This is a genomic window from Pseudoalteromonas sp. SWXJZ94C, assembly GCF_015864385.1.
Lineage (GTDB): Bacteria > Pseudomonadota > Gammaproteobacteria > Enterobacterales > Alteromonadaceae > Pseudoalteromonas.
The window spans coordinates 1-114,468 of sequence record NZ_JADYXF010000010.1; the positions used below are offsets into that span (position 1 = coordinate 1).

Consider the following 114,468-nt stretch of genomic DNA (forward strand, 5'->3'; position numbering starts at 1 on the left):
ATTCCACCATATAGTTTCATACTAAGTTCCTCGAGGTACAGTTTATGTTTTGGTCAACACAACTGTATCGAAAAACTCGAGGAACTTTCTATATGATTATCAAATCTTGACTTCATACATCATAATTTTTGACAGTCCGCTTATCGCTCACTGCAGACTATTAGCTTTATGTGCTTTTTAGTTGCCTATTACACCGACGGCTCTACTACGTCTTTTTACAAAAACTACGTCACGTCTAATGTTATTCATTTTCACAACATACTCGAAAGTTGATAATCCAGTTAAAAACCAAAGGAAGACGTCGATGAAGGCTGCTCGAATCGAAATAATAAAAGTTTAAAAATGGTGTTAAACGCTATTGCAAATAGTGATATTGAACAAGCGACTCACACTTTACTTAAATGCATTAATAATTTAACTATTGAGAAATGAGGTAGTTACTGCGAGTTTATAAAGTGTTTGGGTTTAGTAAAAAAAGCTTAACGAGTGAAGCAGTCTAACAACGCCAAAACTATTGCTTTAGTTTTGGCGCTTATTAAAGGGGTAATATTTACCCTTTCATTTGTTCAAGCTCTTTGCCTTTGGTTTCGTGTAAAAACTTAAATACAAATATAACTGAAACAAACGCGCAAAATGCGTAAAAACCATAAGCCCCTGCTAAACCTATACCGGTGAGCATGACAGGGAACGACCAGGTAATTAAAAAGTTAGCTATCCACTGGGCAAAGCCAGTAACTGCAAGGCCAGAGCCGCGAATTTGGTTAGGGAACATTTCTCCTAACATAACCCACATTACAGGGCCCCACGATAAGTTAAAAAAGAATACATACGCATTAGCGGCTATTAAAGCAACTATGCCCTGCTCTCCTAATTCTAAGTTACCTGTTGAGCCAATATCTGCGTTTAAAAAGGCATAAACAATAACCGAAAGCGTCACCGTCATACCAATTGAGCCGGTTAACAAAAAAGGTTTTCTGCCAATTTTGTCTATAAAACACATGGTAATAAACACTGCTAAAATACTTACAAAGCCGCTTATTATATTAATAAGTAACGCGTCAGATTCAGTAAAACCGGCTGCTTGCCAAAGTACCGCGCCGTAGTAAAAAACAACGTTAATGCCGACTAATTGCTGAAATGTAGCTAAGCCAATTCCTATCCAAACGATGGGGCGTAAACGTTTTTTAGGTTTATCAATAAGATCAGATAATTTAGGTTGGTGTTTATCGCCAGCAAGAGACTCTGCTATTTCATTTAATTTATGAGCGGCAGTTTTATCACCATATAATGACGATAACACCCGTGCAGCAGCGTCTTTTTTACCAGCCATAATTAAGTATCGAGGGCTTTCGGGGATAAAGAATAAAGCGATTAAAAATAAGCATGCAGGTAATAACTCAACCCAAAACATCCAACGCCATGTTTCAAAGTCGAGCCAAAATATAGCCGTAGAGCCGCCAGCTGTGTTGGCTAAAAAATAGTTACTCACAAATGCGCTAAACAAACCAAAAATAATAGCCACTTGTTGCAGTGTAGAGAGCGTGCCTCTGTATCGTGCGGGGGCAATTTCGCTAATATAAGCTGGGGTCATAACCGATGCAGCCCCTACAGCTAAGCCGCCTAAAATGCGATAAATCACAAATTCAAACGATGTGACTGACACACCCGAGCCCCAAGCACTTATAATAAATAAAGCAGCGGCAAAAAGTAAAATTAGACGCCGACCAAATTTATCAGCCAATCGACCTGCGCAAAACGCACCAATGGCACAACCAATTAGCATGCTCGATACGTTAAATCCCGTACCCGCACTACTGGAGCCAAACGCCGTTTGTAATCCATCAACAGTGCCGTTAATTACGCCGCTGTCAAAACCAAATAAAAACCCGCCAATGGTCGCAACAAAGCAAACCAGTACTATTAAAAGTACATTTTCTTTCTCGTTCATAAGTATCCATATTGTGTGTTGTTGTTATTTTATATAGATTTTGAAGCTCAAAAGGGTGTGCGTTTTAGCTTATTTAGTTATTTTTATTGGTTGAGCTTGATTCTCTTTCTATTAATTCAAAATCTAAAATATGTCTTAAGTCTAAGCTTTTTACATTGCTTAAATCGTTATACTGACCCGATGCAAGTAAAGTAATCGCAAGCTCAGCCATTTCATTGATGGGCTGTTTTACCGTAGAAATATTTGGCCAAACTATGGTTGCAAGTTGCGTGTCATCAAAGCCAACAACCGAGAGTTCGCTTGGAATATTAATACCTTGTTTTTGAGCTATTGAGATTACAGCGGCTGCCATATCATCGTTAGCTGCAAAAATAGCCGTTGGTTTATCATCAAGCGAAAGTAATTTTATTGCCGCTTCCATACCCGATTGATAGGTAAAACTGCCCTGCTCTATATACTCAGGTGGCGTTATTATTTTATTAGAGCGCAGCGCATCTAAATAACCTTGGTAACGCAAACGGCTTACACCTTGTTTAGTGTCGCCAATAATATGTGCAATTTTGCTATGCCCTTGATTTATTAAATGCTCTGTAACATCAAACGCCGCTTGGTAATCGTCCATGCATATATAAGGGGAGCGATTTAATTTTGTATCTGGCGTTATTCTTACAAATGGTACTTGAGCTTTAGTAAGCACATCTAAAACCTGTTCGTTGTCGCACATAGGTGGCAGTAAAATCATGCCATCAACCTGTGTAACATCAATAAGTTGCTTTACCGATTCAATTGTTTTGTCAATATCGGTATGCGCTTCGTCAACAACAAGGTGGTAGCCCAGTGCGCGACATTTTTTAAGCGCTGCCAATAAAAATTGGCTTATGTAAGAGTCACTTGGGTTATCGTATAAAAGCCCTAAAAAAAATGACTTAGTACTAGCAAGGCGCCTAGCAGACACATTTGGCCTGTAATTTAATTGCTCAACAACCGCCATTACTTTTTCGCGAGTTTTGTCGCTTACTTTTTTGTCTTGGTTGAGCACGCGCGAAACCGTCATCATTGATACACCAGCCTGCTCGGCTACATCTTGTATTCTTGCTCTTTTAGGATCGGCCATTACTGTTATTACCTACTCACAATCATGTGATTGTTATAATTAACTTTCTTAATTTTCATTATACATAATTGTAAAGCTTGATATTGTTTACAGCGCGTTTTAAATGATTACTTATTGACAAAGTCTTATACTACACTGAAAATGTTAGCGCTAACAACAAATTTATAATATTCACACCCAATAACATAAAAAACTTAAAAAGGCCTATATTATGAGCATGCTGCAAAATCCAATTCTAAGAGGCTTTAACCCAGACCCAAACATTGTCAGAGTTAATAACGACTACTACATAGCCACTTCAACATTTGAATGGTTTGGCGGTGTGCAAATTCACCACTCTACCGATTTAGTAAATTGGCGAGTTATAGGCCAAGCACTTAACACCGTAGAGCAACTTGATATGCGAGGAGTGCCCGACTCTTGCGGCGTATGGGCTGCGCAACTAAGCTACAATAATGGCCGTTTTTATTTGGTATATACCAATGTAAAAAGCTTTGATGGCCCTTGGAAAGACACACCAAACTATTTTGTATCAACCACTGATATTACCGGTAACTGGTCACAAGCGACTTACTTAAACTCTAGCGGTTTTGATCCGTCTATTTTTCACGATGATAACGGTAAAAGTTATTTGCTAAACATGCTGGTTGATCACCGCAACAACACACTATTTGGTGGCATAGTAATGCAAGAGCTTTGCCTAAAAACCAATAAGCTAATAGGCGATGTTAAACCTATATTTTCAGGCACAGAGCTTGGTTGCACTGAAGGTCCACATATTTTAAAACGCGGTGCTTACTACTATTTAATAACCGCTGAAGGCGGCACAGGGTATGAGCACTGCATTAGTGTTGCTCGCTCTAAAAACGTATTTGGCCCTTACCAAGCACACCCACACAACCCCGTAATAACAGCAGTACATGAGCCGAGTAATGCGCTGCAAAAATGTGGCCATGGAGATTTTTTTCAAACGCAAGCCGGTAATTGGTACACGGTATTTTTAACATCTAGACCACTGACTGAGCGTGGCCGCTGCATTACAGGGCGTGAAACAGGGATTGAGCAAATAATCTGGAAAGACGATGGCTGGCCTTATGCAAAACACACAAATAAAGCCCCCAGAATACACGTACCCGTTGAAGGTTTAACGCTAAACCCACAGCCGCAACCCTCAACAAAGATTGATTTTAGTAAAGATGGGCTTACTGTTGATTTTCAGTCATTGCGCATACCTATGTGCAAAAATTGGGTCTATAAAAACACTCAAAAGTCATCGCTCACCCTAGTGGGAAAAGAGTCTTTAAGCTCATTGTATCAGCAAAGTTTTATTGCTAGGCGTGTACAGGCTCATCATACTGTTAGCAGCACATCCGTTGATTTTGCGCCGAGCAGTTTTCAGCAAATGGCGGGGCTAGTATGTTATTACAACACCGCGCATTACTACTATTTGCATATAAGCGGCGGCGATGTAGGCGATGAAACCACACCACGTTATTTAAATATAATAAGCTGCGATAAATACCAAACAAGCACGGCTGTTGCACCGCTTTTGCTTAAAACAAACAAACCTGTTTACTTAAAAGCTGATTTTAATGGCGCTCAGCTGCAGTTTTACTACGCCACCGAAAAAAGCTGCTGGATAAAGTTTGGTCCAGTGCTTGATGGCAGTATTTTATCTGATGATTACGTGCAGCAATCACCACAAGGGTATCGCCCGTGTTTTACCGGTGCTTTTGTTGGTATGGCGTGCCAAGACTTATCGGGGCAAAATAAAGAAGCTCACTTTTCATTTTTTAATTATGACGAACCTAGCGGCGAATAAATCGCCGCCAGTTAAGTTTATTAGTTGATTTAGAGCTGATATAAAACCATTTAAAAGCTCATTCAAAGTTCTCTTAAAACAATGCTTTAATACGCTCCATTTGCGATTGTAAAAGTAAACTTTGAGAGTGGCTCATAATGTCACTCTCTCGTTTGTTTTCGCTCAGTAAGCGCCCTACTTCTTGGGCTTCAAAGCTATAACCTTGTGACTGCCTGCCATCTTCAAAATGCTCTATTAAATCATCAAGCTCATACAAAGAGCACTCATAAGCTCTAAATGCATCGGGTATTTTTATATAGCCTTTGTCGCCAATAATATACGCGCCATTCCCTAACCGGCATTGAAATGACGTTGCTAAGCTCACCATTACATCACCACAATTAGCAGTAATAAGTACATCGTCTTCCACGCCTTTGTAGCGAATATTTGCTCTTACGTGTAAGTTTTCAAGGTCGTTATTTAAAAAGTAATTGGCAATCGCAAGCGGATAAATTCCCATATCGAGTAAACAACCGCCCGCTAAATCTGGGTTGTATTCACGCCCATCGGGATTAAAAGGCACAGGGTAGCCAAAGTCAGCTTTAACATGTTTAATAGTGCCAATTCGCCCTTGCTCTACCCATTGTTTTGCTTTTTGTATTGCAGGTAAAAAGTACGTCCACATGGCTTCCATTAAAAATACGTCGTGCTTTTTAGCCAGTAAAGACAACTGCTTGCACTCTTCAGCCGAAACCGTAATGGGCTTTTCGCACAATACATGCTTACCTGCTTTAATAGCATCGCTGGCATTTTTAAAGTGAAAGTTATGCGGGGTCGCAATGTAAACTACATCAACGTTTTTATCGTCAAATAATGCCTGATACCCTTCGTAGGCATTGGCCGCACCATACTTGCTCGCAAAAGCGGTTGCATCATCTCCATTTCTTGCTGCAACTGCGTACGCAACACTATTATTTGTATGTGCTAAGTCTTCACAAAATTGTGCAGCAATTCGGCCACAACCAACAATACCCCAGTTTATTTTTTTCATAGTGTTTCCTTATGATCTTAAAAAGAAATTTAAGTGAACTCCAACAACCAAGCAATAAAATTGCAAATTAATTGTTAAACATAGTTTAAAACTAGCTTGACTTAACAATATCAAATCATTAATGTTAGCGCTAACACTAAAACAACATTAAGTATCACATTTATGTTCCTTGGTATCGATTTAGGCACTTCAGGTGTAAAAGTAATTATTTTAGACGAGCAAGACCAATTGCTTGCTCAAGCAAGTGGATCTTTAAGCGTTTCACGCCCGGCACCACTTTTTTCTGAGCAAAACCCTACAGATTGGTGGCTTGCTACCTGTAGTGCAATCGAGGAGCTTAAAAATACTCACCCTGCATTACTAAAATCGGTAAAGGCTGTGGGCCTTTCTGGGCAAATGCATGGCGCAACGCTGCTTGATAAAAACAATAATATTATTCGCCCAGCCATTTTATGGAACGACGGGCGCAGTGCAGCACAATGTGTAGAGCTTGAAAAACGCGAACCAAATTCTCGTAATATTACCGGCAACATAGCAATGCCTGGTTTTACTGCACCTAAATTGGTGTGGTTAAAAGAGTTTGAACCAGAAAACTTTGCAAAAGTAGCCAAAGTATTATTACCAAAAGACTACCTACGCTTTTTAATGACCGGTGATTTTGCATCAGATATGTCTGACTCAGCAGGCACACTGTGGCTAGACGTAGAAAAAAGAGCGTGGTCGCAAAAAATGCTTAGCGCCTGCGACTTAACAGAGCAACACATGCCTACTCTTTTTGAGGGCACACAAATTACTGGAAAATTAACAGCCCAAGTTGCTGCTAAATGGGGTATGGAGCAAGTGCCTGTTGTTGCAGGTGGTGGCGATAATGCCGCAGGCGCTGCCGGTGTTGGCGTAGTAAGGCCTAAACAAGCGTTTTTATCATTAGGTACTTCGGGCGTTTACTTTGTTGCTAACGATAAATACCTGCCTAACCCAGAAGGTGCTGTACATACTTTTTGTCATTGCATTGAAAACACCTGGCACCAAATGTCAGTGGTGTTAAGCGCAGCAAGCTGTTTAACCTGGGTCACTAAATTAACCGGTTTTAAAAACGAAAGCGCATTGCTTGAACAAGTAAGTAAATGCGATTTTAGCAAACCAAGCTCAGTGATATTTTTACCTTATTTAACTGGCGAGCGTACGCCGCATAATAACCCCGATGCCAAAGGCGTATTTTTTGGTTTAGATAGCGATACCGATGCAGCAGCCCTTGGCCGCGCAGTACTAGAGGGCGTTGCTTTTGCTTTTGCCGATGGCCAACAAGTACTGCTTGATGCTGGCGCACAAATTGACGATGTAACCGTTATTGGTGGTGGCGCTAAAAGCCCACTGTGGGGAAAAATCATCGCAAGTGTACTCAACCGCCCCCTAATTTACCGAGAAGGCTCAGAAGTTGGCCCCGCATTTGGCGCTGCAAGACTTGCCCGAATAGCAGTAACACAACTCCCTGCACAACAAGTGTGTGTTAACGGCAAAGTAACGCAAACAATTGAGCCAGACCCAGTCATGCAAGACTTTTACGCACAGCAATACACAACATACAAAGCACTTTACCAAAGTGTAAAAACATACTTTTAATACACTATTATAAAATTAATGGAGCACATTATGAGCGAACAATTTTTTACAAACGTTGAAAAAATCAAATTTGAGGGTGAAAACTCTAAAAACCCATTTGCATTTCGTTACTACGACGAAAACCAAGTAGTGCTTGGCAAAACAATGAAAGAACATTTACGTTTTGCAGCCTGTTACTGGCATAACTTTTGTTCTACAGGGTTTGATATTTTTGGTGAAGGTACATTTGATCGTCCTTGGATCCAACCTGTAGGCAATCAATTAGAACTTGCTGAACAAAAAGTAAAAGTAGCCTTTGAATTTTATGAAAAATTAGGCGTTCCTTACTTTTGTTTTCATGATGTTGATATTGCCCCTGAAGGCAAAACACTACAAGAAAGCCACGATAACGTAACGCACATAGCTAACATTATCGAAAAAGAAATGCAGCGCACCGGTGTAAAACTACTGTGGGGTACTGCTAACTTATTCTCAAATCAGCGTTTTTGTGCCGGTGGTGCAACAAACCCTAATCCTAATACGTATGCATATGCAGCAGCACAAGTTAAACATGCAATGGAAATTACGCATCGTTTAGGCGGCGAAAACTACGTACTTTGGGGTGGCCGTGAAGGTTACGATACGCTACTAAATACAGACCTTGCACAAGAAAGCGAACAGTACGCACGCTTTTTGAAAATGGTTGTAGAGCACAAGAAAAAAATTGGTTTTAAAGGCACATTATTAATTGAGCCAAAACCACAAGAGCCAACTAAGCACCAGTACGATTACGATACAGCAACGGTTGCAGGCTTTTTATACAAGCACGGCTTACAAGACGAAATTAAAGTAAACATTGAAGCAAACCACGCAACACTTGCGGGTCATAGTTTCCACCACGAAATTGCAGTTGCTTGCGCAGAAGGCATCATGGGTAGTATTGATGCTAACCGTGGCGACATGCAAAACGGTTGGGATACTGACCAATTTCCTAACGACGTAGCTGAGTGCACACTTGTTGTTTACGAAATTTTAAAAATGGGTGGTTTTACAACGGGCGGCTTTAACTTTGACACTAAACTTCGTCGTCAATCGTGTGAGCGTGATGACTTATTCATTGGTCACATTGGCGGTATGGATACGATGGCTAAAGCATTACTCAATGCAGCAGCAATGATTGAAGGCGGCGAGCTGACTGATTTTGTTGAAAAACGTTACGCTGGTTGGAAAGAAGACCTAGGCCAAAGCATTTTAAATGGTGAGCAATCACTTGAAAGCCTTTCAGCCTTAGTACACGAGAACAACATCGATCCTAAGCAAGTTTCTGGTCGCCAAGAACTGCTTGAGAATATTGTTAACCGCTACGTATAAGGACATCGCCTCGGTTATAAAGCCGAGGCGTACATCATTATGAACTTGTTAGAACAACTCAAAAAAGTAACCACAGTCGTTGCCGACAGTGGCGATGTAGAGTCAATCAAAGCCCTACAACCGGTTGATGCAACAACCAATCCTTCGTTAATTTTACAAGCTGCAAAATTACCTCAATATAAACATTTAATTGAAGACGCTATACAAAAAGCTGGCAACAACGTTGACGCTATATGCGACCAACTTATTGTTAACTTTGGCTGTGAAATACTAAAAGTAATACCTGGGCGTATATCGAGCGAAGTAGATGCGCGTTTATCGTTTGATACCCCAGCAAGTATTGCCAAAGGGCGTAAGCTTATTTCACTTTACGAGCAAGCGGGTATTTCAAAAGACCGCGTACTTATTAAACTTGCTTCAACGTGGGAAGGCATTAAAGCCGCCGAGCAGTTAGAAAAAGAAGGCATTAAGTGTAACTTAACACTGCTTTTTTCGATGGCTCAAGCCATTGCGTGCGCACAAGCTAACGTAACGCTTATATCTCCGTTTGTTGGGCGTATTCTTGATTGGTACAAAGCCCGCGATAATAAAGAATACACCCCAAGCGAAGATCCTGGTGTGCAGTCGGTTACCAGTATTTATAAGTACTATAAAAAGTACGATTATAAAACCGTGGTAATGGGCGCAAGCTTTAGAAACATTCAAGAAATAATCGAGCTTGCTGGCTGCGATTTACTGACTATCTCGCCCGCACTGCTCAATGATTTACAAAGCCAAGAAGGTGAACTGCTTACTAAGCTTGACGCTGCAAATATTGCCAAAGCACCGCAAAGTGACTTAACCGCACTCACCCATGAGCAATTTTTATGGCAGCACAACGAAGATCCAATGGCCAGCGAAAAGCTCGGTGAAGGTATTCGTAACTTTGCCAAAGATCAGCGTATTTTGGCTAAATTGGTTGAAGACTTACTAAACTAATTTCCCTCAAGCCTGCTACATAACGTGCGGGCTTTTTTAATTTTATTTGAGGTAATACATGACTCAGCTTTCTTCTCGTGCGCCTTTTGCTAATGCCATTCGCGCACTCAGTATGGATGCGGTACAGCAAGCAAATTCAGGGCATCCGGGCGCACCTATGGGTATGGCCGATATAGCCGAAGTACTGTGGAACGATTTTTTAAACCACAATCCAAACGATCCAAATTGGCCAAACCGAGACCGCTTTGTACTCAGTAACGGTCACGGATCTATGCTTATTTATTCTTTATTGCATTTAAGCGGGTACGAACTACCACTTAGCGAGCTTAAACAATTTAGACAAATGCATTCAAAAACCCCAGGCCACCCTGAATATGGCTATACCCCAGGTGTTGAAACAACCACAGGTCCGCTTGGCGCAGGTTTATCAAATGCCGTAGGCATGGCTATTGCCGAAAAAGCCCTAGCAGCACAATTTAACAAAGAGAGTTTTGATATTGTTGATCATTACACTTACTGTTTTATGGGTGATGGCTGTTTAATGGAAGGCATATCGCACGAAGCATGTTCGCTTGCAGGCACATTAGGCCTGGGTAAACTTATTGCTTTTTGGGATGATAACGGCATATCTATCGACGGACACGTTGAGGGCTGGTTTACCGACGACACCGCTAAACGCTTTGATGCTTACGGCTGGCATGTAATAAAAGATATAGACGGCCACGACCCAGAACAAATTGCCAGCGCCATTGCACAAGCCAAACTAGTGAGCGATAAACCTACTCTACTTTGTTGTAAAACCGTGATTGGTTTTGGCTCGCCAAATAAATCAGGCTCGCACGACTGCCATGGCTCGCCATTAGGTAATGACGAAATAACTGCTGCACGTAAATTTTTAAACCTCCCAAATAAAGCATTTAGTATCAGTGATGATATTTACGCCCATTGGGACGCTAAACAAAGCGGTGATAAAAAACAAAAACAATGGCAACAACTGTTTAGCGACTACACCAAAAGCCACCCAGAGCTTGGCAAAGAATTTGAGCGCCGCGTAATTAAACGCACCCTTCCTGACAACTTTGAAGCTATTGCAAACAACTATATTGCACAGTGCAACAAAGACGCCGCTAACATTGCCAGCCGAAAAGCCTCGCAAAACACCATTGAAGCCTTTGCCCCGCATTTACCAGAGTTATTGGGTGGCTCTGCCGATTTAGCCGGTTCTAACTTAACGCTGTGGTCTGGCTCTAAAGGCATAAGCGCAGATGACGCCAGCGGTAATTACCTGTTTTATGGCGTGCGCGAGTTTGGTATGAGCGGCATTATGAATGGCATATCACTGCACAGTGGTTTTATTAATTACGGTGCTACATTTTTAATGTTTATGGAATACGCCCGTAACGCAGTAAGAATGTCAGCACTTATGGGTATTCAAAATATATTTGTGTATACCCACGACTCTATTGGCCAAGGTGAAGACGGCCCGACTCATCAACCTATTGAGCAACTAGCCAACCTACGTATGACGCCAAACCTAGTCACATGGCGCCCATGTGACGCGGTAGAAACCGCTGTTTCGTGGAAAAACGCTATACAAAATCAGCAGCAACCTACAGCGCTTATTTTTAGTCGCCAAGGGCTCAACCATCAGCCACGTACCGCTCAGCAAATTAGCGACATAGAAAAAGGCGGCTATATTCTCAGCGATAGCAGTAAAACGCCTGAGCTTATTTTAATTGCAACAGGCTCTGAGGTTGATTTAGCAATGCAAGCCGCAAAAGAGCTTACAGCACAAGGCGTTGCAGTGCGTGTGGTATCAATGCCAAGCACCACATTGTTTGATCTACAATCAGACGATTATAAGCAAAGTGTATTACCAAACTCGGTTGCAAACCGCATTGCAATTGAAACATCACACCAAGATTACTGGCTTAAATATGTAGGTTTACAAGGCAAAGTAATTGGTATGAGCACTTTTGGTGAGTCGGCGCCAGGTAACGTGTTATTAGAGCACTTTGGCTTTACCACCAAAAACGTAGTTAGCACCGCGCAGGCGTTAATTAAAGCCAACGCCTAATACATTTAGTACGCGTAATGCGCGCAATAATACAATTTTATCCAATTAATGCGCTAAGCCTCCCAAAGCTCGGCGCATTTTTATAATTAACTAACAAAGGTGAACTATGAAATATTTACTATTAATTATGCTTTTTAGTGCAGGTACTAGTTTTAACGCATGGGCAAATGACAAGCAAAATGATGAACTAATGCTAACGATTTTTCTAAAGCACGACCAATCAAAAAACCTCTCTGAAATAAAAGAAATACTAAACAACGCTAACTTTTACAAACACTTCCCACCAGAGGGCGCAACGGTAGAATCTTGGAAAGTAATGATGGGTATAGGGCAAGTAGTTACTCTGCGCTTTCCGGCAGCGCTAATGCCAAAAGTAAATTTATCAATAGAACGCTATGGCTGGAAAGCTTACAGCACTGAGTTTTATCCAACATACGACCTGTACCCAATCGTAAAAGAAGAAATTAAAAAAGCCAGAACGAACAATTAAAAGAGTAACCAACATGACAACTTCAATTGTTCAATACACACTAAGTAATGAAACAAACGATACTATTTCTATTATTAACTACGGTGCCCGGCTTACAAGCTGGGTTACCCATATTGATAATAAAAAACGAAATATTATACTTGGCTATTCTAATATTAATGACTATTTAAACGATACGTTTTACTTAGGCGCGGTAGCCGGTCCTTATGCAAACAGGCTAAATAACGCACAAGTACACATTGATAATAAAGCCTATGCGCTTAATAAAAACGAAGGAGTAAACCAACTCCACGGCGGGCATAAAGCATTAAGCGACTTGTTTTGGCATCTCGATTACCATCAAAAAAACGTGTTAAGTTTAAGTATTACCCTACCCGATGGTTATAACGGCTACCCCGGTAAAACCACATTTAATGTGCTGTACAGCTTTACAACTAACAGTAAAAACCAAAGTAATCTTGATATTAAATTTACTATTACCAGCAATAAAAAAACCATTACGGGGCCTACATCACACCCGTATTTTAACCTAAATGGTATTACTAACAGCGCACAAGGGCATGTATTAACATTAGCCGCAGCGCATTATACGCCCGTGGATACACATGCCATTCCTACCGGTTTAATAGCCCCTGTAGCCAATACGCCTTTTGACTATACAAATGCGCGGGTGCTTAATAAAACCGATAAACTTGATCATAATTTTGTAACCGAGCAAACGCTTAACCTGCAAACTATTAAGCAACACGCGACGCTTACAAGCGCTGATGAAAAAGTAATGCTGAGTGTGCTTTCTAACTACCCTGCCATTCAGGTGTATACAGGGCAGCACTTAAAAGGTGCGTTTAATGCATATGACGGTATTTGCCTAGAGCCGCAATTTTGCCCCGACAGCCCTAATAACCCACACTTCCCATTTAGCTATTTAACACCACAAATGCCTTTGCAAACGCATATTAGTTATTGCTTAACTAACTTGAAATCTTAATAATAAACCTATCAAAAATAGCTATTTTAAGCGCTTAAAACCAAAAAAGGATCGCTATTAAGCGATCCTTTACGGGAGATTAAATGTTTAGAGCGATTATAAATCGCTTACAAAGCTTTTAAGTTTTAACTCACGGTCAATTAATAATGGGTAATCGGTGCGCCCTTGCATTGGCCAATCGTTACGCCAAGTGCCTGCATCGCTTATACCCCAAAATGTCACGCGGCTTACTTTATCGTCATGCTTTTTAAGTATGTTAAACACGGCTTTGTAGCGCTCGCCTAACTGGGTGTTTACTTCACTCGGTAAACCATCTGGGTATGGGTTAAATCGCTCTTGCAGCGCAATATCTAACGAAATATCAGCCCCTTGTTCTTCACCTTCAGGGAACGGCAATACCGAAATATCAAGCTCAGTGATCATCACATCAATACCCGTTGCAGCGTATGCCACAATAGAGTCTTCCATTAACGAAAGCTCTGGGTTATCAAGGGAATAATGCGCTTGCATGCCAATACCATCAATTTCAATACCTTTGCTTTGTAAATTTTTAATAAGCGCAATTGCACCGGCTCTTTTTTCTGGCTTATACAAGTTATAGTCGTTGTAATACAGCTTGGCATTAGGCGCTGCCTGCTTAGCGTATTTAAACGCGTATTCTATAAAGTCGTCACCAATAATGGTGCTCCATTTAGATTCGCGCAGTGTGCCGTCTTCGTTAAGTGCTTCGTTTACCACGTCCCATGCAAAAATGCGGTTTTGATAACGCCCTGCAACAGCATTAATGTGGTTTTGCATGCGCTTAAGTAATGCATCGCGGGTTAGCGGTTCGCCCTGCTCGTCTTCAAAAACCCAATCAGGGGTTTGCGAATGCCACACTAATGTGTGCCCAACTAACTCTTGGTTGTTCTCTTGTGCGTACTTAACTAACGCATCAGCGGCTTCAAAATCATAGGTTTCAAGCTCTGGGTGTATACGCTCCCACTTCATAGAATTTTCTGGCGTAAAGGTATTAAATTGCGCTTTAGCCACGTTTAAATCTTCAGGCAAAGCCCCTAACACTTGGTCGCGGCTAATTGCTGTACCAATTTTAAAATGATCTTTAAATTGCGCTTTAAGCGTTAATTGCTCCGGCGCTTTTTGTGCTTTTAGTGTCGGTTTACTTTGCTCTGCTGAGCCATTACAGCCAAGTGCAAGGCTCGACATTCCTAATAAAATAGCAATCGTTAGTTTATTTTTATGCATGATGTACCTGTTGTGTGTTTTTTAGTGTGCAAGGTAAACTTAACACCATATAGTCTTTTTGACAACAACGTTTTATTAAAATAGACTGAACAAAAATAACACATCACACATTCCTTAATTGCATACCTAACTAGCAAGATAACTAGTAAATAAATTAGCAAGGACACACATGAAAAACACAACAAACACTTTATCACTAACAGCCGCAGCCACCTTTGCATTAACAGTCGCATTAACTGCTGCAATAATTACTGCATTACCTGTCAGCGCAGCAGATAAACCCAAGCAACTTACCTCGTCTATAGTAAGCCAGAAAGAAGCGCACATTACTCATTACGAAGGCGGTGATTTTCATACCTACTTTTATGGCGATACATCTCTCACCAAAGGCGCTATTACCGGCGTGGCGGTTATTAAACCTAATAACGAAATACATCCCGCCCACCAGCATCCCGATGAAGAATACTTAATGATTCTAGAGGGCTCAGGTACCTGGACACTTAATGGTAAAAGCCAACCAGCACTCACCGGAGATATTTTATTTGCAGCCCCTAATGACCTACACGGGATTTATAACAACGGCGATGTGCCACTTAAGTTTGTGGTAGTGAGGTATCAAGCTAAGTAGTTTTGATTGGATTTTTGAGTTTTTAAGTGAAATAGACCAAGAGAATAATGCACAAAGAGGTTAAGAGACGCTTCGCTTTTAGAGGAAATAAAACAGCCTGGTATGAGATCAGGCTGTTGAATCAATTCAGAGCTACTAATTATCTGATTGGTAGATCTTTTTTATAAATAGTTGAATTTTAAAATCAGCCAAAATCATAAAGCCAATTGAAATATACAATTAATCACTAATGTTCAACTAGTTACTTTAAGTTTTACTAGCATACCATTACAAGCAGCATTTCTTATATTTTTTACCGCTATTACATGGACAAAGTTCGTTTCGACCTATGTTATTCCTCCTCTTGTTTTTCGCATTAAAATCTATAAATTTTTGCGGCTTAGGCAGGTGCCGAACAATTTCTCCCATCTTAGCTGAGTATTGCCACTCAAAATCTAAAGTGACTCCAAATCTAAAGGATCCATCATTTGGTTGAATACATACGCCATGCCATTTACTTGCTTTAGTGGTATATTTTCTCTTCTCGCAATGATCACTTAAAGAGTTCAAGGCCACTTCTTTAGGATATCCATTTGTATGAATGGTAAATCCACAATCTGATTTATCAAAAAACATTGTTAAATCATGTGTTTTTCCATCCCTACAAGATAATTCCGTAATTCTATCAATTGCTTTATTGATATCACGAATAACATCACCACTAAGTGAAAGCAGTAAGAATGCAAAGTCTATTATATTAGTATTTTCCTCCTGCTCAATCTTCTTAATGAGACGATCTATAGGCGTACCTTCGTACTCAGTTAAGATCCCTACAGGAGTATCATTACCGGGAATACCTCGTCTACGTACCATCATTGCTAAATCTAAATCAGCACAAATATCGTCACCTAAGTACATATATGATAAATCATCTTCGATCCAAAGGTTTTTTCTAAGATGATAAGATAGTACTGTTAGTTCAAATGAGGCATGTACTTGCTTGTCATATGTTGCCCTTCTATTTATATAGCTCAGAAAATAAAATGGTCTATCTAGCATTTCAGTCAAAGTATCTAAGAAAAATACATCCATTACATAGGGAGATACAATTGATTCAGACTCTTGTGTTTTAAGAAACTGCTTTGACTGTGTGAATAGCGCTGGGTAATGATCTGATACTAAACAGATAATATAGATTTCTTTTAACTTTCCTATTCTTTTTAATTGTGTTCCATCTTCATGCTTGAAAGTATATTTATCAGGCTCCAACATAAATTCTGCACAAGAGTAGCCTTGTCCATAAGCAGCTTGTACTGCTTTCTCGAAATCACTCTCCAAGTTACTTTTATTACCTTGCCTCGCCAGCAAAGTTAGCTTCTTTGATTTTGCTTGTAAAACAATAGCCCTGTCAGCATATGTAACCAAAACATCTACTTCTCCAGCAATGTTTCCATCAGCACCGTAAATATTAATATTCTTATGTACATTTCCCTCACCAAACACTCTAATTAAGCGCTCATAAGCAAACTCTTCTGTAAAGTTTCCCCTATTTTTAAGTGCAGTAGACTTATAATTGGAATTTTCTAAAAACCAAAAAAACGGTGTTTCATAAAATGCTTCAACAAGGGAGTAATATTGGAGTAATAAGAACTCCTCCTCATTTATTTTAATGATTGGATAGGCGTTCGTTATATTAAAACTGTCAATAGAGGTATATGTTTCATTTAAACCAGATGCTGTGAAACTATCCAGTACATTCTTAACAATACTAAGGTCATATCGGCATGCCTTAACTACTTCTTCATAAGTAAAAGTGAAGGCAGGTAAAAATGTCCAGTCGGAAGGATCTTTAGTTACCATTTCTTTCATATTGCAATTTAAGTGCTCATTTTGAAGCCCTTCTAAGCAATAAATAACGTCATACGCCTGCTTAAGCGTGTAACCTTTATGAGCTAGAAAAAAATCACTATCTTTCTCATATTTCTTTAAACATAGGTCTCTATACTGAAAATGAAAAGCCGATTCGCCGCCATAAAAAATAGCTTCACGTAGCATCTCACCACTACTCATCATTTCACTCATTTTTCCCGGTTGAACTTGACCCTCTGTCAATAAATTTTCAGGGGATGAAATCAATGCGATATGATATTCATGTAAAAGCTGCTCTGCCTTATCTGCGTACTGCTGCACTTCTTGTGGTTCTGGTGTTTTGAATTCAATTCCGCGCTTAAATGCTAACCCAATAAGAGCCGATATTTCCGTGCGCACAAGCCTTTCCATAGAAAACTGCTGTAAAACATCTCCACTCTCAACCCCTTTATTTATATTGTATGAAAAAGTGTTATCTCTAAAACATAGATAAGCAATAGCGTGAACAAACCCTGGAGATGCGCTTAATTCACTAAGTTCTTTGAATATTTCAGCTTCGTTTCTTACATCTTTAATACTCATAATATCCCTTTATTTTTTTAGCATTTAATTGTTCTAGCTAAATGATAATATAACCTCAGTAAAAAAACGTATTATTCTTACTAGAAACTGTCTAGTAAAATAGGAAGCCAAAAACAAAAAAGCCCGCGCAAAAAAATAGTCTGTATAAAAATACAGACTATTTACTCTGGGGTTAATTACTTTTAGTTAGGTTTATTATTCGACCAAGGTTACCGATACATCATCTACATAAAAATCTACAGTCAGCTCATTTGACTCAACATAAAGTAAAGCGGCGCTTTCCTGTGTTGTAATTGAATGTGTGTAAGTACCTGATAACTGTACCCAGTCGCCTGCTGCAACTGTTGTAACAGGTGTAAGCTCTAGGTACTCAGTGCTAGTGTGCTCTATTTGTAGCGTGAGTTTTATATCTGGTGAAACGGTGCTGGTATCGTCAGATAACTTAACCCATGCAGATACGTTATAGGTTTTGTCTGCTGTAAATAAGCCTTTTACATCCTTTTGTATGCCATTCCACGTTTCAGTTCGCCCTTGTACTAAAGCGCTATTATTGCCACTGTGGGCTTGGGTTGACTCTAAGGTTATGCTTGCACTGCCACGCGCTTGCCATGAATCAAGTCCGGCTTCAAAGTCGCCATTAGTTAGCAGCTCTGATGAAGGTGCTGGTTGACCTACTTCAATTAGCTCTTTTAATGCATTAGCAAATCCTTGTAAGGCAGGCTTTGCAGTAAAGTCATTAAAAAATAATAGTGGCCATTCTGTTGTCGGCTCTGGCCAGTTTTGTAACCAGCTATCCTCGTCAATTACGCCCCAAATAGTTATGCCACCGCGCTGATCTTCAGGTACAGTTTCTAGGTATGTTTTAACAATATCGTAGTAGTACTGCTTTTGTTCATCCGCTCTTTCACTGGTTAGGTAAGTTAGAGGAATGCCGCCTTCATTGTTCATACGAACATCGAGTTCGGTAATTTTTACTTTAATTTTAGGGCGAATATCGACCACTTTTTGAAGATGTGCCTGAATGGTTGAAATATCAGGGCTGTTAAGTGAAATATGAGATTGAAACCCAATACCATCAATAGGCACGCCGTTGTTGTGAAAATCGTTAACCATAGATATAACGGCATCTAATTTATCGGCATTCCAAATCAGGTTGTAATCATTGTAGTATAAGTCGGCATCGGGGTCGGCCGCTCTTGCTGCTTTATAGGCTAAGGGTAAAAACTCAGCGCCTATGTTTTCAAACCATACAGATTCGTCGGCGCTGTCGTCAGTGGTTTTTTCACCACGGTATTTACCATTTTCCATAAACGCTTCGTTAACTACATCCCAGCTAACTACGGTATCGTTATTACCCTCTTCTTCAAAATGAGTGGCAACTTGAGTGATGTGATTTTCCATCATGGTTATCCACGCGGCTTTATCACCTTGAAAGCTCTGCATCCAAGGCGCAATTTGCGAGTGCCACACAAAAACATGGCCATGTACCGTGAGTGAGTTGTCTTTGGCGTAGTTAACTAGCTCATCAGAATCATCGTAAAAAAATTCGCCTTGGGTTGGTTGTAAATAGGTAGGCTTCATAATATTTTCAGCAGAGAGCTGATTAAAGTGTTGTTCAATAATCGTTTTAATCTCTGGTCTGTCTATTACGCTGTTACCAAAACCACCCGCTGGCACAGCCACACCAATATTAAAATTAGGTGCCAATGCTTTTAAACTTTGCGCTGTTACTTCGCTATATTGAACATCAGGTATTTCTTGTGCTGGTACATCGTCTAAAATAAAGCCTGAAAATTCGTCTAGGTATATAGACTTGTTAATGTTCTCTTCTTTTGAAAAGTGAATTGCCAGCCTTACTAAAGAGTCAGCTTCGGCCGTTGCAGCTGTTAATGTAATTTTTTGCCACTCTCCCGTGAGTGTTTCTTTTACTAGGCTAAGTTGACCATAATCTGGAGCGGGTGTTTGAATCCAAAAATCGGCACTGGTTCCCTCTTCACCTTTGGTCCAAACACTAAACTCATAATTTTTACCTCCGGTAATAGGAAGGTCTTCATAAGCTATTTCAATACCCCAAGGGTTATCACCTAATTCACTAACGATAACCTCTACCGCTTTTGTCCCTTTATAGGTATTAATGCCTTCTTTTGATTCAATTACTTTTATAGTTGAAGAAGCGCTTAATTCTTGAACAGGTCTAAATACCCAATTTCCGACGGGCGTTGTTTGACCTGCAGTGTCTTCCTCTAATCCACCATTAACTATTTCAGCCGCAATTGGGGCTTCAGGCTCTGGAGTATCAGGTGCTACCACTTCCGGTATTTGTACTTCAGGTATCTGCGTATCACTTTTATTACCCCCGCACGCCACTAATAGCGACACTAAGGTCACTAATCCGGTGTTACGAAAAATCGATCTTTTCATTTTTTATTCCTTAGACTAAAGCAATAAATGAGTCGTTTTTTAACTAGATGCAATAAACGTCATTTAAGTGAATAAATATGCTCAAAGTGTTTTTTACAACACTTTCAAACTATCTATTATTCAATATGACTACAACTTACTAGTAAAAATAGACTGTCATCTATATTTATTATTGTAATATCTCTTTAATTATTAATATTCACCTTGTAAAAAACACAAAGAGAATCTAATAATCAATTAGTTATAGTTAAGGTTTAAATTAAATTTTTATTGTTCTATATCGTGTGTGTGAATATACAATCATTAAATTAACCTAAAACCAACACTGTTATAGTCTAATTAACAATAAGTATCAAGATTAAAATTTGTTCTACTTTTATATTTGCCTAGGTGGTTAAATCGTAAGGTGAATACTTTTATAAAAGACATAGTGGTATCTGAACGTATAACACTTGCGTAAAATCAGGATATTTAAAATCACTAACTAGCTAAGTTAGTGAAGCGGTTGCTCATTATTTTTCTTTGTAACAACTTCAAACACAAAAAAGCCGAGTATTTAAAAACACTCGGCTTTACATTTTACACATTAAATTGCTTACTGAACTACATCAGCAATTGTTTTAATAATCGGTTTAGGATTTAAATTACGATCCCATAATAATGGGTAGTTTGTTCTGTTTGGGATTGGGTAGTCGTTTTTCCACGACATACCATCGTGTAATCCCCAAAAGGTTACGCGGTCTATCTTGTCGCGTTTTGCGTAAAACAGTTCAAACAAGGCTTTATAACGGGCGTTTAATTGCGCCTCTACGTCGCTAGGTAAGCCATTTTTGTATGGGTCGAGGTAGGTTTCAAACTCTTCTAACTGAAACTGTGGTTTCATCATATCGGTGCCGGTAATCTGCCCTTCTTTTGTTAAAGGCAGCACGTCTATATCAAGCTCGGTGATCATCACTTTTATACCCAGCGCGGCGTATGCATCAATGGCTTGTTCAATATATTGCATTTTAGGAAAGTTAAGCCCCCAGTGCGCTTGTATGCCAATGCCATCGATTCGAATACCTTCTTTTTGCAACATTTTGATCATACGTATAATGCCGTCTCTTTTTTCTGGTCGCCATGCATTAAAGTCGTTGTAGTAAAGCTCGGTATTAGGTGAATACTGCTGGGCGTATTTAAACGCGGCTTTTACCATTGTATCGCCATCACCTACGCGGTTAACCCACACAGTTGGGCGATAAGAGCCGTCATCAGCAATTACTTCGTTAACTACGTCCCATGCATCTACTTTGTTTTTATAGCGCCCTGCTACCAGCTCTATGTGTTTGCGCATTTGCTCTAACTGCTCTGCTGGGGTATTTGGCTCATTTTTGCTATTTGTAAAAAACCAGTCAGGCGTTTGGTTATGCCACACTAAGGTGTGGGCTACGGTAAACATGTTATTTTGCTTGGCAAAATCTATAAACGCATCTGCACCACTAAAATCGACCTTACCTTTTTGCGGATAAATTACTTCAGCTTTCATAGCGTTTTCAAGGGTGACTGTATTAAATTGCTTAGCAATAATTGACTGCGCGGCTGCGTTTTTGCCTGTCACTATATCTTGATTTACAGCAACCCCCATTTTGAATGAGTCTGCAAAGGTGTTTTTAAGACCTTGGTCTTGTGCAGCGTTTACGCTTAATGATCCTGCAAGTAAAAGCAGGCTGAGTGTGTGTTTTTTATGCATGTGTGTGCTCCGTTGAATCGTTATTATTTTCGATAAATATCATACAACGAAAAAAATAAATGATATAGTCAAAATGACCATTAATTATAAATTAAACAAACCTGAGTAAACGTCTATGCTAAAAACACACAAAAAAACGCTAAGCCTAGTTGTATTAATGCTCTGTTTTAATAAAGCAGCGCTGGCACAACAACCTGAAAATACACCTTTGTTAAACGCTGTAAACAGCCAAAGCAATGAGCAGTCGCCATTAATAAAGGGCGTAACACCCACACTCGTTAGTGACAATTTATTATTTTTAGAAGGCCCAACGTGGTCAAACCAAGACAATTCGTTTTATTTTTCAGAAATGAACTTTGCAAGCTCGCAAGCACTCGGCCCCGATTCGACCATTTATAAATTAGTGCTGCCCAATATCCTTACCACTTATTTAAAACACAGTGGTACAAACGGTTTGTATGCCAAAGGAGAGAGCCTCTATACGCTTAACCACAGTACGCAGTCGCTTTCTAAAATTAATATAAAAAGTAAAACTAATACCGTGGTAGTTAATGAATTTGATGGGCTAAGCTTTAGCTCGCCAAACGATATGACTATGCATAAAAATGGCGACATATTTTTTACCGATCCTAACTGGCAAATAGGCGAACGCACTCAACAAATGCCTTATACCGGTGTGTATAAGTTAAGTAATACAGGCGTACTTAGTTTAATTGATGCCACGCTTGAAAAACCCAACGGTGTTGCTCTATCCCCAGATCAACGTACCCTTTATATTGGCGACTTTAGTAACCGCGTAAGCAAATACACTATTGATAAAAACGGTGAGATTTCACCGCGCGAAGACTTTATTAAAGTAACCTCGCCCGATGGTATAAAAGTAGACTCTGCTGGCAATATTTACGTTAGCAGCCACAAAAAAGGCGTTATTAATATTTACACGCCAAGCGGCTTACTTATCGATAAAATTGAACTGGGCCCTAATGTAACCAACCTTGCGTTTGGTGGTAAAAATCGCAAAACATTATTAATAACCACCGCAAAGGGCTTGTTTACGCTTGATGTAAAAGTAGCGGGTTTGGCTAACTAATTAAGTACTTATTAAAGGGAAAGTTAAGCTCACTCGTTAAGCACAAAAACCGGTGTAACTTGGTTACACCGGTTTTTTATTATTTAAGTTTTTGCTGCCTAAGCTTTTGCTACTTAGATTTTTGCTACTTAGGCACCGTTATTTTAATTAAACGTGTTGTTATAAAACTTAAAATTGCCCGATACATGCAGCATAGCTAACATATATAACGAACCATTATAGTAGCGGTAGTTACCTGTTGGTTGTGATAAAGACCAGAAGTCATTAAAAAACTCATTTGCTTGCCCAGCGTTTGTTGAAGCAAGTAACGCTACTGCATTCGCGGCTTTTTGACCTTCACCTGCGCAGCCTTTGTTTTGCGCTCCACCGTACGAATACACTTGCTCGTAACAGTTTTTACTGTTGTTTGTTTTTGCATAACTTAAAAAGCCCAGTGCTTTATTTACTGCGCTTTTATGCCACGCTTGAGCACCCATTAAATGCGCGTCTAAACCCACATTCATAATTACGCGCCATGCATCAAATTCATACCATTGACCTGGGTTTGCTTGGCCGTTAAAAATGTAGCCAATAACAGGGCTGCCATCTAAGCGCGATAAAAATGTAGGTAAGTTCCAATGCGGATTATCATTCACTTTTGTAAAATGGTTTTTAAGTAAGGTTCTACTTTTTGTAGCCACTTGTCGCCAGTAATTTTTGTCGGCTTGATTAGTCACGTTATTTGCAAAGTAGTCGTAAAACGCAGGTATGTGATAAGAAGGGTCTGTTAGGTTATCAATGTAAGGTGAAAAACGGATTATTTGGTTTTGCATCAGCTTGTTTTTAATTGTGTTTAACATGGTAATGGCATCAGCATAATAATCAAATTCGCCCGAATTACCCCAACGGGCTGACGCATTAAGTAGTGCGAACGCAAAGTACTCTTCGCCATCAGGTGCAGGGCCTTCATCTACTTTATAAACAAAGCCGTTTTGATTAAGCTTTAGTTTCCACGCGTAAACGCCTTGTTTTTTTACATCAGGGTGATTGTCTGGATTTTTTTGATACGCTTTAGCAAAGCGCCATAGGTTATCAAATTCTTCTTGCTTGTAGAGCATAACAGCGGCGGTCATTCCCCACGATTGCCCTTCTGTTCTTATATCGTCGCCTTCGTCTGGGTTAATTGCTTTTATGTAGTGTGCTTTATAAACACCGTTTTCGGTGTACGGGTAGTAAAGTTGTTGAGTGTTGTTATAGCCAAACATATTGTCAAAAGTACTATTCACCTTTTGCTGTATATTTGTTTTACCCATTTCTTGTGCGAGGTTACGGTATGTCCCTGAACTGTCGGCGCCTACACTCGATGGGTTATTATTAAATGCAGCAAGTGATTGATAGCTTATTAGTGTTAACAATAAAGTTGTTATTTTAAAAAATACTTTCATGTTTATCCTCTTTATTTAAATTATATCAGCGTGCAAATTTAATATAGTCTTTTTGACCATTTGATCAAGCAATTCTCAAAACTATTTGTTTATTTTATAAACTAAGTGAAATGAGTGAGGTGTTTAAACAGTGCCTAAAATGCAAAAGGCCGCTTAAAAAAGCGGCCTTGAACGATGTAAATAAAACTAAAAAGTACATTTATGAGTTATTCATTAATTACTGCTTTTTAACCCTTTACCTGTTGCAGCCCAATAAATACCGCCATAAATATGCTCGGTTAAAAACTCACTGCTATACACCGCATTAGTATGCCCAAGAGCGGTATAAAATGAGCGGCCGCCATCGTAATTGTGATACCACGAAATAGGATGAAACGCCCCCATACCCGAGCCTGTTTTGCTATTACCCCAATCGGCAGTTGGGTTGTAACTTTGCTCATCAACCGTGAGTAAGTAGTTTAACTTAGTTAGCTCAGGCCCAAACTCGTACCATTCGTCTGTCCAAAGCATTTCCTGCGGCATATGGTTTAAGCCAATAAAGCGAGTATTAGGCACTTTGCTTAATACACCGGTTTGAATAACAGGATGAATGTTAAAGGTGCGCCCCACCAGCTTTTGATACCACGCCCAGTCGTATTCGGTGTCTGATGCGCTATGAATACCAACAAAGCCTTTACCTGCTTTTACAAATCGCTCAAGCGCGGCTTGCTCTTTTGGGTTTAAAATATCGCCTGTGGTTGATAAAAATACCACTACATCAACATTTTTTAAGTAATCGTCGTTAAAATAATGGCTTTCTTCGTGCCAAATTAAATTAAAAAAGTGCTTATCGGCTAAGCCTTCTAGCGCTTTAACGCCTTCGGTTTGCGACTTATGGTGCCACCCTGCGGTTTTTGTAAATAGCAGCACATTAAATTGCTTTTTAGGGAGGGTATCAAACCCTGTAGCATTACTTTTTTGCACTGTTGCCATACTCAGCGCCAATACAACAAAGCTTAATAGCCAACCCTTATATGCGAATCTAGGTAAAGAAAAAGACATAGTAATCCTATTTAAAATGAACAAACATATTAGCCGTTAGCCGCCCTGTTTGTGGACACGGTGAAATATCGGTAGACGTGTTAAGTAAACTGGTGTGCAGCAAATACCCAGGAAACACAATAAGCCTATTTGGCTTATATTCTATGTGCTTGTAGCACTCAAACTCACTGTGCTGCGTGGTGCAATAACTAGGCTTTGCATTATCTAATTCAAGGTACTTCTGAGCATATGTTAAATACGTGTTTTTGCGCTTTGAGCTGATTGTTTCAAACCCTGTTTTTTTATGTCTAAAAAATCCAGTGCCGCCGTGCGCTCCCTCTCCAAGGTAATGAATAATGGCAATTAGGTTAGGATCGTTTGTATCAAAGTGTGGCAAGGTTTGTATTGGTGATAGTTGCTGCTCCGTTTTAGTAATTAACGATAAGGCATTATCTTTTGGGTATGGGGTAAGTGTTTGCCCAATATTAAATACGTTATAAAACCCCTGTATAAGAGGCTTTAAGTAATCAACCACACATTGCTTTGGCAGCGGCATGCGTAAACCTGGGTATTGAGTGAGTTCGTCGGGTTTAAACTCTCCCTGATTTTGCGCATGATTTTCATCACTTTCATCAGCACTTTGCGCTAAGTTTATAAGTTTTTGCGGCTCACTAAGGTAGTCGTCAATTATAATAATTGGCGTTTGCTCTTGCCCTATAAACTCATACTGCGGCTGTAAATTATTGCCAAGTGTTAGCATAATACTTACTTAGCCTTGCAATAATGATTAATAAAATCAATGTGACTCGGTAAGCTGTTTGCCTTTTTAGCCACATGATTTTTTATAGATTCTAAAAAGCGTTTAAGCTCATCATCGCTCATGCTATCTACAATGGGGTGATAATTTTGCGGCACTAGCCCTTGCCCTAACATCACTTGTAACCACGATGCTTCGCCAAATAACTCTTGCTCTGCTTTATAAACATGCCCACTTTGCCTAAATAGCTCAAGACGTTTGGCAAGCGACTCTGGTATTGGCATGTTTTTACAGTAACGCCAAAAGTCGCTGTCGGTGCGCTGCGTTATGTGGTAATGCAGCACAATAAAGTCGCGGATATTTTCCGCCTCAAAGCGCATTTTGTTATTAAAGTCATCTTGATAGCACGAGTCAATTGCTTTGGTTGGCATGTTTTGCATTAATCTAATAATGCTTTGCTGAATTAAATGAATACTGGTTGATTCAAGCGGCTCAATAAAACCACTTGCCAAGCCAATAGCCACACAGTTTTTGTTCCAATGTTTACGCCGTGTACCGGTGCGGTATTTAATAACGCGCGGCTCATTAATAGGTTTGCCTTCTACGTTATTAAGGAGCGCTGTTTTTGCCTCATCATCGCTCATGTATTTACTACAAAACACTAAGCCATTACCACGGCGGCTTTGCAGCGGTATTTGCCACTGCCAACCACATTTATGTGCCATTGCACGCGTATATGGCACTATTGGGCTTACTAATTCGGTTTGTACTGCTACTGCGCTGTCGCACGGGAGCCAATGGCTCCAATCTTCGTATCCGGTGTGTAGCGCTTGCTCTATTAATAAACCTTTAAAGCCGGTGCAATCTATAAATAAATCGCCCTCAATAATTTGCCCGTCACCTAAAGTAAGCGATTTTATAAAGCCATTAGTGGGCTCTAAGTTAACTTTACTTATCATGCCTTCTATACGTTTAGCGCCGTTTTGCTCTGCAAAATTTCGTAAAAACTTAGCGTACAAACCGGCATCTAACTGATAAGCATGGTTACGGTCTTGATTCGGCACTACGGCAAATTTACCCAAGCGACTTGCTACGTGCTCTGTGCAATAATCACCAATATCGGCTGCTACACCTTGTTGCATACCTTTTAGCCAAAAGTGCTGAAAACCTGCAGCCCAACAACCTTGCCCCACATAACCAAATGAGTGAAAGTAGCTTTGCTGGTTTTGTTTCCAGCCCTCAAACGATATGCCTAATTTAAACGTGGCGTTAGTGGCTGCCATAAATTCTGATTCACTAATTTTTAGTAAATCGTGAAATATATGCAGCGTAGGAATAGTTGACTCCCCGACCCCTACGGTAGGTATTAAATCGGATTCAACCAAGCATATTTCAATATTTTTACCTAGCAGCTTTGCCATTGCAGCGCTGCACATCCAACCAGCGGTGCCGCCACCTGCTATTACTATTTTTTTAATTGCATTTTGATTCATAATTCAAACCTTACAAGTACGCTTAGCGTCTTAATTTATTTTGTAATTCGGCTCTTAATTTACGCGCTGTTAGCTCATCCATTGGCTTTGTTAAAATAGCCTGTGCGGGCTCTGGTATGTGGGTAAATTCGTTATCAGCAAATACATAGTAATTAAACAAGCGTTGCCATGCTGCTCGCTCATGCTTTGGTAAATTACGTATGTTTAAAATAGCAAGGTGCAACGCATTAGTAGGCTGCCCATACACCGCAGGCGTATTTTTAAACCAATAATTAAACAGTATATTTAAACTGCCAAGCCCCTCTACTTGGTGCCACCACATGCTGGGTAATATAAGGGCATCGCCGGCTTCAAGATCAACGGTAATTGCCGCTTTTATTGCCTGCTCAAACTTAGGGTATTGCGTGAAGTTGGGCGCAGTTGTGGTGGTTAAGCTTATTGGCTGACCACCGGGTGCCTTATCAAGCGGGCCTATGTATAAATTATCTATTTGATCGGGGGCAAATAAAGTAAAACGCCTTTTACCTGCAACACAACATGCTAAATTTTGCGCTACGTCGTAATGTGCTGGTACGGTAACTTTTCCGCCTGCCCATACATTAAATAAACAGCCTTCGCTTAATGCGTTAACATGGCAGTGTTTAACCAAAGCAGGTAAGCACTGTGCAATGCTGGTAGAGCCAATGTATAAAGTGTCGGCTTGTGGGCTATTTGCACTTTGCGTTATTTGCTCAAGCGCATTAATAAATGCAGCTTGCTGATTAGTAAAGTTAAAACCGCTCAAATCGGGGTTATACCCTACAACCCCGCTTTGACTGGCAGGTATTGTGCAAGTATTAACTAAAAAACCTTCGTAAAACGGCGTTAAATAATCAATCGCTGCACTGTCTGACTTTTTAGCAGCAATAACTAAGGGCCAATCGCTTACAAACCCTTTTAGTACAATAGGCACAGGCGAGTTTAAAAGCTCCTTGGGTAACGTACTGGGAGTTAAGCCACTCAGCGTTTGAATATTATTTGCTAAACTTTCCATAGCTAAGTACTTACACAGCGTGCTTTTGTAGCATAAGTTGCTCGTTTTTAAGCGCCACTAAATCACGCACATGTACTTGCGATGCAATGATCATGTATATACACGCTAAATATCCTTGCGAATGCAGCTGTGTAATTACATCGCTACTTAGCTGGTTAAGCGACTCTTCGTTTATGGTATAAAAACCAAGTAAGTTATGTTTAAGCCCGTTTACTAAATCAAGCTCTAGCGATACCGATTCAAGCAAACCATGTTTAATTAAGGTTTTAATAAAGGGCTGGTTTTGTTGTAGACCGTGATGCAAGTTGTCGAGCACATTTATTATGTTTTCGAGGTAATCACTATTCCCGCCGTGTTCTAAAAATAAGTTAATACCCTGCTTTGTTGACACTTTTGGCGAGTCTAAATCAATACTTAACATGCGCTCTTGCGTTGCTACACCGTTTTGCATTGTATTTTGAGTCGCAATAGCAAAAGGCAGTCGCTGCATGCTGAGCGGAATGTAGTGTGCTTGCCATTGTTGGTTTACTAAAAATAAGTTTTCGTCTTTGTTTATGCCGTATAAACACACCGGCGAAAATGTATTTTTTGTATCGTCTTTGGTAAAAAATATTGGGTAATGTGCTTGAGCGACTCTAAATTCACTCACAAATGTTTCGCTGTACCAAACCCCGTCACCTAGGTGTGTGCTGCGTGCAGGGTTTATTTTTAAATGCTGATGTTCAACATTATTTAATAATGCATGATTGGCCATGGATTGTGTGCTCCAATTGTTGTTGTGTGCCTTTACCTATTGCTACACATTAAATGTAACTAATAAGTTAAATTCACATTGACTATAACAGCTGGATATTATTATTACTAGGTTAATTTAGGCAAATAAAAAAGCCGCAAAATGCGGCTTTTATAAGGTTGCTACAAGGGTAATTTATTAAAAATTATAACGAACACCTAAACCGTAACGAGAGCCTGTTTGAGTGATGTTATAAATCAACTGTTGCTTACGCCCGTACGATGTTACGTACTCGTCGGTAATGTTTATACCTTCAATAAATACAGTAAGTCCCTCTACTGCTGGTACTTCGTAACTTACGTTAAAGTCTATTTGGTAATACTCATCGGTGTAAATTGGTGCGGTTAAATCGCCATTTACACGACGTTCATTTAAAAACGAGTCGCGCCAGTTATACGCAATACGTGCTTGTAAGCCTTCTTTATCGTAAAAGAACACCACGTTTGCAGTATCACTTAACCCTACGAGTGCTTCTGTATCCTCTAGCGAATCGTTGTCGTATTCAAGACCCGAGTCAACCATGGTGTAGTTAAAAATACCGCCAAAGCCTGACTCACCAAATAAGTGCTGAATATTAAATTCAAAGCCATCAATGGTGTATTCTTGGTCGCCATTTACAGGCACGTTTATTCTAAAGTTAATTGGATCATCTGAGTCTGGGTCACCAACAATTGTGCCGCCGTCTAACTCACCATCTTCATCAAATTTAGGTTGCACATTTGGATCATCAGCAAAGTTTTCAAATATGTAATTTCTGATGTCTTCGTTAGATGCATTACTACCTAGAGCACTTGATGCAGCTCTAAATTTTTCACCATTTAATGGATCCGCTAAGTTAAATATATTTGAGTCGATAGTGCCTGTAGTTATCCAGTTTGTTACGTCTTTTTTAAAGTAACCAAACGAAATATAGCTTCCTTCGCCGTAATACCATTCACTTGATAAGTCGTAGTTAATTGATTCAAGCGGTTTAAGTCCTGGATTACCAGACCCACCCGAATAACCACTTAAACTACCGCCGGTATTAATAGTTGTGCCGCCTTGCAGCTGACCATAACCCGCTCTTGAAATAGTTTTGCTTGCTGCTGCGCGAATCATTACATCTTCAACAACTTCAATATTAAAATTAATATTTGGCAGGAACTGGCTGTAATCTGCCGATTGGCTTAGCGTTTCAATACCGGTAACACCCGTTACTGATGTGGCTGTATCTTCGTTCCATTCTACGCGGCTGTAGCCGGGTGCGGTTGCTTTAGAATATACGTCTGTTTTTTCGTAGCGTAAGCCAACTTGTAGATCGAAGAACATGCCGCTCAATTCGCCTTTGTAATTTACTTGTGCAAAAGCAGACTGCGTTTTTTCTTCAGTAAAGCGGTTTGTTGCTGCATCCCAATCGGTTGAGGCACAAAATTGTCCTTCCCCGTTTGGTCCTGCCGCTGCGCCGTCGGCTGCTTTACAATCACCGTAAAGGTTATCTACGTTGGCAATCGGATCTGCGTACTCTGCTGCATTTACAATCGCGTCAAAGTCGGCAAAAAAGATTGTATTAAATAAATCATATTCGCCTTGTGTTGCAGTGCCTTCAAAATTACCCGCTTTAGCTTGAAACTTATCTAAAATAGTATCTTGGCGCCAATCGATATCAGCAAAGTCGCCCTCAACACCAACTCCACCCCAATCTGGGCGCTGTACTTGCGTATGACGATAATGGTTATTTACTTTATTAACCGCAACGCCAAAATCAATACTTAAACTGTCGTCAAAGAAGTACTTACCTGAGATTTGTGTTTGATCGATTTCTGAATCGTATTTGTCGTTTGCAAACCAGCTACCCGATAAACGCATGGTTTCTGGCGTGAAATTTTCAATGTTACCAATAGCAATACCTGGTAAGTCACCGGTTAAATCAAGCCCTGTACGCGAACGAGTGTACGACGGTAACTGAATATTATTACGTGTACCGTGGCGTGGATCAGTTGCTTTCATTGATGCTTTTGAACTGTGATGATCAAATTCTAGGTTAAGCTGATCCGATACCGCCCATTCTAGGTTAAAGCCTAATGAATCTGTTTTTTCTTCGCGACCCCAAGAACCTACCGTAAGCGACGTATCGCGGTAGTCGGCATCACTTTGAATGTCATAAATTTCTGAGTAAATAAGTGGATACGCGTTAGGCTCGCCCGCCCAAACAGATTCACTTCTGTCGCCAGCGTAGTTAAACCATACTGAAGCATCAGTGTGCTGCTCTTCAACGGTTGTTTTAAAGCCCGTGTAATCAAGGGTTGCTGTAATATTTTCAACAGGTTGATATTGAAATACCAACTGACCATTTACACGTTCACGTTGACGCTCTTCAAACACATAACGTGGTTGTTGCGGGTTTGAGTAAATGCCTGATGTAGGTCTGTTTGTTCCGCCTTCAGCGCCTGCAGGTACGCCGCCCCATCCTGTATTTGTGTAATCAGATGCTCTGTAGCCTTGATCTTGAATAAACTGTTGCATACCGCTTTCACGGTCTTGGTAGCTACCTGAAATCGAAATACCAAACTTGTCATCCCCAAATGTTTGCGAATATAAACCGCTTACCTCTGGTGTAATGCTACCCTCGTCGGTAGATTGATCGTCTACAGCTTTAACGCCAAACGATGCTTTTATACCTGGGCTATTTAAGGGTCTGTTGGTTGTTAAGTTTATAGTTGCACCAATGCCACCTGAAGTAACACTTGCGTCTGATGTTTTATAAACTTGCACGCCCGATACGCTTTCAGATGCGACATTTGCAAAATCAAATGTACGGTCACCTGTTGTATTTGGAAGTTGGCGGCCATTAATTGTAATTAAGTTATTAGCAGGTCCAAATCCACGGACTGTTACGCGGCTACCTTCACCGCCCGCTCTATCTATTGATACGCCGGTAATACGTTGTAGTGATTCAGCAAGATTGGTATCAGGAAATTTCCCCATATCCTCAGCCGAAATTGCATCGACAATACCAGAAGAATCGCGTTTAACATCCATAGAGCGCTGCAATGAACCTCTAATGCCTGTTACTTGTATTATTTCTACATCTTCATCGGCAACGGTTTCTGCAGCGTAGCTTTGGTGAGGAAGCGTAACGGTACCCATTGCAGCGAGTATGGCTGTTGAAATTATCTTTTTCTTAAACATCATGATGCCTTTTTCTTATTAAATTATTATTGACGTACTGCAAGACTTTAAGAATTACTCGAAACATAATTGTAAACTATTTGTTTCATTTTACGGTCAATAAATAATTATTGTGTGTGTATGTTTTAAACGTTTTACAAAGACCACAACCAGTTTTAAACATGTGCTACTTAACTAATAAATCTTTAAATAACAGCATGTTTATGCTAATTCTTTGTGCTATTTTTTACTTTAAAATGTTTTCATTTTTTCATATTTCCTCAGCTTCCTCTTATTTAGACCATTAACAAAATAAATAAATGGTCATATTGACTATATCTTTTTAATGCAAATAAAAGGCGTTGCAGTGCTCACGCAGATAATTTGCATTGTTTGTAACTATTTATATTAAGCGTGTTCATATGGGCTTATTGTTTGGATTTTTCCGTTTGAGTCGTGCTCAAGCTTAGCCATTTTCATACTGCGTAAATGGGTTTGTCCGCCCGACAACGTACTGTCGTGATAAAATAAAAACCAACCATCATTGTGCTTAACAATTGAGTGATGCGTGGTCCAACCAAGTACTGGGTTTAAAATAACGCCCTGATAGGTAAATGGCCCGTACGGATTATCGCCCGTTGCGTATACAATTTTGTGTGTATCGCCCGTTGAGTACGAAAAGTAATAAACACCGTTGTGTTTATGTACCCAAGGACCTTCAAAAAACCGGCGGTTGTTATCGCACACTGTAATTGGTGAGCCGCTCTCATCTAATACAACAACCTCTTTTACGTCTTCGCTTAGGCTGATCATATCTTCAGATAATTTTGCTACGCGCGCAGGAATTGCAGGTTCACTATTTTTGGGATACGTGTTTTCTTTGTTAAATTCGCTCGTTTGCCAATTTTGTAATTGGCCACCCCACAAGCCACCAAAATACAAATAATGGCTTGAGTCGTCATCTTCAAATACAGCAGGGTCAATACTAAACGTCCCTTGAATGCAATCGTCTTCGGCTTTAAATGGACCTGTTGGACTGTCACTTTTTGCAACGCCAATTCTAAAAATACCTTGCTGATCGCGCGCCGGAAAATAAAGGTAATACTGACCAAGTTTATGCGCTGCATCGGGTGCCCACATTTGCTTGCTTGCCCATTTTACGTCATCTACACAAAGTGCTACGCCATGATCTATGGCTTTACCTGAGCTTTCGTCAAGGGAAAACACATGGTAGTCGCGCATTGCAAAGTGGTCGCCGTTATCATTAATTTCATTTTTTGATTCAATGTCATGCGATGGATAAATATACACTTTGCCGTTAAACACATGCGCAGACGGATCGGCGGTATACATGTGATCAACTAATACATTATGATTTTGTATTAACGAGTTGGCTCGTTGTAAGTCTTTTAACTGTTTAAGTTCAGCGTCACTTAATCCATTAGATGGGGGTGCTGCTTGTGCTGTATTTTGCATTTTTACTCCTAGTATTGCCTGCCCACTTTGCACTTTTAAAAGGTGCAAAATGGACTGCTAAATTAGTTTATGGTTTTGTTATCAGCCAGCTGCGTTTGAATGCGCTTTACCTCAGGCTCGGTAAGTTTGTAACGTGTTATAAAAATTAAACATGCCACGGTACAAATTACTGGAATACCAGCAAAAGCGAGTAAAATGCCTGATAACGTGTGTTCTGATTGCTCTTGATTAGGCACGTATGCATAGCCAGATAATATCCACCCTGCAATAGCACCGCCAATTGCAAAGCCTAGTTTTATTGCCAATAAATGACCCGAAAACGTAACAGCGGTTAATCGGCGACCAATTTTTAATGCCCCGTAGTCAACCGTATCTGCCACCATCGAAAACATAATTGGGGTAATTATCATGTGGGCAAAGTTAGCAATAAAGTAGACGATAAAAATGGTGACTATGGCGTCGCTCTCAAGTACGTAAAACATGCTATGAGAAATAATTACGACAACTAAAGCGACTATAAATAGTGTTTTCTTTTCAATAAATTTGGTTAAAAAGTTGGTAGACACAGCGCCTAGTACTGAGCCAATTGCTGAGAGTGTTAAAAAGTTAGAAGTAAGTGAGGCTTCTCCTACGTAGTACTTAATATAATGCGGTGCTACTGAGGCTCTAACGCCAATTAATATTAATGTTGCTAGGCTTATAACGGCTATTACAACCCATTGATCGTTTTTAAATAAGCTTAAAAATTCAAGGAAGGCATTCTTTTTACTTTGCGCGGGTTTAACTTGTTTGGTTTCTTTGGTCATTTTAAAACACAGTAAAAAACAAGCCGCTGCAAGTCCGCCTAAAAACACCATGGCTAGTGGGTAACCTACTACATCGTCGCCGTCGCCAAAAAAAGCAACCAGCTTAGGCAGTGCCCATACAATTACAAGCAGTGCAGCCATTGCCATTGCAAATCGATATGACTGAAGCGATGCACGCTCTTTAGGGTCGTTTGTCATTACTGCGCCAAGTGCGCCATAAGGTATATTAATAGCGGTATAACACGTCATTAATAGCCCGTAAGTAAAGTAGGCATATATAAGCTTGCCCGTAGAATCAAAATCGGGGGTTATAAATGCTAAGCAAGCAAACACACCGTAAGGCACGGCTAAAAATAATATATATGGGCGGTAAGACCCCCAACGGCTGCGCGTTCTATCGGCAATGCTGCCCATTATAGGGTCGGTAATACCATCAAATAAACGAACCGCTAATAATAAGGTACCCGCAGCGGCTGCAGATAAACCGTAAACATCGGTATAAAATATCAACATAAAGTTAGCGACCATTTGAAATACAATATTACTGGCTGTATCACCAAGGCCGTACCCTATTTTTTCTTTAATTGTGAGTGTGTGTTTTGTGTTGTTCATGTGTGCTCAATTTTCAATGCAAATCGATATAGTCAAAAATACTATATGCATTTTTGGCACATGTAAACATTTATGTTACATTTTTAATCAGCCAGTAATTTATTTAATACATGGCGCTAATTAAGCGTTAAATTTACTAACATAAAAAGGTATTATTCGTTCAATAAAAAACCAATACCAAGCCAAAGTCGAATATCGGCGTTAACGCGTAAAAACAGGTACAGTGTATAAAGTGATTAATTAAATAGATGTGATTGTTTTAAATAGGAATTATAAAAGCTTTTTATTTGCGCTTTACCCACCTTTTATATACCCTTAATAGTCTTTATAACAATATCTTCGTATAGCTTTGGCTGAGTAATTTATGCACTATAAAACATCAAACATTTCTAACAACATCGACGAAGAATCGATTCCTGATGACTGCATTAGTAATCTAACCGTAGATAATATTGTATTTGCTATTCATGAAGGTAAGTTAAAGGTGTTGCTGGTTAAATATAATCGAGGCCTTGCAACAAGCCAATGGGGTTTAATTGGTCATTGGGTTCGTAAAGATGAAAACTTAGACCTTGCAGCTTTACGTGTTGTTAAAAGTACGACCGGTGTTGAAAACCTGTACTTAGATCAGTTAGGTGCTTTTGGTAACGTAGACCGCTACCCTGCCAGACGTATTATTACCATTGTTTATTATTCGCTCGTTCGCTTTGAAGAAACCAACCTTGTGAGCGGCGACAATGCTTTAGAGTGTGAATGGTTTGATGTAAATAGTGTACCGGCTTTAATGTTTGACCATGCTGATATTTTAAAAAGCGGCTTAGACTACTTACGCTACAAAGTAAGACACGAGCCTATTGGTTTTAGCTTACTCCCTGAAAAATTCACCCTGCTTGAGCTACAAGGAATTTACGAGTCGATTTTAAATAAATCACTCGATAAACCTAACTTTAGACGTAAGTTTCAAAAAATGAACTTATTAATAAACTGCAAAGAAAAACAAACCAACGTAGCTCACAGAGCCGCAACGCTTTATCGTTTTGACATAAACGTGTACGAAAAATTAAGAGAGTTTGGTTTTACATTTGAGTTTTAAATACAATGAATAATTGCAGTATTAAACATTGAAACGGGGAAATAAATACAACCCCCTCTTTTTTTAGATTATGCTATTAGCCTACTCGGTAGATTAAATAAAAGTGTTTATCAAGTTTTAGTTATTGATATAAAACTTGATAATATACAACATAATTAAATAGTTAAATTATGTTGTATATCAAAAATAAACGTTAGCTAATACCTTGCAAGCTTACTTCACAGTTTTCAATGCTAAAGCCTCTGTCTTTTGCTATTTTAACTTTACTGTTATCAATGTCTGAGTTAAAAAACACGTCGTTGCCTTCAATAGAAATACTGCCTATTTGCTTTTGCATCGCAATCCCGCTGCTTGTAAGCTTAATGTCCATGTCGTCTGTAAAACCAATTAAAATAGGATCTGCACCAAGTGTTAAATTAAAGCTGTGTGCTTTTGCTAATGAAACGCCAGTACCAACGGGCTTTAATGTGACGTTAATTGATGCTTTTCTAAATACCTCTTCTGATGTTGCAACCATAAGCCCAATTACAGCGCCGGTTACAATAACGCCCATGGTGTAGCTTAAACCTAAGTTCATTACAACAAGCCCAATTGCACCACCTACTGCACCGGCAATTAACGCTACTTGTGCTTTTAAATTAGGTATTCTTAATGAGGCAACATAACCTGCTGCGGCTCCACTAATACTCCAACCAATAAGTCGCCCCATCTCATCAGATAACATATTCATTGATAAAAATGCTAATAAGCCACCAGCAGCACCTATACCAAGCCCTTTAGATGCACCATTAAATATTTTATTGGTGTTATCCCATGAATTGCTTTGGTAGTAATTTTGAACATAAACAAGGGATGCACCAATTAATGCAGCATCAAGCGCTCCTGTAAAAACCCAACTACTAAAGGCTGATTCAAGAATACCTGTAATATGCGCCAAAATTGCACTCGCTAAACCGCCTACACCGGCGCCTGCTGCAAACAAAACTTTTTTATTTATCATTTTCCTTCCTATAGAAAATTAGTGTTTTAGTTACTGTATACCCAACTAAAAATATACATGTAAAGATTTAATCAACAGTCACTATCAACCATTTGAATATTTAATAATCGGTCACCTCTTTCATTACCAATGAGTAAATTAATCCCATCTGTAATTTGAATCTGACTTCCTACTGGGTAACTTTCTTTTGTGGTTGCATTTATTAGGTGAGGCATATTTTCGTTTACCAAATACCAAGCGTGATTATGAAAAACAAAATAGCCTTGTCGCTTTTTATCATGTGCTTGCAGCCTTTCGTTTGGTGTTACAAAACGATTGGTGTGCCATCTGTATAATGATTGGTTTGTGTAAACCATTAACCTGTGGTCATCAGAAACAAAGCGCCCTTTTTCTCTTTCAGAATAAAAGTTAATTACAGGAAGTAACCCGTTGTACTTGGTACCGCAAAAAGGGCATGTTGGCGAGAGTGTATTATCAAAAATATACCAGCCTTGTTTGCACTCTGCGTTAACGCATGGCTGAATCAAATCAATCGATTTAATTAATGCGCTTTCCCATTCATCAGCAGTTGGTCGGCTCTGTGGCGAATGAAGCCCGTCAATAAAAGCTCTTTCAAATAACTTACTTATGTATGGACCGGTAATTGAGTAAGGTAGTTTGTTGGTGTCTTTCCAAGGTAGCTCGGTTGGTTTTACTCTTTCTAGTTTTATTCGGTTGTCGGCGTTTGTAGGGTGCTCTACAAATAAAGCTTTTTCGCCCATGGATAAGGTTTCGTCTTTTTGCGGGTCTAAGTCTCTTACTTTGTCGCCTCGCAAAGGGTGGCGTAGTAATAAGTAGTTATAAATTAAAACAGCTAACGCGTGTCTATCTGTTGATATATTTGGTAAACACCTCGCTGGGTCTGTTTTAGATAGGTGCGCTGTGGCTACCACCTCAGGTGCAATAAAATCAGGTGTGCCTACTACGTCTGGCGGGTACTTTCCTGGTACAACCAAACCATCAACATCAATGATGGTCGCAAGTCCCTCTACAGGCGACACAAGCACATTTTTATAACTTAAATCAGAGTGAGCAAGCCCTGCTGCATGTAATCTGCGTACGGCTCTGGCAATAGTAAGGGATATTTTTAGGTATTTAGACCAATCCCCTTTTTCTCGGTTATCAAGAAAACGGTTTTGGTTATTTGCCGATGCAAACCATTTACCTTGTTTTTCTTTGCCTTTGATATTTAAAAAGTCATTATTAACTGAGCCATAATCAAAGAAAAAATGCGCCTGATACGAGGGTACAACAACGCCTATTCGACCGTCGTGTTCAACAATTTTTTCAGGCCAACAAAAAAAGCTTTTCCAGTAATCACCGGTTTCATGCTGAAAAATACTTTCGCGATACCGACCCGTGATCATTTCTAATCGTTCTATGCTTGCATGATCTAGCTCGTCTCTGTAAAAAGCGACCACGTAGGATTTGCAAGGGCTAAAGTACACATCTTTCATTGCACCTGAGCCAATGATCTCATCAACAAATTCTACAACAGAACCATCAAGTGCGTTTATTTTAATAACTGCCATAAATCACTCCTTAACGAGGCAAACAGAAATTGTACGATCGTCATGGTTACCCTTTGACCAAAAATCCATCCACTGGGTTAAACCTTGTAAGCCATCTTTACGGTTTTTGTTTGTAACATGAGGCTCTAACTCATTCCATAGTCGGTCCCAATGAGTTAGTGAATCTAGTTGTTTTTCTGTTTCAAACCATGCATCGGTGATCCCATCGGTGGCAAGAATAAGCGCACTCATAGATTCAACCTTTTCGATTCTAACGCGCCTGTAAACACTGCCATCGTCAAATATTTTGTTATCTAAAAATCGCGTTTGCCCAGCAAATTCACCACTGTCTGGTTCGCCCATTAATACTACTTTTTTATTTTTATCGTATATGGCAATACCACCATCCCCAATCCAAAAAGAGATAACGAGGTAGCCACCTGCCACTTTTTTATGCGCGGCAAGTATTAATGTTGTAGAGAAGTCTTTTATACTGTCGCCTTGGTTTGCATCAACACTATTGTTTATTGCTTTAGCGGCACTAAAAACGGCTTTTACGATAGTATGCTGGTAGGCTTCGAGTAATGATTTTTGGTTTTCTTCGTTACTATCATTAGAGAAGTCGTTATACGCTTTTTCAAGTGCGGTGCCGTAATGTCCATTTAAAGATTCTTTAAGTGAATCGGTTGCATTGTTTACGGCAACAAATGCGCCTTGGCGAGAATATTTGCACGAACCTGCACCATCAGCAACACAGCTAATAATCCATTCAGATGAGCCGTCACAGTAAAGTTTAAAATCGTCATCGCGATGAATGCCTTTATGAGCATGCGAGCGCCCCCTTACACTGCTACCCATTAACAACATGCTGCTATTTTCACAATATGCGTGGTGTGTGTCTGGTTTATGAAAACGAGCAGTGTCGTCTGAGGAGATATTTTTCCACAGTGATTTTGGATCTGGCACAAAGGTTACTTTTACTCTTACAACCACACCCTGAACCTGCCCATTAGCAAGCGGGGTTGAGCCGTATAAATCAAACTGATGATCGCCAACTTGAGTTGTTGTGCCAGACAACGTTAATTTATCTGCATCAAATTCTACGCCCTCAAACTCATCAATACTTTTTGTTTGAAAAAAGCTGATCTTTGCATCAGTTTCACTCGCAAGAGATATCGATTCAAAAAACAACGTATTAGCTTTAAGGTTAGGCAAGCGGACATTAATAACCAAAGGCGGTATTTGTTTATTTACACTTAAGTTGTTATTTTTTTTATGCAATTTAGCGCCCTCTGTTGTTAGACGCACCATACTTTTGTCATTTTTTACTAATGGCGTTAGCTCATTAAGCAATGCATTTATATGATGCTGCACAACGGTTTGATCTAAATGTTGGTTAGCTCGCTTTTGAACAAATGACTGTTTTGTATTTGTAAGTGAAGCTTGGAGTAAAATGTCTAATAATGCTTGTTCGAGCTTTACTTTACTCATTAGCCCTGACCTCGCGTAATAGAAAAATCACCGCTTCCTTGGCTAAACTTAATGCTTTTTTCGCACCACGGACACATAACAATATCTTCGTCGCCAATGCACAATAATTTACCACAACCGCACATTGCAAAAGCTGACTGATTACCGCATTGCGGACAAGGCGGAATACCATCAAGAGACGACGTATCGACTTGCTCTGCAACGTAATTATCAGAGGACCATTCAAAGTAACTTTCTTCTAATTTATAGGCGCCTTCGAGGTGATAGTACTGATGGTTTTGAATAAAACGCTCCATCCCTTCAACAAGTTTTGGTTTAGCGTATTTAATTAAATAAGGACGACGATTGCTTGAACAACGACCCGTTAATGTTACACAACTTGAATCAGACGCACTCGCCTCATGGTTGTTAAGCTCGCTTGTATTACCCATTATTCTTAGGCCAGCGTTACTTACTTTTTCTAGAGATACGGGAGAATTTTTATTATCTAGCTCTATCATTTGGCTTTGTGCTTTAACAGATGCACTTACCCATTCAATAAATTTAAAGAACTGATTTTTATCGGTGTTTTCCAGCGCTAACACGGGGTTTGCAACTTGATTTAATATATCAACATCTGCATTTAAGCCCAACGTAATGGCAATAAGGCTGGCATTTTTAGCGTACTTATCTTGCCAACGCGTAATTGCCTGGCTTGGATCGTCTGTTGGTTTTCCATCCGTAATAAGAAAAACAATAGGTTCCCAATCACCACGTGTTTCATATGTGGTTTTTTTTACGTTGGTATCTATTTCATCCATTAATACATTTAATGCGCTACCTAAAGATGTACCGCCACCAACAGAAATTTTAGGCGGATAAAAAGAAATCAAATCAACTAAGGGAGCAATTGTTTTAGCTTTGCCGGCAAATGCTATAACGCTAATAAAAACAGTTTCTAATGAATGAGGATCTTGACGCAAAGAAGAAACGATATTTTCGATTCCTTTTTCCATCAATTCAATTGGCTCTCCAGTCATTGACTCTGATACATCTATTACAAAAAATATCGGTAATCTGCGCATGCTATTTCCTTATAATACGATTTGAAACTCCGGCGGTGGAGGGGGTAGCGAGTTCTCCAGTGGTCCATCTACACCTGAGCTCATTGAGCCGGCTGCAATAGAATCACTTACCCATTTAAAAAATTGTGAAAATGCCGAACTTTCCATATTGTCTAACACAACAACATTACTTGTTAATTGCTTTAAAAATTCAGGTTTTGCTTTAGGACCCGCAGCACACGCAATTATTTCAGCAAAATTACTTGCCTTAACTTTTGGTAGGCTTTCTTTAAACACCATTAAATCTGATGGTGAGCCATCGGTCATAATAAACAGCATGGGTCTAAAGTCGCCTTTAGTATCATCTGAGGATTTAATTACATTTTTTGCTACTTTATCAACAACAAATTCAAGAGCTTCTCCCATGTGAGTAGCACCCGATCTAGGTAATTCAATCTCTGAAAATTGCGCACTTTCGAGCGGTGTTAAAGGTAAAATTTCTTTCACTTCACGATCAAATGTAATTAACGATAAATACACAGATTCAAGCGCGTAAGGGTCTTGTCTTAACGCGGTTAGCATTGAACTAATACCTACGTTAACAGCATGAATAGGCTCGCCTTGCATAGAACCAGAGCTATCAATTAAGAGGTATACAGGTAAACGTCGACTCATTACTGACTCCTATTTTTTGGTTAAATCAACTAAGTTAATTTCAGGTGGTGGCGGCGGAAGATCCGATAGTTGAGACGCTTCTGATTCGCCATTTTCTACTTTTTGAGAGTTTGTTGAAATACTTGCAGATACCCACTCAAAAAAGGCTGAAATTGCTTTAGAGTCTGCATTTTCAAGATGCACAACATTTTCAGTTATTCTTGTAAGCTCATCTATTTTTGCATGATGACCAGCAGCGCAAGCGACTATAATACCCATTTTTGTTGCTTTTAAATCATCGATACCTTTTTGAAAATCGTCGGTTGCACCACCATCACTAAATACAAAAACGAGTGGTCGCCAATCGCCTTTTTCGTCAAGCGTTGTTGTTTTAACTTCTTCATTCACTTTATTAGCAAGTAAAGTAAGTGCAGCACCAAGCGATGTGGTGCCTGAAGGCGTTAAATCGGGTGATTGAAACGACATTAAATCAGTAAGAGGCACAGACTGAACGGCTTTAGTGTTAAATTCAATTATTGATAAAAAGGCAGTTTCAAGCGCATAAGGGTCTTGGCGAAGTGATGAGAGTAAGGTTTCTAAACCATTTTTTACTGATTCAATTGGCTCTCCATACATTGAGCCAGATGTGTCTAATAATAGGTATACTGGTAAACGCCTCATAATGAGTTCCTTAATAGATAATTAACGAAAACTCATGCGTAGATAAAGCAGTTAAACATAAACTAATAACACAAAGTGATAGTTGTCATTATTAATTTGTTAGCATATTTGTTTACTACCTTCTCTACACATTAATTTTGTAACTGATTTATAAATCAAACTCAGATGGTGCAATACCTACCGCATTACACGCTTCTTTAATTGCACGTTTTTCGTCTGCGTCAAAATCACCGTCAGCACCGCCAATAACAATACCTAACTGAATACACGCTCGTGCTTGGTCTTGCTTACCTTTTAAAGCGCTTAACGCTTGAATTGCTTCTATTTTACCGAAGTCGTAATCGGCTTCTAATTTGTTGCAATAAAAGTCAAACTTCTCTTTTAAATCAGAAGCAGAAAAAACCTTTAAAGACTCGTTAGACACAATAAAGCCAGCCGTTTTTTTACGCTCGTCTGCATCAATATCGCCATCAGCCGCTGCAACTAAAGCACATATAGCCATTGAAGCATCTGCAAATTTTTTGTTTTTAAATTGTCCGATGTTTTTTTGTAAACTGTCGTTTGCATCGCTTATTTTTTCTTTAACGTTATTCCAAAAACTCATACTATTCTCCATTAATTGTTTATAAACGGACTTAATTGCCCTTTTTTAACATAAAACTTTTTTTCAGCGAGCTCTAACATGGGTATATCTACGGGTAAATTACCGTATGCCTCTTCAACTGAGCACGTTAACTTTTCGCTCGCAATTAACGAGTTAAATCGCGCTACTTTTTCTTCAATTTGACACTCTGTACCAATTAACCCATTTAGTACATTATCATCTTCTTTCAATAATGTACCAATTACTCTTTCAACGGGCCATTGTAGTTTATTAACTATGCCTTCAATAAAGTATTGGGGCGAAGCGGTAATAATCCAAATTTCTACCCCTTGAGCATGCAAATCCATCATTCGCTCTAGCACTGGCTTAATAGGGGTTAATTTTTCGGCTGTGTTTACACCCGCTTCAAATACCAGTTCGTTGCTTTTATTATTTAAAGAAAGCATGTAAAAATGCTGCTTAATTGAGTTTTTTATTGTTTTTCTGGATACTTTTTGTTTAGTAAATATTGGTAAAAGATAACTAAAAAGAGGTCTTCTACCTAAAAAATACTTGAACAAAAAACTCAAAGAGTTTTCTTTAACCAATGTTTCATCAAAATCAAATACTGCTATTTTTTTCATAACTAATCTACATCTTTTATAAGTGCACACGCACCAAATGGCATTTCGGGTAATACACAGATCTCAATACCCTTTTCGTTGGCTATTGTAATTAAATGCGCGGTATTTGGGTTACTCGCATCATTTACAATCAAAAGGTCAGGTACTCTGCGTAACATTACTCGTGTTGCTTCTGCTATACCGGGTTTAATTCTGTTTATATCGGTCACGCTAAATTTGTTCATTAATAAGCGAATATAATTTTGAGTTAGCTGATTACGCGCTTCTCTTTGTTGCTCATCTGGCACGGCTGCTAGTTTATAATATACCGCTTTAAAGCAATTGGAAATTTCAGAAACAAACCAATTTGAATAATCATATTGAGCTAAGTGCTCATACGAAATACAGCCATGAAAATCATCTTTTTTAATCTGATCATTAATAACTGAGCGACTAATTAAACCACTTACTGTTGAGTTCATTAACGCACTGGGTATTGCATAGTCCTCAAAAGTAACGCTGTAGTCAGCGGTTCCACCTATGTCGGATACAACATATAACGTGTTGCTTATATTAACTTTACGGCTAGCATTATAATCTTCAATCGCTTTTTTAAGCTCTTTAGTAATAACACCTTTGGCAGTCCAACCATCAATAAATACAATGCTTTGAGGAGGTATTTTTAAATCAAAAATAAGATAATCTAAAGCATTAACATCAATACCTTTATCGCGAACAATGCTAATTGAGTAGTGCGTTGAGTTATATTGTGAGTAGTTGTTTATACCTTTATTAACAAGCACGCCAATAGGTGTACCCGCTCTAACTAAAGAAACAATACACACATCTTGCTTAACATTATTGGAAATGAGGCACGATAGATTAAGAATTTCTTCAGCTAATTTGTGTTTATATTTTGCTGTTAAATCATGAAATAATTTTTCATATTCAGGGGTTGGCTTACTTTCTTGGCTAACCATTTGAGAGTAATGTAATTGTCCTGTTTGAATTAAGCGTTCTTTATCTTCGATAGAATGAAATTCTGGTTTTATTTTCTTTAATAAGAACAAGCAATCATGTTCTGGATAACTACCCATTAATGGTGTTTTCATTGATATTGCTCCTTGTCTAAAATTTGCGAACCGTTGGGAGCAATTAAAAAATCAGACTCTTTCATAAAAGGTAAATCACTATTACTGTCGCCAATACTAAACACCGTATCATGCTCTCCTATCTTCAATTTATCTTTAATAAACTTAACCGCAATTTCTTTTCTTGCATAAGGTGGTAATATCGCAAAATTACGTCCATTGCTGTGCAATAACATGTCATTTGGAAGTATGCTTTTTAAATACGAATCAACCTCTTTGGCTTTATTTTCGCTGTAATCACTTCTCGATACTTTAACACACACATAAGCTGTAATGCCTTGATCAACAATAAGCCTTACCCGCACTGAACTGTCTAATGCTGTAAAATGATTATGTAGATGATCAAACGTTTTTACTAACTCGCTTTGCAATAATGCTAAGTTAAACTCTGCGTTAATAAATGCGTGCCATTGCTCTAGCAATGCATGATTTTGATCTAATATAACGGCGCCATGCGATACCACAGCATACGGTGTATTTTTAATAGCAGGTAAGCTGCAATTTAAAAACGAATCTGTTCTTCTGCCTGTCACTGGTATAAATACGCCACCTGCGGCTTCAAAAATATTAAGCAATTTTTGTTGCTGTAACGAAGAATACCCTTGAGGCTCACCTTGGTTGTTTGTTGTTGCTACAAAAGATAAATCACTTTTTGTATTTTTTAGGCTTTTAAACAATGTGTCGTCTAAATCGGTAAACACAAACAGCCTTGAGGTGTGCTGTGCTAGCATTTCCATTCGTGGTATTTAACCCCATCAGTAAATAGTAGCCCTTCATAATTTTTTTCACTCACTACAAATATTGATTTGTTTTCAGGGAAAAAATTATATAAATAATGTTCAGTGTCGTTTTCTACTGTAGTAATTCTATGCTTATTAACGATTGTATCGCACAGTAATATTGGCGACCGATTAATAGATTGAAAAACCACTTCCACCCCTTTATTTTCAAGTCTTTCGGCTAATAAAAATGGAATATATTGATGTTCTCCATCGGCAATAACTACCGTACTTTGAGATGTATTAATGCTCTTTATTTTTTCTTTGTAAGGCATTAATAAACCACACCTGCCGGTATCATTTGCTGAGGCCGCATTAGAGAGCTTAGAATTTACTTTATCAGGGAGCTGAGGATTAAAATCAGGGTCTTTATCTAAACTAATATTAGCTTTGAGTAAGGAGACATAACGAATTGGAATATCCAAATTTAAGTCATGTAAATAGTTTTTTTCGCCCATTAAATCAACGATTGACGTAACTACTATTTCTTCTAAATCGGGTAAGTAAGGAAGTATTTTTAAAAGCAAAACCTTAATAGTGCGCCCAGTGGTAATTTCATCATCAACTATAACAAGTCGTTTAGATTTAATTATAGAGTTTAATAAATTTTCACTTGGTTGGTAAAACATGTGATTAACTGCGTGGCTATGTTCTTCATCTACAGTAAACCATAGTTTTTCATCTAGTTTATGCCTTGTAGTATGTTGAAAATAAACATCATCATTTTGGGTGTGAGCCAAACTGTCAGCAACACCTGCACCTAAACCGGTTGCCGCTTCAGCAAAACTTACAACGTAGGTTTGAGACCCTTCGCCTATTTTTTCGGCTAATTGGTTGTAAGTTTGTCTCATTACTTTAGGAGCTGTTGGGGTGTAACGTCCTATTAATTTATTTACTAAAATAAAATGGCGTTTAGGATTTTCTCGACAAGCAAATGTCAAAATACGATCTAATGTTGTTCTTTCTTCAGCCGTTTTTAACGAGAGTGTGCCGGCTTTAATGTCGTAGATATGTTTCATATTTTCCAGTTATATTTTCTGTATGCTTATAAAAATCCCAGTTGCTATTACGCTCCTGTTTAACTGAAAATTTTTTAATACATTTATAAGTCAATTGTGTGTGTTTAAATTAATGTGTGCCGCTTTTTACAAGCCACTTCAATTATATAAATATTACTAATGCTATATCTAGTGCACTAAATAAGCGGTCAATAATAGCAATTGTAAAAAGGCGCTGTAACAAGGCAATAGTTTAGATATTTGAAGTGCCAAGACGAGGAGTATATAAATAAATAATAAATTTATAAACCCAAAATTCATACACCACAATTATAAATGGGCTTAATATTTAAGCCCATAACGTTTAATAATATCAAGCTTATAGCGCTTGAGACTAATTAAATACCTATTGAATAACGAAGTACATACTCGCTGCCCAAACAGCAAACATAGCAAGTAAAAAATACGCTATGGTTTTTGTCACTTTTTTATAATTAAATAATAAGCTCGCAGCAACTGCAGCCGTTACCCCAACAATTGACCAACGTAATATTGTTAAGTTGGCATCTTGTACAAGTGGTAAAGAATCCACACCATTAATTATAAACCAAGCTAATAATGGGAGTGCAAATGCAATGGTCGTATCAAAAGTGTTAGATGCTAATGGATTAGCAACTGCATCTTCGTATTCGCCTTTTTGAGCATCTTTAATTGATAAAATTAAGTCTGGTACAGACGATGCAGCAGCACCAAAAACTAAACCAGCAAAAAATTGAGGTACACCTAATACTGTTGCGCTGCCTAAAACACCTTCAACAAGTATGTGAGAAGCACCCGAAATAACTGCAATAGCTAATGATATAACAACTACAGCACTTGTTGCCGTAAAGGTACGATTTGAGAAAAATAACGCGTTAAAGTTAAAGGTAAAGATATTCGCGATAACACCTTTGTCTTCAATCTCTTCATACTCATATTCTTCTTCATCGTCGCCGCTTACATGATTTTTAGCATCAAAATATAAATGAACCGCATATAAAAAATAAATTACATTTAATATTACAGCCATCCAAATTGTAAAACTATTAAAACCAAGGCAAACAATTAACGTAATTTCTGCGATTAAAACCCAAAAAACATCACGTAAAAGTACACGTTTATTAAGTTCAATATACTCTACCGATTTACCATTTCCATCTTTAGCCATAATGATAGACAAAGCAGGTATAACACAACCATTAAAGATAGCAGAACCCGCTGTAACACCTAAAGCAACCATAACGAGAGATGGGTCGTTAAACCAAAATAAACAAGCGATTACAACACACATTTCCGGCATGCTAGAACCAATAGCATTTACTGTTGCACCTTTAACCCCTGGCGGGAAGTTACGACCTAAATACCCTGCAGCCTGCTCAAATGTGTCGCACGCAAACTTAAGTAAGTAACACGACAAAATAATATATATAAATGGTAATATTGTATCTAACACGTCTTTCTCCGACTAGGCAATATTAACGCCATAATTAACAGCCATAGCATGCAGACCACCTGCGTACCCTTGACCTACCGCTCTAAACTTCCACTCATTGTTATGTCTGTAAAGCTCGCCAAAAATAATGGCTGTTTCGGTTGAATAATCTTCTGATAAATCATAACGAATTATTTCTTCGCCTGACTTTTCATCAACAACACGTATAAATGCATTCGATACTTGTCCAAAGTTTTGAGATCTGGCATTTGCATCATGAATGGTTACACCAATTACAATTTTATGAACGTTACTAGGCACGATTGATAAATCAATTTTAATTGACTCATCATCTCCATCTCCGTCCCCTGTTAAATTATCTCCAGTATGCTCTATTGATAAGCAAGGTGAAGTTAACGCACCATAAAAAATAAAGTGTTGATCAGATATAATTTTTCCAGCTTCATTTAACATAAACGCTGATGCGTCTAAATCAAAATCAGCGCCATCTGATGATCGTGAATCCCAACCGAGCCCGACTAAACACTTACTGATACCAGGTGCAATTTTTTCAAGTGATACATTTGCACCCTTTTGTAAGGATATTGCCATTAATTACTCCTTTAATATCTATAAATACTTTACAGGTAGCTGCTTTCTGCTGTTTTGATTGTTTGCTCAAGCTTTTTATCACTTGTTGTTTCACCAATCGCAGAAAATTTCCAGTTGCCATTATGCTTATATAATTTACCTAAAATCATAGAAACAGAACCCGCAAACTTAGGATCGTTCGCAATATCGTATACTGCATGAATCGAATCAACGCGACTAGGTGTGCCTTCGTATAAACGAATTGACGCAAAAGGAATTGTTTTAAAGTCATCGCCACTGAACGAGTTAAGTACAAATACAATTTGTTCTGCATTAGCTGGTAACTGGCTCAAGTTAACGTTAATTACTTCGTTATCTAGTCCATCATCGCCATCAGTATCACCGGTTAAATCGTCGCCAGAGTGCTGAATACCTGTCGAGTTTAATTTTCCGAAATATACAATGTCTAATAGCTTTTTGTCAGCATCAAACACAGCACAACTTGCGTCTAAATCTACTGCAACCATTTTTTTACCAAAGAAGCCTTTTTTCTCAATAGCTCCCCAGTTAACGCCTACACAGATGTTTGTTAAGCTAGAACCATTAGACTTTTCAAGGCTGATTTTCTGACCTTTTTGTAATGAAATTGCCATTTTAAATCCTTTATATTAAAAAAAATCAGTTGAAACTATAATTAATTTCAACTGATTTATTGGTTAACTATTTATATTCGGTATTAAACAGAAACGCCGTATTGACGAGCTAAAGGTGCAAGACCACCTTCAAAACCCTGACCAATCGCTTTAAATTTCCATTCACCGTTATGGCGATATAACTCACCGAAGATCAATGCTGTTTCGATTGAGTAATCTTCAGATAGGTCATAACGTGCAACTTCTTCACTTGATGAAGCATTAACAATACGAATAAATGCGTTTGATACTTGACCAAAATTTTGTTTTCTTGATTCAGCATCATGAATAGTTACAGCAACTACTATTTTAGTAATGTCTGCTGGGATATCTTTAAGGCTAACTTTGATAGATTCATCATCGCCTTCGCCTTCACCCGTTAAGTTGTCGCCAGTATGTTCTACTGATTTACATTCAGAAACTAAATTATTAAAAAAGATAAAGCCGTTATCAGCTTTAACTTTGCCTTCAGCATTTAACATAAATACTGATGCATCTAAGTCAAAATCAGCGCCGTCTGTAGCACGAGAATCCCAACCTAAACCTAATAAACAATTTGTCATCCCTGGAGCAACTTTCTCTAGAGAAACATTACCACCTTTTTGTAAAGATACTGCCATTTTAAAAACTCCTTTATAATTTATGTAAACGAATAAAAATAAAACACTTACGATACAAGTTTAATGTATCGACTTAAAAAAATAATACCATAATGAACTATCTAAACAAGAGCAAGATAATAAGACTTCTTAGTCTCATATTTATTGCCTTTATACCTTTAAAATGCAATGAAAAAACTCATAATAATGAATTCAAAATCTAATATGTTTTTAGCTATTTCACTATAAGAGTGTAATACAGTAACATCTCTGAGCCTACAGGCATCAGCTCTTCTCATTTTAAGGTTCGTTATTTACTTCCTGCGCTCCATTTAAAGCCCCATCCATATGCTTTATCACAATCTGCATGACCTTTAAAAAAGCGATTAAGTCTTTCTACCGCAACAGTATTGTTTTTTACGGTTAGCTCTGCAATTGCACAAAACCCTGTATTACTTGAGGTTTCATTTAGCTGAGTTTCGATAGGCGGCATATCTGGTACATGCAACGTTACTACTGCATTTGCTTTGTCCCAATTTGGACTGCCGGAATAAATAAAAGTAAAAATAATAATACGTTTTACATTATTAATATTATTACCATCAATGTGTATCCATTCACCATTTGAGCTATCACCCGTTCTGTCATCAGCTAATAACTTAATATAAGGGCTATATTCAAAACGATTACCTAAAGCTTGCACTATGCTCTTGTCACCGTTTTTGAGCTCTATAAATGCACCAAGATCAAGATCTATTCCTGAGCTAAAAAAGCTGCTTTTGCCCTTTTCCCAGTTTAAATTAACTTTTATTAGACCTAACGAACCAGCCTTTTTAATGAGATCAACTTTAGGAGAGCTTTTAGTTAAACTAATTTTACTCAAATTTACTGTTGGTGCAGGCGTAGTTACAGGTGCTGGCTTAGGTGATGATGGTTTAACTACTGGTTCATCAGCTATATCTACACCATAATGTTCAGCTAATGGCTTTAGACCGCCATTGAAACCTTGACCAACAAACTTGACCTTCCAACTATTATTTCGTTTATAAATTTCTAATAAAATAAGTGCAGATTCAGAACGCCCATCGGTATCAAATTGGCATTCAAAATCAGGACCAGTAAAAGAAATATTTGATTGAGATGCAAAGGTGTCATTATCGACTGTGGCAGTTATAGAGAACTTTTCTATGTTAGAAGGTACATTTTCAAGATCGATTAAAATTGCTTTAGATTGTATATTAATGGTGCCGCAAGGACTTTTAGGCGCTCCGTAAAAAACCATACCATCGTCATTATGTACTTTGCCATTTTCACCTAAACAAAAAACTGAAATATCAACCGAGTCATTAATTGTATGTTTTATTGTAAAGCTTGGTTGAGTAATGTTTGTATTACTACCTATAACGAGTATTCCCAAAACGAATCCCTTTTAAAATATGTAACTGCTAATCAATGTGTTCTAACTCCAGCCCTTCCTCTTCAAGAAGCTCGCTGAGTTTTTTAATATTATCATCTAGTGATTCATACATGGTGTCAAACGGCTCACTTGCCCAGTCACCATTACCACTTCGCCACTCAAACCAGGCACACGCTTCAAACTCATAAATCTCATCTGTTTTCTCTGATTCTTCACCAGCTAAAAATGCAATGAGTTCATTTAACGAGAGGCTTTTATTTTCAACTAATTTTAAAACTTCAGGTCCTGATAATACAGTTTCATCAGGTAGTGAAATATCAACACAAGAATCTACAACAAGTTTGTAACCTTTATATTCAAGCAAAGTGGTTACTTGGCTGCAATCAAAATGTGAAACTAAAATACTTGCGTAGTTATCACTAATTTCACCATTATTGAAAGACAATTTTTTATTCATTTAGTTTCTCAGAAATTAAGTTTAAAAATATACGGTACTACTTAATACACTCTATAAAAGTATCATACCTGCATAAATAAGATAAAAAAAGGGTACTAAATTACTGTCAGATATTACGCTTGTTAACCAATAAACTATTTTAAAATTTCATAAAACCTAACCAACTTTTATATCTTGTGATGACTAATTATTCATCTTCATCAATATCTAATACAAAGAATTTTGCATAGAGGAACATTGCTAATTTTGATAACAACCACATTTTTATATAAAGTGTGTGGGATGTCTATTTCAGCATTATTTAATATATTAAAAACAAGGGTTCAAATTGTTAAAATTTAACATAAAAAGTTTTTTATTAAGTCTGCTTTTTCTTGGTTCACTTATATACATTGCACTTTTTGTTAATGATCAATTTGTACGCCCGTTTCTTGGCGATGTATTGGTTGTTGGCTGGTTGTACCTTTTTGCTAAGTCGTTTATTAAAATTAAAAACTCTACGTTGGCCAACTCCGTGCTCTTGTTTGCTTGCATGATTGAAGTTGCACAGTTTTTTAATTTAGTAACCCTTCTTGGTCTTCAACACATTAAAGCGGCGCGTATAATAATAGGTTCTACATTTGATTGGTTAGATATTCTTGCTTATGGAATAGGTTGGGCGTGTATTTTATTAATTGAATTTTATCGATTTAAAAGTAAACAGCTGTAATAAATGAGCTTTAACAGTATAATTTAACTTAAATAGTTACTTTGAAAGACATTTAATGTGAGATTAAATTTGATCTAGTTTCATATAACTCACTCGTTGAAGCGACCTACACAGATGAATGCGCTTTTTGCAAAAAAAAGATAAGCCTACTTATGATATTGCGGAGTTTATTATAAAGCTTAATGGGGATGTTTTTGAATGAACTCAACCCAAAATAGAAGAGAATAAAGTTGATGGCGCTTGTGAAAGCTGGTTTAGATTTATCGGGCTTGAATATTTTGCTTTGAACACTTACCTTGTGCGCGCTAGTTAGCACACAAAAATACTGATAGCGCTTTAGCTGAGCTAAAAGCTGTACTGACGTAACTAATTTTAACGGAGAAAACTAAATGGATTCATCATCAATTATTGCGTGGAGTGTTTTGTTTGGTGGCATAGGCATTGGCTACCTAACTTATGGACGAAGGAAAAAAGCCGTTGTGCCATTGTGTATAGGCTTGTCGTTGTTAGTGTTTCCTTACTTTGTGACGACCGTATCTATGTTGCTTATTGTGGGCACTATTTTGGTAGCAATTCCCTATTTTATTAAGCTTTAATGCTATAAGTGCCTTATTACCCAGTGATCATAAATACGTCTAAAATTGCTATGTTTAATTACTTTGAAATAAAAACCAGCCAACTTATAACAAGTGATATTGCTAATAACAACGATAAGCTACGCCAAAATACCACTGGGTTTTTCTCCGCCCACGCAATGCTACCAGTGCCTAACAAACTGTTATTAGGGTGGCGTAAATCGTAAATAAACTCCGACATTACCTGGTACCGATAAGCTGGGTTTGGCTGCAATGCTTTTTTAAGCGTAGCGTCTAACCACAAGGGTATATCGCGTTTTGTATCAATTACGCTTATATAACTTAACTTACTTTGCGCGGCTATGTTATGCGCTTTGGCGGCTTTTGTACCATATGGATATCGCCCGCTTAACATATAATAAGTAAGCACTGCGAGTGAGTATAAATCGGATCGCTCACTCGCCCCCGATCCCACCAAATATTCAGGTGCCGTGTACATTGCAGTGCCAAGTATTTCATCGCCATTGCCATCGGTTACGCCCATTATTTTGGCTGAACCTAAATCGATAATAGTCACTAAGCCACTACTATCTATTAAAATATTTTCAGGTCGAATGTCTTGATGTAAAATATCAACTTTATGTAGCGCTGTTAATCCTTTCGCTATTTGTTCTGTAATATCGCGTATTTTTTCAAGGTTAGGAGTTGGATTGTCTAATAAAAACTGGGCTAAAGTCTGCCCTTCTATATATTCGGTAACTGTATAATAAAAATTACGCGCACTATGCGGTGGCACTGCTTTAACTATGTGCTGATTGTTTACTTTATGATTTACTTTGTTAAGCACCCACTCCTCAGTTAATAACCTATTTAACTGTGCGGCGTTATTTGTTAGCTCTACTGACGGCGCTTTAATTATGACAAAGTCGGCAGTTTTTAAGTCGAGCGCTAAATAAACGTGGCTTCGATTCGATGAATGAATAACACGCCTTATTTTATACCCTTGAGATCCATAAACGCCTTCTTGAATAGAGCCAAGTTTATTGCTTTCAAATAAATCACCTTCTTTTAAAATAGGTGGAATACTTAATTCATCCAGTTTATTTATTTGTGCTTTCGCGAGCTGATTTATTACAATAACCTGCATGGTTAGGTTGTCGTTACTACCAGCATTAACTGCTTCATCGACAACTATTTTAGCTTGCGTGTTTAAGTCATTTTTTTGATAGTTTAATAACGCTAAAATACGCTCTTCAGTCAAAAAGTTAAATATGCCGTCGGTCATCAATAAAAACACATCACCAACGATTAATGGCTCACAAAGGTAGTCGAACTTAAAATGTGGCGTTATTCCGAGCGCTTGGCTTAATACCGTTTGACCATTGGCTTGTATATTATGATCAGTTGTTAACAATGTAAGTTGGTTATTACGAAGGCGATAAATACGTGAATCACCCACATGAAAAATATGAGCGCATTGGTTTTGCAAAATAAGCGCTGAAAAAGTACATACATAACCTTTTTCAAGATTGTACTTATAAGGGCTGTGCTGATTTTTACAATATAAATGGGCATTTACACTTTTAAATACTTGACCACCAGCATGCTCAACGGACCATGCTGGTGATGTACAATAATAATCGTTAATAAAGCGCTTAACCGCACTTTCACTCGCTACTTGGCTAACTAAACTGCTACCTACCCCGTCGCTAATAGCAAACACGGCACCTTTAAGGTTAAGCTCATCTAATATTGGCACTCGGGACAAAACAAAGTCTTGATTTATACTTTTACAACCTTGTGTTGTAAAATACCCAGTATTGAGTGTTAAGGCAGTCATCGGTTATTAACTCGTATGCTGCGTTTGAATATGACGCTTTGGCGCTGTTTTGTAGTGCGTGGTGTATAACGTTAAACCAGTAAACGCCAAGCCACCGACTAAGTTACCTAATACGGTTGGAATTTCGTTCCAAATTAAGTAATCCATTACCGAAAATTCACCGCCCATAATAAGCGCAAACGGGAATAAAAACATATTCACTACTGAGTGCTCAAAGCCCATAAAAAAGAACAACATAACCGGCATCCACATGGCAATTACTTTACCGCTTACATTTGTTGAAATCATTGCGCCAACAACCCCAAGCGACACCATCCAGTTGCATAACATGCCTCTAATAAATATAGTTAACCAACCTGCTGTTCCAAATTCGGCATAGCCCAAAGTACGCGCCTCGCCTATTGCAGCAACTTTTTTAGCAATTGCACCGCCATCTATGTTGTACCCATAAGTAAAAATAAACGACATCATAAAAGCAACCGTTAGCGCCCCTAAAAAATTACCCAAAAACACTTTGCCCCAATGCGGTAATATTTGCGACCACGTAACGCCTGGTCGCTTTGCAAGCCATGCTAGTGGCGTAAGTACAAATACACCCGTCAGTAAATCAAAACCCATTAAGTACAACATAATAAAACCAACGGGAAACAACATCGAGCCCACTAAATGTGAGCCAGTGGCAATGCTAACGGTAATTGCAAACACTGCAGCTAACGCTAAAATAGCGCCAGCCATAAATGCACGAATTAACGTATCGCGCGTTGACATATAAATTTTAGACTCACCAGAGTCCACCATTTTAGTTACAAATTCGGTAGGGATTAAATAAGCCATTTTTTTACCTTTATTTTGGTAGTGCTATTTTAATTTCCATTTGCAGCAATATATTGCAAGCAAAAAAAAACGCCTACACCTTACTTTTTTAAAGTAAATGTGTAGACGTCTTCGTCTGGAATCATATTGGTCTTAGCAAGGGGAGAAACCTTACTGTATGTTAATTTGCAAAGTTGGTGCCATTACAAAAAATTAAATTATAGCTATTTAAAAACAAGTAGTTAGTTGATTTAATGTAATTTTAAAAATGATATTTACGCGCTATTTTTGTGCATTAAAAGCCGTTTTGCACCAAATAAAGTAATTAAACATTATAAATAACAACCTTAAAAAGAAGCATCCAGCTACAGTATTGATAAAATCAATATCAGTTATTGAAAACAACAATTTCATTAATAATACACTTAGCGCTAGAGTGAAGTTAAGCCAACAAACTAAGAGTAATTATTATGCCAACTACCGCTATCTTCACACACCAAGACGGATTATTCATTGATGCTAATTTACATCAATTCATTAAAGAGCAGTTATGTACTAAAGCGACTTTAAAAACGACTGAGATTTACCAAGCTTTAGCTACGTTAGTTGATGAATTTGGGTGTACTTGTCGTAAAAATAAGCATCAACCAAGTGATACTCTTGAAGTAGACACGCTATTAAATGCGTATCAACAAAAAAATCATCCACATTGCCATATGAACGCACAAACAACAGAAGCCGTGCTTGATGAATACTGCTGCCAAGTACCTGCCATTATTGTTGTAGCATTAATGGATACACTAAGCGGTACACACTGTGATGAGCCAAATGCACATGCCATTTATCATCGCGCTGCACAATTAACTAATCGCCCTTGTATGCACACAGTGCAGATTGCTAATGCATCAGCAGCTTAAAAATGGGGGTGTTTAAAAATGCTCGATAACCTTTTGTGCAAAGTCTGTGCAACTTAGGGTTATCGAGTTATTAGATATTGAATTATTAGAATCATCTTTATTAGGTGCTAAATCAAAAGTTACTTGGGAACTTGCGAAGGTTTTTTCTAATGCGTTTTCAATCAATATTGCGGCTTTATCCCACTTCATAAATTTAAGCATTAACACTGCACTTAAAATACTGCTGCTCGGATTGGCTTTATTTTGTCCCGCTATACGTTCAAACGTGCCATGTGTTGGTTCAAAAAATGCCACTTCGTTATTTAAATTTGCAGCGGGCATTATGCCAACTCCACCCACTTGCGCGCTAAGCATATCAGCTAAAAAGTCGCCATTTTGATTAGTAGTGGCTACTACATCAAACTGTTCTGGATGCATTAAACATTGCTGAAGCATGTTATCGGCTATTACTTCTTTAATAATTAATGGTTCTTGATCTGATCGCTCTATTAGTAGCCAACGACCATTTTGATGATTTATAGCTTTAAATTCTTTTTTAGCAAGTGCGAACCCCCAACGTTTAAATGCACCATCGGTAAATTTAAGTACATTTCCTTTGTGCACAATAGTCAGTGAATCGCTGTTATTTTTAAGTGCGTAGTTTATTGCATAACGTACTAATCGCTCAGAACCTTCTTTTGAAATGTTTTTAATGCCAATGCCGCACTCTTGTGTAAATCTCAAGCGCGTTACACCCATTTCTTCACATAAAAAGTCGAGCATTTTTTCACTTTCAATGCTGCCCGCTTGCCATTCAATACCTGAATAAACATCTTCGCTACTATCGCGAAGCACCGTTATGTTAGTTAAAAAAGGATTTTTTAAAGGAGAAGGAAGCGCACTAAAGCCTTTAATGGTGCGCATATTTACAAACAAATCCATTTCTTGTCTAAGCGCAACATTAAGTGAGCGAAAGCCACCACCAAGCGGAGTTGTTAGTGGCCCTTTTATGGCTATTTTACAAGTACGTACCGCGTTAATTGTTTCTTGCGGGAACCAATCACCGTCATATAATTTAGCTGCTTGTTCGCCGTTGTAAACTTGCATCCAATGAATTTTTCGCGCCGTTTTATAACAGTGTTCAACAGCACGATTAACCACATTACGCATTACTGGCATAACATCTAAACCCACACCATCGCCGTCAATATAAGCAATTATAGGTTCGAGAGGGATTTGCCAGTCCCCGCGCTCATCTATTGTTATATTTTGACCTTGCTCTGGTACATTTATATGTTGGTACTGCATTGCTAACACCTACAAAGCTTTATTAATATTATTAAAGCATGATCAGTTTGGTGTGTCTGTATTCACTTTTTTATAGTTACTATCAGTTTAAAAAATATAGAGCTTTTATTTTTATCTATAAGTAGCAAATAAATATTTATTAAAACTGTATTGGCTTTGTATTACTGCAATTACAAAACCAGCTCTTCCATCTAAAAAGCCAAGTCGTAAAAAGTAATGACGAATAAAAGCAAATGTTGCTGAGCTTATTGCTTTTAATATGGATGATTTTTTGCCTTTCCTAATCATTTGGTCTGCACCAATATTGGCATAGTTATTTCTTTTATTTATATATGCAAAAATATCTTCGTATTGAAAGTGCAATAAATCTGCCTTTAAGTTAATCAAGTTACAGCCTTTAACCACTACCGATTCGTGTACCAAATTATTATTGTAACTCGTTGTGTTTTTATTGTAGATACGAGAAATACGGCTTGGGTACCATCCACTATGACGAATAAATTGACCACAAAAGTGCGTTAATCTATTAAGTACTAGTACGTCTTTTTCTTTACATTTAGCAAGGTTATCTCGTATTTCAGCACCTAATTCATCACTAACGACTTCGTCACAATCAATTGCAAAAATCCAGTCGTTACTTGCTAAAGCTTCTGCTCTTTGGCGTTGCTCACCAAATCCTTCCCAGTCGGCACGAACGAATACTTTATCTGTGTATTTTTTAGCTATTGCCAATGTTTCATCTGTACTACCTGAATCAAGTACAATAATTTCATCAGCCCACTTTACCGACTCCAAGCATCGTTCAAGTGTACTTTCTTCATTTTTACAAATAATACAAACAGATAATTTCACGGACTTTCCTTTTATTAATTAACATAGCGCCAACATTATAAACTGATTAGATAACTAAATAATGCAATTGTTGAATTTTTACTGATTTTAAATTTAACCACCCTATTTTTTAGCAAAAAACAGTGAAACCTATACGTAATTTAATCGCGTTAAAGATTCATAACGGCTAAACCACAACTCAATTATCCCCGTTAATCACACGCTTAATTCCGATCATTTAATATTTAACTTTTATTGGTATAGTCTTTGTGATTAGTTAAAAATAGAGTAAATAACATGAAGATATTATTGATATTGCCACTATTTATTACATGTAACATAAATGCAGTTGAAGTGGTTATACATAACATAAACTCACTTACCAATAATGGTCAAAAAACAGTATCTACTTGGATCAATCAAAGTGTTAAAAAAACAAAAAATACGCTTGGTCCTTTAAAACAAAGTGTTTTACCTATTTATTTAAAGCCCAAACACTTTGCTCTTGAGCCTGTGCCTTGGGCTAGTGTAAAACGAAATGATCCCGATGGTTTGGAGTTACATATAGACCAACAAGCAAGTTTAAGTGAATTTACAAAAGATTGGACGCTTTACCACGAATTATCGCATTTATACCTGCCACTATTGCCTTACTCAGGGTTTTGGTTAAGCGAAGGTTTTGCGAGTTATATGCAAAATAAAATAATGCGTGATAGCGGTATTATAACTCAAGCCCAATTTGTACAGCGACTTAATGCCGGATTTGAACGTGCACGCAAACAAGTAAAAACAAAGCAACAACCACTTAATAAACTGTCTGCCGATATGTGGCGACAACGCGCTCAACAGCGTGTTTATTGGAGTGGTGCAGCCTTCTTTGTAGAAGCAGATCTAGCTCTTCAAAAACAAGGGAAAACAGTGGCTGAAGTTATAAAAACATATCAAACATGCTGTAGACCTGCGCGTTCAAGCGCTAAAACATTCATAAAAGAGCTCGATAGATTATCGAGTAGCAGTGTGTTTTCTTCACTTTATACACAGTACAACACGCGTACAAATTTTCCTGATATTACCAAAGCACAACTTAATCAGCTATAGCGTTATTTTTTAAGTAATTACAAAAATAGTTATAGGCATTCGCGTTAAAATTTACTGAATATTTATTCATAAACCCATGTAAGTATTCTACTTTTTTACACTCTACCAATTCTTTACGCCTCAAATTGGCTATAACATCATCTACATTAAAATGTACTTCATGATTTGGAAAAATGAACTCACACGGTACTTTTGCATTTAGCTGTAAATGATTACGTAATTGTGATGGATAAAATCCTATGAGCTTTTTAAGATGTGGATTGCCTGTGCGTAACTGAGCACGCCATGCTGCACTTGCACCTGCACTAAAAGCAATACAAGTTGTAGGACTCTTAAGTGCATTAAAGCATTCTTTAACCTTTTCGGTATATTTGTCGTGGTCGCAGTGTTTTATAAACTTTTCATAGTGATTAGCTTCACTTTCAATGACTTGCAGCTTACCGTTGTATGGATCTATAAGCATACTATTACTGCTAACACCCATTTTAAACCGTGTTAAAGCGGGTGTTAAACCAAAAATATCGCTGACAATTACGTAATCCATACTTATCCTTTTACTATTTAAAAACACGTTTGTAAGCAGTTGATAAAAAGTATTATAAATTATTTTATATAAATAGCTTGCACACACAATATATTTAAGTTACCTTCCCTCTCTGGTTTGAAGAAACCGCCGCGGTTAACCATTTACCCTGATCCAGTAAGCCCCGCAAAACGTATATTTGAAAGCTAAGTTATTGTACGGCGAGAACCCCTTAAAAATACCGAGATGAATTTTACTATCATCGCAAAAGTGTCATAAAGATCGTCAACACTGTAATGAAGCTAAACACAACATCGTTTATTTATTAACTGCATTTTGCTATAAAAAAATAGCGCAGAATAAATAACAAGAATAAAGTGAGTTTTATTATGTCTTATAAATATAATGGGTCTATGATCCAAATCGCACATCCAGTGCAGTCTATTTCAGTAAACAAACATCGTGTAATCTTTAGTGATACACAAGGTTTAAAAAATGCATTGTTTCAAAAAGCGAGTGATGCACGCCAATTTGTTAAATGGCTTAAAGCTAGTTAACCAAATACTTTAATTGCCGTTTATTATTGCAATTATTGATAAGATATTATGCCAGCCTCGTTGCTGGCATTTTACTTTTTAGCACTTTGTTGGTTACAATAGATTTACAATAATAATTACTGGCAGCTGTTGTAATGCTCCGTGTATTTTTAACTCCTCTACTCTTTTGTTGTTTAAGCTCAGTAAGTAATGCTAAAACCATAAATTGGTTAACGCACGACTTTGCACCCTATTACATTTTAAATGGCAAATACCAAAAACAAGGTCGTGACGAAAGTATAATCACTCTCCTAGAAAAACAGTTACCCAATATTACCTTTAATCGAATGATCATCCCTTCTGGCAAAGTGATTCAAGAGCTATCAAACACATCCCATAATGCATGTGCGTTATCACTTTATAAAAATGATTTTAGAGAAGATCATATTTATTTTACAAAGGAAAGCTCAACAACGGGTCTTTCTCCTTCGATTGCATTACATAAAAAATTAGCAGAAGCACTTGATATACCCAATGATAAAAATATCTCGCTGCTAAATTTACTACAGGATAAAAAGCTAACACTTGGCGTATCCATGAGTCGCTCTTACGGTAAAGAGATAGACACGCTAATTAATACTACGCCTAACATAGAGTTAGTCATTAGACCCACACGCGATAGCTTAGCAAGCCTTACATACATGCTTAATTTGAAGCGTATTGATATTTTATTGGGCTACCCTAGTGAGCATTATTATTTAGCAAAGCTGATGCACTTTGATGACAGCCTCACGCAACGCGCATTAACCGAATCACCCGATTTAAGCTATGGTTTTATAGGTTGTACCAAAAATGCTCAAGGTGCAGAGGATATAAATCTTTTAAACGAACAACTCAAAAAAATAAAACAAACTAAGCAATATAACCAAGTACTTCTTAGATGGTTACCAAAACACTTAAGACCACTATTAGAAAAAAGAATTTTAGAAGCTCAAACAAAAAACGCCACATAAGTGGCGTTTACATATCTAATTTTATATTTGCTAGTGTATTACTGGCGAATACCTTCAATAAATAAGCCAATATCTACGTGAGTAGATGCTGGTCCTAAGTTGTAATCAATACCATAATCAGCAAGTTTAAGGCTGGTTTCGCCCTCAAAACCTACACGGTAACCACCCCAAGGATCTTTACCTTCGCCTACTTTATCTATATCAAATGTAATGGTTTTGGTTACACCATGAAGCGTAAAATCACCCGTTACTTTACCCGAATCCTCGTCGTTAAATTTAACGCTTGTACTTTTAAAGCTAGCAGTAGGAAACTTATCAACATTTAAAAACTCTTTACCACGTAAATGCTTATCGCGCTCTGCATGGTTAGAATCTAAGCTTGTAGTATCAATGTTTACCATAATTTTTGAAGCATCTGGGTTTTTAGCGTCGTAACTAAATTTACCATCAAAAGTATTAAAGCGACCATGTAACCAGCTATAGCCTAAATGTTTAATTTTAAAGTTTACAAACGCATGAGCACCTTTTGTGTCAATTACATAGTCGGCTGCATTAGCAGCCGTTGCCGATAACATCATTGCAGCAGATACTGCTGTACTTAGTAATATTTTTTTCATTTTAATCATCCTTTAATGGTTTGATCATTCTAATTAAGGTTTTATCTTTATCGATAAAGTGATGTTTTAATGCCCCAAGTGCATGCAATACTGCAAACCCAATTAAAATACATGCACCGTAGTAATGTACTTTTCCGGCTAAATCGGCTTGATGTTCAAATGAAAAATCAATTGCCGATACATCAAATAGTGTAAATACTTCTATTGCCCGTCCATCTGCTGTCGAAATTAAATAACCAGCAACAACAATCACAGCCAAAATAATATACATAACAATATGCGCGGTGTGTGCTAATTGGTTCATCTGTTGGTTTTCACCTAACGGCTTAGGTTTATTTGAAAAAACTCGCCATAAAACTCTAAACAAAAATACAGCAACCAATGTTATGCCAATACTTTTGTGCAAATCGAGTGAGCCTTTATACCAACTATCGTAATAAGTAAGCTCAACCATATATAAGCCTAAACCAAATAAACCAAAAATAGTTAGCGCCATGAGCCAATGTAAAATAATGGCAACAAGTCCATACGATGATGCCGTGTTTTTAAACATGTATAATTTCCTATATTGCTATGTGCTTACAATATAGTGCATAGGAGTAAATGAAAATAACATTTACAAACACTTTACGTGCGTATACGCACAGAACTTTGTTATTTAGCCTGAAATTTGAATAATAAATCTATCTTGAGCAGCTATTTTCAGCGCTAACTGCGCTGAAAATTAACTTAAATATCACCATGATTCAATACGTAGAAAGTCTCTTAACCAGAGTTCAGGTTATTTAAAGTCAGTTGTGCAAAAATGGAGGATTAAACAGATAGTTTTATAGGGTGGATTGTTCGCTTAAGCTAACATAAATTAAGCTTTCAGGGTTTACTTGCAAACAGGTAACAAGCCCTTCTTTAATAAGCTCAAGCATGGCAATAAAACTAACTACTACACCACTTCGCCCTTCATCAGGGGTAAAAAGTGCATTAAATACAACCGCTGCCTTTGCTTGCGATAATTGCTGCAATATTTGACTCATTCTCTCTCGGGTTGAGAGTACTTCAGCAGTAATTTGATGATGCTCAAAGGTTTTTGCACGCGCCATTACATCACTCAGCGCCAGCATTAAGTCTTTAAGTTCAATATCGGGGAGATTTTGACTTGTGTCTTCACTTATTGGCATAACGGCATGCGCTATGAAAATATCACGACCAACTCGGGGAATATCATCCAGGTTTTCGGCGGCTTTTTTAAATAACTCATACTCTTGTAAACGTTTAATAAGCTCAGCACGAGGATCTTCTTCCTCCTCAAGCTCTTCGTGTACAGGTAGTAGTAAGCGCGATTTTATTTGCGCAAGTAACGCAGCCATAACTAAATATTCGCCAGCAAGTTCGAGCTGAAATTCTGTCATCATTTCTACATAACGAACATATTGCTCTGTAATACTAAAAATAGAAAGTTCGAGCACATCAAGCTTATGCTTTTTAATTAAATAGAGCAGTAAATCGAGTGGTCCCTCGAAGGTTTCTAATATTATTTCGAGCGCATCGGGTGGGATGTATAAATCTTCAGGTTTATCTACAACCGCTTTTCCATGCAAAAAAGCCAGTGGCAGCTTTTGCTGCACTGGCTTTTCAATGTTTTGTGTATCTGCAGTGCTTTCGCTCACTCACTATTACTCAAATGGGCTTGTATCACCACAACCAACACGCAAAATCTTAATTTCATCTTCAGACAAATCAATTACAGTAGTTGCTTGCTCTGCTAAGTAACCACCATGAATAATTAAATCAACGTGTTTGTCTAATCGCTCTAAAATTTCATCGGGATCTGATTCTGTAAACTGCTGTCCTGGTAAAATTAAAGAACACGACATTAACGGCTCGCCAAGTTCGGCAAGTAAAGCACAGGCAATTGGGTGCTCAATTACACGCATGCCAATGGTTTTTTTCTTGTCGTTTAATAAACGCTTAGGGACTTCTTTAGTGCCTTTAAAAATAAAGGTGTAAGGTCCAGGCGTATTATTTTTAATTAATCTAAATAGCTGGTTATCTACGCGTGCATAAGTAGATAACTCCGATAAATCACGACAAACTAGCGTAAAATTATCGTTTTTTTCAATGCCACGAATTCGCTCTATGCGCTCTTTGGCTTGCTTGTTACCAATATTACAGCCAATTGCATAGCCAGAATCTGTTGGGTAAACAACAACGCCGCCTTGTTTAATAATATCAACGGCTTGACTAATCAATCTCGGTTGCGGATTTTCAGGATGAATGTGAAATAATTGACTCATAATAATGCCCCTTCTTGTCCTTCCCAGGCTTGCCAAACACCTTGGCAGTCTTTCGGTAAGTATAAATTTTTGCCAAGCTCTAAATAACTTGTCGGAAAATGAAAATCAGACCCTTGCGAGCAAAGTAAATCGTACTCACGGCTGAGTTCACCTAAAAATTGACGTTCGCTTGGCGCCTGCTGAGGTTGTGCAACTTCCATTGCGTCTCCTCCTACACTTTTAAATTCTACTAATAGCTTGCGTAACCATTTGTTCGACATTTGATAACTACTTGGGTGCGCAAGTACAGCAACTCCACCAGCGGCATGAATAGCCTCAATAGCTGTTTGCATGGTGCACCAACAACTTGGTACATAACCTGTTTTGCCACGACCTAAATACTTTTTAAATACACCAGGAAAGTTTTTTGCTACGCCGCGCTCTATTAATGCACGTGCAAAATGTGCGCGTGTGATTTGCGCGTTTTTTGCAAGCTCTTTAGCCTGCTCATAAATGCCATCAAAACCGTTTTTTGTAAGACGTGCGCCAATTTCTAGCGCGCGCTCTTCTCGCTTTTGCTGCTGAGCAGATAATAAAGAGGTAAGGTCAATATTCTCAATATCAATATTTAAACCAACAATATGAATTTCGAAGCTTTCCCATTTAGTCGACACTTCTGTACCCGTTATTAATGAAAGCGGTAATTTTTCAGCTTCAATAAATTGCTGGGCAGGTTTAATGGCTGCCACAGTGTCGTGATCGGTAATAGCAAACACATCAATATTTTTATCAACAGCGCGATGCAATAATTCTTCGACCGTTAAACGCCCGTCTGAGTGTGTGGTGTGGCTATGTAAATCGTATTTTATCAAAAGAAAACTGCTTAAAATTAAGGGTTAATGGTGTTTATGTAAGTATAACAAGTTTTTTGACTAAATTGTTTTAAATAAACACTTGACACAAAAGCATAAGATACGTTTTACTATAGCCACTTTCAGACACATTAAGAATTAACAATGATGATCAATTCAAACTTAAACACTATTTGGTGGTGGCACTCGTAATTATCGGGTGATGAATTGTCGTGTCTAACAAAAATTCAAAACCCGCAACTATGCGGGTTTTTTTATAACTAAATTTTACGTAACGTTTTATATTATAAATATTTAATAAATATTGAGGCAGAAAAACATGAATAACGGTCTTACTCTTACACATCGTTGGTGGTGGCGCTTGATATAGCGGGACGGTAATGATCTGTTTGTAATTTAGATATCGTTATTCAAGCCCCGCATTGCACAGCATTGCGGGGTTTAATTTTTTGAGGGAATGAGGTTTGATTTTTAGTCATATAACTACCACACCAGGCGAAGTAACAAGCATAACGCAAGTACGCGACTATATAAGTAGCCCTCTTGCATTATATGCTGCACTTGATAAGCCTAATTCGCTGCTACTTGAATCGGCTGAAATTGATTCTAAAGACAGTGTTAAGAGCTTAATTTTAGTTGACTGTGCCTTGCGCATTGTATGCCAAGGCAAAACGGTAACAGTGACTGCGCAATCTAATAATGGTCAACAACTTCTAAGCTACTTACAAAGTAATGTTAAAAGCTGTGACGCAACCTTAGACGACACAACACTTACGCTTAGTTATTTAGACACAAGCGGCGATACTGACGAGGCAAGTAAACTCGTTGCAGATAATGCATTTAGCGCTCTGCGCACTTGTATTAACAGTATAAAAAGCACAACCAGCAATCCATTTTCAGTATTTTTAGGCGGTGTATTTGCCTACGATATGGTGGCGAACTTTGAGCAATTAAGTGATGTACCAGACGGTGAAAATACGTGCCCAGATTATGTGTTTTATTTAGCCGAAACGTTAGTTGTTATTGATCATCAAAAACAAACAACCGAACTCATTGGTAATGTATTTAATGGCCCTGACGTACATGCAAATTGCTTTGAAGTAGGCAAAGAGTTAGAACGTTTAAATACACTGTGCGACAACGCCTCAGAATTTAGTGCGGATATGCAAAGTGGACAATGTGATGTAAGCGTTGATATAAGCGACGAGACATATTGTGAGCAAGTGGTTAAGCTTAAAAAGAACATTGTAGATGGTGATATTTTTCAGGTAGTACCGTCGCGCACATTTTCACTACCTTGCCCTAATTCTTTGCATGCGTATAGCAAACTTAAAAAGCAAAATCCAAGCCCATACATGTTTTATATGCGCGATGAAGACTTTGCATTATTTGGTGCATCGCCTGAATCAGCACTTAAGTACACAGTGCAATCTAAACAAGTCGAAGTGTACCCTATTGCTGGCACTCGCCCACGTGGCAAATTTGCTAATGGGCAAATAAACCCAGACCTAGATAGCCGCATTGAACTTGAACTTAGAAACGATCAAAAAGAACGTGCTGAACATTTAATGCTTGTAGATTTAGCCCGTAACGACGTAGCACGTATTAGTGTTGCAGGTACTCGTTTTGCCAAAGAGCTATTAAAAGTAGACCGCTATTCACAGGTAATGCATTTAGTATCGCGCGTTGTAGGCACATTAAAACCAGAGCTTGATGCACTGCATGCTTACCAAGCTTGTATGAACATGGGCACACTTGTTGGCGCACCAAAGGTTCGGGCTGCTGAGCTTGTACGTCAAACTGAAGGTAAACGCCGTGGCAGTTATGGCGGCGCTGTAGGTTACTTAACCGGTGATGGTGCAATGGATAGCTGTATTGTTATTCGCTCTGCTTTTGTTAAAAATAATATAGCTTATGTACAGGCTGGTGCCGGTGTGGTGTTTGACTCAGATCCTATTTCTGAAGCAAACGAAACCCGAGCTAAAGCACAAGCGGTTATTACCGCCATTAAATCTACTTACAAGGCGGTATAGAATGAGTGAAGCTAATCCTATTAAAATCTATTTTTTAGATAACTTTGACTCATTTACTTACAACCTTGTTGATGAGCTAACAATGCTTGGCGGTGAACTTGTTGTTTACAGAAACAACATTAGCGCCGAGGTTATTTTTAACAAAATGCGCCAAGAACAAGGTCAAGTGCTATTGGTACTTTCGCCTGGTCCTGGCACACCAAGCGATGCAGGCTGTTTGATGGAGCTTATTGAGCTCTCTAAAGGTCACTTCCCTATGCTGGGTATTTGTTTGGGTCAACAAGCGTTAACCCAAAGCTACGGCGGAGTAATCGGTCATGCCGGTGAAACCGTACATGGTAAGTCTTCAATTATTAATTTAGGCGAGCACCCTGTATTTGATGGTATGGGCGATACAATGCCTGTTGCACGTTATCATTCATTAATGGCAACAAAAGTGCCTGACAATATTGAGGTAATTGCCCAATATGAGGATATACCTATGGCTATTTATCATCATGATGACAACGCATTAGGTTACCAGTTTCATCCAGAATCAATACTAACGCCGAACGGCGCAATGCTACTTCAGCAAAGTGTAGCCTACTTAACACGTGCCAAATAAAAGAGAACATTATGAGTACACAACCAGAACAACCCATAAATGTTCAACACGCTCTTGAGCAACTAATTACGGGGCAATCATTAAGCTACGCAGACGCCAAAGCGCTTTTTGATCAAATAATGCAAGGTAATATGAGTGATATTGAGCTAACCGCCCTACTTATAAGCCTTAAAATTAAAGGCGAAGTAAGCGACGAAATTGCAGGGGCTGCAGCCTCAATGCGCGAAAACGCCGTTGCTTTTACTACCAACAGTACGCAACTTGCTGATAGCTGTGGCACTGGCGGCGATGGATCAAATACCATTAATATAAGTACAACGGCTGCTATTGTTGCCGCTGCTGCCGGTATTAACATGGTAAAGCATGGTAATCGCAGTGTATCGAGTAATTCAGGCTCTGCCGATTTACTAAAAGCCTTGGGCATTAATATAGATATGAGCCCTGAGCAAGCAGCAAAATGCCTTGAGCAAACTAACTTTACCTTTTTGTTTGCACCGCACTACCACAGTGGCGTACGCCATGCGATGGGCGTACGTACAGCGCTTAAAACACGTACTATTTTTAATATTTTAGGCCCGCTTGCTAACCCAGCGGCACCTGAAGTGCAATTACTCGGCGTGTATAACGAAGCGTTGTGTATGCCAATGGCACAAACTCTTAAAACCCTTGGCACAAAGCGCGCTATGATTGTTCACGGCTCGGGCACTGACGAAATAGCCCTACATGGTCCAACTACGGTTGTTGAGCTAAATAACGGTAATATTACCCAATATACGCTTAACCCAAGTGACTTTGACCTTGCAAACTATTCACTTGAACAGCTCGCTGGTGAAGGTCCACAATACAATGCAAAAGCAAGCCTCGCTATTTTAGAAGGTAAAGGCACAGAAGCCCACAATGCGGCCATTATTGTAAACGTAGCCGCACTGTTATACCTAACTGGTAAAGCACAATCATTAAAAGAAGGCGCGCAACAAGTACAAACATTATTAAGTTCAGGGCAAGCCATGAACACATTAAATAAAATTATTGAGGTAAGTAATGGCTAATGTATTAGATAAAATCGTTGCTGATAAAAAATTAGAACTAATTGAGCGTAAAGCCGCACGTCCGCTTGAAAGCTTTAAACAGCAAGCAGTGCCTACAAGCCGTGATTTTTACAAAGCACTCGCAGCACCTGGCACACAGTTTATTTTAGAATGTAAAAAAGCATCTCCTTCAAAAGGCTTAATTAGAGAGCCATTTGATTTAACCGAAATCACCTCGGTTTATAAAAAATACGCTACCTGTATGAGTGTGTTAACTGATGCTAAATATTTTCAAGGCAGTTTTGACTACCTCGAATTTGTGCGCAGCCAAGTAGAACAACCGCTTATCTGTAAAGACTTTTTTATAGATGAGTACCAAGTGTACATGGCACGTATTTATGGCGGTGACGCTATATTATTAATGCTTTCGGTACTAGATGACGAAAGCTATAAAGCACTGCATGCCGTTGCCGATTCACTTAATATGTCGGTATTAACCGAAGTAAGTAATGAAGAAGAAGTACACCGCGCACTTGCGCTTGATGCACAAATTATTGGTATTAATAACCGTGATTTACGCGATTTAAGCACCGATTTAGCCACTACCGAAAAACTACGAAAGCTTATTCCGGCTGATAAAGTGGTTATTTCGGAATCGGGGATTTACACCCATCAAGACGTAAAACGTTTAGCTCCTCTATGCGATGGCTTTTTAATTGGCAGCTCACTTATGAGTGAGCGTGATTTAGAGCAAGCATGCCGCCGTGTTATTTTTGGTGACAATAAAGTATGTGGTTTAACACGTACTAAAGATGCACAAGCTGCGTATCAAAACGGTGCTATTTACGGCGGTTTGATTTTTCACCCTAAATCGCCACGCTATGTCGATTTAGATTGTGCAATAGAGCTTAGTAAAAGTGCACCACTTAATTTTGTTGGTGTGTTTGTCGATGCTCCAATTGAGCAAGTTGCTCAATACGCAAGTGTGCTAAAATTGGCGGCAGTTCAATTACATGGTCAAGAAAGTGACGATTACATCGCCGCTTTGCGTACACAGTTACCAACCGGCTGCGAAATTTGGAAAGCACAGGCAGTTAAAAATACATTACCTACTCCAGTAAATGGGGTTGATCGTCATCTTTACGATACGCACAGCGACACTCAAGCTGGCGGTACTGGTAAAGCATTTGATTGGTCGGTGCTTAGTGATGCAACCACACCATTTATGCTCGCTGGTGGCTTAAATCCAGATAATATTAAAGATGCGCTTTTTAAAGGTGCCTTAGGCCTTGACTTAAACTCAGGCGTTGAAGAATCTGCGGGTAAAAAGTGCCCTAACAAATTACATAATGCTTTTACAAGCATCAGAAATTATTGAGGTTAAAATGCAAAATCCAGCTTATTTTGGCGAGTTTGGCGGTATGTTTGTACCTGAGTTACTTGTCCCTGCGCTTAAGCAGTTAGAAAACGAATTTAACAAAGCACAAAAAGATCCTGAGTTTCAGGCAGAGCTAAGTAAATTATTAAACGAGTATGCGGGTCGTCCTACCCCACTTACTTTAACGCGCAATTTAGTTAAAAATCCAAAAGTAAAACTGTATCTAAAGCGTGAAGACTTACTACACGGTGGCGCACATAAAACGAACCAAGTACTTGGTCAGGCGTTACTTACTAAGCGTATGGGTAAAAAACAAGTTATTGCTGAAACAGGTGCCGGTCAACACGGCGTTGCAACAGCGCTAGCGTGTGCCTTACTGGGTTTAAAATGTCGTATTTATATGGGTGCAAAAGACGTTGATCGTCAGCAACCTAACGTATTTAGAATGAAGTTAATGGGCGCAGAGGTTATTCCGGTAACAGCAGGTTCTGGCACATTAAAAGATGCAGTAAATGAAGCGCTGCGTGACTGGTCAGCAAACTACCAAGACGCACATTACCTACTAGGTACAGCTGCGGGTCCTCACCCATTCCCAACAATTGTACGCGAGTATCAAAAAATTATTGGTGAAGAAGCAAAACAACAAGTACTTAAAGCAGAAGGTCGTTTACCTGACGCTGTTATTGCTTGTGTTGGTGGTGGTTCAAACGCGATTGGTATGTTTACCGACTTTATTGACGAACCAGGCGTTAAGTTAATTGGTGTTGAGCCTGCTGGTAAAGGGCTTGATACAAATGAGCACGGTGCAACAATTTGTAAAGGTACAAAAGGCATATTACACGGTACTTATACGTACATTATGCAAAATGATGATGGCCAAATTGAAGAGTCTTACTCTGTATCAGCGGGTCTTGATTACCCAGCTGTTGGTCCTCAGCATGCATTTTTACACGAAACTGGTCGCGCTCAATACGTGGGTATTACCGATACAGAAGCGCTTGATGCGTTTCAATCGCTTGCTAAAAATGAAGGGATTATTCCGGCACTTGAATCAAGCCATGCGTTAGCTTATGCCCTTAAGTACGCAGAGGAGCTAACCGAGGAAAGTGTTATAGTGATTAATTTAAGTGGTCGTGGCGATAAAGATTTAGCACACGTTCACAATGTACTAACTGAAAGAGGTCAGCTATGAGCCAAGTAAAAACGGATCGTTACGGCAAAATGTTTGCAGCGCTTAACGAGCAAAAACAAGGTGCGTTTGTACCATTTGTAACGATTGGCGACCCAGGTAAAGAGCAAAGTATTTCGATTATAAAAAGTCTGATTGACGGCGGCGCTGATGCGCTTGAGCTTGGTATTCCGTTTTCAGACCCAATTGCAGATGGCCCAGTAATTCAAAAGGCTAATATTCGCGCACTCGATGCGCACATTAATACACAAGATTGCTTTGATATTATTAAAGAAATACGTGAGTATAATGCCGATATTCCAATTGGCTTATTATTGTATTCAAACCTTGTGTTTAAACGCGGTATAGAAGCATTTTATAAAGATGCAAAAGCAGTAGGCGTAGACTCAATTTTAGTGGCTGATGTGCCTTTACATGAATCTAAAATGTTTAGAAAGTCAGCAATGGATAACGGTGTAGACCCAATTTTTATTGCAACACCAAATGCCGATGACGACACACTTCGCCAGTGCGCCTCTTACGGTCGTGGTTACACGTATTTACTATCGCGCGCAGGTGTTACCGGTACCGATACTAAAGCACAAATGCCTGCTGGTAATATTGTTACTAAATTAAAAGAATACCATGCAGCCCCTGCTCTTTTAGGGTTTGGTATTTCAACGCCAGATGATGTAAAAGCGGCTCTTAATGCAGGAGCAGCCGGTGCTATTTCAGGCTCTGCCGTGGTTAAAATTATTGAAGCTAACCTTAATGACTTACCTGTAATGACCGCGCAGCTAAAAGCTTTTGTAGCCGATATGAAAGCAGCTACATCGCTTTAAGTTAACTAGGGCGTGTTTTATACGCATTAAAAAAAGGGCATTTAAAATGCCCTTTTTTGTTTTTTAAAAATCAAACGCTATAGCAATATCCAAACGTTTTAAAAAATTAGTGAGCTTGGTGTTTACCCTCTAAAATCTCTTCAATAAATTTAGCATTAAATGCTTCTAAATCAGCGGGGCTTCGGCTTGTTACTAAGCCTTTATCTACACATACTTCTTGGTCAACCCAATTAGCGCCTGCATTAATTAAATCGCTTTTAATACTTGGAAAAGAGGTAATAGTACGGTCGCGCAATTTATTAATTTCAGCTAACAACCACGGAGCATGGCAAATTGCAGCAACGGGTTTGTTTTTTTCTGCGCCAAAAAAGCCATCAATAAAGGCTTTAGCATCTTTATCTTGGCGTAAACTGTCTGGGTTAAATAAACCACCAGGGAGCATAAGCGCGTCGTAATCAGAGGGGTCTGCGTTTGTAACTAGTTTATCTACTGTTACTTTATCGCCCCACTTGTCTTCATCCCAGCCCGTAATTTGACCTTCTTTAATTGATACTATTTCGATGTTTGCACCGGCATCAAGTAATGCGCTGCGTGGAGATAAAAGCTCACTTTGCTCAAATCCATCAGTGGCTAAAATTGCAATTTTTTTGCCCTGTAAACGTGTGCTTGTTTGTAATGTACTCATTGAGATCTCCTTATTTGATACTAACCTGCATAAATCTTTGAGCAATTTAACGAATTAAATCGCACTATAACGTCGTTAAAAACTTTTCATTTAGAACAGCTAAATACGAAAAAATTTTGCCTAGTTTTAGCATGATTTTCTTAACGTTAAATAGACCCCATATATAAGCAAATTGGTATTGTTTAAAAATATGTTCGAAACACACAATTAAATAGCATAATGCATGCCGATTACAAGCGGTTGAAAATAAAGGAGTAAATTAATTGAAGTTTATAGGCTCTGTAAATTATTTACAGATTATGAATAATGTACATAAGTGCGAATCTATTTCCAACTCATGTAATTTAACGCCACCAAAAGCGAGGTATAAAACCTCACCTACAACATATACCTGTAGGTGCGAATTTACTTCGCGCTCATGTAACTTATCTATCAATACGGGGTTTAAAACCTTAAATAAATTTAAAGCAGATCTTTTAACGCCTTAGCAGGCTTAAAAACAGCTTTGTTTGCGCCTTCTATTTCAATTGCTGCGCCTGTTTGCGGGTTACGCCCAGTACGCGCTGGATAGTAACTTAGTGCAAACGTACCAAAGCCATTAATTTGAACTTGATCACCTTCAGAAAGTGATTTAGTAATTACTTTTTGCAAGCTTGAAAGTGCCGCTTGAGCATCTTTTTTTGTTAATTCACTTTTGTGTGCAATGGCAGCAACGAGTTCTGCTTTATTCATTTTAGGCTCCTAAATACACGCCAAATCAGTGTTGGTTAAGCGTGGGAATACGATTATAAAAAAAATACCAAACCAAATTGGTAATAAAGCCACGCAGGCTAAGGGTTACAGGGCAACAAGTCAACCTTGTAGTTGCTAAGCTTTATGTGGTAAAAAGTCTTTGACTCTTTCTTGTATAATTTAGGTAGTATATGCACGCATTAATTGAATACATTCCACTCATACTGTTTTTTGCAGTGTTTAAACTCGTCGATATTTATTGGGCTACTGGTTTATTAATGGCTACAACGTTCATTCAAGTTGCTTATAGCTACTTTAAACATGGCTCTGTGCCTACTCGCCACTGGATATTTTTTGGCATTGCTGCCGTGTTTGGTACGCTAACGCTGGTACTTCATGATGAGCAATACATTAAATGGAAAGCAACACTCATATACGCAGGTTTAAGCTTAACGTTACTTGTTAGCCGTTATGCACTTAAAAAAAATCTAGTTAAAAAAGCGCTTAGTTCAATTCTCGAAAACGCTAACGATACAAAGCAAGCTATTGTTGTTCCAGAGCCGTTATGGGATAAACTTAACTTAATGTGGGTTGCTATTACTGCGGGTATAGCTGGGTTGAATATTTATATTGCGTATAACTTTTCGCTCGACTTTTGGGTCAACTTTAAAGTATTTGGCTTAATGGGTATTACCTTTGTAAGTATTTTTGCCACTATTATTGCCTTGTACAAATACCTCCCTAGTGAAGAAGAACCTGCAAAATAATTTTATAGATCACTTTGTAGATTACTAATCTCGTCATAAAAATGTCGTCTTAGCTTGATAGCTTATTAAAAAAACAAGTTGAGACGACCTTGAACGCCAATCAATATCGCTGGTTTGAATTTACCCTTATTTTTGTATTACTCCCCTTGTTGGGTTTTGGATTACGCGAGCATTTAGCTAACTGGCTTATTCCTGCGCTTATTATTTTAATGAGTGTGTGTTGTATGTTGCTACTGGGCGATCCGCATTTTAAACGTTTTAGGCTTACAAGCCTTGGGCAATTTTCTGCTGTTAAAAAACGTGTGTTTAGCTTCTTTTTTTTAGGTGCACTGTTCTCAGGTATGTTTTACGGGATTATTCATCAGGGCAACTGGTTTACCCTTCCCCGCAACTCGTTTAATGATTGGCTTTTACTGCTGTTGCTCTACCCAATACTCTCGGTTATCCCTCAAGAATTAATATTCAGAACCTACTTTTTTCATCGTTATAAACGAATCATGCCCAAAAAAGCGGTGCGTATAATAGTAAGTGCAACTGTATTTGCATTGGCGCATATTGTGTATGCAAATTGGATTGCAGTAGGTTTAGCGTTTTTAGGTGGTTTGCTGTTTGCTTATACCTATGCACAAAGTCGCTCAACCTTTGTGTGTGTTATTGAACATAGTTTTTGGGGGCTATGGATGTTCACCCTTGGAGTTGGCAGCTACCTAGACTCTGGTGCATTTAATTAAAGTGACCTTTATTTAAAGTTACACACAAAAAAGCCGCGACAAGCGCGGCCTTTATATTTAATTTTATACTTAAAAACCAAATATTTTTAAACCAAAAAACTTAGTCGCTACGGTGTTAATAAATATCACAGCTAATATAACTGGAATAAACGTTGAAAGTGAAAAATTAACGTATTTTTCCATAAAGCTGCCCGCATAATTAGGCGAGCCTAAGCTTAATTCCTGCGTTAAACGCGCTTTTTTCCAGCGGTACATAACAAACAAGCACACCATTAAGCCGTTAAGCGGTAATATAGTGTCGTAAAACACATCAACAATAATATCAAAAAAGCTTTTACCTTCACCACCATAACTAGTTATTGATGTAAGGCTATCTACCATACCAAACGACATGGTGCATAAAATAGTAAGTAACCCCGTTGAAAGCGTTAAAATACCCAATGCTTTTTTACGACTAATACCTTTACGGTCGCTTAGCGTTGCCGTTGGTACTTCTACTATAGAAACAAGTGAAGTGATAGCGGCAAAAAATACAAGTAGAAAGAATGAGAATGCCACAATAGATGCACCGGTATATCCAATATCATTTTGTAACGCTAATAATATTTTAGGTAAATAAACAAATATCATAGAAACTGATGAATCAGAAAGTGAAGCTGGGTCGGTGTTAGGATCAAAACTAAATATAGCTGGCAGCACCATTAAACCGGCAACAAATGCGACTAAAGAGTCGGTAATTGCAACCATTTTAGCGCTTCCTACAATATCGTCTTTTTTAGATATATAAGACGCGTAGGTCATTAAAATACCCATACCGAGTGATAATGAGAAAAATGCTTGGCTTAATGCGCCATTAAGTACACTTGCACTCATTTTAGAGAAGTCAGGAATAACGTAATACTCAACTCCAGCCATAGCGTTATCTAATGTTAATACATAAGTTACCAAGGCAAGCAGCATTACAAGCAGTGCTGGCATTATAAATTTTGCTGCTTTTTCAATACCTTGCTTAACACCACCTAATAATATTAAATTAACAATAATTACCACAACAGCCATGTAACCAAATACAGTGTAACTATTAATAAAGGTATCAAAATGTTCTGGCTCAGCGAGTGAGTCTAAGTTACCCAATGCTGTTTGTGTTAAGTAACCAAAAATCCACACAGTGATTACCATATAAAAAACAGCAATCATAAATGGTGTTAATACGGCCATAAAGCCTGCAAGCTTCCACTTTTTATCGTTGTTAGCTAAAAGCTTGTACGCGCCAAGTGGATCTTTTTGGGCATTTCGACCCATCGCCATTTCGGCCATCATCACTGGTAAACAAATAAATGCAACAAATAATGCGTAAATTAATAAAAATGCGCCACCACCATTTTTGGTAGCAGAAACAGGAAAACCAACTAAATTACCAATACCGACTGCCGACCCTGCAGCAGCAAGTATAAATCCGAGGCGGGAGCTAAAGTGCTCTCTATTTTCGCTCATGCATTAACCTTGTTATTATTTTGTAGTATTTCAGCGACTCTACCAGTGTTTTACAGCGTTTTTCAAGCAATTACAGTGTAAAAATAAAATCGTAGTGTAAACTTTCAAAATAACGCTTTTAATTCACCAATTTTCAACGCTGTGGTAGTATTAATTTAATCAAATTTAACAATTTTTATGAGATTCCTTATGTTGTACATGATTCACTCAACAGACGTTGAAAACAGCTTAGAGTTTAGAAAAGCAGCACGCCCAGCACATTTAGCACGCCTTAGTGAACTTGATTCGCAAAACCGCTTACTTACTGCGGGTCCTTTTCCGGCAATTGATAGCGAAGATCCTCAAGAAGCGGGCTTTACTGGTTCATTAGTTGTTGCTGAATTTGAATCATTAGAAGCAGCACGAGAATGGGCTGCAGCGGACCCTTATGTTGCTGCCGGCGTTTATGAAAATACCGTTGTTAAACCATTTAAAAAAGTATTCCCTGCTTAAAAATGTGAGTAAACTCTGAGGCAGTGCTTTGCGCTACAATTCAGGGTTTGTTCACTACATTTTAATTAAAATTGCTAATGTAGAAGCTAATTAACGTTTTTACTTGAATTTTAGCAACTTAGTTAATTAAACTAAGTAGGTCTGGTCTAGGAGTTTCCATTATGCGCGTATTATTAAGCCTTAGCTTTATTGCTTGTATTAGCTTTGCAAATTTTGCTCAAGCAAGTACAACAACGACTCAAACAGTACAAGCTGAGGTAAACAAAAAGAAAGCCGTAATACTTGCAAAGGAAACTATAGGTGGTAAGACCTTAAAAATTACCGAAAAAACAGATTTTTATACTGTACGAATACTCAAATCTGACGGCCACGTCGTTGATTTACATATAAATAAAAAAACCGGCGAAGTGAAGAAGGATTAAAAATGCGAATTTTAGTTATAGAAGACGATTTACATTTAGCAGACAACCTACGTAATGCCCTAGAAAAAGAGCGTTACAGCGTGGATTTATGCCACGATGGTGAAGCAGGTCTTTTCCACATTACAGAATACCCGCTTGATATGGCCGTAGTTGATTTAGGTTTACCTAAAATAGACGGTATTGAGCTAATTAATAAAGCACGTGCACAAGGCATAACCATTCCTATTTTAATTTTAACAGCGCGCGACCGCTGGCAAGATAAAGTAGAAGGTCTAGATGCTGGTGCGGATGACTACTTAACAAAACCATTTCATGTTGAAGAATTAATTGCACGTTGTAATGCATTAATTCGTCGTAGTGCAGGTAAAGCAAACCCTGAAATGACTGCGGGTCCTATTAAAATTCATACGCGTTCACAACAAGTATGGGTTGACGATAAAGAGCTAAGTCTTACAGCATATGAATACAAAGTACTTGAATACTTAATGGTTAACCCACAAAAAGTTATTTCTAAATCAGAATTGACTGAACATATTTACGATCAAGATTTCGACCTTGATTCAAACGTAATTGAAGTATTTGTTTTACGTTTGCGTAAAAAGTTAGACCCTGAAGGTGTACTAAACCCAGTTGAAACACTACGTGGTCGTGGTTACAGGCTCAAAAGCCAGTGGTAATACCGCAAATATCGTTAAAAATAAGGCAAGGATTTATCCTTGTCTTTGTTTTATTAGTCGCCCTTCCTATATTATTTTATTCCATTGGCAAAGCATATTATGCCTCACTGGTTGATGCGACAGAAAAAACCCTCGAAGCTCAATTATACTCATTAATCTCTGAAGTCGACTTCACTGAGAACGGTATTGTTATGCCTAGTACTATTTTGGCACCAGAGTTGAATAGGTTAAATTCAGACACTTATGCAATGATTTACCGCGATGATGAACCTATTTGGCACTCTGAATCGGCTGTAAACCTAGATTTTATTCCGCAACAAATTCAAACCAAAGCTGGCGCGGCTGATTTTCGTCGTGTTGAATTTAAAAAATCAGCGTATTGGCAATTAAGCTTAACCGTTATTTTAAACAATATTGATCAATCAGAACAAGCGCGGTTTATTTTAGTTAAGCGTAACGACGCTCTCGTAAGATTAATGGATGGGTTTAAACAAACATTGGTTGATTGGATGTTTATAATGGGTGTTGCTATTGCGGGACTCATGGCGATTGGTTTTATTTGGAGCGCACGCCCCTTACAACGCCTAGATAAAGAAATTAAAGCAATTGAATCAGGTGATATTCAAGAAATTAAAGGGCTCTACCCAATTGAGTTGCAAACAATAAAAGCAGATCTAAATTTATTACTTGAGTCGCAGCAACGTCAAAAAGAGCGTTATAGAGCGTCATTAAGTGACTTAGCGCATGCTCTTAAAACACCGCTTGCGGTATTAAAATCAAGCCCATTAGCTAATGATGCCGACGCACAAGAGCAACTTGATCGAATTAATGTGATGATCGAACATCAATTAAAACGTGCGGCAACGGGCGCATCAGACACATGGAAAAAACAAACGCCTATTAAACCAGTGCTCGATTCTATTTTAAGTGCAATGGCAAAAGTTTACCGCGATAAAGACATTATTTTTAATTGCACTGTTTCTGATAAAGACTACTTTTTAGGTGATCAAACTGATTTATTAGAGCTACTTGGTAACCTGATAGATAACGCCTGTAAAGCATGTCGCTCACAAGTAGAAATACAAATAGTACAAAGTAAAACACTTTGTATTGGCATAAGTGACGATGGTCCTGGTGTGCCTGAAGACAAGCGAGAGTCTTTACTTACACGCGGTACCCGCCTTGATACATACGAAAGCGGTCATGGTGTAGGTATGGCAATAGTCTCTGACTTAGTAAAATCATATAACGGTGTACTAACTATAACAAAATCAGATAACTTGGGCGGCGCTCAATTTATTTTAGAGTTTAATTATAATGATAAAAAATAATTATTTATTACATCATATAGTAGCTTTATTTTTATTAGGGTTTAGCTCGTTTAGTTTTTCGGCTCAAGTATGTAGTTTGCCAGAAAACGCAACACCAAATGTAGCAAAGCGATATATTCAATGCCTTGATAGCGAAATAAATAAGGTAGAGCAAGTACAAGCTACTTGGATATTAAAACGTAAATTTGAGTTAACAAAAATAGAAGAAGAAACAGGTAATACACAAGTATTGCCTTTATTTATGCGCAGTATAAGTAACCACGAAAAGTATATAAAAAGTAGTTGCCAATGGCGCTATATATTAAAATCACCCAATGGAACTGCTGCTGCGATTAGCTATAAACTCTGTGAAATTGAGCTAATGAAGCAATTTACAGACGTATTAAAAACACCAGTTTAATATAGTACGATTAAAATAATGAGGGCAAAAGATTAAACTTTAATTTTTTGCCCTGCTAAAAACACACAAAATGGCACACAGTAAGTTAATATAGCAGGTAATACTTTTAAATTAGCGTCTGCAAACAATGCATCATACTGATTAATAACAAGTAAAACAGACCCGACAACAAGCGCCACCTTTGCTGCCATAAATAGCATTCTGCTTAGTTTACTATTTGAGGTATTAATTTCATCTACTATTAATGTGCCTTCAATTTTGCTCATTATTATTCAACTAATTTTAACTTAGCAGCATGCTTTTTCAAATAAGTAATAATATCCATCGACTCATATAGCCATTTTGTTTTATTACCAGCCTGAATAATTTTTAAACATGGTACCTGCTTTTTACCGCCCTCTTTAACAAGCTCTTCATTATATTCACTCACAAGCGATGTTTCGCGCAGCTCAACATTTAGCTCTTGATGGTTAATATATTTGACGACCATTTTACAAAATGGGCAATATTCTTTATAAAATAGCTCTACACGTAACGATGATTCTAAATTACTCATTATATTCTCCTTAGCGTTGATGCATGTATTATGGACTTAAATAAAAAACAAAAAATGATATTATGCATATAATTAATGTCATTTTGTTCAATTTTGGTAGGTGCAGTATCGATATATTAGCCAATGTACTAAAAGAAATTAGACTCAGTTCTCGCACATATTTTTGTGCCGACTTTGAAACACCTTGGGGTATGGATATTCCTAGTAGCCAGCATGGTGGCTTTCATATTGCTGTTACAGGCGAGTTTTACGTCTATATAAAACACAATCATAAACATATTCATTTAAAAGAAGGTGACATTATTGCGTTTCCTTTAGGTGCCGCACATCAATTAAGTGATAACAATACAGATAAAGCAGCTGATTCATTGCTAAACGGTGAAAGCGTTGTAGAAGCCATACTAAGCGGAAACAATCCTTTTGAACCCAAAGGACTTAGTAATTCATTAAATACTGTTTTATGCGGCGCATTTAATTATGACACTTCACTTAATCACCCACTGTTTAACGACTTACCTGAATATATTCATATTAAGTCGAGCGAGTTGCCGTGGTTACAAGGCTTGGTTAGCGTGCTTTCTAACGAGACCCGTACAGCTAAACCAGGCTATTCAGTATTAGTTGATAGATTAACAGAGGTATTATTTATTCAACTACTTCGTGCCCACATGCTTGAAAAAAATGCTGATAGCGGTTTTTTAAGCGCACTAAACGATTCCAAAATTAACGCTGCTTTAACCGCCGTTCATCAAGATTTGAAAGGCAACATAAATGTAGGGCAGCTAGGCGAATTAGTAGGAATGTCGCGCACTAGCTTTAATCAACGCTTTACAAAATTAGTCGGCGAGTCACCAAAAACATATTTAACTAATTTTCGCTTACAAAATGCTAAAAACAGCTTACTTAATAATAACAGCCCTATAATTCAAATTGCTGAAAATGCCGGATACAGTAGCGAAGCCGCTTTTAGTAAAGCTTTTAAACGCTATTACAAAGTCCCTCCAGGCTCGGTTCGCAAAAAATCTGCCGAGCAAACACTTGACAACTAACAGCGCTCAAAACAAACTACCTACTGATAGGTTAATCAAAATAAAGAGATAATATACATATGCATCAACCAGTAATTATTATAGGTGGCGGGATCGCCGGATTATACAGTGCATATCAATTGCAGCTGCTCAACATTCCTTACTTATTATTAGAGGCTAAATCGCAATTAGGTGGTCGAATACTTGCGGCGCAATCAACGGCTAGTAGCGATGTTAGTTTTGATTTAGGACCAACTTGGATTTTCCCTCACCAGCCAAAAATTCAAGAACTCGTTAAATCACTTAACTTACCCGTGTTTGAGCAATACACAAAGGGCGATGTTTTATATCAAGCGGATAGTACCGGCAAGCCTCAGCAAATAGCGGGCGTTGGTGAAATGCAGTTATTTAGACTTCGCCATGGCATGTACACACTAATTAATGCGCTACATAAACAACTAGACCCTAATTCAGTTCTATTAAATCACCGTGTTACCGAGCTAAAAAAGAGTAATGGTCGTTGGCACTTAGTTGTTAATAACAATGGGCAGTTAAAACACTTTAGCAGTGAGCATATAATGGCTGCTATGCCACCTCGTATGGTCGCTCATCATTTAACACCTGAGTTCTGGGCTGACAAAACACTAATTAACCGTTTAAATTCAGTGCCAACGTGGATGGCAGGGCAAGCTAAGTTTATTGCTATTTTTAAAGATGCTTTTTGGCGAAATACAAACTTGTCAGGACAATGTTTTAGCCGAGTAGGTCCAATGGTTGAAATACACGACGCCAGCGCCGCAGACAATAGCTCACCTGCATTATTTGGGTTTATAGGTGTGCCCTACTCAACTCGTAGTCAAATATCAACAAAACAACTAAAACAAGCCTGCATTAAACAGCTTGCATATTTTTATGGGGATGATGCATACAACGCTACATCATATTTTATTAAAGATTGGGCTAACGATGAATTTGTAGCTGATAAAAACGATCAAACTCAGCCATCGCAACATCCCGACTTTAACTTTACGGGATTGAATGAGCAGTTAAATAGTTTAAATATACACTTTGTAGCAAGTGAATTTGCAAAGCAAGAAGCGGGATATTTAGAGGGTGCAATAAACGCAGTTGATGAAGTTATTGAGCTGTTAAATGTATAGTTTTAAAAATAAATATTTTAGTTACTTAGAGCTGTAATCTACAGCTCTAAGTATTTTTAATGCAGCAGTTAAAGAGCCGTTAATTAACTCTTAGTTACTTCTTCACCACTACCAAGTAAGGTAGCAATCCATTTACCTTCAACACTGGCTTCTAAACCTATTTTTACAATCATTGTTAATGGTACAGATAAAAGCATACCGACGGTACCTAATAACCAGCCCCAAAATATTAATGACAAAAATACAACTAATGTAGAAAGACCAAGCCCTTTCCCTAAAAATTTAGGCTCTACAATGTTTCCCATTACGGTATTTATAGTTAAGTACCCTGCGCCAACAAGCCCTGCGACTAAAGGTCCTTGGGTGATCAATGCAAGTAATACTGCCGGTACGGCAGCGATAATAGACCCAATATTAGGAATGTAATTAAACATGAAGGCAAGCACACCCCACAATACAAAGTAATCTACATCTAAAATCCAAAGGTAAAATGCAGCTATTATACCTGTACCCAAACTTACTAGCGTTTTAATTGCAAGGTATGAGTTTATTGATTCTAAAAAACGATCTATTTGTTTCATTTTACTGTCTGGATCTTCAAGTGCCATATGTATTTTATTGCTCAACATAGGTCCTTCAAACAACATAAAAATAACCGTTAAAATAATCAAAAACATGTTTGCCATTACGCCACCTAAACCAGTGAGCATATTGGTGGCTACATCAACCATTTTGCCTGGGTCGAACATATTAATTAACTGTTCTTTATTAATTAATATATTGTACTGAGAGGCTAAATCAACAAGCCATACAAACTCTTCTTTAAGCTGTACTTTGTACTCAGGAAGTTGCTGCGAAAAATCATTTATAGACTGCCCAACCAGCCCACCAAGGCTCACACCTAAACCTACAATAATAAGCACCACTAACATAACAGCAACGCCTTTAGGAATTCGGTAGCGTGCGAAAAACTTAATAAGTGGATTACAAATAATGGCAATAAACGCCGCCAAAATAAACGGAATAATAATTACACTTGCTGCTTTTATGCCTGCGAGCACTACCACTAAGGAAGCAAAAACTATTAAGCTTTTATTTACTCCAGTTAAACTTGCCAATTCATTAATCCTTTTATTATTTATATGCCTTAAGTGTAAGGCAAAAGCTAATTAAATGAAATATTTACCAAGTGATCATAAAAACCTACCCCACGTATATATGTAGCAAAGCAATTAATTAGCGAGTATACATTTTAATCACTTGCTACTATTTTACCGTAAGGATTAATAATGCATATATTTATTACCGGCGCGACAGGTTTGATTGGCTCACATTTATGCCCATTTTTACTTCATCATAATCAAGTAACTGTTCTTAGTCGCAACCCTGCAAAAGCAAATGCACTCTTGAGTCACAAAGTGCATGCTATTAGCGATATAAATTTAGTTGATTTTAATAGTGTTGATGTTGTTATTAACTTAGTTGGAGAACCAATTGTTAATAAACGTTGGAGCGCAAAGCAGAAAAAAATAATACGAGACAGTCGTATCGATATCACACAACAGATAACCTCTGCGATAAAAGCCTGTTTTAACCCTCCTCATACATTTATTTCAGGCAGTGCAATTGGATTTTACGGTCGTCAGAATAGTGATTTTATTGATGAAAGTTTTGATAATCCACACGATGAATTTAGCCATCAACTCTGTAAAGATTGGGAAAACGCAGCAATAGCAGCACAGTCAACTCAAACCCGAGTGTGTTTATTGCGTACAGGTATTGTATTGGCTAAAAAAGAGGGAGCTTTAAGCAAAATGCTACCTGCGTTTAAATTATGCTTAGGCGGTCCTATAGGTAATGGCAAACAAGGTATGTCGTGGATACATATAGACGATATGACACAGCTGATTCTATTTGTTATTGAACACAGCGAATTATCAGGTCCTATTAACGCAACAGCACCCAACCCAGTGAGTAACGCAATATTTAGTAAAAGTTTAGGAGAGGCATTATCACGCCCCGCATTTATGACAATGCCGGTGCCTGTACTTAAATTATTAATGGGAGAAATGTCAGACCTTTTGACTACGGGTCAGTTTATAATTCCAAGTAAAGCACTAAATCACGGCTACAAATTTCATCATTCTGAATTAAAATCAGCACTAAATAGCTTGGTTTAGCTTACGTTAATAATAATAAAGTTATAGTTATCAATAGGGACAAAAACCAAAACAAAAATCAGTACTTTTTACCCATATGGATATTAATTAATTAGTGCATAATGCTTAGCCTAATTTGGTCAATGTACTATTATTAATGTCGAAACTAGCAATTTTTTAGTAATAAAAAATTAAAATTTGGCTTTAGGTACAACACATTTAATTGAAATTAGTAGATTCAAAATAAACAAATATAACTGTCTAACACTACACATTTTATAAAAGAGAAAAACTAATGCTACATCTTCCTACAGTCATCTGTTTCTCTTTTATATTGAATATAATAATAGGTTTGTTTTTTTTCTCTGTGCATAACTTTAAAAAACAAACATCTTTTTTATTGCTTGGCTGTGCGTGTATTACATTTGCTATTGCGGAATTACTTGCTTGCTTACGCTTATTTATTAACGCGCCATTTGTAACACATTATATTGCCAGTATTTTTATTGTTTTAAGCCCTCTTTTAATTATTATAGGCTTACACAAATACAAACATACACAACAGCTAAATTTGCTCCCTATATACTGCATATTAGCTTTTTCAGCTTTACTACTATTGGGAATCTATCAGTACGAAGCAGGTCAAATGCTCATAAGTATGATTGTTGCAGGGCTATTTTTTTACGCTGCATATATTATAAAAATTATGAACTTTGTTGCCAAATTACAAAAAAATGCACTGATTTTTTGTTTTTTAGCACATGGTGGAGTGATGTTGTTTCAAGTTACTCTACTCGCTATGCCTACCCAAAGTAACCACGCATCTTTACAAATAGTGCTGGCGAGCCATTTAATATTGGCTACATGCAGCGCATTAATATTGCCTTTTTTATTATTTTCAAATACTGAATACACACTATCAAGTATTGCTAATACTGACTTGTTAAGTCAGTTATTCAATCGTCGCGGTTTTTTTAATAAAGGGAAAGAGCAATTAAATAACCCTAACAATGCCAACAAAAGTGTTTCTATAATTATACTAGATATCGATTTTTTTAAGCGTGTTAACGACCGTTATGGTCACGAAACAGGCGACAATGCCATTAAATGGATTGCTCAAAATATAAAAGAGCAATTTAATGATATTGGCATTAGTGCTCGTATAGGCGGCGAAGAGTTTGCTATTTTATTGCCTAATTGCACATTAAGTGTAGCAAGACAATACGCTGAGCAACTACGAGAAAATATTAGTAGCAATCCTTTTTATTTTAAGGGTAACCATATTAACTTATCGGTTAGTGCCGGAGTTAGTAATGCAATTAACGGTGAAGTCAGTATTAAAGATTTACTGTCTCTTGCCGACAAGCGCCTTTATTTAGCAAAAGAAACCGGTCGCGATAAAGTTGTAACCTATGATGAAAAAAACTTATTAATGCAGAACTAATCGTTAATTACAAACCAATCACTTATAAACACTTGGCAGGTTTAACTCTTAAGTTACAAATAACTTATCTATAAAATTGCTAGGTTTTATAGTTGTTACAGGTAATGGTAATTATCTAAGCTAATCCGCTATACCTTTAAATATTCGACCGATAACTCTTAATATCCATAAAAACAATTCTATTGGTAGCTCTATCATAGACTCAAGAGCATCGAGGAATTTATTTTCGCGAGCTTTAGTTGATCTTACTTTACTCGGCCAACAAAAAGAGGCTATTACAAAGCAAGCAATACCACAAAACATGCTGAATAAATTAAATCCTAAGTAAATAAAATACATTCCGGCAAAAAACAAGAAAGTAGCAATCAACGCTCTCAGTATTTCCATGATTAAGCTATCCTTGGTTTTATAGCGAACCTGAATTACCCGCTTTACATTTTTATAGATTAATTAGGTTTTTATTTAAATTCAATAATTTATCGCTATATTTTATTGTAAATTACAACAACGTTTTTACTCGTTCTAAATCAAACACAACACAATTGTAACTAGAGCATGTTGATTTTTCAGGATTAATATTTGTTTAATGTCGGGCAATAATCACGACACGTGGTTTGTAACCTAATGGACTCAGTAATCTTTCTGCGTTGTTATAATGACTTATATCCTTGTAAGAATAAGTAAAAACCGAGCAAAGCTTTCACCCCTTACCCACTTCCATGTAGCAACAAAGAGTTGATCGTCTCTAAAAACACCTCATGAGCAGCGTATGTTTGGCGTTTAAACGGCGTTATCGCCTGTTTATAAATTAGGCACACTACATAGTGTCTTTCCTACAAACCAACACACAACTGCAAATTTAACCTTCAAAGATAAACACGAACAAACACAAATAAACTAGCATCATAAAAAAGCCCTTCATACGAAGGGCTTTGACATACACACAATAAAATTAATCACACTACTTACAAGAGAGCGTTGCCTCATCGGCTTTATTTGGTACTAATTGAATATTAGCCACAGATATTGATGCTTTACCATTACTGCGTAAACTAAATGGGCTTGTTAAGCTCGCAAAATTAACACCCTGCTTGGCAAAACAACCTAAATCGATTGAAACCGACTGCCACCCATTTTCTATGCTTTTATCAACAATGTCGGCTAAATCAATGCTAGCGCCACAACTACCAGAGCACGTCATTGCAAGTACTACGTCGCTAGTCAGCGCATCATTTAGTTTTATGTCGAAACTAATAACACCGTTTGCTTCAAGGTATGCAATCGTGTCCTCAGCAAAGCTTGTTACTATTTCAGCACTGGCTTTTTCTGCACCGCTGAAGTCAAATTGGCGTGCGTCTTCTTGCACTGTTTTGTCTTCAGTTCGGTATTTAATCGCGCCAAATTCGTGGGTGCTACTTGATACATCTAATATTTTATCACCAGACTTTAACAACAAACGCCAAGGTGCAACGGGCGCGCCTACTAATACATTCATATTGGTAAGTGCTGAGTTATCAAGTTTTGAATCTTCATCAAGGTCATCAGCCAAAACGTTTTTATCGCCGTATGCTAATCCAAAACCATAAGGTAATAATGGGTCGTAGTTTTCGTCACCTTTATTTACTGCTGTTTGAATTGCTGTTTTAGGCCATGAAAACGACAACTTACCTGTAAAGTTATACTGAACTTTATCATCAGCTGATTTAAGTAATACATCGGCAATACCTGCGCCCTCTGTACCTGGCAACCAAGCTGCAACAAATGCGTCAGACGCATTTAATTCACTGTTAACCCACATAGGTCTGCCCGATATAAACACAGCTACAACAGGAATACCCTGCTCTTTTAACGAGTTCAAAAGCGCTAATGATTTTTTATTGCCACGCTCAAATTCAAGGTTATCTCTATCGCCGTGCCCTTCTGCATATGGTTCTTCACCAAATACAACAATAGCAACATCAGGGCGTTGTTCAAATGTGCCATCTGCGCTCAATATTGCTTTACCACCAGCAGCACTAATTTGATCTTTTAGCCCTGAGTAAATCGATGTAGCACCAGGAAAATCAACATTTTTATTGTTCGTTCCTTGCCAAGTTATACTCCAGCCACCCGACTGCTTACCAATATTATCGGCAGCATCGCCAGCAATAAGTACATTTTGTTTTGGCGATAATGGTAAAATATTGTTTTTGTTTTTCAACAATACTAATGATTCTCGTACGGCTTCTTTGGCAACTTCACGATGCTCTTTAGCGCCAATTAGCTCTGTTTTACCAGAGAACTGACGTTTAGCTGGGCTTGGCTTATCAAATAACCCTGCGCGTAGCTTAACGCGTAAAACACGTGCCACTGCATCATCAATGCGATCCATGCTTATTTCACCAGTTTTAACTTGTGAAATTGTATTCTCGTAAAGCGGTTTCCAAGCACCGGTTGGTACCATAAAAATATCTAAACCGGCATTAATTGCTTGTGGGCAGCTTTCGTTTGTACAGCCTTTAATTTGCCCGTGACCATTCCAATCGCCAACTACAAATCCATCAAACCCCATACGTGTTTTAAGTACATCGGTAAGTAAGTATTTATTGCCGTGGTTTTTTTTGCCATGCCAGCTGTTAAATGAAGCCATTACCGACTGACTACCAGCCGACAAACCACCTACATAGCCTTGTGCATGAATATCAAACAATTCTTGTTCGGTAGTAACATTGTCACCTTGGTCGTCACCATCAACTGTGCCGCCATCACCAATAAAGTGCTTAACGGTGCTTATTACTCTTTTATCACTTAAAAAGTCGCTATCGGCTCTACCTTGCAAACCATTTACAATGGCTGCTGAGTAGTCACGTACAATTTGTGGATCCTCAGAATAGCCCTCGTATGTTCTACCCCACCTATCGTCACGTACTACAGCAACGGTGGGTGCAAAAACCCAATCAATACCTGTCGCCATTACTTCAACAGCGGTAATTGCCGCTATTTTTTCAATTAACTCAGGATTGTTAGCAGCACCTAAACCAATGTTATGAGGAAAAAGCGTAGCGCCAATTACATTATTATGACCGTGTACTGCATCCGTGCCCCACATTGTAGGAATTGCAATTCCATCAACAGAGTCATCAATAGATGCTTGATACATTTTTTCAGCAAGTGCAACCCAATCGTTAGGTGTTGCATGTTTATCGCCATTTGGAAAAGCACCGCCGCCATTAAGGTATGAACCAAAACCATATTTACGCATGTCTTCAACTGTAATATCACGTATTTCTGGCTGAATCATTTGCGCTACTTTTTGATCAAGCGTCATCTTTTGTAAATAATCGACAATTTTAGCTTCAATTACAGGGTCTTTTTTTACTGCAATTGAAAGCTTTGGCCAAATTTTAGCTGTTTTTGATTGCGCTTCAGCATTTATATTTTCAACATTGCCATCATTACTGCATCCACTTAGTGCGGTAACACTCCCCACTAATGTTGCAATCGCTAATGCATTAAGTTTAAACGTCGTTTTCATTACGATGACTCCTTCACTAACACAGGTTTGCTGCCACTTAAGCCGTAATAAACAATAAAGATGTAACATAAAATAGGTAAGAAAAATGACATCTGTACGCCTATAGCATCAGCAAATGCGCCTTGTATTAATGGCACTATTGCACCACCTACAATTGCTAAACATAAAATACCTGAACCCTGAGCGGTATGCTTACCAAGCCCGTTAAGTGCAAGGCTAAAAATTGTTGGAAACATAATTGAATTGAATAAACCAACTAATAAAATTGACCACATAGCAACAGCGCCGGTTGTACTCATTGCAACAATCACTAAAATAATTGCCATACAAGAGTTAAAACCAAGTACTTTACCTGCTGGTACCTTTTGCATAACGGCTGCGCCAATAAAGCGTCCAACCATTGCACCGCCCCAGTAATACGTTATGTAATGCGCTGCAACATGTTCTTTTAGCCCAGCTATGTTTTCTTGTGCTAAAAAGCTTACTAAAAAACTACCAATAGCAACTTCAGCACCTACATACATAAAAATACCTACGGCACCTAATGTTAGATGACGGTACTGCCATGCACTGCCCTGTACAGCATCCGACTTTTCAGCTTCAGCTTCGGCTTCTTGCTCTTGCATAATATTAGGTAGTTTTAGCCAAGCAAAAATACCCGCTAACAAAATAAGCATGGCGGCTAATAGTAAATAAGGGAGTTGAACTGATTCAGCATTTTGCGAAGGCGTTAAAAATGCCTCAGATGCCGAGTCTAAAATTAATAAGGCACCAAATATTGGTGCAACCGTTGTACCTAGCGCATTAAATGCTTGCGTAAGAGTAAGGCGAGATGACGCCGTTTTTGAAGGACCTAGTAAACTCACATACGGATTAGCAGATACTTGTAATAATGTAATACCACTTGCAAGCACAAATAATGCGAATAAAAATACAGGGTAACTATGTAGTGCAGCAGCAGGATAAAATAAAACACAGCCACCAGCCGCAATTAATAGTCCTGTTACAATCCCTTTTTTATAACCTACCTTTTTTACTATGTAACCACTCGGTAACGACATTAAAAAGTAAGCGCCAAAAAAGCAAAATTGAACCAGCATCGCTTGTACGTAGGTTAAATTAAATACGCCTTTTAAATGCGGAATTAAAATATCATTTAGGCAGGTTATAAATCCCCACATAAAAAATAATGTGGTTAAAGACGTTAATGCAAAACCATAACTCTTATCCTGAAAGTTTTGCGGTTGTGTGTGTGTTGTCAGTGGTGCTGAACTTGCCATGTGCTCTCCGTAATTTATTATTATAAATCTCTTCTTAAATCACTCTTTTAATTATTTAACTTCTATACACCTTTAAAGGCGCATTAAAGAGTTGACCTAAGAATTAATAAACACTAACCTTAAATGTAAGCGCTTTCATATGCAATTAAATACGAACAAGCTGAATATTTCAACACTTTTTATTTTTACTCAGCACATATATCAGTAATTAAGTATAAATACAGAGGTAAATTCTCTGTAAATAACTCTCAAAAGGTTTGTTATTAATGACAAAATTATCACTACCACCACATTCACCGCTATTATCTAAAAACTTTGTGTATGGTGTGGCTACGGCTTCTTTTCAAATTGAAGGGGGATCAGACGATCGCCTTCCATGTATTTGGGATACATTTTGCGATACCCCTAATAAAATAGTTGATAGCTCAGATGGGCACACAGCGTGCGATCACTATAACCTCTGGCGTGATGATATTAATATTATAGAGTCGCTAGGCGTAGATGCTTATAGGCTTTCTATTTCTTGGCCACGTGTTATGACCCAAAACGGTCAATTAAATCCTGTAGGCGTTAAATTTTATACCGATATTTTAGATGAGCTAAAACGTCGCAATATTAAAGCTTTTGTTACTTTGTACCACTGGGATTTACCGCAGTACTTGGAAGATGAAGGTGGTTGGCTTAACAGACAAACTGCTTATGCTTTTGAGCATTACGTAAATTTAATCACAAAAGCATTTGGAGAACGCGTGCATTCGTATGCCACGTTAAATGAACCATTTTGCAGTGCCTTTTTAGGTTACGAAATTGGTATTCATGCGCCAGGTAAAATAGGAAAAGAATACGGTCGTAAAGCCGCGCACCACTTATTATTAGCGCACGGACTTGCCATGACAGTGCTAAAACAAAACTCTCCTAATACCTTAAATGGCATAGTGCTTAATTTTACACCGTGTTACAGCCTTACCCAAAGTGATGAAGACTTAAAAGCCACTGCATTTGCAGACGACTATCTTAACCAATGGTACATCAAACCAATAATTGACGGTCAATACCCAAATATAATTAATCAATTACCATTAAGCCACCAGCCCGATATTCACAAAGGCGACATGGAATTAATTTCTCAATCTATTGATTATCTAGGTATAAACTTTTACACCCGCCAAGTTTATAAAGCGCACCCTACTGATATTTATGAACCAATTGCACCTACAGGTCCACTAACAGATATGGGATGGGAAATTTATCCGCAATCATTCACCGACTTACTTGTATCGCTAAATAAAACCTACACCCTACCGCCTATTTATATAACAGAGAATGGCGCGGCAATGCCCGATACATATAATAATGGCGAAGTTAACGACTTAGACCGTTTAAATTATTATAATGATCACTTAAATGCGGTTCATAATGCGGTTGAACAAGGTGTTACAATACATGGTTACTTTGCTTGGAGCTTAATGGACAACTTTGAATGGGCAGAAGGTTACTTAAAGCGCTTTGGTATTGTGTATGTAGATTATAAAACACAGCAACGTACTATTAAAAAAAGTGGACTTGCTTACAAAGCACTTATCTCTAACAGATAATTAATATACCCAAGCCTGCCTCTATATGCATAATTAAAGGTTTAACAGGGGCTTAGCATAAGGCGTTACTTTACAAAGTAGCAACCTTTAAAAGGAACAACAAGGGAAGTAATTCCCTGTGAAACGCCCATAGGTTTGGTTTAAAAGTGATTTATACAGCGTTATCAGTTTTAACAAAGATATAAACATCTCACAACGCAACTAAAATAAACATAAAGCGGGATAAAACAATCATGGTCAGTGTAAAAGAAAAAATAGCGTATGGCTTAGGCGACACCGCCAGTAATATTATTTTTCAAACAGTAATGATGTTTTTAATGCTGTACTACACCGATGTAGTGGGCTTATCGCCTGCAGTGGTAGGTACAATGTTTTTAGCTGTGCGTGTTTTTGATGCCGTGACTGACCCACTAATGGGAAACCTTGCTGATAAAACGCATACACGCTGGGGTCATTTTCGCCCCTACTTACTCTGGCTTGCCCTCCCTTTTGCCATTATCAGTATTTTAGCGTTTACTACACCTGATTTAGAAGGCACTGATAAAATAATTTATGCCTTTACTACCTACACTTTGCTCATGGTTGTCTACACCGCTATAAACATTCCTTATTGCGCATTAGGCGGAGTACTAACTGCAGATATAAAAGAGCGCGTTACAATTCAATCATATCGTTTTGTATTTGGAATGTTAGGCGGCGTAATTGTTGCTGGTTGTACAATGCCAATGGTTGAATATTTTGGTCAAGGCGATGCTGCCAAAGGCTACCAATACACAATGACCGCAATGAGTATTTTAGGCTTTGTATTATTTTTACTTTGTTTTTTAGGCACAAAAGAGCGAATTCAACAGCCAAAAGAGCAAAACATCCCTTTTGCTAAAAGTGTAAAAACATTAATAAAAAACGATCAATGGCGAACCCTTTGCTTAGCCGCATTCTTTTTGCTTACTGGGCAAGTATTAAGGCTGACTCTTGCTGTTTATTACGTAAAATATTATTTAGGTCGAGACGATCTAGTAACCTTATTTATGACTCTAGGTGTGGCAGCAAGCATGGTTGGTTGCGCCTTAGCTCAACCACTTGCCAAGCGCTTTTGTAAAATAAAAGCCTATATAAGTTTACAACTTATTGCCGCTGTTATTTGCGGTTTTAGTTACTTTATTAACAGTGATCAATTAGTACTCGCGTTCACTGCATTTATTTTGTGGAAATTCTTTTTAGACATGGCAACACCTCTGCTGTGGGCTAAAATGGCCGACACAATAGATTATGGTCACCAACAAACAGGCGTGCGTATTACTGGTTTGGTTTATTCTGGCGTCATATTCTTTATTAAAATGGGTGTGGCTGTAGGTGGCGCAATTGCGGGTTGGTTGTTGTCATTTTATAGCTACCAAGCCGATACTGTACAAACACTCGATACCCAACACGGTATTTTGCTTTCATTTACTGTGTTACCTGCTTTTGGATCATTATTTGTAGCTTACATAATGAAAAAATATACACTGACAAATCAGGTTGTTGAAAATATTCAATCTAAACTAACAACAACTAGTTAAGGTATGAACTCTACGGTATGATTTAACCGAAAAGTAAGGATAAGCGAGTGAACAAATAACATGGCAACTATTTATCAAGTATCAGAACTTGCTGGCGTATCATTAGCCACCGTTTCACGTGTGATGAACAAAAATACCCGTGTGAGCGACAAAACTAAACAAAAAGTACTTGATGCAATGGAGCAGCTTGGTTACAAACCTAATTCGATAGCCCAATCTTTAGCATCTAACTGCACCAACAGTGTTGGTATATTAGTGTCTGAGTTACACGGTCCGTTCTTTGCTCAAATGATGGCTGGTATTGAGTCTGAGCTTCGCGCTGCTGGAAAACACGTTATTATTACCACCGGTCACAGTGAAGAAGACAAAGAAAAAGAAGGTATTGAGTTTTTAATTAGCCGACGTTGCGACGCTATTATTTTGCACGTAGAAGCCGTGTCAGACGAATATTTAATAAAGCTTAGCGAAGGCTCTACACCCGTTTATTTAATGAGCCGTTACGTAGAAACACTTAAAGAAAATTGCATAAGCCTAGATAACCAACTAGGTGGCTACCTTGCAACTAAATCGATATTAGACCAAGGGCATAATCAAATAGCCTATATTGCAGGTCCGCAATTTAAAGCCGATGCATTTAACCGGCTAGAAGGTCATAAACAAGCACTTGCTGAGGCTGATGTTAAATTTGAGCCTGCGCTTTATTATATTGGCGACTTTAACGAAACCGGTGGCAGCAAAGGCTTAAAACATTTTATAGATAGCAAAATTAACTTTACTGCACTTGTTTGCGCCAACGACGAAATGGCCTCTGGTGCTATGAAGTATGCCAGAGAGCATGGGTATAACTTACCAAACGATTTATCGATTGTTGGGTTTGATAACGTTATTTTTGCAAACTACCTCTATCCTACCCTTACAACAATAGATAACCCTGTCGCTAAAATGGGTGAGATGGCCGCTAAATTGGTTCTTAAAGACGTGTATCAAAATAAAAACCTCGTTATTAATCGCTTTTTTGAACCCACTTTAATGCAGCGTGATTCATCAGCACCACTTGTTACATCCAATTGAATGTTAAAGTATAGAATAAAAAACCAGCCAAATTTTAAACGAGTATAATATCAAAGGATAATTTCAATCTATTTTTTCAACACGTTATGTTATCTATAAAAGTATGATTTTCTTGTAAAACGCACTATATTTGTTTGAAAGCTTTTTCGTTAAATTTTAAATATAACAAATGTGATAAATAATATTATGAAGTCAAAAATAAATAATAAAAATAATAAAAATAATAAAAATAATAAAAATCTAGTAACAATTATTGTCTTGTTAATAATTGGTATATCTATTTTTAGTTTTCAATATTTTGATTCTGGTGAAAAGTCAGTAACAATTTGGGAACAAACAGCAGATAAAGCTAAAGAAGCAGCATATATCAGTAAAATTGCTATTTATGATGAATCTTGTAATGAGATTATTTATGACGTTTTTTATGAAAATGTAAAAAATAGCCCCAAAGAAATAAGCGAACTTGGGATTAGTCATAAAGATGTGAATAGTGGTTATGCAAAAAAAGAAGATGGTACTGTTGATTATTCTTTTTGGATTAACTCAGAAGGTGGGAAAGGCTTAAGGGGTTTACCATTGAGTGAACTTAAAGATGGCAGTGGTTCAATCAAATATAGAGCTTGGATAACTCCTGAAACAAAATCTGCTGAAACTGATGGGTTTTCTGCATTTATTAGATCTTTTGATGATAACGATAATCAAATAAACCTTTTTGACCAAGTTGAAATTAAGCATACTAAGTTTTGGGACAATAATTGTAGTTAAAAGCATTTAAACTTATAAAATTGCTTTTGTACCTAGCTTGAATCTGATCACATAGCAGATGATAAAAATAATATATATAAAAAACTGAGAGAATATCAATCTCTCAGTTTCCTAACAACCTAGCTAAATGTCGCTTTTTATGTGGCAATTACACATTCTTATTTAACCGTAACTCTCGCTACTTAACAATCCAAGGCGTTACTTTAATAACTTGCGATATATCGCCAAGTGCCGCGTTATCATCTTCCCAGTTATCTTCAACTGCAAAGTAACATACTGACTTTTCGCACGTTATACTTTTATCATCAAACTGCATTGGGCTTTTAAATGTAACTGCAACGCCCTTTTGCTCTGGTAATAAAAACCACATTAACTTGCTAACAAAAAAGCCCGATAAATCAGTTAATAATTCATCTAACTCGTCGTTAATAGTATACAAAGATTGCTTTGAAAGTGTGAGCCCTTCAAGTTCGTTTGCTTCTATTTGAAGTTTTAATTGGCAATCGTGATCTGGATTTTGTGGCTGCACCACAATAACCGCTTTATCGGTATCAAGTTGCTTATCAAACGGTAATAACAGCTGCGCTTTATCGGTAAAGTTAAGCGGATACTCGTTATTCTCAGTTAGAATAGTGCCACTTTTAATCGCACACGATTCATTTGTACCAATATCGCTTATATAAAAATTAACACGCGCGTATTGAAAATCGCCCTTATTAACAATTTTTAAGCGGTCGTAAAAACCATCATACGACATTACAAACTCTCTCGCATTTACGTTAAATGCTGTAATGCTTAGTAATACCAATGCCGTAACGTTGGTGTAATTTAAAATGCGTTTATTCATCAAAGTAAGCTCTATTTTGGTTAATCATTGTATTTAGCTCTTCTATATACGCTTCGCCGCGCTCAGAGTATGACAATAACCCATGCGTAAGCTCAGTTGCTACAATTGGTTTTTGTTCTAAGCGTAAGTTTTCACGAATAGCACGTAGATCTTTATATGCTGGGTGCGTGTTTATATTTTTAAAATAAGCGTTTATAGCAGCTCTTACCGATTTAAACGCAGCAACTTCGTGCGCAGCACCAGTATTACGGCGCTTTGGAACCATGCCACAGCCTTTTGAATAACACCACTGACCAAAAAAGTTAAGACCAATGCGTGCGAAACGCGATGTACCCCAAGCCGATTCGTTCGCAGCTTGCATAAGTGCTAATTCTTTAGGAATAATATCAACACGACGCAGTGCTTGCGTAAGTGTTAGCGTATCAAGCGTGGTTGGTAAGTCGTACGATTTTAAAATTTTAACAATGTCTTTGCTTTGTTTATTCTCAAGCGACAAATCGTTTTGTAGCATCATACGTGCAATTTCTAGTTTTGCGCGTTGCTGTAATATTTTTTTATTTTCGGCTTCAACATGCGGACGAATAAAATTAAAAAAGGCATGTTTTTTTTCTTTTACATCAGTAAATTCTGAAAACTTAGGTAGCTTAACGTTATGTAATGGTTTTTCTATTTTCTTTATTTTTTTAGATTCAGAGGTAGTTTGTCCATCTGTATCTACGTCATCACTTTGCATAAATGGGTACGCAAGTGCCCATATAAAAAATATGGTTAACAAAAACTTAAAAATGGTTTTTAGCATGTATTCTCTCTTTAAATATTAGGGCGTGTTGACCTTTTGTGATTAAGTTTGCAGTAGTATGTTTAGCATTTAGGTAAGGCAGAGCCTATGTAGTGTGGTTATTCCCATAAATAGGCGATAACGCAGCATAAATGCCAAACATGCGCCGCCCAAAGGGCTCTTCTTAGGGGCGATTAAATCGCCTCTAGATTGAACAAATTTAATCCGCAAAGATCAACACGCCCTAGTTATGCATGGTCAATACACAAGCATACGAAGTCCCATTATACCTAAGCCACTTTGTAAACGCGAATAACCTAAATTCGCAATTTATAAGTGCATGGGTATACTGCTAGCGTAACTAATTATTTCTGAGTGAGCAGTATGGATAAGCAATGGCAAAGCCGAATAATAGAACAGCACAAACATAGACCTAACGACAACCGCTCACCGTGGCAGGTTGATCGCTCTCGTATTATTCACGCAGCTGCATTTAGGCGATTACAAGCCAAAACCCAAATTATGGGCATTGGTTTAAACGACTTTTACCGAACTCGCCTTACTCACTCTTTAGAAGTATCGCAAATTGGCACCGGCATACTGCGCCATTTAAAAGCACAACATAGCGATTTTACGCACTTTCCATCAACCGGACTGCTAGAAACACTGTGTTTAGCACACGATATTGGTCATCCGCCCTTTGGTCATGGTGGTGAAATAGCGCTAAATTACATGATGCGCGATCATGGTGGCTTTGAAGGCAACGCGCAAACACTGCGTATAGTTGCAAAGCTTGAGCCCTACAGCAACGGTCATGGGATGAACCTTACTCGTCGTACTTTATTAGGCTTTATAAAATATCCTGCATTTATAAACACGCTTTGGCATACCATTCCCGATACAACAACAGGTCGTGCATTTATAAAAGCAGATGATTGGCGACCAGCCAAAGGCTTATACAATGACGATGCAGCCATATTCAATTGGATAGTAGAACCACTGAGTCAAAACGATAAAACGTTGCTTGGTAACCATGCCACTATTGATAAATACCGTGCTAAAACAACATATAAATCCCTCGATAGCGCCATTATGGAACATGCCGATGACATAGCATATGCCGTACATGACTTAGAAGATGCGATTGCAACGCATGTACTTACGTTAGACGATTGGCAAACGCATGCTCTGCCTCATTTAAAAGCACTTAATTTTGACTGGTTAAACACCATGCTTGAGTCGCTCACCCAGCGTTTGTTTTCAAAAAATGACTACGAGCGAAAAGACGCCATAGGTGAGCTGGTTAATACCTTTATTATTCACATACATTTAGATATTCAAAACGATGCCTTTGAATGCCCTATTTTAAAGTACACCGCTAAATTAGATGCCCAATACGACAGTGTATTGCAAATACTTAAGCATTTTGTGTTTCAGCGTTTAATACGCGACCCCGAAATGCAGCAAATAGAGTTTAAAGGTCAAAACTTACTAATAGAGTTATTTACCGCGTTTGCTAGCGATCCGCTGCGTTTATTGCCCGAAACAACACAAGCGCAATACATAGAAGCCGAAAAGCAAAACCAAGGCATGCGTATAATTTGCGATTACTTAAGCGGAATGACCGACGAATACGCTTATAAAACGTACCAACGATTGTTTTCACCTATGCAGTAGTAATACCAATAGACGTAAGTAATATAAAACTGAGCATTATTAAAAAGGCCGAGTAAATTTAATCTACTCGGCCTTTTTAGCTTTTATATTTAGTTGGAACTTTTATAAAGATTTTACGCCCATGTTATATAGTGTAAAACCAAACATATCAGCGTACTGATCAATAATTTTACTGGTTGGTGTACCTGCACCATGACCCGCATTTGTTTCTATACGAATAAGTGTTGGGTTACTACCCGCTTGTTTTGATTGAAGCTCAGCCGCAAACTTAAACGAATGCGAAGGGACAACACGGTCATCATGATCGCCTGTCGTGATCATAGTGGCTGGATATTCAACACCGGCTTTTACATTATGAAGAGGTGAATAGCCTTTAATGTATTCAAACATTTCTTTGCTTTGCTCGCTCGTACCGTAGTCGTATGCCCAGCCAGCGCCCGCAGTAAATGTATGGTAACGTAGCATATCAAGTACGCCTACAGCAGGAAGAGCCACCTGAAATAAGTCAGGACGCTGAGTCATTACCGCGCCAACTAATAAACCACCATTAGATCCACCACGCAGTGCTAAACGCTTTTTAGATGTATACTTTTTATCTTTTAAATACTCAGCAGCTGCAATAAAATCATCAAACACATTTTGCTTTTGCAATTTAGTGCCTGCATTGTGCCAGTCTTTACCGTACTCACCACCACCACGAATATTAGCAACGGCATATACCCCGCCCTGCTCAAGCCATACTGCATTAACCGGACTAAAGCTTGGTGTTAAACTAATATTAAAACCACCGTAACCGTATAAAATAGTAGGGTTTGAACCATCAAGCTTAATACCTGTTTTATAGGTAATTACCATTGGTATTTTTGTACCGTCTTTTGATGTGTAAAACACTTGCTCAGACGTGTAATCATCACTATTAAAATCAATAGCCGACTTACGATAAACACCCGACTCACCGGTAGTTACATCAAACGAATACGTAGTGCCTGGTGTTTTATAATTAGTGAACGAGTAATAAAGCGTAGTTTGCTCTTTTTTACCACCAAAACCGCTTGCAGTACCCACACCTGGTAAGCTAATTTCGCGAATTAGCTCGCCTTTTTTGTTGTATTGTTTTACCTGCGAAATCGCATCAACCATATAGTTGGCAAAAAAGGTATCGCCACCTTTAGTCAGGTTTAGTACGTTTTTGGTTTCAGCAATTAAGTCTACCCAATTTTCAGGGATTGGATTGTTTGCATCAACCGTGACTACTTTTTTGTTTGGCGCATTTAAATTCGTTACTAAAAACAGTTTACTGCCTTCGTTATCAATAACCGATGTATCTGAATCAGTATTTCCAACAACCGTTACAAATTCACTGTTTTCTTTTGTTAAATCTTTTATAAACAGCTTATTGCCTGAAGTAGACGTACTTGCTGAAATAAGTAAGTAATGTCCGTCATCAGTTACGTCAGCGCCAACATAGCGATGTTTTTGCGCATCAGTTTCACCAAATACAACTTGGTCAGCAGATTGAGCAGTGCTTAACTTATGGTAATACACTTTATGTTGATCTGTTTTAGCCGAAAGCTCACTACCTTTAGGTTTTTCGTAGCTTGAATAATAAAAACCTTCGTTACCTAACCAATCTATGCCACTAAATTTAACATCAACAAGTGCTTCTTCAACTTGCTCTTTAGTTTTTGTATCAATAACTATAATTTTACGCCAATCACTGCCGCCTTCCGATATTTGATACGCCAATAAAGAGCCATCTTTTGAAAACGATAAACCCGACATAGACGTCGTACCATCTTCACTAAACTTGTTTGGATCTAAAAATACTTCAACGTCGCCGCCATCTTTACTACGGTATAAAACATATTGATTTTGCAAACCATCATTTTTGTAAAAATAGGTGTAATCGCCTTCAGTAAAAGGAGGACCTATTTTTTCGTAATTCATTAATTTTTCAAGGCGCTGCTTTAACTTATCGCGATAAGGTATTTGCTCTAAATAAGAAAACGTTAAATCGTTTTGAGTTTTAACCCACTGTGCAGTTTCTTCACTCATATCATCTTCTAACCAACGATACGGATCGCTAACTGCCTCTTCAAAGTAAGTGTCAACCACATCACCTTTTTTAGTTTCTGGATATACAACTGAATTTACTTGCTTCATAGGTGCTTTTACTTCTTCTTTAATTGCCATATTAGTTGGCTCTGAACAGCCGCTAAGTGCTAGTAGTACAGCACATGCTAAAGTTTGCTTAAACATTATGAGTTCCGTTCTTAATTGTTATTAATAGTGCACCTAAGTTATTAACTTTTAGTCCTTTTGTCTATTAAGATGAGCTCATCGGCATTTATCGCTGTAAACAAATGTAAACTTACGCTTTAATAGTTCATGATTTTCATTAAAAAGATAAAAGAGCAAACAATGCAAAGCACACACTCTACATTTAAAAGCTTTAAAGCCTTTTACCCTTATTATTTAAAAGAGCACCGTAACGTTACTTGCCGTCGTTTGCATTTTATAGGCAGCACGTTAGTCATTGTAGTAATTGCAATTACGTTATTAGCACAACAATACAGTTTATTATGGCTTTTACCTGTTATTGGATACGGATTTGCGTGGGTCGGGCACTTCTTTTTTGAAAAAAATCGCCCAGCTACTTTTAAGTATCCTTTTTATAGTTTGTGGGGAGATTGGGTTATGTTTAAAGATATGCTCGTAGGAAAAATTAAATTTTAACGATATTTTTTTATACCAATTACTTATAAAAACAAAGTTGCTTCGTTGTTTAAAGTATAGATTCTCATAAACAGTATTATATTTGTAGAACAACCACCAAATGTTAATTAAATTAACATTTGGTGGTTGGTTTTATATTTCCTTCTCGCTAATTTTATTTATAACTTAACAGCTACTTATTGTTAGCCCACTAAAAACAGAACACCATTGATAATTAACTCAACCCTCCATCACACTAATAGTCGTTAATTAAACGTTAATTTTAAAGTACTTCTATAATTCATTATTCATCAATTACTTAGCATTCATCACTCTCATATAACTAAAACGATGATCATTATAAAAAATGACCAAATGTAATTATAAAAGCAGCTAGATTAATTGAATGTTATTCAATTGACTGACTTTGTTAATTAAGTATATGTTCAAGGTAACAAAAAAGTTTATACCAATTCGCTTAATTAAATGATCTATTTTGAGGATGGAAAAACGTGTTGATAGCTAGGCAAAAAATTCGCTATTTAGTTGTTCTCGGCAATTGCTCCTGCATTGCTCTACCTTCTGCATCCATGCAGTCGTAAATGAGAATTTTTTAACGCAGGTAGCGACACGTTTAGCCCCTAAAAATGATTAGGTATTATTGCGGGTTGGTATTATTAACCTTTTTGTACAAAAACTAAAATAATTCAACGGGTATGGGGAAATAAAACATGAATAAAAAGCCATTATTTCAATTACAACAATCGGTGCCACAAATATTACTCGCAATGAGCGCATCTGCCGCGCTACTAGGTTCGCTTTCTGTAAGCGCTGCAACACAAGACACTAAAGCAGAAGAAAACATAGAACAAATAAGCGTAATAGGCTCTCGCCGATTAGGTCGCACAGTAGAAGACAGCGCAGTACCAATAGATATTATAGGTGCAGACGCACTTAATAATTCAGGCCAAACAGAAACAAACGCGCTACTGAGTAGCTTATTACCAAGCTTTAATTTCCCGCAGGCATCCCTTACCGATGGTAGTGACCACGTACGCCCTGCTCAACTTCGTGGTTTAGCCCCCGATCACACATTAGTACTTGTTAATGGTAAACGCCGTCACAGTAATGCATTACTTAATTTAAATGGCTCAACGGGTCGTGGTTCTTCATCAGTTGATTTAAACGCGATTCCGGCAAATGCAATTGCTCGTATTGAAGTGTTACGCGATGGCGCAGCAGCGCAATATGGCTCTGATGCTATAGCTGGCGTTATTAATATCGTACTTAAAAGTGCCAGTAGTGGTGGCTCATTTTCAGCAAACTACGGCGCTAACGTTACTGAAATGGATGGAGTACCAGAGCTAAAATCTGTATCTGAAGGCAGCGATGGCAATTTGGCATTTACCGAGGGCAGCGATCGCTCACTAACCGACGGTCAAACATTAACGCTACAAGGTAATATGGGGTTTGAACTTGGCGAAAATGGCTTTTTAAATATCTCAACAGAATACCGCGACCGCCATTCAACTAATCGCTCAGACTACGACCAACGCGAAAACTACGCGCGTTTAGATGACGGCTCCCTGGACCCACGCGAACTTACTGTAAATCGTTATAACCATAATTTTGGTAATGGCGATGTTGAAGACCTTTCTGTTTTTTATAACGCCGGATACCAGTTAACAAACAATGCCGACTTATATTCATTTGGCTCTTACAGCAAACGTGAAGGCGAAGGCGGCGGGTTTTATCGCCGTGCAAGTGATAGCCGTAATATAGAAGAAATTTACCCAGACGGATTTTTACCTGTTATTACTTCAGACATAAACGATTTTTCACTCGCTCTTGGTGTTAAAGGCTTTGTAAGCGAATGGAATTACGATGTATCGGCAGTGTACGGACAAGATGCATTTGAGTTTGGTGTCACTAATAGCTTAAATACTTCATTCGGACCTACTAGCCAAACTAGTTTTGACGCAGGCACACTGACGTACGACCAACTTACTTTAAACGTTGATTTGAGCCGTGAAGTAGACGTAAGCTTTTTAGAAAGTTCTGTAAACGTAGCGGTAGGTGCTGAGTACCGCCGTGAAGGTTACCAAATAGATGCAGGCGAAGAAGCCTCATACGCACAAGGTACGTTTGGTCCAGGTGGTGCAGTAACCGACCCTGTTGATGGTCCATTTGGTGCAGCCGGATCACAAGTATTCCCTGGGTTTACGCCAGAATCCGAAGGTGATAACAGCCGCCACAACGTAAGCTTTTACATCGATCTTGAAACTTACCTAACCGATGATTGGAACCTAACAGTTGCCGCTCGTTATGAGGATTACTCAGACTTTGGCGATACGCTTAATGGTAAAATTGCCACTCGTTACGCGTTAACTGAAGACCTAGCAATTCGTGCATCTGCCTCAACGGGCTTTAGAGCGCCGTCGTTACAACAGCAATTTTTCACCTCAGTAGCCACTGTATTTGTTGATGGCGAACCAACAGAAACAGGTACTTTTGCGCCAGGTAGTGATGTAGCAAAAGCGCTTGGCTCACCGGGTCTTGATGCTGAGGAAGCAACAAACTACGGCGTTGGGTTTACATGGTCTACCGACTTTAACTTCAGCTTATCCGTTGATTATTACCAAATACTAATTGATGACCGAATCGTGCTATCAAACAACTTATCAGGTGCTGCAATTGAGCAATTACTTGAAGGTACAGGTGCTAATCAAGGGCGTTTTTTCTTAAACGCAATTGACAGTAAAACGCGCGGTGTTGATGTTGTAGCATCGTACAACCTAGCAACCGACGGTTATGGCGATGTTGCTTTTAATTTAGGTTATAACTACGGTAAAAATGAAGTTACCGATATAATTGATGCCCCAGCAGAGCTGCAAGGTGCTGGGTTTGATCAAGACAACTTATTCTCTGGTAACGAACTTCGTCGTTTTGAAGTAAGCACCCCACGCAACAAGTACAACCTAAGTGCAACATGGAATATGGACCAGTGGCGCACAACACTCAGAACAACGCGCTACGGTGAAACACAAGACCCTTCAGAAACACCAGAACTTAACGAAGTACTCAAGCCTAAATGGATCACTGACTTAGATGTCGCCTACTCGCTTAGTGAAAACGTATCGCTGAGCTTAGGTGCTAATAACATTTTTGATGTTTATCCAGATGCAACCCGTGAAAATGTAGACGATGTAACAACGTTCTCACGCTTATTTGCTTATTCTAGCTTCTCGCCATACGGATTTAACGGACGCTACGTGTACGGCAAAATAGAAATGAAGTTTTAATCATTGATTAAAATATCTGCATGACTAACAACCATGCAGATATTCCAAAACAGTGTAAATATATTCAAAGTTAGAAAAACCGGCTTTGATAAGCTCTATAACTAAAACCAGAGCAAAGTAATCATAAGCAACTATTTAGTTTTGAAACCGATTAATTAATGAGAATTTATAGACTATTTGGTTTACATATTACAGGCTGGGCCAAAGATAATAAAAACAGATCAAATGAGCTTGTAAATAACTCAACGTTATTCAAATCCACCTCACCTTCAAAGCATGCTTCACCGTCTTTATTCTAAAAAAACTTTCCCAAAATAGTCACCGCCAATACCTAAACAAATTTCATTGCCAATACCACCACCCGCTATCGCTAAAAGTTAATTCACTTTTGCTTTTGTAGCGGCCTTTTATATTTATTATCGATAACAATAAAGTAGGTAGTAACAATAAAATAAACGCCTATTTAAAATACATATTGGAGTAAATAAACCTGCAGCTTCCCTATTTTCCGAACCAAAAGTAAAACTGAGATTTCGCACGTGGATTCATATTTATTAGGTGTTGAATACAGAGCAAATGATCAGCATGACGAAAACCAATAACATACCTCTGCCTTAATTTAAAAACTAAACAGACGTTCTAAACTCTAATGCGCTATAAAAAATCCGATATTAGAAAACCAATATCGGATTATTAAGTCGATTAAATTTTAGTTAACCAACCGTGTTTGTCTTCACTTTTACCCCATTGAATATCGTTCAATGCTTGGCGTAAACGTGCTGTAGTAGGACCAGGTTCACCAGTACCTACTTTATATTCTTTATCGTTATGAATAAACGTACCTACCGCAGTAAGTACCGCAGCAGTGCCCGAAAGCGCCGCTTCAGTACCTGGTTTTGCTGCACGTTCTAGTAGCTCAGTAACGCTAAAGTTACGCTCGCTTACCGTCATACCTAAATCTTTGGCTATGGTTAAAACACTACTGCGTGTAACACCGTGTAAAAAGGTGCTATCGAGTGCTTTAGTAATAATTTCGTTGCCGTCAATGAGTATAAAGTTAGCAGCACCGGTTTCTTGTACGTCGCCACCTGGGCAAAACAAAATTTGATCTGCTTGGTACTTTATACGTGCAGCACTAATAGGCGCTAAAGCACTGGCGTAGTTACCACCACTTTTTACCATACCCATGTGCGGAGCGCAGCGCATACCATCTTCTTCAAGTAGTACGCGTAGTGCAGTTGCACCACCTGCAAAGTAATCACCCACTGGCGATAGTAACGTATATAAAAGCGAGCTCATTGATGGCGCAGCTGCTTTACCTATTGCCGCCTCAGTACCAATATGAGTTGGGCGAATATACATAGAGCCTGGTGGTAGTGGCGTTTCATCTGCGTATTCACGCATAATATCGATAATCATCGTTTTTAGCATATCGCCATCAAAACTCGGTAAGCTTAATAGCGCTGAGCTTTGTTGCATGCGTGCAATGTTTGCATCCATTCTAAAAAGATAAACAGAACCATCTTCATGGCGAAAGGCTTTTAAGCCTTCAAAACATGTACTTGAATAATGAAGAACGTGTGCACCAGCATGAAGTTCAAGTTTATCGGAAGGGACAATCGAGCTTTCGCTCCATTTATTATCAGAAAAACGAGCTTGAATCATCTGCGGCATAAACACGGTACCAAATGCGGCCATTTTAATCTCTCTTGTGTGGTCTATTTTCTTCCATTGTATGACAATCACCCGCCATTTAACCATAGCTAAAGTAAGGCTTTTTTAATTAACTAAGAGAATTTTTTGCAAGTGCTGTTTACAAATCAACCGCATTGGGTGCTATAAACAAAAAAATCGGTCTGTGCAGCTACACAGACCGATTTTTTCATTCGTTAATTAAAACATATTTATTTAAACGAATATTTAATAATACGTTTTAACACCGACGTATACTGTCTAAAAAAACCACCCGTATGATAATCAACACCGTGTTTTTTCAAAACAGCTTGTACTTGAGGCGCTACTTCTTGATAGCGCGAAGACGGCATATCAGGAAATAAATGATGCTCTATTTGGCAGCTCAAATGCCCTGTCAAAACATGAAACCAATGCGGTCCTTTAATATTAGACGAGCCTAATACTTGGCGGTAATACCACTGCCCTTGGGTTTCGTTTACGCAGTCTTCTTGTTTAAATGTTTGCGTTTCTTCGGTAAAGTGACCACAAAATATTATGGTAGATGTCCATAAATTACGGATTAAGTTTGCCACTAAATTACCCGCTAATACCCATAAAAATAATGGGCCTGCAAGTAACGGAAATATCGCATAATCTTTAATTAACTGGCGAGCGCCTTTACTAAAAAAACGATGTTTTAGTGTTGAGTGCGATACAAGCCCTTCGCGGTTTTCTTTCTTTTTACCAATAAAAACACGCTCTGCAGCCAATTCGTGATACGACACGCCCCACTGAAATAGCACACTTAAATTAATGTATGTAATAAACTGCCATACATTTTTTAAACGCCAATTAAAATCGTCGCTCAGGCGTAATAATCCATAGCCAAAATCACGGTCTTTACCAATAATATTAGTATAAGTATGGTGCTCAAAATTATGAATACGGTGCCAACTTTGTCCATCGCACGCTATATCCCATTCATAATGCTGTGAATTAAGTTGCTTGTCGTTCATCCAGTCGTATTGACCGTGCATTACATTGTGGCCAATTTCCATATTGTCTAAAATTTTAGCAAGCGCTAATAACAGCACGCCTGCAACCCACAATAGTGGCTGAATAAAACCAAGCATAAGCAAAATTCGCCCGCTCCATTCACACATTCGCTGTTTGCGCACAACAGAGCGAATGTAGTCAGCATCTTGTTGACCTACTTTGCCAAGGGTGTCCATTTTAATGGCATCTAACTCGCTTGCGAGCATGTCATAGTTAATGTTTTTCATAATTGTAACTCCAAATCACTAACAGGTTGGCTTACGCAAAGTTGTATTAACTGCTCGCCGTTGTCACTCAATTCACCTGTTTTTAAATTACGTACCACGCCAGACTTTTTAATACATTGGCATTGATGACAAATACCAATACCGCAACCGCGTTTAACGGGTAGCTTTTTTTCTTCAAACTGAGTCAATAAAACATCGTTGCCCGATACAACATGGGCACTGGCGTTAATTTTTACGTTAAATTGGCTGTCGTCGTTTAAGCTTGGTAGCGCTAAACCAAATGCTTCTTGGTAATAATTTAGCTTATGCGTTTTAGCAAAATCACTCACCATTTGCATAAATGCTGCAGGACCACAGCAGTAAATGTCTGGATTTTCCCACGGCTTAATATTGCTGGTTATATCGCTTGATTGCTCACGCGTTAATAATAAAAACGAAAAATGCTCAAATTGCGCCGCTAACTCACTCAGTTCATCAACACATTGATGCTCAGTGGCTTTTGCGTAATACACCAACGACACTTTTTGCGTAGTTTGGCTTAAGTAATCATCAAGCATAGCTAGCATAGGTGTTATACCCGAGCCGCCTGCAATAAAAGTGGCTGGCGTGTGTGTGTTTTTAAATACAAAATCGCCATTTGGCGCAGAAATATTGCACCACAAACCCGCTTTTAATGCACTGCTGAGCAAGCCAGTAAAGCGCCCTTGCGTATTCGTTTTAATTAGTAAGCGCACTAAACCTGTATTTTTAAATTGCTGAGCGCTTGAAGCCACGGTAAACACGCGTGTTAATAATCGCCCATTAATTTCAAGCGTTAAGCTAATGTGCTGCCCTGGCGTATGTGCTGGCCATTGTTTACTTGGCTTAAGTTGCACACTTAAAAAGCCACCATTAAGCACCGTCGTATTAACAACTTGCGCTCTAAACTGCCCTGCACGCCACGCAGGTTTAAACACCTGCATTATTGGCTCTATATAGCCTGCAAAACTTTGATGGTGTAAAAACCATTTTGAAAATTGGTTTAATACTTTAATTATCATCACTATTAATCTCTTGGGTCGTAAAATACTTAATTTTTGAACTTACACGTGTACGCTCAAACTTCAGCGCACAAGTGTACGCTGAAATTTTTAGTTTTCAACCCCAGTAGAGTAATTATTCAATTTTTTATTAGTGCTAATTGCTAAAACAATTTTCTGTTAAAAGTTCATCTTATAAAATATAAGTGTGTGTTTTTCATTCAACTCAACACTTAACAAATTTATTTATGCCATGTTAAGGTTATGTAAGATTGGATTAATTTTGGAAGCCATAATGATAAATTTAATGTCACATAACACACTCCCTAAACTAATACTTACGGGCTTAACCGTTGCTATGTTTGCTATTAATGCACCCGCAAATGCACAAAGCGATTACATAAAAAACTATAAAGAACTCGATACTTTACCGCTTAACGTTAACGCAGTAACAGCAGCAGAAGGTGTGGTTATACCTTGGGCTATTGAGCCTTTAGCTAATGGTGATTTGTTAATATCTGAGCGCAGTGGAACGTTATTTTTATTACCTAAAAATACAACTACGTTAGCTAAGGTTTCAGGGCTACCCAACATTGATGCTAATGGCCAAGGTGGATTGCTTGATTTAGCACTACACACCGATAGTAAGCAAAACCAATGGCTGTACTTTAGTTACTCAAGTAGTGAAGGCAAAGGAAGCGGAAGTAACACCGCCCTAATGCGCGCCAAGCTAAGTGACGATCATACGCAGTTATCTGATCAGCAATTGCTATACAAAGGCGAGCATAATAGTACCAAAGGCCAGCACTACGGCAGCCGTATTGTGTTTGATGATAAAGGTTATGTTTATTTTTCAATTGGCGATCGCGGCTCGCGCGACATAAACCCGCAAGATCTCATGCGGGACGGCGGTAAAATTTATCGCTTACATGAAAATGGTAATATCCCAAGCGACAATCCGTTTGTTAAACAAAAAGATGCAAAACATGCGGTATGGTCTTATGGGCACCGTAATCCACAAGGTATGTGGTTTAACAATCAAAATAATATTTTATGGTCCCATGAGCATGGTCCACGCGGCGGTGATGAACTTAATATAATAAATAAAGGCGCTAACTACGGATGGCCTTTAGTAAGTTATGGTATTAACTACAGCGGTACCACGTTTACAGACCTTAAAGAAAAAGACGGCATGCAATCGCCCGTATTACACTGGACCCCTTCTATTGCTCCTTCCGATATGTTGTATGTAACGAGTGATAAATACCCACAGTTAAAAGGTAAACTATTACTAGCCTCCATGAAGTTTGCTTTTATTAGCGCACTGGAACTCTCAAAAGGCAAAGTTGTTAAGCAATATAAAATACTCGATGGCATTGGCAGAGTACGTAGCCTTGCCCAAGGCAGCGATGGTTTTATTTATTTAGGTATTGATGGACAAGGTATTAAACGCCTAGAGCCAAAAACGTAAACATTAGCACTAGAACCAGGACTAGCAAACAGTACGTTAATAATTACACCGTGTTTACTTTGCGCTTTAACGGCACAAAGTAAACATTTTCACCAAACAAAGAACTATTAAGCCCATTAATGCGTACACTAACTACATATAATTTAATATATTAAGAGAATACTAATGTTTTCATTTTTAAAGCCTGACCCAATAAAAAAACTGCGTAAAGAATACGACGTAAAACTAGAGCAAGGCATGCAGGCACAAAGAAAAGGCGACATTAAAAGCTTTGCAATGTTAAGTGCCGAAGCCGAAAAAATCTGGAGTGAAATAGAAACTCTAGAGGCTAAAAAAGCCAAGTAAGTTCGTATTAAACGTGTCAGCCTTGTTTCAAAAGCAGGAAGACGCGTTTAGTAAATAATTCATGACCTCGCTTTACAGCTCCCACCACCCCTAAACCACCTTTTATAATATGCATACACAAACAAGTGTACTTAAAGCGGCTACTAACGTTATCGCAGCCGTTTTTTAGTGGCTGTTAAATGATTTAAAAAGGCTTTTGGCCTTCATTTTAAATCTGTAATTGCTGCATTTACATACAGCGCTGGCGTTTTTCCTCCTAAGTCAAAAAATGAGGACGTTTTCCTCTTTTCTGCATATTATTAAAAGAACAGCCCGACTTAAAGTTTAATACTCGCAATGTGTTACAGGATTTGCTATTAATATTAAAAGTAATTAAAAGGACATGCGTTGCTCATAAAAAGAGGAAAGTGTCCTCTGATAAAGCTGTTAGCAGCCATTATCAACAGTGGTGTTTATCTTAAAGGAGTGTAAATGAAAGTATTTTTGAGCTGGTCAGGGGATACAAGCCATAAAGTGGCCTTGATACTTCGTGATTGGTTGCCGTCTGTAATTCAATCAATAGAGCCTTATGTTTCGTCAGAAGATATTGATAAAGGGGCTAGATGGAGCACAGATATTGCCTCTGAATTAGAAGATTCTACATATGGAATACTTTGCGTTACAAAAGAAAATCTTCGTGCCCCTTGGCTTATTTTTGAAGCTGGTGCCTTATCCAAGACAATGGATAAATCTTCAGTAAGCCCATTTTTATTTGATATAAAAAGAGTTGAAGTTAATGGCCCCATACTTCAGTTTCAATCGACAGTTTTCGAAAAGGAAGATGTTAAGAAGTTATTACTATCTTTAAATAAAGCCTGCAATGATGATCAGTTGACTTCTGAACGATTAGACAAAGCTTTTGACGTTTGGTATCCGACTCTTGAAGAGCAACTTAATGAACTCCCAAAATCAGTTCTCGAACCTGCTAAAGTAGTGAAAAAGAAGGATGAAGCTTCAAACGCAATCCTTGAAGAAATTCTGAACCTTTCGCGGGATAATCAAAAGTTGCTTCGCAGTGGCGATAGCGAATCGTTCAATAACCTTGAATCATTACAAATGTTATTGAAGAAGCTCATTCATACTACCGAATTTGATAAATCATCTCGATCTTCAAAGAAAAGAAGAAAAATTCATCCTATGATGATTGAAGAACTGATGCATGTTTCTCCACGTTTCGAGAAAAATTTAACTGGTTTTCAAATAACTCTAAGCATGTTTAGAGATGATTATCCTTGGTTATATGATTCAGGTATTGATCTAGTTAGAACTCTAAAAAATGATAATAATTCCTTTGAGAAAAGAGAATCGGTTGAAGCTTTCTTTGAGCTAATAAACTTCACTTTTGAGCATCCAATTATGCGTGAAATGAATTTGGGTGATAAAGAAATGATGATGATGGGTAGAGAATTACACCATATCTTGGAGCGAAGTTTAGATCGGTATATATAGCTGCTAACAAGCACCTGAACCAGACGGCTAAAGCTGTCACATTTTTAGCAAAGAGACGCAAAAAACTGCACCAGCACGCCGCTGGTTAGGTGGGCGTTAGCTTTTACTCAAGGAGGGAGTTATCGAATACGCAGAAGAGTTCTCAAAACCGGAAAAATACAAAAGGATATTTTTATTTCTTTTGCTCGGTGTGCTGTGCCTAATAATTAATGAAAAGTGGTATCTACCTTTTCTTAATTGGTATGTAGATACTGTTCATTGTCACACACCGTTCGGTTACTCTGGAATTTCAGTTATGTGGTATTCGTTATTTGTAGGTATACCGCTCTTCGGTGCTTTCATAATTGGTATTGTCACTGTTCCAATTGGCTATAAAGGTATTATTCATAAACAGTTTCCTCCCAAGGGAATGAAAGTGTACAAGCCCACGAAAATCCTCAGAGGCTGGAAAGGTAATTTAAAATCGGTGTTTCATCTATTAATACCAACCTTCTTAATATTGTTTTCTATTTGGGGCTACTTTCAAATTGATCAAATGCCGCACGAAGTACCCGAAGATTTTGACTATAGCGTATGTAAAAGCTAACAAGAGACTATGGCGTCAATAGTTAATTTATAACTTTTGGCGCTTCCCATAAAACACCATCTCTTAGCATTGA

Annotated in this window: 102 protein-coding genes; 44 read left to right on the forward strand and 58 right to left on the reverse strand. The window is 38.1% G+C overall.

Annotated features, from left to right (window positions below; genetic code table 11):
* Positions 1-550: 550 nt before the first annotated feature.
* Positions 551-1,960, reverse strand: coding sequence for a sugar porter family MFS transporter (locus tag I6F65_RS05920; RefSeq protein ID WP_331460628.1), 1,410 nt, complete (start codon positions 1,958-1,960; stop codon positions 551-553).
* 61 nt (positions 1,961-2,021) lie between these two features.
* Positions 2,022-3,062: a LacI family DNA-binding transcriptional regulator gene (locus tag I6F65_RS05925; protein WP_007585144.1), complete on the reverse strand. Its 1,041-nt coding sequence runs from the start codon at positions 3,060-3,062 to the stop codon at positions 2,022-2,024.
* A gap of 211 nt (positions 3,063-3,273) precedes the next feature.
* On the opposite strand from I6F65_RS05925, the gene I6F65_RS05930 reads away from it, so the two are divergent.
* On the forward strand, positions 3,274-4,884 hold the full coding sequence (locus tag I6F65_RS05930) for a glycoside hydrolase family 43 protein (RefSeq protein WP_197111964.1): 1,611 nt from the start codon (positions 3,274-3,276) through the stop codon (positions 4,882-4,884).
* A gap of 73 nt (positions 4,885-4,957) precedes the next feature.
* Here I6F65_RS05930 and I6F65_RS05935 read toward each other — a convergent pair whose 3' ends face one another.
* Positions 4,958-5,914: a Gfo/Idh/MocA family protein gene (locus tag I6F65_RS05935; RefSeq protein ID WP_024610332.1), complete on the reverse strand. Its 957-nt coding sequence runs from the start codon at positions 5,912-5,914 to the stop codon at positions 4,958-4,960.
* Positions 5,915-6,076: 162 nt separating this feature from the next.
* On the opposite strand from I6F65_RS05935, the gene xylB reads away from it, so the two are divergent.
* From xylB to I6F65_RS05965, 6 genes are all read left to right on the forward strand, one after another.
* Complete coding sequence (gene xylB / locus I6F65_RS05940; RefSeq protein ID WP_197111966.1) at positions 6,077-7,534, forward strand: xylulokinase; 1,458 nt, start codon at positions 6,077-6,079, stop codon at positions 7,532-7,534.
* 30 nt (positions 7,535-7,564) lie between these two features.
* Complete coding sequence (gene xylA, locus I6F65_RS05945) at positions 7,565-8,884, forward strand: xylose isomerase (RefSeq protein ID WP_007375167.1); 1,320 nt, start codon at positions 7,565-7,567, stop codon at positions 8,882-8,884.
* 36 nt (positions 8,885-8,920) lie between these two features.
* The gene (gene tal, locus I6F65_RS05950) at positions 8,921-9,862 is read left to right on the forward strand and encodes a transaldolase (RefSeq protein ID WP_369122871.1); all 942 of its coding nucleotides are present in this window, start codon (positions 8,921-8,923) and stop codon (positions 9,860-9,862) included.
* Between the two features lie 58 nt (positions 9,863-9,920).
* Positions 9,921-11,939: a transketolase gene (gene tkt / locus I6F65_RS05955; RefSeq protein ID WP_197111971.1), complete on the forward strand. Its 2,019-nt coding sequence runs from the start codon at positions 9,921-9,923 to the stop codon at positions 11,937-11,939.
* A 106-nt stretch (positions 11,940-12,045) separates the two neighbouring features.
* Positions 12,046-12,429 carry a hypothetical protein gene (locus I6F65_RS05960; protein ID WP_024612548.1) on the forward strand — a complete coding sequence of 128 codons (384 nt, stop codon included), beginning with the start codon at positions 12,046-12,048 and terminating at the stop codon, positions 12,427-12,429.
* Positions 12,430-12,442: 13 nt separating this feature from the next.
* Positions 12,443-13,417, forward strand: coding sequence for an aldose epimerase family protein (locus I6F65_RS05965; protein ID WP_197111973.1), 975 nt, complete (start codon positions 12,443-12,445; stop codon positions 13,415-13,417).
* A 96-nt stretch (positions 13,418-13,513) separates the two neighbouring features.
* Here I6F65_RS05965 and I6F65_RS05970 read toward each other — a convergent pair whose 3' ends face one another.
* Positions 13,514-14,662, reverse strand: a complete 1,149-nt coding sequence (locus I6F65_RS05970; protein ID WP_197111974.1) for an endo-1,4-beta-xylanase — start codon at positions 14,660-14,662, stop codon at positions 13,514-13,516.
* Positions 14,663-14,831: 169 nt separating this feature from the next.
* On the opposite strand from I6F65_RS05970, the gene I6F65_RS05975 reads away from it, so the two are divergent.
* The gene (locus I6F65_RS05975; RefSeq protein WP_231613120.1) at positions 14,832-15,290 is read left to right on the forward strand and encodes a cupin domain-containing protein; all 459 of its coding nucleotides are present in this window, start codon (positions 14,832-14,834) and stop codon (positions 15,288-15,290) included.
* A 267-nt stretch (positions 15,291-15,557) separates the two neighbouring features.
* On the opposite strand, the gene I6F65_RS05980 is transcribed toward I6F65_RS05975, so the two are convergent.
* The 3 genes from I6F65_RS05980 to I6F65_RS05990 all read right to left on the reverse strand — a co-directional run bounded on the left by I6F65_RS05980 (position 15,558) and on the right by I6F65_RS05990 (position 21,870).
* Positions 15,558-17,720, reverse strand: coding sequence for an SEC-C domain-containing protein (locus I6F65_RS05980; protein WP_197111976.1), 2,163 nt, complete (start codon positions 17,718-17,720; stop codon positions 15,558-15,560).
* A gap of 195 nt (positions 17,721-17,915) precedes the next feature.
* Entirely contained in the window at positions 17,916-20,141 is a 2,226-nt protein-coding gene (locus I6F65_RS05985; protein ID WP_197111978.1) for an endo-1,4-beta-xylanase, read from the reverse strand.
* Between the two features lie 595 nt (positions 20,142-20,736).
* Complete coding sequence (locus tag I6F65_RS05990; RefSeq protein WP_166112529.1) at positions 20,737-21,870, reverse strand: endo-1,4-beta-xylanase; 1,134 nt, start codon at positions 21,868-21,870, stop codon at positions 20,737-20,739.
* 115 nt (positions 21,871-21,985) lie between these two features.
* Here I6F65_RS05990 and I6F65_RS05995 point away from each other — a divergent pair, with 115 nt between their 5' ends.
* Positions 21,986-22,960: an SMP-30/gluconolactonase/LRE family protein gene (locus I6F65_RS05995; protein WP_197111980.1), complete on the forward strand. Its 975-nt coding sequence runs from the start codon at positions 21,986-21,988 to the stop codon at positions 22,958-22,960.
* 143 nt (positions 22,961-23,103) lie between these two features.
* Here I6F65_RS05995 and I6F65_RS06000 read toward each other — a convergent pair whose 3' ends face one another.
* From I6F65_RS06000 to I6F65_RS06040, 9 genes are all read right to left on the reverse strand, one after another.
* A complete protein-coding gene (locus tag I6F65_RS06000; RefSeq protein ID WP_166112535.1) occupies positions 23,104-24,384 on the reverse strand; it encodes a glycosyl hydrolase family 8 in 1,281 nt (426 codons plus the stop codon).
* A gap of 213 nt (positions 24,385-24,597) precedes the next feature.
* On the reverse strand, positions 24,598-25,425 hold the full coding sequence (locus I6F65_RS06005; RefSeq protein ID WP_197111982.1) for a ThuA domain-containing protein: 828 nt from the start codon (positions 25,423-25,425) through the stop codon (positions 24,598-24,600).
* A 7-nt stretch (positions 25,426-25,432) separates the two neighbouring features.
* Positions 25,433-26,164, reverse strand: coding sequence for a DUF6445 family protein (locus I6F65_RS06010; RefSeq protein ID WP_197111984.1), 732 nt, complete (start codon positions 26,162-26,164; stop codon positions 25,433-25,435).
* A gap of 5 nt (positions 26,165-26,169) precedes the next feature.
* Positions 26,170-27,654 (reverse strand): tryptophan halogenase family protein, encoded by a 1,485-nt coding sequence (locus tag I6F65_RS06015; protein WP_197111986.1) that lies wholly within the window; start codon positions 27,652-27,654, stop codon positions 26,170-26,172.
* A gap of 22 nt (positions 27,655-27,676) precedes the next feature.
* Complete coding sequence (locus tag I6F65_RS06020; protein ID WP_024611006.1) at positions 27,677-28,687, reverse strand: cupin-like domain-containing protein; 1,011 nt, start codon at positions 28,685-28,687, stop codon at positions 27,677-27,679.
* A 10-nt stretch (positions 28,688-28,697) separates the two neighbouring features.
* Positions 28,698-29,441, reverse strand: a complete 744-nt coding sequence (locus I6F65_RS06025) for a SapC family protein (RefSeq protein WP_024611005.1) — start codon at positions 29,439-29,441, stop codon at positions 28,698-28,700.
* Positions 29,442-29,618: 177 nt separating this feature from the next.
* Positions 29,619-32,648 (reverse strand): TonB-dependent receptor, encoded by a 3,030-nt coding sequence (locus I6F65_RS06030; RefSeq protein WP_197111988.1) that lies wholly within the window; start codon positions 32,646-32,648, stop codon positions 29,619-29,621.
* 387 nt (positions 32,649-33,035) lie between these two features.
* Complete coding sequence (locus I6F65_RS06035) at positions 33,036-34,103, reverse strand: glycoside hydrolase family 43 protein (RefSeq protein ID WP_197111990.1); 1,068 nt, start codon at positions 34,101-34,103, stop codon at positions 33,036-33,038.
* 62 nt (positions 34,104-34,165) lie between these two features.
* Positions 34,166-35,521, reverse strand: coding sequence for an MFS transporter (locus tag I6F65_RS06040; RefSeq protein WP_007585185.1), 1,356 nt, complete (start codon positions 35,519-35,521; stop codon positions 34,166-34,168).
* Positions 35,522-35,885: 364 nt separating this feature from the next.
* Here I6F65_RS06040 and I6F65_RS06045 point away from each other — a divergent pair, with 364 nt between their 5' ends.
* The gene (locus I6F65_RS06045) at positions 35,886-36,614 is read left to right on the forward strand and encodes an NUDIX domain-containing protein (RefSeq protein WP_007585186.1); all 729 of its coding nucleotides are present in this window, start codon (positions 35,886-35,888) and stop codon (positions 36,612-36,614) included.
* Positions 36,615-36,807: 193 nt separating this feature from the next.
* Here I6F65_RS06045 and I6F65_RS06050 read toward each other — a convergent pair whose 3' ends face one another.
* The 17 genes from I6F65_RS06050 to I6F65_RS06130 all read right to left on the reverse strand — a co-directional run bounded on the left by I6F65_RS06050 (position 36,808) and on the right by I6F65_RS06130 (position 52,394).
* On the reverse strand, positions 36,808-37,614 hold the full coding sequence (locus I6F65_RS06050; protein WP_166112556.1) for a hypothetical protein: 807 nt from the start codon (positions 37,612-37,614) through the stop codon (positions 36,808-36,810).
* 71 nt (positions 37,615-37,685) lie between these two features.
* Positions 37,686-39,185 carry a helix-hairpin-helix domain-containing protein gene (locus I6F65_RS06055; protein WP_166112559.1) on the reverse strand — a complete coding sequence of 500 codons (1,500 nt, stop codon included), beginning with the start codon at positions 39,183-39,185 and terminating at the stop codon, positions 37,686-37,688.
* 3 nt (positions 39,186-39,188) lie between these two features.
* Positions 39,189-40,655, reverse strand: a complete 1,467-nt coding sequence (locus I6F65_RS06060) for a PP2C family serine/threonine-protein phosphatase (RefSeq protein WP_197111992.1) — start codon at positions 40,653-40,655, stop codon at positions 39,189-39,191.
* Positions 40,655-41,719 carry a TerY-C metal binding domain-containing protein gene (locus tag I6F65_RS06065; protein ID WP_197111994.1) on the reverse strand — a complete coding sequence of 355 codons (1,065 nt, stop codon included), beginning with the start codon at positions 41,717-41,719 and terminating at the stop codon, positions 40,655-40,657. Before I6F65_RS06065 ends, I6F65_RS06060 begins: the two co-directional genes overlap by 1 nt.
* 9 nt (positions 41,720-41,728) lie before the next feature.
* Positions 41,729-42,373, reverse strand: a complete 645-nt coding sequence (locus tag I6F65_RS06070; protein WP_008171172.1) for a VWA domain-containing protein — start codon at positions 42,371-42,373, stop codon at positions 41,729-41,731.
* Positions 42,374-42,382: 9 nt separating this feature from the next.
* Positions 42,383-43,033 carry a VWA domain-containing protein gene (locus tag I6F65_RS06075; RefSeq protein WP_024610998.1) on the reverse strand — a complete coding sequence of 217 codons (651 nt, stop codon included), beginning with the start codon at positions 43,031-43,033 and terminating at the stop codon, positions 42,383-42,385.
* 148 nt (positions 43,034-43,181) lie between these two features.
* Complete coding sequence (locus I6F65_RS06080) at positions 43,182-43,637, reverse strand: tellurite resistance TerB family protein (protein WP_008171166.1); 456 nt, start codon at positions 43,635-43,637, stop codon at positions 43,182-43,184.
* An 11-nt stretch (positions 43,638-43,648) separates the two neighbouring features.
* Positions 43,649-44,260 carry an HAD family hydrolase gene (locus I6F65_RS06085; protein ID WP_197111996.1) on the reverse strand — a complete coding sequence of 204 codons (612 nt, stop codon included), beginning with the start codon at positions 44,258-44,260 and terminating at the stop codon, positions 43,649-43,651.
* Positions 44,261-44,262: 2 nt separating this feature from the next.
* Entirely contained in the window at positions 44,263-45,351 is a 1,089-nt protein-coding gene (locus I6F65_RS06090; protein ID WP_197111998.1) for a cysteine protease StiP family protein, read from the reverse strand.
* The gene (locus I6F65_RS06095; RefSeq protein ID WP_197112000.1) at positions 45,348-46,127 is read right to left on the reverse strand and encodes an HAD family hydrolase; all 780 of its coding nucleotides are present in this window, start codon (positions 46,125-46,127) and stop codon (positions 45,348-45,350) included. The genes I6F65_RS06090 and I6F65_RS06095 overlap by 4 nt, the downstream gene beginning before the upstream one ends.
* Positions 46,115-47,188, reverse strand: coding sequence for a phosphoribosyltransferase domain-containing protein (locus I6F65_RS06100; RefSeq protein ID WP_197112002.1), 1,074 nt, complete (start codon positions 47,186-47,188; stop codon positions 46,115-46,117). The genes I6F65_RS06095 and I6F65_RS06100 overlap by 13 nt, the downstream gene beginning before the upstream one ends.
* 385 nt (positions 47,189-47,573) lie before the next feature.
* Positions 47,574-48,659: a sodium:calcium antiporter gene (locus tag I6F65_RS06105; protein ID WP_166112582.1), complete on the reverse strand. Its 1,086-nt coding sequence runs from the start codon at positions 48,657-48,659 to the stop codon at positions 47,574-47,576.
* Positions 48,660-48,671: 12 nt separating this feature from the next.
* On the reverse strand, positions 48,672-49,250 hold the full coding sequence (locus I6F65_RS06110; protein WP_166112585.1) for a TerD family protein: 579 nt from the start codon (positions 49,248-49,250) through the stop codon (positions 48,672-48,674).
* 29 nt (positions 49,251-49,279) lie between these two features.
* Positions 49,280-49,882 (reverse strand): TerD family protein, encoded by a 603-nt coding sequence (locus tag I6F65_RS06115; protein WP_166112589.1) that lies wholly within the window; start codon positions 49,880-49,882, stop codon positions 49,280-49,282.
* A gap of 83 nt (positions 49,883-49,965) precedes the next feature.
* Positions 49,966-50,541, reverse strand: coding sequence for a TerD family protein (locus tag I6F65_RS06120; RefSeq protein ID WP_024610990.1), 576 nt, complete (start codon positions 50,539-50,541; stop codon positions 49,966-49,968).
* 289 nt (positions 50,542-50,830) lie between these two features.
* Positions 50,831-51,937, reverse strand: a complete 1,107-nt coding sequence (locus I6F65_RS06125) for a TerD family protein (RefSeq protein ID WP_197112004.1) — start codon at positions 51,935-51,937, stop codon at positions 50,831-50,833.
* Between the two features lie 28 nt (positions 51,938-51,965).
* On the reverse strand, positions 51,966-52,394 hold the full coding sequence (locus I6F65_RS06130; protein WP_197112006.1) for a hypothetical protein: 429 nt from the start codon (positions 52,392-52,394) through the stop codon (positions 51,966-51,968).
* Positions 52,395-52,722: 328 nt separating this feature from the next.
* Between I6F65_RS06130 and I6F65_RS06135 the strand changes: the two genes are divergently transcribed.
* Together I6F65_RS06135 and I6F65_RS06140 are read left to right on the forward strand one after the other, a co-directional pair.
* Positions 52,723-53,103 (forward strand): DUF2809 domain-containing protein, encoded by a 381-nt coding sequence (locus I6F65_RS06135; protein WP_197112008.1) that lies wholly within the window; start codon positions 52,723-52,725, stop codon positions 53,101-53,103.
* Positions 53,104-53,492: 389 nt separating this feature from the next.
* A complete protein-coding gene (locus I6F65_RS06140) occupies positions 53,493-53,699 on the forward strand; it encodes a hypothetical protein (protein ID WP_197112009.1) in 207 nt (68 codons plus the stop codon).
* Positions 53,700-53,757: 58 nt separating this feature from the next.
* Here the strand turns inward: I6F65_RS06140 and I6F65_RS06145 are convergent, their stop codons facing one another.
* Positions 53,758-55,518: a protein kinase gene (locus I6F65_RS06145; protein ID WP_197112010.1), complete on the reverse strand. Its 1,761-nt coding sequence runs from the start codon at positions 55,516-55,518 to the stop codon at positions 53,758-53,760.
* 6 nt (positions 55,519-55,524) lie between these two features.
* Positions 55,525-56,352, reverse strand: a complete 828-nt coding sequence (locus I6F65_RS06150) for a formate/nitrite transporter family protein (RefSeq protein ID WP_024612576.1) — start codon at positions 56,350-56,352, stop codon at positions 55,525-55,527.
* Between the two features lie 449 nt (positions 56,353-56,801).
* Here I6F65_RS06150 and I6F65_RS06155 point away from each other — a divergent pair, with 449 nt between their 5' ends.
* Positions 56,802-57,248 carry a hypothetical protein gene (locus I6F65_RS06155; RefSeq protein ID WP_166112606.1) on the forward strand — a complete coding sequence of 149 codons (447 nt, stop codon included), beginning with the start codon at positions 56,802-56,804 and terminating at the stop codon, positions 57,246-57,248.
* 12 nt (positions 57,249-57,260) lie between these two features.
* On the opposite strand, the gene icd is transcribed toward I6F65_RS06155, so the two are convergent.
* On the reverse strand, positions 57,261-58,535 hold the full coding sequence (gene icd / locus I6F65_RS06160) for an NADP-dependent isocitrate dehydrogenase (protein ID WP_024612574.1): 1,275 nt from the start codon (positions 58,533-58,535) through the stop codon (positions 57,261-57,263).
* 111 nt (positions 58,536-58,646) lie between these two features.
* Positions 58,647-59,387 carry a glycosyltransferase family 2 protein gene (locus tag I6F65_RS06165; protein ID WP_197112011.1) on the reverse strand — a complete coding sequence of 247 codons (741 nt, stop codon included), beginning with the start codon at positions 59,385-59,387 and terminating at the stop codon, positions 58,647-58,649.
* Between the two features lie 276 nt (positions 59,388-59,663).
* Between I6F65_RS06165 and I6F65_RS06170 the strand changes: the two genes are divergently transcribed.
* Positions 59,664-60,464 (forward strand): hypothetical protein, encoded by an 801-nt coding sequence (locus tag I6F65_RS06170; RefSeq protein WP_197112012.1) that lies wholly within the window; start codon positions 59,664-59,666, stop codon positions 60,462-60,464.
* Here the strand turns inward: I6F65_RS06170 and I6F65_RS06175 are convergent.
* Positions 60,451-61,008: a hypothetical protein gene (locus I6F65_RS06175; protein ID WP_197112014.1), complete on the reverse strand. Its 558-nt coding sequence runs from the start codon at positions 61,006-61,008 to the stop codon at positions 60,451-60,453. The genes I6F65_RS06170 and I6F65_RS06175 overlap by 14 nt on opposite strands.
* A gap of 368 nt (positions 61,009-61,376) precedes the next feature.
* On the opposite strand from I6F65_RS06175, the gene I6F65_RS06180 reads away from it, so the two are divergent.
* Together I6F65_RS06180 and I6F65_RS06185 are read left to right on the forward strand one after the other, a co-directional pair.
* Positions 61,377-61,544, forward strand: coding sequence for a hypothetical protein (locus I6F65_RS06180; RefSeq protein WP_007375427.1), 168 nt, complete (start codon positions 61,377-61,379; stop codon positions 61,542-61,544).
* Positions 61,545-61,678: 134 nt separating this feature from the next.
* Entirely contained in the window at positions 61,679-62,536 is an 858-nt protein-coding gene (locus I6F65_RS06185) for a transporter substrate-binding domain-containing protein (RefSeq protein ID WP_024612571.1), read from the forward strand.
* A gap of 38 nt (positions 62,537-62,574) precedes the next feature.
* Here the strand turns inward: I6F65_RS06185 and I6F65_RS06190 are convergent, their stop codons facing one another.
* The 5 genes from I6F65_RS06190 to I6F65_RS06210 all read right to left on the reverse strand — a co-directional run bounded on the left by I6F65_RS06190 (position 62,575) and on the right by I6F65_RS06210 (position 66,295).
* The gene (locus I6F65_RS06190) at positions 62,575-63,153 is read right to left on the reverse strand and encodes a YceI family protein (RefSeq protein ID WP_166113510.1); all 579 of its coding nucleotides are present in this window, start codon (positions 63,151-63,153) and stop codon (positions 62,575-62,577) included.
* A 1-nt stretch (position 63,154) separates the two neighbouring features.
* Positions 63,155-63,706: a cytochrome b gene (locus tag I6F65_RS06195; protein ID WP_024612570.1), complete on the reverse strand. Its 552-nt coding sequence runs from the start codon at positions 63,704-63,706 to the stop codon at positions 63,155-63,157.
* Positions 63,707-63,980: 274 nt separating this feature from the next.
* The gene (locus tag I6F65_RS06200) at positions 63,981-64,817 is read right to left on the reverse strand and encodes a ScpA family protein (RefSeq protein WP_197112016.1); all 837 of its coding nucleotides are present in this window, start codon (positions 64,815-64,817) and stop codon (positions 63,981-63,983) included.
* Positions 64,818-64,823: 6 nt separating this feature from the next.
* Positions 64,824-65,444 carry an L-threonylcarbamoyladenylate synthase gene (locus tag I6F65_RS06205; RefSeq protein ID WP_024612568.1) on the reverse strand — a complete coding sequence of 207 codons (621 nt, stop codon included), beginning with the start codon at positions 65,442-65,444 and terminating at the stop codon, positions 64,824-64,826.
* Positions 65,441-66,295, reverse strand: a complete 855-nt coding sequence (locus I6F65_RS06210; protein ID WP_166113508.1) for a PHP domain-containing protein — start codon at positions 66,293-66,295, stop codon at positions 65,441-65,443. The genes I6F65_RS06205 and I6F65_RS06210 overlap by 4 nt, the downstream gene beginning before the upstream one ends.
* 464 nt (positions 66,296-66,759) lie before the next feature.
* On the opposite strand from I6F65_RS06210, the gene I6F65_RS06215 reads away from it, so the two are divergent.
* The 6 genes from I6F65_RS06215 to trpA are packed head-to-tail and all read left to right on the forward strand — an operon-like array spanning position 66,760 to position 73,348.
* Positions 66,760-68,328 (forward strand): anthranilate synthase component 1, encoded by a 1,569-nt coding sequence (locus I6F65_RS06215; protein ID WP_024612567.1) that lies wholly within the window; start codon positions 66,760-66,762, stop codon positions 68,326-68,328.
* Position 68,329: 1 nt separating this feature from the next.
* Entirely contained in the window at positions 68,330-68,932 is a 603-nt protein-coding gene (locus tag I6F65_RS06220) for an aminodeoxychorismate/anthranilate synthase component II (RefSeq protein ID WP_197112018.1), read from the forward strand.
* An 11-nt stretch (positions 68,933-68,943) separates the two neighbouring features.
* Positions 68,944-69,981, forward strand: a complete 1,038-nt coding sequence (trpD, locus tag I6F65_RS06225; RefSeq protein WP_197112020.1) for an anthranilate phosphoribosyltransferase — start codon at positions 68,944-68,946, stop codon at positions 69,979-69,981.
* On the forward strand, positions 69,974-71,338 hold the full coding sequence (trpCF, locus tag I6F65_RS06230) for a bifunctional indole-3-glycerol-phosphate synthase TrpC/phosphoribosylanthranilate isomerase TrpF (RefSeq protein ID WP_197112022.1): 1,365 nt from the start codon (positions 69,974-69,976) through the stop codon (positions 71,336-71,338). The genes trpD and trpCF overlap by 8 nt, the downstream gene beginning before the upstream one ends.
* Positions 71,339-71,345: 7 nt before the next feature.
* The gene (trpB, locus tag I6F65_RS06235) at positions 71,346-72,530 is read left to right on the forward strand and encodes a tryptophan synthase subunit beta (protein ID WP_024590412.1); all 1,185 of its coding nucleotides are present in this window, start codon (positions 71,346-71,348) and stop codon (positions 72,528-72,530) included.
* A complete protein-coding gene (gene trpA, locus I6F65_RS06240) occupies positions 72,527-73,348 on the forward strand; it encodes a tryptophan synthase subunit alpha (protein ID WP_197112024.1) in 822 nt (273 codons plus the stop codon). Before trpB ends, trpA begins: the two co-directional genes overlap by 4 nt.
* Positions 73,349-73,454: 106 nt before the next feature.
* On the opposite strand, the gene I6F65_RS06245 is transcribed toward trpA, so the two are convergent.
* Both I6F65_RS06245 and I6F65_RS06250 read right to left on the reverse strand, forming a co-directional pair.
* A complete protein-coding gene (locus tag I6F65_RS06245; RefSeq protein ID WP_101163602.1) occupies positions 73,455-74,033 on the reverse strand; it encodes a type 1 glutamine amidotransferase domain-containing protein in 579 nt (192 codons plus the stop codon).
* Between the two features lie 462 nt (positions 74,034-74,495).
* On the reverse strand, positions 74,496-74,765 hold the full coding sequence (locus I6F65_RS06250; protein ID WP_077538106.1) for an HU family DNA-binding protein: 270 nt from the start codon (positions 74,763-74,765) through the stop codon (positions 74,496-74,498).
* A 191-nt stretch (positions 74,766-74,956) separates the two neighbouring features.
* On the opposite strand from I6F65_RS06250, the gene I6F65_RS06255 reads away from it, so the two are divergent.
* Together I6F65_RS06255 and I6F65_RS06260 are read left to right on the forward strand one after the other, a co-directional pair.
* Positions 74,957-75,532, forward strand: coding sequence for an inner membrane-spanning protein YciB (locus tag I6F65_RS06255; RefSeq protein ID WP_166113495.1), 576 nt, complete (start codon positions 74,957-74,959; stop codon positions 75,530-75,532).
* Between the two features lie 89 nt (positions 75,533-75,621).
* Positions 75,622-76,263 carry a CPBP family intramembrane glutamic endopeptidase gene (locus I6F65_RS06260; RefSeq protein WP_197112026.1) on the forward strand — a complete coding sequence of 214 codons (642 nt, stop codon included), beginning with the start codon at positions 75,622-75,624 and terminating at the stop codon, positions 76,261-76,263.
* A gap of 69 nt (positions 76,264-76,332) precedes the next feature.
* Here the strand turns inward: I6F65_RS06260 and I6F65_RS06265 are convergent, their stop codons facing one another.
* Positions 76,333-77,757, reverse strand: a complete 1,425-nt coding sequence (locus I6F65_RS06265) for a sodium-dependent transporter (protein WP_197112028.1) — start codon at positions 77,755-77,757, stop codon at positions 76,333-76,335.
* 189 nt (positions 77,758-77,946) lie between these two features.
* Between I6F65_RS06265 and I6F65_RS06270 the strand changes: the two genes are divergently transcribed.
* The 5 genes from I6F65_RS06270 (at position 77,947) to I6F65_RS06290 (ending at position 81,079) form a co-directional block, all read left to right on the forward strand.
* Positions 77,947-78,249: a YciI family protein gene (locus I6F65_RS06270; protein ID WP_024610090.1), complete on the forward strand. Its 303-nt coding sequence runs from the start codon at positions 77,947-77,949 to the stop codon at positions 78,247-78,249.
* A 161-nt stretch (positions 78,250-78,410) separates the two neighbouring features.
* Entirely contained in the window at positions 78,411-78,671 is a 261-nt protein-coding gene (locus tag I6F65_RS06275) for a PepSY domain-containing protein (protein ID WP_197112030.1), read from the forward strand.
* A gap of 2 nt (positions 78,672-78,673) precedes the next feature.
* Positions 78,674-79,348, forward strand: coding sequence for a response regulator transcription factor (locus tag I6F65_RS06280; RefSeq protein WP_007375447.1), 675 nt, complete (start codon positions 78,674-78,676; stop codon positions 79,346-79,348).
* The gene (locus I6F65_RS06285; RefSeq protein ID WP_024610088.1) at positions 79,342-80,679 is read left to right on the forward strand and encodes an ATP-binding protein; all 1,338 of its coding nucleotides are present in this window, start codon (positions 79,342-79,344) and stop codon (positions 80,677-80,679) included. Before I6F65_RS06280 ends, I6F65_RS06285 begins: the two co-directional genes overlap by 7 nt.
* Positions 80,666-81,079: a hypothetical protein gene (locus I6F65_RS06290; RefSeq protein ID WP_024610087.1), complete on the forward strand. Its 414-nt coding sequence runs from the start codon at positions 80,666-80,668 to the stop codon at positions 81,077-81,079. Before I6F65_RS06285 ends, I6F65_RS06290 begins: the two co-directional genes overlap by 14 nt.
* 32 nt (positions 81,080-81,111) lie before the next feature.
* Here I6F65_RS06290 and nrtS read toward each other — a convergent pair whose 3' ends face one another.
* Positions 81,112-81,345, reverse strand: coding sequence for a nitrate/nitrite transporter NrtS (nrtS, locus tag I6F65_RS06295; RefSeq protein ID WP_166113489.1), 234 nt, complete (start codon positions 81,343-81,345; stop codon positions 81,112-81,114).
* 2 nt (positions 81,346-81,347) lie between these two features.
* Positions 81,348-81,635 (reverse strand): glutaredoxin domain-containing protein, encoded by a 288-nt coding sequence (locus I6F65_RS06300; protein WP_050581966.1) that lies wholly within the window; start codon positions 81,633-81,635, stop codon positions 81,348-81,350.
* Between the two features lie 62 nt (positions 81,636-81,697).
* On the opposite strand from I6F65_RS06300, the gene I6F65_RS06305 reads away from it, so the two are divergent.
* Together I6F65_RS06305 and I6F65_RS06310 are read left to right on the forward strand one after the other, a co-directional pair.
* Positions 81,698-82,684: an AraC family transcriptional regulator gene (locus I6F65_RS06305; RefSeq protein WP_197112032.1), complete on the forward strand. Its 987-nt coding sequence runs from the start codon at positions 81,698-81,700 to the stop codon at positions 82,682-82,684.
* Positions 82,685-82,743: 59 nt separating this feature from the next.
* Positions 82,744-83,823 (forward strand): FAD-dependent oxidoreductase, encoded by a 1,080-nt coding sequence (locus tag I6F65_RS06310; protein ID WP_197112034.1) that lies wholly within the window; start codon positions 82,744-82,746, stop codon positions 83,821-83,823.
* 83 nt (positions 83,824-83,906) lie between these two features.
* On the opposite strand, the gene I6F65_RS06315 is transcribed toward I6F65_RS06310, so the two are convergent.
* Complete coding sequence (locus I6F65_RS06315) at positions 83,907-84,941, reverse strand: AI-2E family transporter (protein WP_166113474.1); 1,035 nt, start codon at positions 84,939-84,941, stop codon at positions 83,907-83,909.
* 171 nt (positions 84,942-85,112) lie between these two features.
* Between I6F65_RS06315 and I6F65_RS06320 the strand changes: the two genes are divergently transcribed.
* A complete protein-coding gene (locus tag I6F65_RS06320) occupies positions 85,113-86,003 on the forward strand; it encodes a TIGR01777 family oxidoreductase (RefSeq protein ID WP_197112035.1) in 891 nt (296 codons plus the stop codon).
* A 274-nt stretch (positions 86,004-86,277) separates the two neighbouring features.
* Entirely contained in the window at positions 86,278-87,426 is a 1,149-nt protein-coding gene (locus tag I6F65_RS06325; RefSeq protein ID WP_166113471.1) for a GGDEF domain-containing protein, read from the forward strand.
* 120 nt (positions 87,427-87,546) lie between these two features.
* Here the strand turns inward: I6F65_RS06325 and I6F65_RS06330 are convergent, their stop codons facing one another.
* The 3 genes from I6F65_RS06330 to I6F65_RS06340 all read right to left on the reverse strand — a co-directional run bounded on the left by I6F65_RS06330 (position 87,547) and on the right by I6F65_RS06340 (position 92,220).
* Positions 87,547-87,813: a hypothetical protein gene (locus I6F65_RS06330; RefSeq protein ID WP_197112036.1), complete on the reverse strand. Its 267-nt coding sequence runs from the start codon at positions 87,811-87,813 to the stop codon at positions 87,547-87,549.
* Positions 87,814-88,387: 574 nt separating this feature from the next.
* Positions 88,388-90,940 carry an exo 1,3/1,4-beta-D-glucan glucohydrolase gene (locus I6F65_RS06335; RefSeq protein ID WP_197112037.1) on the reverse strand — a complete coding sequence of 851 codons (2,553 nt, stop codon included), beginning with the start codon at positions 90,938-90,940 and terminating at the stop codon, positions 88,388-88,390.
* Entirely contained in the window at positions 90,940-92,220 is a 1,281-nt protein-coding gene (locus I6F65_RS06340; RefSeq protein WP_197112038.1) for a sugar MFS transporter, read from the reverse strand. The genes I6F65_RS06335 and I6F65_RS06340 overlap by 1 nt, the downstream gene beginning before the upstream one ends.
* A 266-nt stretch (positions 92,221-92,486) precedes the next feature.
* Here I6F65_RS06340 and I6F65_RS06345 point away from each other — a divergent pair, with 266 nt between their 5' ends.
* From I6F65_RS06345 to I6F65_RS06360, 4 genes are all read left to right on the forward strand, one after another.
* Positions 92,487-93,815, forward strand: a complete 1,329-nt coding sequence (locus I6F65_RS06345) for a GH1 family beta-glucosidase (RefSeq protein WP_197112039.1) — start codon at positions 92,487-92,489, stop codon at positions 93,813-93,815.
* A 233-nt stretch (positions 93,816-94,048) separates the two neighbouring features.
* Positions 94,049-95,374, forward strand: a complete 1,326-nt coding sequence (locus I6F65_RS06350; RefSeq protein ID WP_166113455.1) for a glycoside-pentoside-hexuronide (GPH):cation symporter — start codon at positions 94,049-94,051, stop codon at positions 95,372-95,374.
* Between the two features lie 60 nt (positions 95,375-95,434).
* Complete coding sequence (locus I6F65_RS06355; protein WP_197112040.1) at positions 95,435-96,445, forward strand: LacI family DNA-binding transcriptional regulator; 1,011 nt, start codon at positions 95,435-95,437, stop codon at positions 96,443-96,445.
* Positions 96,446-96,631: 186 nt separating this feature from the next.
* Positions 96,632-97,210, forward strand: a complete 579-nt coding sequence (locus I6F65_RS06360; RefSeq protein WP_197112041.1) for a hypothetical protein — start codon at positions 96,632-96,634, stop codon at positions 97,208-97,210.
* 178 nt (positions 97,211-97,388) lie between these two features.
* On the opposite strand, the gene I6F65_RS06365 is transcribed toward I6F65_RS06360, so the two are convergent.
* Together I6F65_RS06365 and I6F65_RS06370 are read right to left on the reverse strand one after the other, a co-directional pair.
* The gene (locus I6F65_RS06365) at positions 97,389-98,057 is read right to left on the reverse strand and encodes a DUF2987 domain-containing protein (protein ID WP_024610074.1); all 669 of its coding nucleotides are present in this window, start codon (positions 98,055-98,057) and stop codon (positions 97,389-97,391) included.
* Positions 98,050-98,856, reverse strand: coding sequence for a glucosaminidase domain-containing protein (locus I6F65_RS06370; RefSeq protein ID WP_024610073.1), 807 nt, complete (start codon positions 98,854-98,856; stop codon positions 98,050-98,052). The genes I6F65_RS06365 and I6F65_RS06370 overlap by 8 nt, the downstream gene beginning before the upstream one ends.
* 363 nt (positions 98,857-99,219) lie before the next feature.
* Between I6F65_RS06370 and I6F65_RS06375 the strand changes: the two genes are divergently transcribed.
* Positions 99,220-100,512, forward strand: coding sequence for an anti-phage deoxyguanosine triphosphatase (locus I6F65_RS06375; RefSeq protein WP_166113449.1), 1,293 nt, complete (start codon positions 99,220-99,222; stop codon positions 100,510-100,512).
* 102 nt (positions 100,513-100,614) lie between these two features.
* Here the strand turns inward: I6F65_RS06375 and I6F65_RS06380 are convergent, their stop codons facing one another.
* Positions 100,615-102,771 (reverse strand): prolyl oligopeptidase family protein, encoded by a 2,157-nt coding sequence (locus I6F65_RS06380; RefSeq protein WP_197112042.1) that lies wholly within the window; start codon positions 102,769-102,771, stop codon positions 100,615-100,617.
* 162 nt (positions 102,772-102,933) lie between these two features.
* Here I6F65_RS06380 and I6F65_RS06385 point away from each other — a divergent pair, with 162 nt between their 5' ends.
* Together I6F65_RS06385 and I6F65_RS06390 are read left to right on the forward strand one after the other, a co-directional pair.
* Positions 102,934-103,248, forward strand: coding sequence for a DUF962 domain-containing protein (locus tag I6F65_RS06385; RefSeq protein ID WP_024610070.1), 315 nt, complete (start codon positions 102,934-102,936; stop codon positions 103,246-103,248).
* Positions 103,249-103,958: 710 nt separating this feature from the next.
* Positions 103,959-106,529, forward strand: a complete 2,571-nt coding sequence (locus tag I6F65_RS06390; RefSeq protein ID WP_197112044.1) for a TonB-dependent siderophore receptor — start codon at positions 103,959-103,961, stop codon at positions 106,527-106,529.
* 702 nt (positions 106,530-107,231) lie between these two features.
* On the opposite strand, the gene I6F65_RS06395 is transcribed toward I6F65_RS06390, so the two are convergent.
* The 3 genes from I6F65_RS06395 to I6F65_RS06405 form a co-directional block, all read right to left on the reverse strand.
* Complete coding sequence (locus I6F65_RS06395) at positions 107,232-108,290, reverse strand: branched-chain amino acid aminotransferase (RefSeq protein ID WP_269435953.1); 1,059 nt, start codon at positions 108,288-108,290, stop codon at positions 107,232-107,234.
* Positions 108,291-108,433: 143 nt separating this feature from the next.
* Positions 108,434-109,486: an acyl-CoA desaturase gene (locus tag I6F65_RS06400; RefSeq protein WP_166113437.1), complete on the reverse strand. Its 1,053-nt coding sequence runs from the start codon at positions 109,484-109,486 to the stop codon at positions 108,434-108,436.
* Positions 109,483-110,526, reverse strand: coding sequence for a flavin reductase family protein (locus tag I6F65_RS06405; RefSeq protein WP_197112052.1), 1,044 nt, complete (start codon positions 110,524-110,526; stop codon positions 109,483-109,485). Before I6F65_RS06405 ends, I6F65_RS06400 begins: the two co-directional genes overlap by 4 nt.
* 274 nt (positions 110,527-110,800) lie before the next feature.
* On the opposite strand from I6F65_RS06405, the gene I6F65_RS06410 reads away from it, so the two are divergent.
* The 4 genes from I6F65_RS06410 (at position 110,801) to I6F65_RS06425 (ending at position 114,395) form a co-directional block, all read left to right on the forward strand.
* Positions 110,801-111,976 carry a PQQ-dependent sugar dehydrogenase gene (locus I6F65_RS06410; RefSeq protein ID WP_197112046.1) on the forward strand — a complete coding sequence of 392 codons (1,176 nt, stop codon included), beginning with the start codon at positions 110,801-110,803 and terminating at the stop codon, positions 111,974-111,976.
* 165 nt (positions 111,977-112,141) lie between these two features.
* The gene (locus I6F65_RS06415) at positions 112,142-112,321 is read left to right on the forward strand and encodes a DUF6435 family protein (protein WP_002959772.1); all 180 of its coding nucleotides are present in this window, start codon (positions 112,142-112,144) and stop codon (positions 112,319-112,321) included.
* Positions 112,322-112,792: 471 nt separating this feature from the next.
* Positions 112,793-113,809, forward strand: coding sequence for a TIR domain-containing protein (locus tag I6F65_RS06420; RefSeq protein ID WP_197112048.1), 1,017 nt, complete (start codon positions 112,793-112,795; stop codon positions 113,807-113,809).
* A 295-nt stretch (positions 113,810-114,104) separates the two neighbouring features.
* Positions 114,105-114,395: a hypothetical protein gene (locus I6F65_RS06425; protein ID WP_197112050.1), complete on the forward strand. Its 291-nt coding sequence runs from the start codon at positions 114,105-114,107 to the stop codon at positions 114,393-114,395.
* The last annotated feature ends 73 nt before the right edge of the window (positions 114,396-114,468 follow it).

Coding starts and splice junctions, on each gene's coding strand:
- I6F65_RS05925 (WP_007585144.1), bottom strand. CDS start 3,062: ATGGCCGATCCTAAAAGAGCAAGAATACAAGATGTAGCCGAGCAGGCT.
- I6F65_RS05930 (WP_197111964.1), top strand. CDS start 3,274: ATGAGCATGCTGCAAAATCCAATTCTAAGAGGCTTTAACCCAGACCCA.
- I6F65_RS05935 (WP_024610332.1), bottom strand. CDS start 5,914: ATGAAAAAAATAAACTGGGGTATTGTTGGTTGTGGCCGAATTGCTGCA.
- xylB (WP_197111966.1), top strand. CDS start 6,077: ATGTTCCTTGGTATCGATTTAGGCACTTCAGGTGTAAAAGTAATTATT.
- xylA (WP_007375167.1), top strand. CDS start 7,565: ATGAGCGAACAATTTTTTACAAACGTTGAAAAAATCAAATTTGAGGGT.
- tkt (WP_197111971.1), top strand. CDS start 9,921: ATGACTCAGCTTTCTTCTCGTGCGCCTTTTGCTAATGCCATTCGCGCA.
- I6F65_RS05960 (WP_024612548.1), top strand. CDS start 12,046: ATGAAATATTTACTATTAATTATGCTTTTTAGTGCAGGTACTAGTTTT.
- I6F65_RS05965 (WP_197111973.1), top strand. CDS start 12,443: ATGACAACTTCAATTGTTCAATACACACTAAGTAATGAAACAAACGAT.
- I6F65_RS05970 (WP_197111974.1), bottom strand. CDS start 14,662: ATGCATAAAAATAAACTAACGATTGCTATTTTATTAGGAATGTCGAGC.
- I6F65_RS05975 (WP_231613120.1), top strand. CDS start 14,832: ATGAAAAACACAACAAACACTTTATCACTAACAGCCGCAGCCACCTTT.
- I6F65_RS05980 (WP_197111976.1), bottom strand. CDS start 17,720: ATGAGTATTAAAGATGTAAGAAACGAAGCTGAAATATTCAAAGAACTT.
- I6F65_RS05985 (WP_197111978.1), bottom strand. CDS start 20,141: ATGAAAAGATCGATTTTTCGTAACACCGGATTAGTGACCTTAGTGTCG.
- I6F65_RS05990 (WP_166112529.1), bottom strand. CDS start 21,870: ATGCATAAAAAACACACACTCAGCCTGCTTTTACTTGCAGGATCATTA.
- I6F65_RS05995 (WP_197111980.1), top strand. CDS start 21,986: ATGCTAAAAACACACAAAAAAACGCTAAGCCTAGTTGTATTAATGCTC.
- I6F65_RS06000 (WP_166112535.1), bottom strand. CDS start 24,384: ATGAAAGTATTTTTTAAAATAACAACTTTATTGTTAACACTAATAAGC.
- I6F65_RS06005 (WP_197111982.1), bottom strand. CDS start 25,425: ATGTCTTTTTCTTTACCTAGATTCGCATATAAGGGTTGGCTATTAAGC.
- I6F65_RS06010 (WP_197111984.1), bottom strand. CDS start 26,164: ATGCTAACACTTGGCAATAATTTACAGCCGCAGTATGAGTTTATAGGG.
- I6F65_RS06015 (WP_197111986.1), bottom strand. CDS start 27,654: ATGAATCAAAATGCAATTAAAAAAATAGTAATAGCAGGTGGCGGCACC.
- I6F65_RS06020 (WP_024611006.1), bottom strand. CDS start 28,687: ATGGAAAGTTTAGCAAATAATATTCAAACGCTGAGTGGCTTAACTCCC.
- I6F65_RS06025 (WP_024611005.1), bottom strand. CDS start 29,441: ATGGCCAATCATGCATTATTAAATAATGTTGAACATCAGCATTTAAAA.
- I6F65_RS06030 (WP_197111988.1), bottom strand. CDS start 32,648: ATGTTTAAGAAAAAGATAATTTCAACAGCCATACTCGCTGCAATGGGT.
- I6F65_RS06035 (WP_197111990.1), bottom strand. CDS start 34,103: ATGCAAAATACAGCACAAGCAGCACCCCCATCTAATGGATTAAGTGAC.
- I6F65_RS06040 (WP_007585185.1), bottom strand. CDS start 35,521: ATGAACAACACAAAACACACACTCACAATTAAAGAAAAAATAGGGTAC.
- I6F65_RS06045 (WP_007585186.1), top strand. CDS start 35,886: ATGCACTATAAAACATCAAACATTTCTAACAACATCGACGAAGAATCG.
- I6F65_RS06050 (WP_166112556.1), bottom strand. CDS start 37,614: ATGATAAATAAAAAAGTTTTGTTTGCAGCAGGCGCCGGTGTAGGCGGT.
- I6F65_RS06055 (WP_166112559.1), bottom strand. CDS start 39,185: ATGGCAGTTATTAAAATAAACGCACTTGATGGTTCTGTTGTAGAATTT.
- I6F65_RS06060 (WP_197111992.1), bottom strand. CDS start 40,655: ATGAGTAAAGTAAAGCTCGAACAAGCATTATTAGACATTTTACTCCAA.
- I6F65_RS06065 (WP_197111994.1), bottom strand. CDS start 41,719: ATGCGCAGATTACCGATATTTTTTGTAATAGATGTATCAGAGTCAATG.
- I6F65_RS06070 (WP_008171172.1), bottom strand. CDS start 42,373: ATGAGTCGACGTTTACCTGTATACCTCTTAATTGATAGCTCTGGTTCT.
- I6F65_RS06075 (WP_024610998.1), bottom strand. CDS start 43,033: ATGAGGCGTTTACCAGTATACCTATTATTAGACACATCTGGCTCAATG.
- I6F65_RS06080 (WP_008171166.1), bottom strand. CDS start 43,637: ATGAGTTTTTGGAATAACGTTAAAGAAAAAATAAGCGATGCAAACGAC.
- I6F65_RS06085 (WP_197111996.1), bottom strand. CDS start 44,260: ATGAAAAAAATAGCAGTATTTGATTTTGATGAAACATTGGTTAAAGAA.
- I6F65_RS06090 (WP_197111998.1), bottom strand. CDS start 45,351: ATGAAAACACCATTAATGGGTAGTTATCCAGAACATGATTGCTTGTTC.
- I6F65_RS06095 (WP_197112000.1), bottom strand. CDS start 46,127: ATGGAAATGCTAGCACAGCACACCTCAAGGCTGTTTGTGTTTACCGAT.
- I6F65_RS06100 (WP_197112002.1), bottom strand. CDS start 47,188: ATGAAACATATCTACGACATTAAAGCCGGCACACTCTCGTTAAAAACG.
- I6F65_RS06110 (WP_166112585.1), bottom strand. CDS start 49,250: ATGGCAATATCCTTACAAAAGGGTGCAAATGTATCACTTGAAAAAATT.
- I6F65_RS06115 (WP_166112589.1), bottom strand. CDS start 49,882: ATGGCAATTTCATTACAAAAAGGTCAGAAAATCAGCCTTGAAAAGTCT.
- I6F65_RS06120 (WP_024610990.1), bottom strand. CDS start 50,541: ATGGCAGTATCTTTACAAAAAGGTGGTAATGTTTCTCTAGAGAAAGTT.
- I6F65_RS06130 (WP_197112006.1), bottom strand. CDS start 52,394: ATGAATAAAAAATTGTCTTTCAATAATGGTGAAATTAGTGATAACTAC.
- I6F65_RS06140 (WP_197112009.1), top strand. CDS start 53,493: ATGGATTCATCATCAATTATTGCGTGGAGTGTTTTGTTTGGTGGCATA.
- I6F65_RS06145 (WP_197112010.1), bottom strand. CDS start 55,518: ATGACTGCCTTAACACTCAATACTGGGTATTTTACAACACAAGGTTGT.
- I6F65_RS06150 (WP_024612576.1), bottom strand. CDS start 56,352: ATGGCTTATTTAATCCCTACCGAATTTGTAACTAAAATGGTGGACTCT.
- I6F65_RS06155 (WP_166112606.1), top strand. CDS start 56,802: ATGCCAACTACCGCTATCTTCACACACCAAGACGGATTATTCATTGAT.
- icd (WP_024612574.1), bottom strand. CDS start 58,535: ATGCAGTACCAACATATAAATGTACCAGAGCAAGGTCAAAATATAACA.
- I6F65_RS06170 (WP_197112012.1), top strand. CDS start 59,664: ATGAAGATATTATTGATATTGCCACTATTTATTACATGTAACATAAAT.
- I6F65_RS06175 (WP_197112014.1), bottom strand. CDS start 61,008: ATGGATTACGTAATTGTCAGCGATATTTTTGGTTTAACACCCGCTTTA.
- I6F65_RS06180 (WP_007375427.1), top strand. CDS start 61,377: ATGTCTTATAAATATAATGGGTCTATGATCCAAATCGCACATCCAGTG.
- I6F65_RS06185 (WP_024612571.1), top strand. CDS start 61,679: ATGCTCCGTGTATTTTTAACTCCTCTACTCTTTTGTTGTTTAAGCTCA.
- I6F65_RS06190 (WP_166113510.1), bottom strand. CDS start 63,153: ATGAAAAAAATATTACTAAGTACAGCAGTATCTGCTGCAATGATGTTA.
- I6F65_RS06195 (WP_024612570.1), bottom strand. CDS start 63,706: ATGTTTAAAAACACGGCATCATCGTATGGACTTGTTGCCATTATTTTA.
- I6F65_RS06205 (WP_024612568.1), bottom strand. CDS start 65,444: ATGAGTCAATTATTTCACATTCATCCTGAAAATCCGCAACCGAGATTG.
- I6F65_RS06220 (WP_197112018.1), top strand. CDS start 68,330: ATGAGTGAAGCTAATCCTATTAAAATCTATTTTTTAGATAACTTTGAC.
- trpD (WP_197112020.1), top strand. CDS start 68,944: ATGAGTACACAACCAGAACAACCCATAAATGTTCAACACGCTCTTGAG.
- trpCF (WP_197112022.1), top strand. CDS start 69,974: ATGGCTAATGTATTAGATAAAATCGTTGCTGATAAAAAATTAGAACTA.
- trpB (WP_024590412.1), top strand. CDS start 71,346: ATGCAAAATCCAGCTTATTTTGGCGAGTTTGGCGGTATGTTTGTACCT.
- trpA (WP_197112024.1), top strand. CDS start 72,527: ATGAGCCAAGTAAAAACGGATCGTTACGGCAAAATGTTTGCAGCGCTT.
- I6F65_RS06245 (WP_101163602.1), bottom strand. CDS start 74,033: ATGAGTACATTACAAACAAGCACACGTTTACAGGGCAAAAAAATTGCA.
- I6F65_RS06250 (WP_077538106.1), bottom strand. CDS start 74,765: ATGAATAAAGCAGAACTCGTTGCTGCCATTGCACACAAAAGTGAATTA.
- I6F65_RS06255 (WP_166113495.1), top strand. CDS start 74,957: ATGCACGCATTAATTGAATACATTCCACTCATACTGTTTTTTGCAGTG.
- I6F65_RS06265 (WP_197112028.1), bottom strand. CDS start 77,757: ATGAGCGAAAATAGAGAGCACTTTAGCTCCCGCCTCGGATTTATACTT.
- I6F65_RS06270 (WP_024610090.1), top strand. CDS start 77,947: ATGTTGTACATGATTCACTCAACAGACGTTGAAAACAGCTTAGAGTTT.
- I6F65_RS06275 (WP_197112030.1), top strand. CDS start 78,411: ATGCGCGTATTATTAAGCCTTAGCTTTATTGCTTGTATTAGCTTTGCA.
- I6F65_RS06280 (WP_007375447.1), top strand. CDS start 78,674: ATGCGAATTTTAGTTATAGAAGACGATTTACATTTAGCAGACAACCTA.
- I6F65_RS06290 (WP_024610087.1), top strand. CDS start 80,666: ATGATAAAAAATAATTATTTATTACATCATATAGTAGCTTTATTTTTA.
- nrtS (WP_166113489.1), bottom strand. CDS start 81,345: ATGAGCAAAATTGAAGGCACATTAATAGTAGATGAAATTAATACCTCA.
- I6F65_RS06300 (WP_050581966.1), bottom strand. CDS start 81,635: ATGAGTAATTTAGAATCATCGTTACGTGTAGAGCTATTTTATAAAGAA.
- I6F65_RS06305 (WP_197112032.1), top strand. CDS start 81,698: ATGCATATAATTAATGTCATTTTGTTCAATTTTGGTAGGTGCAGTATC.
- I6F65_RS06310 (WP_197112034.1), top strand. CDS start 82,744: ATGCATCAACCAGTAATTATTATAGGTGGCGGGATCGCCGGATTATAC.
- I6F65_RS06320 (WP_197112035.1), top strand. CDS start 85,113: ATGCATATATTTATTACCGGCGCGACAGGTTTGATTGGCTCACATTTA.
- I6F65_RS06325 (WP_166113471.1), top strand. CDS start 86,278: ATGCTACATCTTCCTACAGTCATCTGTTTCTCTTTTATATTGAATATA.
- I6F65_RS06330 (WP_197112036.1), bottom strand. CDS start 87,813: ATGGAAATACTGAGAGCGTTGATTGCTACTTTCTTGTTTTTTGCCGGA.
- I6F65_RS06335 (WP_197112037.1), bottom strand. CDS start 90,940: ATGAAAACGACGTTTAAACTTAATGCATTAGCGATTGCAACATTAGTG.
- I6F65_RS06340 (WP_197112038.1), bottom strand. CDS start 92,220: ATGGCAAGTTCAGCACCACTGACAACACACACACAACCGCAAAACTTT.
- I6F65_RS06345 (WP_197112039.1), top strand. CDS start 92,487: ATGACAAAATTATCACTACCACCACATTCACCGCTATTATCTAAAAAC.
- I6F65_RS06350 (WP_166113455.1), top strand. CDS start 94,049: ATGGTCAGTGTAAAAGAAAAAATAGCGTATGGCTTAGGCGACACCGCC.
- I6F65_RS06355 (WP_197112040.1), top strand. CDS start 95,435: ATGGCAACTATTTATCAAGTATCAGAACTTGCTGGCGTATCATTAGCC.
- I6F65_RS06360 (WP_197112041.1), top strand. CDS start 96,632: ATGAAGTCAAAAATAAATAATAAAAATAATAAAAATAATAAAAATAAT.
- I6F65_RS06365 (WP_024610074.1), bottom strand. CDS start 98,057: ATGAATAAACGCATTTTAAATTACACCAACGTTACGGCATTGGTATTA.
- I6F65_RS06370 (WP_024610073.1), bottom strand. CDS start 98,856: ATGCTAAAAACCATTTTTAAGTTTTTGTTAACCATATTTTTTATATGG.
- I6F65_RS06375 (WP_166113449.1), top strand. CDS start 99,220: ATGGATAAGCAATGGCAAAGCCGAATAATAGAACAGCACAAACATAGA.
- I6F65_RS06380 (WP_197112042.1), bottom strand. CDS start 102,771: ATGTTTAAGCAAACTTTAGCATGTGCTGTACTACTAGCACTTAGCGGC.
- I6F65_RS06385 (WP_024610070.1), top strand. CDS start 102,934: ATGCAAAGCACACACTCTACATTTAAAAGCTTTAAAGCCTTTTACCCT.
- I6F65_RS06390 (WP_197112044.1), top strand. CDS start 103,959: ATGAATAAAAAGCCATTATTTCAATTACAACAATCGGTGCCACAAATA.
- I6F65_RS06395 (WP_269435953.1), bottom strand. CDS start 108,290: ATGGTTAAATGGCGGGTGATTGTCATACAATGGAAGAAAATAGACCAC.
- I6F65_RS06400 (WP_166113437.1), bottom strand. CDS start 109,486: ATGAAAAACATTAACTATGACATGCTCGCAAGCGAGTTAGATGCCATT.
- I6F65_RS06405 (WP_197112052.1), bottom strand. CDS start 110,526: ATGATAATTAAAGTATTAAACCAATTTTCAAAATGGTTTTTACACCAT.
- I6F65_RS06410 (WP_197112046.1), top strand. CDS start 110,801: ATGATAAATTTAATGTCACATAACACACTCCCTAAACTAATACTTACG.
- I6F65_RS06415 (WP_002959772.1), top strand. CDS start 112,142: ATGTTTTCATTTTTAAAGCCTGACCCAATAAAAAAACTGCGTAAAGAA.
- I6F65_RS06420 (WP_197112048.1), top strand. CDS start 112,793: ATGAAAGTATTTTTGAGCTGGTCAGGGGATACAAGCCATAAAGTGGCC.
- I6F65_RS06425 (WP_197112050.1), top strand. CDS start 114,105: ATGTGGTATTCGTTATTTGTAGGTATACCGCTCTTCGGTGCTTTCATA.